This is a genomic window from Micromonospora sp. NPDC049274 (assembly GCF_040678875.1).
Classification (GTDB): domain Bacteria; phylum Actinomycetota; class Actinomycetes; order Mycobacteriales; family Micromonosporaceae; genus Micromonospora.
Window position 1 is genome coordinate 55,505 of sequence record NZ_JBFAQS010000011.1, and the last position, 112,827, is coordinate 168,331.

The following is a 112,827-nucleotide window of genomic DNA, read 5'->3' on the forward strand; positions in this document are numbered from 1 at the left end:
GTTGGTGGACGCGGTGGGCGCGAGCTGCGCGGTGCCCGGGGTGTGGCCGCCGGTGACGATCGGGGCGCGTCGTTTCGTCGACGGTGGGATGCGCTCGAGCGTGAACGCGGACCTGGCGGCGGGCGCGCGGCGTGTGCTGGTTCTCGCGCCGACGTCGGCGTCGTTCGGGCCGATGCCGCGGCTGGCGGCGCAGGTGGCCGAGCTGGAGGCGGCCGGGTCGCGGGTGGTGGTGGTGACGCCGGACGCGGCGGCGCGTGCGGCGATCGGCCGCGACGTGCTGGATCCGGCGCGGCGGGCCGGCGCGGCGCGGGCCGGTTGGGCGCAGGCGGCGACGGTGGCCGACGAGGTGCTGGCCCTCTGGGTGTGATCGCTTACGCTCACCGCGCGTTCGATCGGACAACGGAGGTGCGCGGTGGCGGGTGTGGGTGTCGGCGATGTCGTGGAGGACTTCGAGCTGCCGGATGAGACGGGGACGCCGCGGCGGCTGTCGGAGTTCCTGGCGGCGGGTCCGGTGGTGCTGTTCTTCTATCCGGCGGCGATGACCCGGGGGTGCACGGCGGAGAGCTGTCACTTCCGGGACCTGGGCGCGGAGTTCACGGCGTTGGGCGCGTCGCGGGTGGGCATCAGCCGTGATTCGGTGGCGAAGCAGGCGGAGTTCTCGACGCTGCACGGTTTCGACTATCCGTTGCTCTCGGATTCCGACGGGGCGGTGGCGCGGGCGTTCGGGGTCAAGCGGCGGGTGCCGCTGGGGCCGTTGAGCACGAAGCGGATGACGTTCGTGATCGGCGCGGACCGGCGGGTCATCGAGGTGATCCACAGTGAGGTCAGCATGAACGACCACGCGGACCGGGCGCTGCGGGCGCTGGGCGGCTAGGCCCTGACCCCCTTGCGGCGGGTGTCGCAGGCGGCTGGTATCAAGACAGCAATCAAACAGGTGTACGGAAGAGGGTTGTGATGGATGCCGGCCAGGGTTTGTCCACTGACGAGGTGCAGAGCATCCGGGAGGCGTTGGCGGCCGGTCGTAAGCCGCGGGTGGTGTTCACCGCGTCGGCGGGGCAGATCGCCGGTCAGGTCGGTCAGGTCGTCGAGCTGACCGATCCCGAGGTGTCCGACGAGTTCGTGGTGGTGCGTTTCGGCCGCGACGAGTTGCCGTTCTCCCCCGCCGATCTGGCGGTGGCGCCCAAGGGCGCGGGTCGTCGGGTGGCGGAGCCGAAAGCGGAGCCGGAGCCGCCGGCGGCGCCGGTGGTGGCCGAGCCGGAGTTCGTGTTGGACACGCCGCGGGTGCCGGCGCAGCGACAGGAGGAGCCGAAGGTGGAGCAGGCGGAGAAGGCGACGCCGGCGCGGCGGGCGGTCAAGGCCGTCAAGCCGAAGGGGCCCGCGGGCCTCACGGTGACGCTGGCGTACGCCGACGGCGAGTGGACTGTCGCCGCGCAGCAGGGCAGCAAGGCCCTGGCGAAGCCGTACGTGGTGAAGCCGGCGGAGGCGTTGAAGATGGTGGCGCTTGTCGACGTGCCGGGTGTGCAGGAGGCGGTGGAGCAGATCCTCGGCACCGAGCGGGCCGAGGCGGAGCAGCAGGCCGAGAAGCTGCGCGCGGAGTTGGCCGAGATCGAGGCGCGGCTGGCGGAGTTGCGCGAGGCCCGCTGAGCGGTGCTCAGCGTCGGGTGTGGTGGTCCAGCAGCCGGGTGAGCAGTCGGGTCAGCTCGACGCGTTCGGCGGTGGACAGGGGGGCGAGCAGGTCGTCCTGTGCGCGGGTGACGGTGTCGGTCATCCGGTGGGCCTCGTCGGCGCCGCTGTCGGTGAGGCTGATGACGTTGCGGCGGCGGTCGGCCGGGTCGGGGGCGCGGACGACGAGTCCCCGACCGGCCAGGTCGTTGACGGCGGCCACGACGTCGCTGCGGTCGATGCCGCAGCGGCGGCCGAGGTCGGCCTGGCTGGCGGGGCCGTCCTCGGCCAGCGCGGCGAGCAGCCGGTAGTGGTAGCCGCGCAGGTCGTGGGCGGCGAAGCCCTCGGCGAGTAGGCGGCCGGCGTGGCTGGCGGTCTGGTTGAGCAGCCAGCTCGGTGTGGTGCGCAGCCCGGCGGGTGACTGCGGGGCGGTGGCGTCCATGGGCGGGAGCCTAACAGGAATCGTTGGCGCGACCCACGAACCATGTTACGTTGGCTCTACCAACGTTGGTTAGGCCAATGTTTTCCAGGAGGCGTCATGTCCACTCCCACCCTCACCGGCCAGGCCATCGGCCAGGCCCACTACGCCACCCGGGCGCTGCTCGAACGGGCCGCCGCGCCCCTCGGCGTCAACTTCGGCCAGGTCCTCGCCCTCAACGTCCTCGCCGCCGGCCCCGTCGAGGCGGCTCACCTCGTGCGCCGGATCACCAGCACCCTCAAGGTCGACGAACCGGCCGTGCGCGAGATGATCGCCAGCCTCGCCGACGCCGACCTCGCGCACCTCGACGAGGCGTCCGTGCGACTCACCGACGTCGGGCGCGCCACGCAGGCCCGCATCGCCGACGCCGTCGCGGGCATCACCGCCCGGCTGTACGGGGACATCCCTGCCGACGAGGCCAGCGCCGCCGCCCGGGTGCTCACTCTGATCACCCAGCGAGCGAACGCCGAACTGGCGGCGAACCCCACCTGACCGGCGCGATCCTCATCTTGACGGCCGCCGTAGCCGCTCAGGCGAGCTGGTTCATGCTGGCCCGGACCCGCAGCCAGGACGGGTCGCCTGTGGAGTGTTCGGTGACCGTTTCCAGGTCGCCCGCCTGCCAGGTCCGTGTCCCGTCGGTGAGGTCAAGGTGGTCCATGTCCAGGTCGGCGGCCTCGGAGGTGCCGGCGAGGAACTCGGTCACCGCGGCCGTGGCCGCCTCGCTCGGGGCGGCACTGCCCACCGACAGCAGCACAAGCTCGCCGTCACGGCCCGCGACGAGGAGTGCACCGGTGGCGGTGGCCGTCAGCGCGGTGACCGCGGACCCGGGCAGCACCTGGTGCTCGGTCACCTGCTCCCCGTCGATCGTCAGCTCGACGACGACACCCTCGGGTGTCCCGATCCAGAGGACGCCGGGCACCGGCCCGAACACCACGTTGTGGCGGGACCAGGAGTTCATCTCGTCCAGCCACTCCTGCGGGTACGGGTACCCCGGGCAGGGCCGCCCGAGGGTCATGCCGAGGACGCGGCGCAGCGAGGGGAACTCGAAGACCTCGAGGGAGTTGTCGTAGGCGTTCCCCCGCACCGCGAAGTGCCGCCCGTCCGGGCTGAAGGTCGGAGCCTCGTAGCCGTCGCAGTCGAGGATCAGCGCTCGGCGCAGCGGCCGCAGTACGGGCCCGGAGTCTCGGGCGAAGAGCACCAGCGTGGCACCCTGATCGCTGTTCAGGGTGGACACGAGACCACCCCCCGGATGCCCCACGATCCCGGTGTCCCATCCTGGCCCGATGGAGGTTGCCCCGGAGGCGAGGTCGCGCGCGATGGAGCTCTCCCAGCCCTCCTCCCCGCCGGCGGGTGACAACCAGAGCGTCCGACCGTCCGGGCTGAAGGCCACTTCCCGGTACTCACTCGGCGGCAGGCCGTCGATCGCCGAGGTTGCGGTGGGTGTCCAGCAGGTCGTGCCGGTGCCAACCGCCACCACCAGCAGCGGCTCGCTCGGATGCCAGGTGGCAGACGGTGTCAGCCGGTCCCGGTCATAACCGATGGCGTCGTCGTAGACAGCCGAATCCGCGCCCACGATCCCGACCTCACGCACCTGCCCGTCGCCGTACTCCCAGATCCGGATCGTCGGACGTTCGGCGTCCCACCCGGCCACCAGCGGCAGGCGGGGGTGGCCGAGCAGCCGCTCCACAGGCGCGCCGGAACGGACCTGCGCCAGAATTTCCATCGGCACACCGTACCGGGCAGCTGTCAGCACGCCGCCGGTCAGAAGTAGTCGAGCAGCTGCGCCGGACCGCCGGCGCCCAGCAGGTCCAGGGCGTCCGGCTCGACACCGGTGGCGTGCAGCAGACCCGCCTGCGCGACCGACCGGGCGCGGGCGGCCCCGGCGTAGAGCATGGCGAAACCGCGTACGTCCAACCGCAGGTCCGGCGCGGAGTCGATCCGGGTCAGCTCGGCGGCGCCGTCGACGACCGTCAACCGCCACGTGCCGGTGTTCCACTCGGCGAGCGCGTCGGTGAGGGTGAAGTCGACGACACCCCGGGCGTGGGCGGGCCAGCCGCGCTCGGCCACCGCCCGGACGACGTCCACCGGCCGGTGCATCCACAGGTCCCGCTCGTGGTCACGTGCCGCCTCCAGCGGCAGGACGGCGCTGACGGCGTCGCCGTCGAGCGGGCACAGTCGCAGCGTCGGTGCGACGCTGGCCCAGCTGGCGAGCACTCCGACGAGTTCGCGGGCCGCTTCGGCGGTGGTGGCGAGGGCCTCGTCGACGGTGAGCACCGAGTCCGCGCCGTAGCCGCTGCCCCGCTGCCAGGTGGCGTAGCCGACCAGGTCGCTTGCGGCCTCGACGAGTGTGAGCCCGTCGCCGGGCAGACCCCGGTCGGCGGCGAAGTGGTCGAACAGCTCACCCCGGCGCGTCAGCATGCCGTTGCGGTGTCGGGTGACGCGCTCGTAGAGGGCGGCGACGGCGGGCAGGTCGGCGGGTGTGCCGGCGCGGACCGTCAGGTGCGGGGAGGGCCGGTGCCGGGGCAGCGCGGCGGTGGCCAGGTCGACGGTACGCAGCACACCGGCGGTCTCCCACCCGCAGGCCCGGTACGGGGCGGCGACGGTCGGGTACAGGGCGCTGACCGCCGCGCCGCGCTCGCGGGCGCCGCGTAGCAGGGCGGTGAGCAGGGCACGGGCCACGCCGCGACCCCGGGCCTCGGGGGCGACCGCTACTCCGGCGACATCGGCGGCCGGCACCGTCCGACCCGACCACCACTGGTCGTGGTGCAGGTCGACGGCCTTGCCGACGAGCCGACCGCTGGCGTCGAACGCGCCGTGGCGGGTCATGCCGGGCACCGCGACGGTGGTGCTGGCGGGTCGCTCCGAGGTCGAGCCGAACGCGAACCGGCCCAGCTCCCAGGCGGCGTCGAGGTCGGCGAGGTCGAGTTCACGAACGTGCACGGCGGCGGGCATCGGCACACCCTAGCGAGAACGCGGCGGTGTGATCGACGCGATATCGCCGACGTCGCGGTGTCCCCTGCGCGGGATCCCGCAACGTCGCCGATACGGTGCCCACCCGGTCAGTGCTGCGGGATGTTGGCCACGCCGATGCGCTTGCGGAACACCCAGTACGTCCAGGCCTGGTAGCCCAGCACGACCGGAGTGAAGATCACCGCCACCCAGGTCATGATCTTCAGGGTGTAGGGGGTGGACGCGGCGTTGGTGGCCGTCAGCGTGCCCGCCGCGTCCAGGGTGGACGGCAGCACGTTCGGAAACAGCGCCGCGAACAGGGTCGCCACGGCCAGGCCGATCGCCACGGCGGTGCCGGTGAACGCCCAGCCCTCCCGGCGTACCCGGGCGGCGGCCAGCGCGCCGAGCAGAGCGAGGGCCGCGCCGACGGCGAGCACGACGGCGGCCGCGCTGGAGCGGATGCTCAACGTCCACGTGAGGAACCCGACCGCGAGCACGGCGGCGCCGACACCCAGGCGCACCGCGAGGGCGCCCGCGCGCTCGCGGATGTCACCGGTGGTCTTCAGGGCCAGGAACACCGCGCCGTGGGTGGCGAACAGCGCCAGGGTCGTCGCGCCACCCAGCAGGGCGTACGGGTTGAGCAGGTCCAGCAGGCCGCCGACGTACTCGTGGTCGGCGTCCAGCGGCACACCGCGCAGGATGTTGGCGAAGGCGACGCCCCACAGGATCGCCGGCACCACCGAGCCGACCACGATCGCCGTGTCCCAGCGGCGCTTCCAGGACGCCTCGGGGCGCTTGTGCCGGTACTCGAAGGCCACGCCCCGGGCGATCAGGGCCAGCAGGATCAGCAGCAGCGGCAGGTAGAACCCGGAGAACAGGGTGGCGTACCACTCGGGGAACGCGGCGAACATGGCGCCGCCGGCGGTGATCAGCCACACCTCGTTGCCGTCCCAGACCGGGCCGATGGTGTTGATCAGGACGCGGCGCTCCCTGTCGTCGCGGCCCAGGACGGGCAGCAGCATGCCGACGCCGAAGTCGAAGCCCTCCAGGATGAAGTACCCGGTGAACAGCACGGCGACGAGGAGAAACCAGATGGTGGTCAGGTCCACGATGGGCTCCGGGATCAGTAGGCGAAGGCGAGCGGACGCTCGGCGTCGTCGTGGGTGTCGTCGATGGGGTGCTCCTCGCTGACGTCGGGCACGCCGGCCCTGGCGTAGCGCAGCAGCAGCTTGACCTCGATCACGGCGAGGGTGGCGTAGATCAGCGTGAAGGCGGTGAACGAGGTGAGCACCTCGGCCAGCGAGACGCTGCGGGACACGCCGTTGCGGGTGAGCATCTCGCCGAAGACGATCCACGGCTGGCGGCCCATCTCGGTGAAGATCCAGCCGAAGGAGTTGGCCAGCAGCGGCAGCACAGGCATGGCCAGCCCGGCACGCAGCAGCCATTTGCTGCGGGGGGTGCGGCCCTTGCGCTGGCTCCACAGCACCAGCAGTGCGATCGCACCGGCGGCCAGCCCGAAGGCGACCATGAAGCGGAAACTCCAGTAGGTGACCGGGATGATCGGGGTGTAGCTGCCCGCGCCGTACTGGGTGGCGTACTGGGCCTGCAGGTCGTTGATGCCGTGCACGGTGCCGTGCGGGTCGCCGGTGCCCAGGTACGACAGCAGGTAGGGGATCTTGAGGGCGAACACCTCGCGGCTGCCGTCGAGGCTGCCGATGGTGAGCACGGAGAACGAGGCGGGGCTCTCGGTGGTGTAGAGGCCCTCGGCGGCGGCCATCTTCATCGGCTGCACGTCCGTCATGATCTTGCCCTGGATGTCGCCTGTGAACAGCACTGCCGCGGAGGCGACCAGCACCACCCAGGAGCCGAACTTGGTGGCGAAGCGGTACGCGCCGGCGTCGGCGGAGTCGCGGTGGCGGATGACGTGATAAAGGCCGACCGCGACGATCAGGGACCCGGCGACCAGGAAGGAGCCGGCCAGGGTGTGCGGGAAGGTGATCAGGGCGACCTTGTTGGTCAGCACGGCCGGGAAGTCGGTCAGTTCGGCGCGGCCGCTGTCCGGGTTGATCCGGAAGCCGACCGGGTTCTGCATGAACGAGTTGGCCGCGAGGATGAAGTACGCGGACAGGTTGGTGCCGATCGCGGCGGCCCAGATGCTGGCCAGGTGCGCCCGCTTGGGCAGCCGGTCCCAACCGAAGATCCACAGGCCGATGAAGGTGGATTCGAGGAAGAACGCGACGAGCGCCTCGATGGCCAGGGGCGCGCCGAAGATGTCACCGACGAAGCGGGAGTAGTCGCTCCAGTTCATGCCGAACTGGAACTCCTGCACGATGCCGGTGACCACGCCCATGGCGAAGTTGATCAGGAAGAGCTTGCCGTAGAACTTGGTGAGCTTGAGGTAGCGCTCGTTGCCGGTGCGGTGCCACATCGTCTGCAGGATGGCCACCAGCACCGACAGGCCGATGGTCAGCGGCACGAAGAGAAAGTGGTAGACGGTGGTGACACCGAACTGCCAGCGGGCAACGTCCAACGCGTCCACCTGAGAACCCCCTGCCATTCGTACTACCAGACGTAGTAAATACTACTGCTCGTCGTAGACGCTTGGGTGGCCCGACACCGCCCGCAGCCATGACCCTGATCACCCCGACCCGACCTCGCGACCACCCCGCCGCGTGCGACGATGGCGCGCTGATGGACACCGCACACTCCCCCTGGCAGCCGCCGCCGATCTGGCGAGGCGCCCTCCTGCTGGCCCGCGCCCTGGTCGGCCTGCTCGCCCGCCTCGAGGTCACCGGCGACGTCCCCGCGCACCTGCGCCGCGGTCCCCTGGTACTGGCCGCCAACCACATCAGCCCGTTCGACCCGGTGGTGATGGTCGCCGCCTGCCAGACCCGCGGCATCGCCCCGCGGATCATGGCGACCGCCGGGCTGTTCCGCGTCCCGGTGCTCGGCGCCGCCATGCGGCACGCCGGGCACATCCGGGTCGACAGGGGCACCAGCGCCGTGCACCGGGCCCTCGACGACGCCGCCACCGCCGTCGCGGCCGGCTCGGTGATCCTCATCTACCCCGAGGGACGCATCGGCCTGGACCCCGGCATGTGGCCCGAACGCGGCAAGACCGGCGCCGCCCGACTCGCGCTGGCCTGCGGCGCCCCCGTCATCCCGGTCGCCCAATGGGGCGCACACGAGGTGCTGCCCTACCGGGCGCCGAAGGGCATGCTGCGCGGCGTCGCCCGCGCGCTGTGGCGCCGCCCGGTGATCCGGGTGCACTTCGGCGCGACCGTCGACCTGGGCGAGACGGCGGCCGCGAACCCCGGCGCCGCCCGCCGGGCCACCGACCGGATCGTCGACGCGCTCACCGACACCCTCGCCCCACTGCGCCCCGACGAACCCGAGCGGCCCCGCCACGTCGACCCCGGCCGCCCCGCCGACACCAGCCGGGCGCACCGCCGCCGCTCAGCCTGACGCAGACTCCGAGATCAACTCGGCTTCCTGGAAACCGGGGCCTCAACAGCCGCGGACACCGCGCTTTTCAGGAAACCGAGTCGATCACCAACCGTGCCCTTAACCTGTTGCGGCGGGGTCCAGGAGCGAATCCGCCCGCAGCCCCGCGACGAAAGGCAGACGCATGAGCGAGCAGACGGTGTTGATCACCGGAACGTCCACCGGCATCGGGCTGGAGATCGCGCTCGCCTGTGCCAGCGCCGGCTGGCGCACCGTCGCCACCATGCGCGACGTGGCCCGCGCCGACCGGCTGCGCGAGGCCGCCAGCGCCGCCGGGGTCGCCGACCTGATCGACGTACGCCCACTCGACGTCACCGACCCGGCCGCGGTCGACGGCTGCGTCGAGGACGTGATCGGCGCGTACGGCCGACTCGACGCCGTGGTCAACAACGCCGGCGCCGGGCACGTCGGCACCCTGGAACAGGACACCGTCGACGACGTCCGGGCCGTCATGGAGGTCAACTTCTTCGGCGTCCTGCACGTCAGCCGCGCCGCCCTACCCCACCTGCGGGCCAGCCGGGGCCGCCTCGTGACCGTCTCCAGCGTCGGCGGGATCGTCGGGCAGCCGTTCAACGAGGCGTACTGCGCGGCGAAGTTCGCCGTCGAGGGGTACATGGAGTCCCTCGCCCCGCTCGCCGCCACCACCGGCGTACGGGTCACACTCGTCGAGCCGGGCGCGGTGGCCAGCGAGTTCGTCACCAACATCGCCATCGACGCCGACGCCGCCATCGCCGCCGCCGGGCCGTACGGGCCGGCGCTCCGCGCATACCTGGCCCGCACCGGGCAGGCGTTCGCCGCCGCGCAGTCCCCCGCCGACGCCGCGGCGGTGGTGCTCGCCGCGCTGACCGACCCGACGCCGCCGGTGCGGGCGCAGACCTCCGACGGCGCCCGACAGTTCGTCGGAGTCAAACTCGCCGACCTCGACGGCGCCGCGGTCGCCCGGCTGACCAGCGGCTGGCTGGCCTGACGCCAAGAGGGCGACAAACGCCGGAAGCCGACGTGCACGCCACCGCCGACCACCGTCCGCCCGCGTCGGCCGGTCTGGGGGAAATCCCCCAGTGCACGACGGCTGCCAGCCGGCTTCTGCGCGGACAACCGCGCGCCTAGCGTCATCTCTCGTGCCGCCGACGGACACACGACGATCGCAGGACCCGGGCCCGCGACGTCACCCGGCGACACGAACCGATGGCCGGTGTGCGGTGCCCGTACGCCGTGGTCGCACCGGCCGTCGGCGGTTGGGACGCGTGGGCAGGAGGCCGGGCGGGCGGCGAGGAGGATGACGGGCATGGGCCTTCCGGTACGCGCGCCGAGCGCGGGCCTGCCGCCGGACGACCGCCGGCAGGGCAGGCGTTCGTGGCGGGGCGACCGCGCGGCGGCCGTGGCCCCGTTCCGAAAGCGTGCGGGCCGCGAGCTGGTGTTCTGCGTCGCCGGGCTGCCGTTCATCGTGCTCAACCCGGTGGCACTCTTCGTTGTCGCGGTGGACCTGAGCTGGTTCGTCAGCAATGGCGGGCGGGACAACCCCACCCCGACCGACCTGGCCATCGCCGTCGTCAGCGTGGGATCGCTGGCCGTGCTGCTGGTCTCGACGACGGCGGCCCGCAGGCTCGGCGCACTGCACCGCATGCTCGCGGCCCGGCTGCTCGGGGTGCGGGTCGCGGCACCGCCGCCGGTGCGCGCGAGCCCCGCCGGTCGGACCTGGCCCGGCTCCCGCGACGGGGCCGGTTGGCGGGTCGTCGGCTATCTGCTGGCCAAGCTGCCGGCCAGCCTGATCGAGCTGTACGCCCTGTTCTTCTGGATCGGCGGGCTGGTCAACCTGAGCTACCCGCTGCTGTGGGGGGCCTTCCGCAACCACCCGCCGGAGGTCCGACTGGACCCGGTGCCGGTGTTCACGCCGTTCGGGTTGTTCGGCGACGGCACGTTCCGCGTCGCGACCCTCGGCGGCACGTTCGCCGCCGCCGCGTCGGGAGCGGCGATGCTGCTGGCCGCGCCGTGGGTGACCAGAGCCGCCACGTCCGCCGATGCCTGGCTGATCCGAGGTCTGCTCGGGCCGGGGCCGCTGGCGCAACGGGTCCACGAGCTGGAGCTGAGCCGGGCATCAGCGGTGGACGACTCTGCCGCCCTGCTGCGCCGGCTCGAACGCGACCTGCACGACGGCGCGCAGATCCGGCTGGCCACGCTGGCCATGAACCTCGGCATGGCCCGCCGCAAGCTCGGCGACGGCGACGAGGTCGCGGACGCCGCCGCCGTCCGCGAGTTGGTCGACGCCGCGCTGCGCAACGCCAAGGACGCCCTCGGCGAACTGCGCGCTCTGACTCGCGGGATCCACCCGCCGGTGCTCGACTCCGGGCTGCCCGACGCCCTCGCCTCGCTGGCCGCCGACAGTGCGATCCCGGTCGAGCTGGAGATCGGCATCCCGGTCCGGCCCACCCCCGCGATCGAGAGCATCGCGTACTTCTGCGCCGCCGAACTACTGGCCAACGCCGCCAAGCACAGCTTCGCGAACACCATCGCCCTGCGGGTGACAGGCGGGCCCGGAGTGCTGCGGCTCAGCGTCGCCGACGACGGCACCGGCGGCGCCGACCCGAACCGGGGCACCGGCCTGTCCGGGCTGGCGCAACGGGTCGCCGTGGTCGACGGCACGCTGAGCATCGCGAGCCCGCCCGGTGGCCCGACGACGATCACCGTCGAGCTTCCCCTGCGCGCATGAGGGTGCGCGTGGTGATCGCCGAGGACGCCGCCCTGTTCCGGGCGGGGCTCACCCGCCTGATCGAGGACCACGGCCACCAGGTGTGCGCCGCCGTGGGCGACGGCGAGACGCTGCTGGCCGCGGTGGCCGAGCATCAACCAGACGTCGTGGTCGCCGACATCCGGATGCCGCCCACCCACACCGACGAAGGGCTGCGCGCAGCACTCGAGATCCGCCGCCAGCACCCCCGCACGGGGGTGATGGTGCTGTCGCAGTACATCGAGACCACGTACACGGCCCGGTTGCTGGAGGGCAACGCGGCGGGCGTCGGGTACCTGCTGAAGGAACGGGTGGCCGACGTCGCGGAGTTCGCCGACGCGCTACAACGGGTCGCGACGGGCGGCACGGCGCTCGACCCGGAGGTCGTCGGTCAACTGCTGCGCGTCAGCCGCCGAGCCGGCGGCGTGGCGGCGCTGACCCCACGCGAGCGCCACGTGCTCGCGTTGATGGCGGAGGGGCGCTCGAACGCCGGCGTCGCCGACGCGCTCACGGTGACCGGCGGAACCGTCGAGAAGCACGTCGCGAGCATCTTCGACAAGCTGGGGTTGCCCCCGGACGAGGCCGACAACCGCCGCGTCCTCGCGGTCCTGCGCCACCTCAGTTCGCAGGTCGGCACCGACGCGCGCTGACGCCGTGGCTGGGGGCTAACCCCCACGTCGAAGCTGGGGTTTCCCGGTTGGTGCGCACATCGAGGCTCTTCATACCGTTTGGGCACAGTGTTGTCCCGAAGGGAGCCGTGAGGTGAGCGTGGTTTTCGCAGTACGCAAGGCAGTGCGATGGCGCGGCGTCGTGGCGGCCACGACCGTCGCGGCAGTGCTGGCCACCACCGTCGGCCCGGCGGCCGGGTCGGCCGCACCGCCCACCCCGGATCACCTGTCGACGGCCACGGTGCTCCAGGAGGGCCTGGACGAATTGCACGGCCTGGGTGTGTCCGGGACGCAGGGCCTGGTCCGCGACGGGGGCCAGGTGACAGTGGCGCGCAGCGGGGTGGCCGACCTGGACACCGGCGCGCCGATGCCTGTCGACGGGTACTTTCGGATCGGCAGCACCACGAAGACGTTCGTGTCGGTAGTGGTGCTGCAACTCGTCGGCGAGGGCCGGATCCGACTGGACGACCCGATCGAACGCTGGCTGCCCGGCGTCGTCACCGGCACCGGCAACGACGGTCGGCACGTCAGCGTTCGCCAACTCCTGCAACACACCAGCGGCCTCTACGACGCCACCGGCGACCTCGCCGCCCTGCGGTCGGCCGACGAGTTCCTGACGCACCGCTTCGACCACTACACCGAGGCGCAGCAGGTGGCGACCGCGATGCGGCACGCGCCGCTGTTCGCCGCCGGTACCGGCTGGAGCTACTCGAACACCAACTACCTGCTGGCCGGGATGCTCGTCGAACGCGTCACCGGACACCGGTGGGACACCGAGGTACGCTCCCGGATCCTGCTGCCGCTGCGCCTGACCCACACGTTCTACCCGGGTGACCGGCCGACGCTTCCCCAGCCGCACGCCGACGGGTACCGGCAGTTCGCGCCCGGCGGGCCGCTGGTCGACACGACCGTGTTCAATCCGACGGTGACGGCCTCGGCGGGCGGCCTGGTCAGCACCCCCACCGACCTGTCCCGCTTCTGGCAGGCGGTCGGCCACGGTCAGCTCCTGCGGCCCGCGCAACTGGCCGAACTGCGCCGGACCGTGCTGGCCGACGGGTTCCAGGGCATCCGGCCGGGCATCCGGTACGGGCTTGGCGTCATGTGGATACCCAACCGGTGCGGCGGTTCCTGGGCGCACGTCGGCTCCATGCCCGGGATGAGCACCCTCGCCGCGGTCAGCCCGGACGGGCGCCGCTCGACTGTCCTGTACCTGGCCACCGAACTGGCCGACCCGGGCCCGGCGGTGGCGGTCATCCAGCGGCAGATGACCCTGCTGGACGACCTGATCTGCGGCTGACGCCCCGTGCGGACGCCGTGCGCGCTCAGGACGCTCAGAGGGTCTGTAGTCGCTGCGTGATGAACAGGGCGGCGCGGTCCAGGGCGTGGTCGGCTTCGTCGAGCTGGCCGATGAAGGACTGGAAGACGTGCGGAACGCCGGCGGTGATGTCGAGGATGACGTCGACCTCGGCGTCGCGGGCGCGCTTCGCCAGCCGGACGGAGTCGTCGAGCAGCAGTTCGTTCGTGCCGACCTGCAGCAGGATCGGCGGGAAGCCGGCCAGGTCGGCGAGCACGGCGGGCGCGGCGAGCTCCTGGTTCGGGTCCTGGCCGGCGAGGTAGAACCCGGCCGTGTGGGCCATGCCCTCTCGGGTGAAGAACGGGTCGATGCCCTCCTTGGTGTCCATCGACTCGCCCGTGCGGGTGTGGTCCAGGCCCGGCGAGAACGCGACGAGCGCGCCCGGCAGAGGCAGTCCGGCGTTTCGGGCGGCGAGGGTGGTGGTCACCGTGAGGCCGCCACCGGCGGAATCGCCGGCGAACGCGATCGACTCGGCGGCGACGCCGCTGTCGAGCAGGGACCGGTACGCCGCGAGGCAGTCCTCGATCGCGGCCGGGAACGGGTTCTCCGGAGCCAGCCGGTAGTCGAGGGAGAAGGCCCGCATTCCTGTGCGCGTGACCAGACTCGCGGTCAGGCCCATCGCGGTCCGCGGAGATCCGACCGCGAACGAGCCGCCGTGGAAGTACAGGATCGTGCCGGGGCGGGCTTCGCCCTCCGGTTCGACGAGCACCGCGGGACGGCCGCCCAGGGTCAGCTCCGAGGTCCGCGCCGCAGGAACCGGGAACTGCGCCATGAGCGCGGCGAAGCTCTCCCGCATCGTCTCGACCGGCTCCGGCACGAAGTCCTTGGGCCCGTCGCCCAGCATGGCGCCGATCGCCGCGCGCTGTTCCCTGCTCATGTCCGACGCCTCCCACAGGCGATAAAGTAGCTGCCGTGGAAGCTAATATATCTGCCACGGCATCTTTTTCCGGTGTCGGGCCCGCCACACTCGCTCAGGTCTTCAGTGACCTGGTCCGCTGCGAGACGCGGCTCTACAACGCGTTGAACGACACGTTGCGCCGCGAGCACGGCATCGTGGCGTCGCAGTTCGAGTTTCTGATCTACCTACGTGACCATCCTGGTTCGCGGGTCGCCGATCTCGCCGAGTTTTTCGCTATCGGGGTCGGGGCGACCAGCAAGGGCGTGGGCCGGCTCGAGGCCCGGGGCTGGGTGCGGCGCGTGCCGAACCCCGCCGACGGCCGGTCACTGCTGCTGGAGTTGACCCCGCAGGGCACGCAACTCGTCGGTGACGCCGAAGGCACCTTCCAGGAACACCTGGCCACGCACATCGGTCGGTCGATCGCCCCGGCCCAGGTCACGGAACTCGGTTCCACGCTCGCACGGCTGCGCGCCACCCTGGAGCACGGCGGTGTCGGCACCCCCGTGGGCTGACAGCCGCCAGGTCCCGCGCGAGAGGGCGACAGACGCCGGCCGGCCATCCGCAGGCCACCAACCGGGGGCATACTGCGTCGCGTGCTGACCCGATTCGGCTATCTGGACGCGCCCGCGCCACTGGCGTTCGCCCATCGCGGCGGTGCCGCCGAGGGCGACGAGAACACCACCGAGGCGTTCGCCCGGGCCATCGGGCTGGGCTACCGGTACGTGGAGACCGACGTGCACGCCACCGCCGACGGGGTGGCGGTGATCTTCCACGACCCGACGCTCGCGCGGGTCACCGGGGAGGCGGGGCGCATCGCCGACCTGCGCTGGGCCGACCTCGCCTCGGTACGCGTCGGCGGCGCCGCCGTCGTACCCCGGCTCGACGAGGTCCTGGGCGCCTGGCCGCGGGTCCGCTTCAACATCGACGTGAAGGCCGACGGCGGCGTCGCGCCGACGGTCGCGACGGTGTCCCGGGCCGGCGCCGACGACCGGGTGCTGCTCGCCTCGTTCAGCGACGCCCGGCTGACCCGGCTGCGGGCGCTCACGCAGGGACGGGTCGCCACCAGCCTCGGCATGCGCGGGGTCGCCCGGCTGCGGCTCGCCTCCCTGCACGGGCGTCCGCTGCGGCTGCCGCCGTCGGTGGTCGCCGCACAGGTGCCACCGAGCTACGGGCGGGTGCCGGTGGTGGACCGCCGGTTCCTCGACTACTGCCACCGCCTCGGACTGCAGGTGCACGTCTGGACGATCGACGAACCCGCCCAGATGCACGACTTACTGGATCGTGGCGTGGATGGCATCATGACCGATCACGTCGGCGTGCTGCGCGACGTCTACCGCAGCCGCGGCCACTGGGCCGCCTGACCATCATCGAAGGACCCCCGATGGCCGAGACCGTGACCCCCACGGTGGACGACACCCCGCCCCCGGCGAGCACCCGCCGCGAGCGCAGCGGCTGGTACATCTACGACTGGGCGAACTCCGCCTTCCAGACCACGGTGATCACCGTGTTCCTCGGCCCGTTCCTGACCACCGTCGCCGAGCTGGCCGCCGGCTGCGAACTGGGCACCGACACCTGCGACGGGTACGTGCACCCGCTGGGCATCCGTGTCGCGGCCGGCTCGTACTACCCGTACCTCATCTCGCTGTCGGTGTTCCTCACCGTGTTCGTGCTGCCGGTCATCGGGGCGATCGCCGACCGGTCGGCGCACAAGAAGCGGCTGCTCGGCGGGGCCGCGTTCACCGGCGCGGCCGCGACCATCGCGATGGCCTTCGTCACCGGCGACCGTTACCTCCTCGGCGGGGCGCTGTTCCTGGTCGCCAACATCTCCTTCGGCGCGGCGGTCGTGGTCTACAACTCGTTCCTGCCGCAGCTCGGCGGCCCCGACGAGCGCGACGGCATCTCCAGCCGCGGCTGGGCGCTGGGCTACCTCGGCGGTGGCGTGCTGCTGGCGCTGAACCTGGTCGCGGTAACCGTGCTCAGCGAGGACGACAACCCGCAACGCACCCTGGACCTGGCCCGCTGGTCGATCGTCTCCGCCGGGGTGTGGTGGGCCGCGTTCACGCTGGTGCCGCTGCGCTGGCTGCGCGAACGGCCCGCCGCGGCGGCCCTGGCGGCACGCGGCAACGTGCTCACCGACGGGTTCCGGCAGCTCGGCCACACCCTGCGCGAAGTCAAGGCGTACCCGCTGACGTTGTTCTTCCTGCTCGCGTTCCTCGTCTACAACGACGGCATCCAGACCGTCATCACCCTCGCCAGCCAGTACGGCACCGAGGAGCTGCGGCTGGAGCAGAGCACCCTGATCGTCACCATCCTGCTGGTGCAGTTCCTCGCCTTCGGAGGCGCGCTGAGCCTCGGCGCACTCGCCCGGCGCATCGGCGCGTGGAAGACGGTGCTGCTCAGCCTGGTGCTGTGGACCGGTGTGATCCTCGGCGCGTTCCGGCTGCCCGCCGAGGCGCCGGTGCCGTTCATGGTGCTCGGCGCCGCTATCGGCCTGGTCCTCGGCGGCAGCCAGGCGCTGAGCAGATCACTGTTCAGCCAGCTCATCCCCGCCGGCAAGGAGGGCGAGTACTACGGCTTCTACGAGATCAGTGACAAGGGCACCAGCTGGCTCGGCCCCCTCGCGTTCGGGCTCGTGTTCCAACTCACCGCCTCCTACCGCGTGGGCCTGGTCTCACTGCTGATCTTCTTCGTGGTCGGGTTCCTGCTGCTGGCCGCCGTGCCCATCCGCCGGGCCATCGTCGCCGCCGGCAACACCCCACCCCGGGTGCTCTGAGCACGCATCCCGCACCTGACAGATTCGGACTGGTCGATCGGCTAGGCTGCCCGACCGTGACCGACGACGCCGCTGCCGCCCCGACCTGCCTGGCCCACCCCTTCCCCGGCCAGCCGCACGCACCGGCCGGGTGCGCGGCCGCGCGCGGGCTCGACGGTCGTCCGGTACACGCCGCGGCGTTGAAGTTCTTCTGGGGTCCGATGGACTGCGGCAAGTCCACGATGGCGTTGCAGATGAACTACAACCACGCCCGGCAGGGCCGGCGTGGGCTGGTCACCACCCGCATCGACAGGTCGCTCGGCCCGCAGGTCACCACCCGCATCGGCCTGGCCCACGAGGCCATCGAGGTCACCGACGACCTGGACCTGCGGGCGCTCGTCCGCGGCCGCTGGGCCGACGGGGTCCGCGTCGACTACCTGATCTGCGACGAGGCGTGCTTCTACACCGTCGAGCACGTCGAGCAGATGGCCGAGCTGGTCGACAGCTACGACGTGGACGTGTTCGCGTTCGGCCTCGCCACCGACTTCCGGTCCTGCCTGTTCCCCGCCGCGCAACGCCTGTTCGAGTTGGCCGACGAGGTGGCCCGCATCCAGGTCGAGGTGCTCTGCTGGTGCGGCCGCGAGGGCCTGCTCAACGCGCGGGTCGTCGACGATCGGGTCGTCCGCGAGGGCGCGCAGGTCGTCATCGGCGACACCGTCGACACCGCCGAGGTGCGCTACCAGGTGCTCTGCCGCCGGCACTACCGCAGCGGTGACCTCGGCCCCCGCGACTGACCCCACCCCACCGACCGGTCGATCATGATCACGGCGACGGTCACCGCCACCGCCGCGGCGGCGCACACCGCGACGGACGCCCTCAGCGCCACAGCGGCCGGCACCAACGCCAGCAGCACCAGCACCGCCGCGATCCGGCTGGTCGGCACGGCCCGCCACAGCAGCGCCTGGTAGGCGGCGTGTCCGGCGAGGAACAGCGCCGGGCCGCCCAGAGTGAACAGCGCGGCGGCCATGGTGGCGGGGGCACCGGGCTCACGCAGGAGTTGCTCGTCGCCCGCCGAGGTCACGATGACGCCCGCGACGATCACCGGGTGCAGGTAGTTGAACCCCACCCGGCTCAACGCGCCGGTGCGTACACCGGCGCGGGCAATGACCTCCGTCGCGGCGGGAGCCGACCGGGCGAAGTACACCCACCACAGCGCCACCGACCCGGCGAACGCCAGCAGGAACGCCCCGGACGTCACCCGGTTGACGTGCGACGTGAGGGTCGTGCCGGTGACCAGGATCGACTCGCCCAACGCGATCAGCACGAACGCCGCGCACCGCTCGGCCAGGTGCCCACCCTCCACCATCCACCGCTCGGGGCGACTCCGCCCCCGCCCGGGCAGCGGGTAGCCGATCAACAGGCCCACCACGTCCAGCACGACCGCCGCCGCCCACACCGCCTCCCGGACGGCCCCACCGACGAGGCCACCGACCACCACGAGCACCGACGTCCCGGCTATCCACGGCAGCGACTTCTGGAAGCCGTCGACCAGCCACGGGGTGCCCTGCACGGCCCACAGGGCGAACACCGTGCGGCCCACCTGAACGGTCACGTAGACCACCGCGAAGAGCAGGCCGGTGCCGGCGAACGCCTGCGGGATCGCCGCCGACAGCAGCAGGCTGCCCAGCGCCACCCCGAGCAGCATCGCCCGTACCGGACCCCGGTCCGGGTGCAGCCAGTTGGTCAGCCAGGTGGTGTAGATCCAGACGAACCAGACCAGCGCCAACAGCAGAGCGGTACGTGCGGCGCCGCGCCAGTCGGGGTGCGCGATCAGGTAGTGCGACAACTGGGTGACCGTGAAGATGAACACCAGGTCGAAGAAGAGTTCGGTGGAGGTGGTCGGCTCGACCCCCTGCCGCTTCCGCAGCCACCCGGGGTGCGCTGGTTCGCCGGCCGGGTCAGAACGGGTCACCGCACACCCTCCAGTCGCCGTCCTCGCGGACCACCGGCAGACGGCGTTCCTCGCTGATGCCGCCGTCGCGGGTCACCTTCACGGTCACCGTGCCGCGTGGACGCCCACCCTTGGTGGACACCGACACGTCGGTGATCTCGTAGTCGGTCACCATCGGTGGCGTACGCACCCAGCTGGTGAAGCCGACCGGACTCCACCGGGTACGCGCGTCCGCACAGAGCCGCTCGTACGCCTGGTCGCTGTCCCCGAGTGTCACCTCGCTGAGGAAGCCGTCGGCGGTCTCCCGGATCGGGCCGGCGGCCTGCCGCACCGTCTGCAGGTTCCACGCCCCCAGCCCGGCCACCCCGACGCAGCACAGCGCCATGCCGAACCCGGCGAAGGCCAGCCCGGCGTGCATCGGGCGGCGTCGCCGGGCCGATCGGCTCCACGACTGACCGGCACCCACGACTACCGACCGTAGAGAAGGTCATCGCAGTGGGGCGTGACAAGCCGGAAACTGGGCCCCTATTCGACGCGGCCACGCATCGTCTACCGTCGGCGCACACCCCCCGCAGCGCCAGGGAGCCGATCGATGAACCGCTTCGTGCAGCCGGTACCACCACCCGCCGACCCGTACGCCGGTGACGCCCTGCTGCGGTCCTGGCTGGAACGTCACCTCGGCCCGGACGGACACGCCGCCGCGAAGGGCCGCCTCGCCGACCTGGCCGCCGACGTCACCGGGCCGCTGCGAGCGGCGCACGCCGACGCCGAGGCGCATCCGCCGACGCTGGTCCGCTACGACCCGTGGGGCGCCCGCGTCGACCGGATCGAGGTGTCCGCCGGCTGGCAGGCGCAGCGCGCCGCCGCAGCCCGCCACGCCGTGGTGGCGCTGCCCTACCTGCCCGACGCGCGCGGCACCTGGGGCGCCGCCGCACGGATCGTGCAACACGCGCTGCTGCACCTGTACGGGCCGGAGTCGGCGACCTTCTCCTGCCCGGTGGCGATGGCCGACGGTGCGGCGGCGCTGCTCAGCCTCCCCGACGTCGACGCCGGTGTCCGCGACGCGTGGCTGCCCCGGCTGATCTCCACCGACCCGACCACGGCGATCACCAGTGGGCAGTGGATGACCGAGTCGCAGGGCGGCTCCGACCTGGGCCGCTCCGCCACGATCGGCCGACCCGCCGCCGACGGGTCGTGGCGGCTGACCGGGGAGAAGTGGTTCTGCTCGGCCGCCGACGCCGCGATGGCGGTGGCGCTGGCCCGCCCCGAGGGCGCCGGCCGGGGCAGCCGGGTGCTCGCCCCGTTCCTCGTGCCCCGCTACGCGGTCGACTCGCCGCTGATCGGTGGCGGTGCACCGGACGCGCCGGCACCGGGCGTCATCGTGCACCGGCTCAAGGACAAGCTCGGCACCCGGGCGCTGCCGACCGCCGAGATCGGTCTGCGCGACGCGTACGCGGTGCCGCTGGGCGACCCGACGGTGCCCGGCCTGGTCCGGGCGATGACCCTGGTCGTGGTGACCCGGGTGCACAACGCCGCCGCCGCGGCCGGCGGGATGCGACGGGGCCTCGCCTACGCCCGCGCGTACGCCGACGCGCGGCACGTGGCGGGTGGCGCGTTGGCGTCCTCGCCGTTGCACCGGGCCACGCTGGGCACCCTCGCGGTCGACGCGGCGGGTGCGTTCGCCCTCGCGGGGCACGCGTTCGCGCTGCTCGGACGGGTCGAGGTGGGCGCCGACCCGCAGGCCGCGGCGGAACTGCGCATCGTGGCGCCGCTGGCGAAGCTGGCCACCGGGCGGCTCGCCGTCAGCTCCGCGAGCGAGTACGTGGAGAGCTTCGGCGGCGCCGGCTACGTGGAGGACACCGGCGTGCCCCGGCTGCTGCGCGACGCGCAGGTGCTGCCGATCTGGGAGGGCACCACAAACGTGCTGGCCCTGGACGTGCTGCGGGCGCTGAGCCGGGAGGACGCCGGGACGCCACTGCTGAGCCGACTGGCCGCTGCCGTCGACCTGGCCCGGCCGCTGTCGCCCGCGCTGGCCGACACCCTGGCCGCCGCCGCCGCGCAGCTGGGCGACACCATCGCGGCGGTGACTGCCGACCCGGGCACGGCCGGAGTATTCGCCGGCGCGCGGGGCCTGGCGCTGCGCCTGGCGTACGCGCTGACCGCCGCCCTGCTCGTTGAGCACGCCGCCTGGGGCGACGAGCAGGCGGAACTGGCCGCCCGGCTGTGGGCGCGACGGTGGCTGCGGCACGAGGACATCGCCGAGGACGCCCACCACCACCTGGATCTGCTCTGCTGACCGTCGCTGCGGCTCGATCGAGGAACCGCCGACGTACCTGACACAGGGTGGCAGGTACGTCGGGGCAGACTGCCCGCATGACAACAACCGCCGACCTCGCAATGGTCAATCTGGACAGCTCCGACCCGGCCGCGCACGCCGCCTTCTACCACCGAGCGCTGGGCTGGGAAATCACCCACAGCGAAGCCGAGTACGCGATGATCAGCGGCGGTGGCGCGTCCATCGGTTTCGGCCTGGTCGAGGGCTACCAGCCACCGGCCTGGCCGGACCCGGCCGGGCAGAAGCGCTACCACCTCGACCTCTACGTCGACGACCTGGCCGTGGCCGAGAAGGAGTTCGTCGCCGCCGGCGCGTCGAAGCCGGAGTTCCAACCCGGCGGCGACCGCTGGGTGGTGCTGCTGGACCCGATCGGGCAACCCTTCTGCATCTGCCCCCGCCCGCAGGCCTGAACTGCGGCGACGCTCAGCGCAGTGGGCCGCGGGCCACCGCGGCGCGCATCGCCGCCGGGTCGTCGACCGGGACGTACTCCAGCCACCAGGTGGCCCCGGCGGCGGCCAGCTCACGGCGGTAGGCCCGCTCGGCGCGCTCGTCCGGGCGGCGGCGCCGCCCGCCGATCGCCACATCGAACGGCTGGCCGTCGGCCCGGGTCGGGGGCAGCGCCGCGACCAGGTCGCGGACCTCGTCGGGGGTGAAGTCGGCCCAGCCGTCGGTGTCGGTGAGCTTGTACGGCACGATGCCGTCGGCGCGGGCCGCGCGGCGGCGCACCGCCCCGGCCTGGGTGCTGCCGCCGACCCACACCGGCACCCGAGGCGACTGCACGGGCGGTGGGCGCAGCGCCACCTGCTCGGCGCGGTAGTGGGTGCCCCGATGATCGACCCGCTCACCACCGAGCAGGCCGGTCAGCAGGTCGAGACCCTCGTCGAGCATCGCGGCGCGCACGGCCATCTCGGTCGGCTCGCCGAACGCGGCCAGGCCCCGGTCGCCGGGGTCGCCGACACCGACGGCCACGGTGGCCCGGCCCGCGCTCAGGTGGTCGAGGGTCAGCACCTCGCGGGCCAGCTTCGCCGGCCGGCGGCGGGGCAGCGCGGTGACAGTGGTGCCCAGCCGCACCCGGTCGGTGCGCCCGGCGATCGCGGTGAGCACCAGCCACGGGTCGTAGGTGGACGGGTCGTCGCCGCTGTGGTGGATCACGTAATCCTCCAGGAACACCCCGTCCCATCCGGCGCTCTCGGCCAGCTCACCGAGCTCGACCAGGGTGGACACCGCGACGTCGCCGCCGCCGCAGGGAATCTCCAGACCGTGTCTCATCCGCCGACCGTAGGCCGGGGGTCGGACAGTCAGCCGCGGCGGCGGGACCGGGCGGCCCACACCGCGTACGCCGGGTCGCGGTCGAGGTTGTGTCGGTCCCGGTCGTAGCGGCGGGTGGTGCGCGGGTCGGCGTGGCCCATGGCGTCCTGCACGTCCTCCAGGGGAACTCCCTCGGAGCGGGCGGTGGTGGCGAACGCGTGGCGCAGCGAGTGCGGGGACAGTCGCGCCCAGGCCGGGATGCCGGCGGCTCGGGCGAGTCGGCGGACCATCCGGAACACCGAGTGCCGGTCGAGCCGGGCGCCGCTGGCGGTGACCAGCAGAGGCCCGGTCAGGTGTGTCACCGGCACGCCGGTGGTGGCGGCCCGCTGGGCCAGGTACGCGTCCACGGCGTACGCGGTGCCCGGGGTGAGGGCGCGGCGACGCTGCTTGCCGCCCTTGCCGACGAAGCGCACGCTGCGGTGCCCGCGTTCGGTGCCGAGATCGGTCAGGTCCAGCGAGACCAGCTCCCCGACCCGCAGGCCCAGATCGGCCAGCAGCGCGATCGCCGCCCGGTTGCGAGCCGCCGTCGGGCCGGTCTCCGCGTCGGCGGCGGTGAGCAGCGCGTCCACCTCCTCCGGGGTGAGCCCGACGGTGGCGGAGTGGTCCCGGTCGACGCGGGGCCGGTCCGCGCCGGAGACCGGGTTGGCCGGCACGCCGCCGAGCTTGACGAGGAAGTCGTACCAACTGGACAGCGCCGACAGCCGGCGGGCCACTGTCGCCGGGGTCAACGGTCGGCCGCTACGGGCGACGAGAGTGGACTCCAGCGCGCGGGCGTACTCGTTGACGTGCAGGAAGGTGGCCCGCAGCGGATCCAGGTCGCGGCCGGCGCACCAGCCGAGCCACCCGGTGACGTCGCGCCGGTAGGCGTCGCGGGTGTGCTCGGACAACCGACGGTTACGCAGCCACGCCTCGGTGACGTCGACCGGCCCGCCCGACAGGGCCGGTCGGGCGGAGGGGCGGGAGAGCACGGGAGCGTCGGAGGACACCATGTGAAAAAGGTTCTCAGCAGCGGATGGGATTGCCACGCAGGCGCGCCGACGCCGGCGCGTGCGGCGGCGCGGACGGTGTCGGCTACGGTCGCACGGTGCGTGCCAGCCGGCTGGTCTCCCTGCTGCTGCTCCTGCAGGCCCGGGGGCGGATGACCGCCACCGAACTGGCCGACGCCCTGGAGGTGTCGGTTCGCACGGTGTACCGCGACGTGGAGTCGCTGGGAGCCGCCGGCGTACCCGTGTACGCCGAGCGTGGCCCCGCCGGTGGTTACCGCCTGCTCGACGGATACCGCACCCGGCTCACCGGCCTGACCGCAGGCGAGGCCGAGGCGTTGTTCCTGGCCGGCATGCCCGGCCCGGCCGCCGAGCTGGGCCTGGGCTCGGTGCTGGCCACGGCGGAGCTGAAGCTGCGCGCCGCGCTGCCGACCGACCTCGGCGACCGGGGCGCCCGGATCCGGCAACGGTTCCACCTGGACGCGCCGAGCTGGTTTCGCGAACCCGAGCCGACACCGCACCTGGCCGCGCTGGCGACGGCCGTGTGGGAGGACCGCCGCGTCAGCGTGCGCTACCGGCGGTGGCAGGCGCCCCGGGAGGTGACCCGGACCCTCGATCCCCTCGGCGTGGTGCTCAAGGCCGGCCGCTGGTATCTGGTCGCCGCCGCGTCCGGGCAGGTGCGCACCTACCGGGTGGGCGCGATCCTGGACCTGACGGTGCTCGACGAAGCCGCCGAGCGACCGGCCGGGTTCGACCTGGCGGGCTGCTGGCAGGAGCACGCCGCGCGCTACGAGCAGGGCGTGTATCGCGCCGAGGCCCGGGTGCGGATGACCGTCGCGGCGCTGGCACAGACGACCTACCTGTTTCCGCCCGCGATGAGCCGGGCGGCGCAGGACCGCGCCGACGCGCCGGACGCGGACGGCTGGGTCACGACGACCGTGCCGATCGAGTCGATCCGACACGGCTGCGTGGAAATGCTCAAGCTCGGCGCGCAGGCGGAGGTGCTCGCCCCGCCCGAGCTGCGGGAGCGGCTCGCCAGCACCGCCCACGCCCTCGCCGCGCTCTACCCACCGCCCGGTGTCGCGGCGCCACCGGGACAGCCGCAACCCGGCACCGCGCCGCCGTCGGGGCAGCCGCAACCCGGCGTCGTGACACCGGAAACGCCGACGGCCGGCACCTCGGTGCAGGTGCCGGCCGTCGAGGCGGTCGGGGCGATCAGGCGTTGATCTGCCGGCGCGCGTCGCCGTTGGCGGTGACGGTGACCCGGCGGGGCTTGGCCCGCTCGGCGACGGGGATGCGCAGCGTCAGCACCCCGTTCTCGTAGCCGGCCTCCAGGTTGTCGGTGTCCAGGGTGTCACCCAGGAACAGTCGCCTGGTGAACGTGCCCATCGGGCGTTCGGCGGCGACCAGTTCGACACCGTCGCCGGTGGGCCTGCGGCGCTCGGCGCGGACGGTGAGCACGTTGCGCTCGACCGTGCAGTCGATGGTGTCCGGGTCGACGCCGGGCAGGTCGAACGCCGCGTAGAAGTGGTCGCCGTCGCGGTAGGCGTCCAGGTGCATCATCGCGGGACGGGCTGCCGTACCGAAGAACTGCTCGGCGAGCCGGTCCATCTCGCGGAACGGGTCGGTACGCATCAACATCGCTGTGCCTCCTCGGTTCTCCTGGCCGAAGGTGATGAGTTGAGTCGTGGCGGCTCAACTTCCTGTTCCTTATTTACCGCGCGAGCAGGCGGCCGTCAAGCGGTCAGCTCAGCCGCTTCTCGAACCAGTGCTCGGCGTACGGGCCCTGCGAGTACGCCGGGATCTCGGCGTAGCCGTGCCGGGCGTACAGGGCGCGGGCCTCGACCAGGTCGGAGCGGGTGTCGAGGCGGATGCGGTACGCCCCGGCCGCCCGCGCCCGCTGCTCGACGGCGGCCAGCAGGGCGGCGCCCCCACCCGCGCCGCGATGCGCGGGGCGGATGAACACGCGGGTCAGCTCGGCCCAGTCGGGATGCCACCGCAGCCCGGCGCAGCCGGCCAGGACCCCGTCGCGGTGGGCGAGCAGAAGCAGACCCCCGGGGTACGCCAGGTCGTCGCTGGGCATCTCGGTCAGCGCCTCGTCGACCTCGCCCGCTCGGGCCGGGCGGCCGTGGTAGCGCACCACCATCTCCGTCATGTACTCGCGCAGCAGGTCTGTCGCGTCCGGATGGTCGGGACGGACGGTGGCGGTCACCCAGGTGGGCCGAACGGTGGCGGTCACGTGTCGATCATCAGTGCCGGGTCAACGGCTTTTCCTCCGCGACCCGTTGATAGATGCCGTGCTCGCGGCTGAGCAGCCGTTCGTCGACGAGATAGCGGCGCAGGGTGGCGTGGTCCGACCCGCCGGCGGCGCACCACGGCTTGAGCGCGTCGTCGACGGCCCGCTCGGGATAGCGCGCCCCCGGCTCGAACGAGCGTTGCGCGATGTGCGCGAGCAGCACCCGGCGCCTGCCGCGCTGCGCCGGCAGTCCCACCAGGACGCCCGCGCGCAGGAACGTGCGCAACACCGGATCGTCGGCCGGGTCGGCGTCGTCGGCCGGGCGACCGTCGCGCGCCGCCGCCCGCAGCGACGCCTCGTCGACAGTGAGCGCGCCGTCCGCGCCGGCGACGAGGCCCGCGTCGGCCAGCCGGCGCAGCCCGGTGAGCACTGCCCGCGTCGGCAGGCCGGACCGCTGGGCGACCTCGGCCGCGCTTGTCGACCCCAGCACGATCGCCGCGAAGATCCGTCGCCGTCCGTCGTCGGCCAGGGCCCCGGCCAGAGCATGGGCAATCATGCCGGTCACCCTCGCATCGGGGGTACGCGGACCGCCACGCGATTTTCCGGTGTACGCGCTACCGCAGCGGGCGGAAGAAGGTACGCAGGTCCCCCACCAGCAGGTCGGGCACCTCGAGGGCCGGGAAGTGACCGCCGCGGTCGTGTTCCATCCAGTAGCGGATGTCCGGGTAGCGCCTGGTCGCCCAGCGGCGGGAGGGTCGCGGCACCTCGGCGGGGAAGATGGACGCACCGACGGGCACGTGGATCGTGTCGGTGGACGCGCCGCTGATCCAGCCTGACACCGTGTCGATGCTCTCCCTGTAGAGCCGTGCCGAGGACGCGGCGGTGCCGGTCAGCCAGTACAGCGTGACCTGGTCGAGGATCTGGTCCCGCGACAGTGCGCCCGGTAGGTCGTTGGCCCGTCGGAGGCTGTGATCGCTCCAGGCGATCAGTTTCTCGCCCATCCAGGCGCACAGCCCGGCCGGGGAGTCCAGCAGGGCGTAGCCGACGGTCTGTGGAGCGGTGCGATGGATCTCCGAGTACGCCGACGAGGTTCGTCCGCGTTCCCGCATCCGGTCCAGCGCTTCCCGTTCGGCGTCGGTGAACTCGTCGTCCGTCTCCGAGTCCGGGCCGGCCAGGGGCGGAACGAGATGGATGCCGGCCACGTGTTCGGCGTCGAGCGCACCGAGCATGCTGGAGATGCTGGTGCCCCAGTCGCTTCCGGTCGCGCCGTAGCGGGTGTAGCCAAGGCCGGCCATCAGCTGTGCCCAGGTGGCGGCGATGCGCTGAACGTCCCAGCCACTGGTTGTCGGTTTGGTGCTGAAGCCGTACCCCGGCATGGAGGGGATCACCACGTCGAAGGCGTCGACGGCGGCACCGCCGTGGCTGACCGGGTCGGTCAATGGCGCGACGAGGTCGACCAGTTCGAGCACCGAGCCGGGCCAGCCGTGGGTAAGCACGAGCGGCAGCGCACCGGGGTGTGGGGAGCGGGCGTGCAGCACGTGCACCCGCGTCCCGTTGACGTCGACCAGGTACTGCGGGACCGCGTTGAGCCGCGCCTCGGTGGCGCGCCACTGGTAGTCCTCGATCCAGTACCGGCACAGATCCTGCACCACCTCCAGCGGCACCCCGTGTGACCAGCCGGGGGTCGGCGCTGGCTCGGGCCAGCGGGTGCGCGCCAGCCGGGTGTGCAACTCGTGCAGGTCGGATTCCGGTACCTGCACCTGGAAGGGCTGGATGTGGATGGACATCGAAACTCCCTTCGATGGCCGGTCTACGGCGCGTCGACCCCGGCGGTGATCGTCACGTAAGCCGTGGCGCTGACCGCCCTCGGCCACCTCAACCCGGTCTGGGAGACCATCGTGCAGCACCAGTTTCCCCCCGAGGTCCTGGCCCGGGTCACCTCGTACGACTGGCTGGTGTCGATGGGCGCGATGCCGCTGGGCTACGCGCTGGCGCCCCTGGCCGCCGAGGCGTTCGGCGCGCCCGTACCCCTGGCGGTCGCCGGACTGCTGGTCCTGGCCTCCTGCGCCGGCACGTCGCTGGTGCCCGGCGTACGTCGGCTCACCTGGCCGACGGCCCCGCAACCGCAACCGGCCGAACCCGCCGGCGTCCGCTGATCACGCCGGGCCGGCGTGCGGTACGCGCGATGTGGACGGTCAGCGGGCGTCGCGTGCCCTGGCGACGAAGCTTCGCCACGCCTGCGGGCTGAACGTGAGCGTCGCGCCGTCGCGATCCTTCGTGTCCCGGACGAGGACCACGCCCGGGAGGTTGTCGGCGACCTCGACGCAGTTGCCGCCGTTGCCGCCGCTCTTCGTGCTCTTGCGCCACCGCGCCCCGGTCATGTCCATGATGCCGCCGCTTCTCTGAGAAGGTGCAAGGAACGTCCCCGGGGCAGCGCTTCGCCGCGAATCCGCTCCCACCGCCGTTCCAGGCTAACAAGCTCCGATGTCTGGTCGAGGATCTGCGCCTGCGCGGCGCTGTCGACGTGCGCGACCCGCGAGCCGTCCGGCAGGTCGGCGATGGTGAACGGCCCGTCGAGCCCGGGGTAGCTGGGCGCGTCCGCCGGCACGATCTGGAGCTGCACAGTGTCCGTCTCCACGTAGTCGAGCAGGCGCGTGAGCTGCGCCGCCATCAACGCGCGGTCGTCGCCGACGCGCCGACGCAGCACCCCCTCGTCGAGCAGGGCGATGAGCAGCGGCCCGTCGGCGTCCCGGTCGAGAATCGACTGCCGGCCGATCCGCGCCGCGGTGAACTCGTCGACCGCGTCCGGTGTCAGCACCCCGCCGGCCAGGGTCGCCCGGGCGTACGCCTCGGTCTGGAGCAGCCCGGGCACCCACGCCAGCTCGAACGACCGCAGCGTCACCGCCTCGCGTTCGATGTCGACCCAGGGTCGGAACCACACCGGTTCGCGACGACGAAGGGCGTCCGGCCACAGTGCCTCGGCGTCGCGCGCCAGCAGCTCCGCGACGCTCGCACGGTGTCGACTCTGGGGCACGTGGCCCGGGTTCGCCCACCGGGCAACGGTCTTCGGGTGCACACCGATCCGGTCGGCGAGGCTCTCGGCCGTATGACCCGCCTCGGCGAGCGCTGCGACAAAGGCGTGGTTCATGCCGTTCCTCCCTGAGAGCAAAAGGGCTGCGCCAAGGAGATTACGTAACGCTGTGTGCTTGTCCAGAGACTCCCGGGAAAGTGCGGTATAGACGGCGCGGCCGGCAGGGACCCGAACCGGCGGACGCGTTCGTGGCGGGGCCGCTTCCGCGACCAGAAGCGGCCCCGCTTCCAGCTGCCGACCCAGGAGGAGAACCCGTGCCACACACCGAAGGAAAGACCAGGAAGTCGACGCACTCCCCGTTGCGCCCGTCGTGGCGCTGCCCGGTCTGCGGCATCCTCTGGCCGTGCTCGACCGCGAAGCTGCGTCTGCTCGGCGAGTATCGCGAGGATCGCCCGGGTCTGTTGACGCACCTGGCGACAGTCCAGAAGCAGGCCGAAGCCGATCTCACCGCGCTCAACACCGGTGTGGCGCTACCCGACCTGACCCCGCGTTTCGTCGGCTGGGCGCAGGCCCGCTGAGCGGATTCGGCGCCCGCACCCCTCGCGGTCGCCGGCCTGCTGGTCCTGGCCTCCTGCGTCGGCACGTCGCTGGTGCCCGGCGTACGCCGGCTCACCTGGCCGACGGCCCCGCAACCGCGACCGGCCGAACCCGCCGGCGTTCGCTGACCGGCGCCGGCGTTAATCACACGCTCCTCGACCCCGCAATGGCTATCGTCATCCGGAGGCTGGTCGGTGAACGGCGCTGTTCGTGACGCATCCGCGCCCCGCATCGGTGTGGCAACGGCAGCACGCTTCGTGCCTCTGCTCACCTCCACGAATCGGGGGACTCACGATGTCCGGCGCGGCTGCTGGCGGCGACTCGCTGCGCCCCACGCAACTGCTTCGCCGCAATCGGCCCTTTCGCGCTCTGTTCTCGGCCCGACTCGTCTCGTACGCAGGCGATTCGCTCAGCCTTGTCGCGCTCATGTTCCACGTCGCCGAGACGACGGGGAAGGCGCTGGCGGTCTCCCTCCTGCTGCTCGTCGGAGATCTCGCGCCGTCGCTGCTGGGTCCGTTCAGCGGTGCCCTCGCCGACCGGCTCAACCTCCGCCGGGTGATGGTCGCCTGCGAACTCGTCCAGGCCGCGGTCCTGCTGGTGATCGTGCTGACGCTGCCTCCGCTGCCGGTGCTGCTGGCCCTCGTCGCGATCCGCGCCACCGCCGCGCAGGTCTTCCAACCGGCGTCTCGGGCGGCGGTGCCCGCACTGTGCGCCGACCGTGACCTGGAGACCGCCAACTCCACCATCGGGTTCGGCTCCAACGCGGCGGAGGCGGCCGGCCCGCTCCTCGCCGCGGCCCTGTTCCCGCTGGTCGGAGTGCGTGGCCTGCTGCTCGTCGACGCGGTGTCGTTTCTCCTCTCGGCCGTGCTGCTGGCGACGCTCCCCTCCCTGCCGGCGGTGACCGGCAACGCGCGCCAGCCGTCCCTGCTGCGACAGGCCAGAGCGGGAATCGGCTACCTGTGGAGTGTTCCCACGGTACGGGTGATCTTCCTGGGCTTCACCGCGGTGGTCGCCTTCAACGGGGTCGACGACGTGGCGCTGCTGCTGTTGGCCCGCGACACCTTCGCGGTGGGCAATTCCGCCGTCGGACTGCTGTTGGGCGCGGTCGGCGTCGGACTTGTCGCCGGTTACGCCATCCTGTCGCGGTGGGGCACCCGGGCGTCGATGCCGCTGCTGCTGATCGTGGGCTTCGGGGTCAGCAGTGTCGGGAACCTGCTGACCGGGCTCGCCTGGGCCGTCGCCGCCGCGATCGCCGTGCAGGGGGTCCGGGGGTTCGGATTGGCGGCCATGGACGTCGCCTCCAGCACGCTGCTGCAACGCACGGTTCCCGCGGGCCTGCTCGGGCGGGTCTTCGGAAACCTGTACGGCGCGATCGGTGTCGCCGCCGCGACGTCCTACCTCGCCGGTGGTCTGCTGCTCGACGCCACGTCGGCTCCGGTGACCCTTGTGGTCGCGGGCGTCGGCGGCCTGCTGGCCACCGGCATCGTCGCGCTGCGCCTGCCCCGGGCGATGCGGCGCGACGCCGAGGACGCGGCGGCGCCGACGACATCCGCGCCGACCACCGAGCAGATCGGGTGATCAGATCGGGCCGTCGGTGCGCAGCCGCGCGTGCAGGTGCATGTCGTGCCAGCCGTCGGCGTGCCGCACCGAACCCCGCACCACACCGTCGGCGGTGAAGCCCGAGCGCGTAGCCACCCGGCACGACGCCGCGTTGGCGGTCGAGTGCTCCAGACCCAGCCGGTGCAATCCCGCCGCGAAGCTCCACCGGGTCAGCGCCCGCAGCGCCGCGGCGGCGATCCCTGCGCCGCGCGCGGCGGGCAGCACCCAGTACGACACGTCCGCCGACGCCTCCACCAGCGACACCTGCCGCAATCCCACCTGGCCGACCGGCCGGTCGTCGACGTCGACGATGGCCCAACTGGCGGCCGTCTCGGCACGCCAACGGCCGACCCACTGCGCCGTCCACGCCCGGGCCTCGGCCTCGTCGTCCAACCGGAGCACATGCCACCGCTGGATCGCCGGACAGTCGAACGCCGCCCGCACGACCGGAGCGTCTCCGTCGTGCCACGGCCGCAGCGCCACCCCGGGGCGTACCGCAAGGCGGGGTTGCTCTCTGCTGGCGAGACTTCCGGCGGGCAGGGCGGGCATGACGAGCAGCGGCATCGGTCCATTCTCCTTCGCCGACCGGCCCGGCAATGCCCGCCGGAGGGCTCACTTGCCGGTCGGGCCGCCGGCGAGTTCGGCGACCACGTCGAGGTGGCCGAGGTGGCGGGCGTACTCCTGGACGAGGTGGAACAGCACCCGCTCCAGCGAGGCCGGGTCGGCGCCGTTCCAGCGCGGGCCCGGCGCGCCGATCTCCGCCAGGTCGTGCGCCGACACCACGGCGGTGGTGTGCGCGCCCTGCGCCCGCAGCGCCGCCACCAGGTCGGAGCGGGTCTCGTCGGGGGCGACGTACCAGCGGTCGTCGCGGCGGTCACCCCACGGCTCGGCGACCGCCCGGCCCTGGAAACCCCATTCGATCCAGCGCAGCTCGACGTGACGCAGGTGCGTGAGCAGCTCCAACGGGGTCCACCCGGACGGCAGACGGCTCTGCCGCAGCTCCGGCTCCGCCAGCGAATACACCTTGGCCACCACGGACTCGCGGAAGTAGTCGAGGTAGCGCAGGAACACCTCGGAGCGGCTGCCGGCCGGGCTGGTGGGCTCGGGGAAGGGAGGAATCATGACCCGGTCGGCAGGTCGCGGCCACGCTGGCGCATGCCGGCGCCGCCGTACGGGTAGTCGCCGACCAGCGGAGCGCTCGCCTCGTCCAGCAACCGCATCTGCTCGGCGTCGAGAACCAGCTCGGCGGCGGTCAGGTTGTCGTCGAGCTGCTCGGTGGTCCGCGCGCCCAGGATCACCGAGGTGACCGCCGGTCGGGCCGCCAGCCAGGCCAGCGACACCGCCGACATGGACACGCCACGGTCCCGGGCGATCTGGCCGACAGTGTCGAGCACCCGCCAGGTGCGCTCCTCGGCGTTGCGACCCGCGTACGCCTCCACGCCGCGCTCGGGGTTCTCGCCGAGTCGAGTGGCGCCGGTGGGCGTGCTGTCGCGCTGGTACTTGCCGGTCAGCCAGCCGCCGCCCAGCGGCGACCACGGCAGGATGCCGATGCCCTCGTTCTCGCAGACCGGCACCAGCTCGAACTCGATCTCCCGGGCCAGCAGGTTGTACTGCGGCTGGAGGGTCACGATCGGGGTGAGGTTGAGATGCTGGGTGAGCAGGGCGGCCTTCTGCAACTGCCAACCGGTGAAGTTGCTGACCCCCGCGTAGCGGATCTTGCCGGCGCGCACGGCGTCGTCGAAGAAGCGCAGGGTCTCCGGCAGCGGGGTCAGCGGATCCCACGCGTGCGCCTGGTACAGGTCGACGGCCTCGACGCCGAGCCGCCGGAGGCTGGCGTCCAGGGCGCGCGTGAGGTGCACCCGGGACAGGCCGGCGTCGTTCGCGCCCGGGCCCATCGGGAAGCGGCCCTTGGTGGCGATGACGAGGCGGTCCCGCAGGTCCGGGCGTGCCCGCAGCCAGCGGCCGACGATCTCCTCGGAGACGCCCGTGGAGTAGACGTCGGCGGTGTCGAGGAACGTGCCGCCGGCCTCGACGAACCGGTCCAGCTGCGCGAAGCTGCCCGCCTCGTCGGTCTCCTTGCCGAAGGTCATCGTGCCCAGACACAGGGTCGACACCACCGTGCCGGTGGCGCCCAGAGTGCGGTATCGCATGTCGTCCTCTCGGTCCGAGTTACCAAACTGATCTTCGCACCTGCTCAGGGCACCCGCACCCGCAGGCTTTCGGGCACCCACGCGCCGGCCGCAGCGGCGATGATGGGGCGGTGAGCGAGCCCGCCATCGACACCGATCGACCGCACCGGCCGGGGCCGTCGTGCGAGCCGGGGCGCCTGCCGCAGCCCGGTCCACGTGCGCGGGGGCCGTGGCTGGTGGCCGCGGCGACAAGCGTGACGCTGCTGTTGCTCGCCGGCCGCTACGGCTATCACCGCGACGAGCTCTACTTCCTGCTCTGCGGCCGGCACCTGGCCTGGGGCTACGTCGACCAGGGCCCGCTCGTTCCGGCGCTGGCCCGGCTGCTCGACACGATCGCGCCGGGCAACCTGGTGGTGCTGCGTACGCCGTCGGCGCTGCTGGCCGGCGTGGCGGTCGTGCTGGTCGCCGCCATCGCCCGCGAGCTGGGCGGTGGTCGGGGCGGGCAGAGCTTCGCGGCGGTGCTGGCCGCGCTGTCCGGCATCGTGCTCGCCAGCGGGCACCTGCTCAGCACCACGACCGTCGACCTGCTGGTCTGGCTCGCGGTGGCGTGGTGTGCGGTGCGGTTGCTGCGCACCGGGGACAACCGGTGGGCGCTCGCGCTCGGGCTGGTGCTCGGGGTGGGCATGCTCAACAAGCTGCTGCCCGCGCTGCTGGCCGTGGGTCTGCTGGCCGGGGTGCTGATCGCCGGGCCGCGTCGGCTGCTGCGCGAGAAGTGGGTTCTCGCCGCCGCCGGGATCGCCGTGCTGCTGGCCGCGCCGAATTTGATCTGGCAGGCCGCGCACGGCTTCCCGCAGCTCGGTGTGGCCGCCTCCATCGCCGACGGCGACAGCTCGTACAGCGGTCGCCTCGACGCGTTCATCCTGCAGTTCCTCATCATCAGCCCGTACGCCGTGCCGATCTGGATCGCCGGTCTCGTCGCACTGCTGCGCCGGCCGACGTGGCGGGCGTACCGCGCGGTGGGTTGGGCCTGGGTGGTCGTCGTCGGCGTCGTCCTGGTCGCCGGCGGCAAGGGTTACTACGACGCGCCTCTGCTGCTCGTGCTCGCCGCCGCCGGCGCGGTGGTGACCGCCGCCTGGGCGTCGCGCGGGTCGGCGTGGCTGCGGCGGGGTGTGCTCGCGGCGGGCGCCGTGCTGTTCCTCCTGCCCAACGTCGTGTTGCTGCTGCCGGTGCTGCCGGCCGAGCGGCTGCCCGCTTTCGTGGTCGACGTCAACTACGACGCCGGCGAGACCATCGGCTGGCCGGCGTTCGCCGACTCGGTCGCCGCTGTCCATCGTGACCTGCCACCGCAGGAGCGCGCGCGGGCGGTCATCCTGACCGGCAACTACGGGGAGGCCGGGGCGATCGCCCGCTACGGCCCGGCCCGTGGGCTTCCCCGGGCGTACTCCGGGCACAACAGCATGGTCGACTTCGGCCGTCCGCCCGCCGACGCGGACGTGGTCATCGTCGTCGGCTGGGAGCGCCCCGACGCGCTGAACGCCTGGTTCCAGCAGTGCGCGCCCGCCGGGCGGGTGGATCAGCGGGTCGAGGTGGACAACGACGAGAACGGCGGCCCGATCCTGGTTTGCCGGGGGCTGCGGCGTCCATGGGCGCAGATCTGGGACACCGAGGTACGCCACACCGGCTGAGCGCGGTCAGCCGGCGCTGTCGCCGGTGAGCCACGCGCTGACGCCGGGCAGCGCCTCGGGGCCGGAGTCGGCGGCCACGTCGCGGGCGAGATCGGCGATCGTGACAGCGGCCAGGGCGGCGCGCCACGCCTTCTCGGCACTCGACATGGCGCGGGCGATCGGGCACGCGCGGGTGCAGGCCTCGGGTGGGCTGGCCAGCGGGCCGCGCTGGCGGATCTCGGTGCAGACGAAGGCGGGACCCGGCCCGTCGACGGCGTGGACCACGTCGAGCAGGCTGATGCTCTCCGGAGCGCGGGTCAGCGCGTATCCGCCCGACTTGCCCTGCACGGAGTGGATGAGCCCGGCGCGGGCAAGCGCCTGGAGCTGTTTGGCGAGGTAGCTGCCGGAGACGTCGTGCAGCTCCGCGAGCCGGGCTGCGGGGACGGGCCTGCTGCTGGCCGTGAGCACGACGCAGCAGTGCAGCGCCCACTCGACCCCGCCGGACATCTTCATCGCCTCACCCTAGCCACCCCGATACTCGGATTCATCATGTCCGAGTATAGTTCTCGGACATAGGAAGTCCGAGTTAAGTGTCGTAGGGACACGACGGACAAACAGGCAGGGAAGGTGGAACGGATATGAAGATCGCCGTACTGGGCGGGACCGGACTGATCGGGTCCCAGGTCGTCACGATCCTGCGAGCGGGCGGGCACGAGGCGGTCCCGCACTCGCAGTCGACGGGTGTCGACCTCCTCACCGGGCAGGGCCTGCCCGAGGCGCTCACGAGCGCCGACGTCGTCGTCAACCTGACCAACTCGCCGACCTTCGACGACGCCTCCCCCGCCTTCTTCCAGACGACCATGGACAACCTCGTGACAGCCGCCGAGCGGGCCGGTGTCGGTCACGCGGTGATCCTGTCCATCCTCGGCGTCGACCAGGTGCCCGACCTGGCCTACTACCGCGCCAAGGTGCTCCAGGAGGACATCCTCAAGGCCAGCGCGGTGCCGTACTCGATCGTCCGCGCCACGCAGTTCTTCGAGTTCATCGACGCGGTCATCTCCTGGACCGCCGACGAGAGCGGCGTACGCCTGCCCCGCACCCCCGTGCAGCCGATGGCCGCGGCCGACGTGGCCCAGGCCGTCGCCGACGTCACCGTGGGCGCTCCCCTGCTGGGCGTCCGCAACGTCGCCGGCCCCGACGTGTTCGCGCTCGACGAGCTGGGCCGGATCACCCTCGCCGCGCACGACGACCCGCGCACCGTCACCGCCGACGACAGTGCCGGCATGTTCGCGGCCGTTCCCGGCGACGTGCTGATCGCCAAGGAGGGCGCCGTGCTCGCGCCGACGTCCTACCGGCAGTGGCTGGCACGCTGACCCTGCGCCCGCGGTGTTCCGGCGTACGCCTGCGCGCCGGAACACCGCACGCACCTCGGTGCCGCAGGCGTTGCGCGATCACGTCGACTCCTCGCCGGTCGGTCGACGGCCAGGGCGCCGCGTGCCTCGTTCACCGCTTCGGGCGGACCGGCCCGGGGTGCGGGACGCTCAGGTGCGAGCGGGGCGACCGGCGTGCGCCGGGCCGACGCCGCGACAGGGAACGGATCAGACCCGCGTGCACCCGCTGCTCGTCGCGCTTGGTGAGGCCGAGCTGATTGTGCAGCAGGTGGACCAGGTCGAACGTCATCGCGCCCTCGTAGCCGGGTGCGCGGCGGAACGCCTCCAGCAGGTGTGACCAGCAGGTCAGCGGGTGGCGTTCGGTCTGCAGCGCGGTGGCGATCCGCTGCCAGCGGCCGCTCGGCAGCGCCGCCACCGCCTCGGTCGCAGCGAGGTCGCTGTCGCCGCGCAGGGCGGGGCAACTGCGTATGGCCGCCACCATCGCCACGTCCACGGCGGCGCCGAGGCGGGCCTGCCGCCCCGGGGTCATCCCGATCAGGTCGACCGCCACGTCGACAAGCCGGGGATCGCGCGCCGGCGGAGCGGCGAGGTGCGGCAGGTGCACGGGCCCCTGGGCCCCGACCGCCAGGCAGAGCCCCGCCAGTCGGGCCGCCAGCAGTCGTGGCGCACTGCCGAGCAGGTGCAGACTCACCACCCGTGGCGACTGTCGGGTGAATGACCAGGCGGACAGTTCGCCGGTGGCTTGAAGGCCGTGCAGCAGCGGGCTGATGCCCCGGGTGAGGAACGCGTCGGCAACCGCCGCACGTGGCGGTAAAAGGCACTGAAATGCGTGCCATCGTTCCGACTCGTTGAGCATCACCTCGGCATCTGACGAATTGTCCAGATAGGATCGGTACGGAACGGTCATCCGAAGTCCCCCCAGAAGGCGTCGCACCGCCGGGGTCGACATTAAGCGACGGGGAACGATGCGACAGTAGGGGAAACCCCACATTGTCGTGAACTCAACGCAACTGGCGGCGTGCGCTGTGTCAAGACTCAAGTCCGCTATTTCGGTTTTTGGGCATCAACATTTGCTCTCTTCGGCAATAGGAGCAACCGGTCCCGCGATCGCAGTTCTTGGCACGCGGACCTAGAGTTGCACCTGCCGCTCGCCCGAGCGCCGGCAATTGGCACCGCCGGTATCGGGCACGCCGAGAGGCCCGAACGGGACAGATCCTGGGGGTGGCAGTTGATGCTGAGCCAACGCGCACCGCGTCCGACCCGATGGCGTACGCCGACGGGCCGCACGGTGCGGGTGTCCGTCGTGGAGCGCCGATGAACATCAGCGAGGAGGAGTTCGCCCCGCCACCGGCGGGCGACCCTCTCGACCCCCTGGTCGGGCGCAACTGTGCGCTCGACCTGTTCGACCGCGCCCTGGCCGGGGTCCACGACGGCCAACCCGCCATGATCGAGTTCGTGGGTGACCCCGGCACCGGTAAGACCCGGCTGCTGCGCGAGGTCGCCGCACGAGCCCGACGAGCCGGGGTGCCGGTGCTCGCCGCGACCGGCCACGACGGCCACCAGATCGGGCAGGTCCTCGCCGCGCTGCCGGAGGAGCCCTCCACTGCGCTCCGCGCCGGCGGTCCACTGCTGCTGCTCCTGGACGACCTGCACGGCGCGTCACCCGCGACGGCCACGCTGCTGAGTCGACTCGCGCAGGCGCCGCCCGCGGGTCTGCTGTGGGTCACCGCGTACCGGCCGCGGCAGATGCCGACCCGGGTGACCACCGCGCTCGCCGCCGGCATCCACCTGAGCCGCCGGGCGGTCACCCTGACACCGTTGGATCCCGCCAGCGTCGCCGCGCTGCTCGGGCTGGCGGAGGGACGCGCCGCCCAGCGGGTCCACGTGCTCTCCGGCGGCGTGCCCCGCTACGTCCTCGCCTACCGCCCGGGCGCACTGGACGGCCCGGTCGCCGCCCTGCGCGGCCTGCCCGCCGAGCTGCCCGTCGATGTCACAGGCGCGGTCCAGCTCGACCTCGACGCGCTCACCGACGAGCAGCGGCGGATGCTGGAGGCCGTCGCGGTGTGCCCGGACGGGTTCGAGCCTGCGCTGGCCGCGGCCCTCGCCGATCGCGGCCCGGAGGTCACCAGCGACCTGCTCGACGCGCTGGTGGCCGTCGACCTGCTGCGGACCGACCCCACGGAGGCGTCGACCCTGCGGTTCCGTCACGAGGTGGACCGCACCGTGGTGTACCGCTCGCTGTCTCCCGGCCGGCGACGACGCCTGCACGCGACGGCGGCCCGCGTCCTGCGCGAGCTCGGGCATCCGGTCACCCGGTACGCCGAACACCTGTCGGCAAGCGGCCAGTGCGCCGAACCGGCGACCGCCGACGCGCTGATCGAGGCGGCGGAGAGCGGTCTCGTGCCCCGGCTCGACGCGATCCGGTGGTTGACGAACGTCCAGCGGCTGCTGCCCGCCGCCGAGGTCACCGAACCACGCCGTACGCGACTGGAGTTCGCGATGGCGGACGCGCTTGTCGGTGCGGGTCAACTGCGCCAGGCCCGCACCCTGCTACAGGAACTCACCCGCCGTCCTCTCCCCGACTGCGACAAGCGACTGCGGGCGGTGGCCGCACGGGCGCGGGTGGAACGCCTGCTGGGCCGGCCGTTCGACGCGTACGCGCTGTTGCTGCCGTACCGGGATGGGCAGGTGGAGCCGCACACTCACTTCCTGCTGACGGTCGAGGCCGCGATCGCCGGCGCCCTCTGCGCGGCGCCCGACGCGGCGGAGCACGCCCGGAGTCTGGGCCCGCTGGCCGAACGCACCGGCTCGGCGGTCTGCGCGACCACGGCGGCGGTGGTGCAGTCGTTCGTGGCCGCGTACGCCGACTGCGGGATCCGGGTGCCCGAGACGCTGGATCGGGCGTCGTCCGAGGTGGACGCGTTCGCCGACACCGACCTCGCCCGGCACCCGGACCTGCTGGCCCTGCTGGGCTGGGCCGAGTACTTCCACGAGCGGGAACGCTCCGCCCTGCACCACTTCGACCGTGCGCTGGACATCTGCTGCCGCGGGGGTCTCGTGGCGCTGACCCCCTGGCTGCTGGTGGGCCGTTGCGCGGTGACCGCCCGACTGGGCAGCCTGGACCGGGCCCGGGTCGAGGGTGAGGACGCCGAGGAGGTGGCCGTCGCCATGGGCATCGACCCGATGGTGGCGCTGGCGCGCGCGTACCGGGCCATCGCGGTGGCGTGGCGCAGCGGCCCGGCGGCGGCGCGCCACCTGGCCGACACCGCCGTGCTGGACGCCAGCACCCGCCGCGAGAACTGGTACGACGGGGCTAGTCAGCGCGTGTCGGTGCGTCTGCGCTTCCTCGCCGGCGACCGGGCCGGCTCGACGTCGACGTTGCTGCGCGCCTGCGGCGGTGATGGTCTCGGCCAGGTCGAGGTGACCAACCGGGCCTGCTGGGCCTCGGCCCTGGCCGAGACGGCCCACAAGGCCGGTCGGTGCGACGAGGCCGCGCGCTGGTTGGCCGTGGCGGAGGGGTACGCCGAGCGGCTGGGGCTGCGCGGGCAGAGCGCGTTGACCCGGACCGCCCGGGCGCGGCTGACGCTGGAGGCGGATCCGCGCTGCGCCGCGGAGCTGGCCGCCGCGGCGGCCGACACCTTCGCGAGTCTGGGATGGAGGCTGGAGGAGGCGTCGGCGCGCTTGGTGCGCGCGCGGGCCCTGTGCGACGCCCGGGAGTGGTCGGCGGCGGAGGTCGAACTCGCCGAGACCCGCCGTATCGCGGAGCTTGTCGACTCCCCGCCGCTGCGCCGCTCGGTGGCCGCCGAGCAGAGCCGCGCGGCCGGAGCCGCGGGTCGCCTGCCGGCCGCGGCCGCCGGCGGGGAGCTGACGCTGACCCGGCGGGAGTGGGACATCGCCCGGCTCGTGGCCGCCGGTGCGAGCAACGCCGAGGCGGCGGACCAGGTGTACGTGACGGTCAAGACGGTGGAGGCCCACCTGACCCGGATCTTCCGCAAGACGGGGGTGTCGTCGCGGGCCGGGCTGGCCGCGTTGCTGGTGTCCCGGGCTGTCGATCCGCGAGCGAGGACCGAGGATCGAGGGTCTGTGACCCGGAGAGCCCGGTTTGAGCGTTGATGCCCACAATAAAACGGAGATGAAGGATAGGCGTCCCGTGGCGAGTGTCGGATATCTCGCCTTCTGCCTGCGGGAATCTGATATCTTGTCTCCCACCACAGGTCAAACCCGACAGGGTTGACCGGGGGGCCGGAAGCCGCACTGGCTCGCCCGGAGATGCGCAGGAAAGGCATCGTCGTGAGTCAATACATCATCACCATCGTGCCCGTTGAGGACGACGGTGAGGAGATCACCGGCCCGGTGGCCCAGACCGTCGTGCGTCTGGAGACCGGCAACGGGCACCCGGTCGTACGGGAGCTCACCGTCCGCGCGCCGCAGAGCGCCGGTCTGACCGGCGAGCTGCCCTACGTCGACTTCGATGCCCTGCTGCGCGCCTTCATCCCCCCGCAGGACCGGGACAGGAGCCGCGCCGAAGCCGCGCCCCGTCCGGCCGTGACGGTCGGACCGGTCCCCGCGACCACCGCCACCGAGACCGCACCGCGACCGCTGCCGCCCCGGCCCGCACGCCGGGCCGGCGAACCGGACCGGCTCAGCCGACTCAAGGCCGGTCGCGCGTACCGCCGGGCGCCCGACCCGGCGGACCTGGAGGCGGTCTACGAGCAGGTCGGCACGATCAGCGCCGTCGCCGAGCACTTCGACGTTCCCGTGCACACGGCACAGGGCTGGATCAGCCGGATGCGCCGCAAGCACGACACCGAGGTCAACGCCGGCTGACTCCGGGCTCGGCCGGCACGCCGGGCACCCCGGCGAGCGCGTCGACCACCGCCGGCGTCGCCCGGTCCAGCCAGCGCTCGATGCCGACCTCCGCCGTGTCCAACTCTCGCTCCAGCACACACAGGCCGGCCACGGGCACGTACGCGCCCACCTCGGCCAGCAGCGCGCCCAGGTAGGTGTCGACGACATGCCGGTGACCGGACCGGGCGGCCGTCATCAACGGCACCGCCACCACCCCGGTCAGCGCGCCCCGGGGCAGCACGTCGACGAAGAGCTTCAGCAGGCCGCTGTACGCCGCCTTGAACGTGGGGCTGGCCACCAGCAGCAGCCCCGGCCGGCGTACCGCCTCCAGCACCTCGTCGAGAATCTCCGGCCGGCTGCCCTGACCGACCAGTTCGGCAGTCAGCTCGGCCAGGTCGATCACCGTCGGCGCTCCGACCGGGTTCGGGCAGTGGGCCAGTCGGGAGTGCAGGGCGGCCGCGGTGGCCAGCGCGACGGTCCGCGTACGGGAATGGGGTTTGGGGTTGCCGATCAGCGCGGTCATCGGCAGCTCCGCGACGGGCCGGCTCATCGGCCCACCGCCAGCTCCGGGGTCCGCCGGGGCCCGGCGTCCGCATCGGTCGCGGCGTGCGCGTCGGTCGCGGGGTCGAGGAGACCGTCGTGGCGCAGCAGCGGCAACACTCCCTCGCCGAACCAGTACGCCTCCTCCAGGTGCGGCTGCCCGGACAGGATCAGATGGTCCACCCCTGCGGCGTGGTACTCGGCGATCCGCTCGGCGACCTCCTCGTGGCTGCCCACCAGCGCCGCACCGGCACCGGGGCGGATCAGGGAGTAGCCCGCCCAGACGTTCGGGTACACCTCCATCCGGGCGTTGCCGTCCGCGTGCAACGCCGCGGCCCGCCGCTGGCCCTCCGAGTCGGTGCGGGCGAAGCGCTGCCGAGCGGCGGCGATCCGCGCCTGGTCGACGCCGGCGAGCAGCCGGTCCGCCTCCGCCCACGCCTCCCGCGCGGTGTCCCTGGTGATCACGTGCAGCCGACTCCCGGTGCGCAGTGTGCGGCCGACCTCCGCCGCCTGCTCGCGTGCCCGACCCAACAGCTCGCCGAGCTGGGCCGGCGTCTCACCCCAGGCCAGATACACGTCCGCGTGCCGGGCGGCCGCCCGCTGCGCCGCCGGCGAGGACCCGCCCAGGAACACGGCCGGAGCGGTGGCCGGCGGCCGGGCCAGCAGAGCGGCCTTCACCCGGTAGTGCTCACCGTCGTGGTCGACCGGCTGGCCGCCCCACAGTCCACCCAGCACGGTGAGGAACTCCTCGGCGCGGGCGTAGCGGGCGTCGTGGTCCAGCCAGTCGCCGTAGCGACGCTGCTCGTCCGGATCGCTGCCAGCGACGATGTTGAGCAGCACCCGACCCGCCGAGACCCGTTGCAGGGACGCGGCCATCTGCGCGACAAGCGTGGGCGAGGCGAGGCCCGGTCGTAACGCGATCATGAACTTCAGTCGCTCGGTCTGCGCGGCCAGCGCGGACGCCACCACCCACGGGTCCTCGCAGAACAACCCGGCGGGCGTGAGCACACTGGCGAAACCCAACCGGTCGGCGGCGCGCGCCACCTGCGCCAGGTAGCCGATGTCCGGCGGACGGCGGGTGATCCGGGACGGCCGGGCGCCGCGACCACGGGCGGGCTCGGCCAGGTCGCGGCCGTCGCCGTGCGTCGGCAGGAACCAGTGCAGGTCCAGTGGCATGGGGTCACTCCCCTTCCGGCGCGACGTCGAAGCGCGCGGGCATCGCGGTGACGGCGTTCATGAAGTTGGTCCGCATCCGGCGTACCGGCCCGGTCAGTCGGAGCCGGCCCAGATGCGGACGGATCGCGGTGAGGAAGGCCGCCATCTCCAGCCGGGCCAGGTGCGCGCCCAGGCAGAAGTGCGGGCCGATACCGAACGCCAGGTGCGGGTTCGGGTCGCGGGCGAGGTCCAGCCGGTCGGGGTCGAGGAACGCGGCAGGGTCCCGGTTGGCCGAGGCGTAGTAGATGACGACCTTGTCCCCGGCCGCGATGCGGGTGCCGTCGAGGACCGTGTCGCGGGTGGCGGTGCGCCGGAACTGCATGATCGGTGTGACCCAGCGCAGCAGCTCCTCGACCGCGCTCGCGGTCAGGGCGGGCTCGGCGATCAGCCGATCGCGCTGCTCGGGGTGCTCCAGCAACGCCTGCACCCCGTTGGAGATCAGATGCCGGGTGGTCTCGTTGCCGGCGATGACCAGCAGCAGCCACAACTGGCACAGCTGCGCGTCGGTCAGGCCCCGGCCGTCGGCCTCGGCGTGCACGAGGAGACTGAGCAGGTCGTCGGTGGGCGCGGCCCGTCGCTGCGCCGCCAACTCGCGGACGTAGGAGAAGGCCGCCGCGAAGGTGTCCCGGTAGCGCTGCACGCTGCCGCCGCCGTAGCGTGGATCGTCGAACCCGACCAGGTTGTTGCTCCAGTCGAACAGCAACCGGCGGTCCTCCCGTGGCACGCCGAGCAGGTCGGTGAGGACGAGCAGCGGCAGCTCGGCCGCGAGGTCCGCCACCACGTCGATGTCGCGCGCGGCCACCGCCCGCGAGACCACCTCCTCGGCGTGCCGCGTCACCAGCTCACCCAGTCGGCCCACCGCGCGGGGCGTGAAAGCCCCCGCCACCAGCCGCCGCACCCACGCGTGCTCCGGGGCGTCCATATTGATCAGAAGCTGCCGGTTGCGGTGCAGATCCTCAGGTGTCCGGGGATCGGCGAGGAACGCCCCGCCGGCCGCCGACGAGAACGTCGCCGGATCACGGGACACCTCGGACACCGCGGCGTGCCGGGTGACGGCCCAGAAACCCCGGCCCCGGGACCGTACCGACCGGTCCTGGTCGGTACGGGTCAGCTCGACCTCCTCGACCCAGGCCACCGGCGCGTCCCGTCGGCGGCGGGCGAACTCGTCGTGCGGTACGCCGGTCAGGTAGCTCGCCGGATCCGCGAGCAGACCCGGTGACACCGTGGCCGGTCGGTAGCGGTCCCGCAACGCCCGACGGGGCAGCTTGCCGGTGGGCTCGCGGGGAATCCGGTCGACCACCTCGTACGAGCGCGGCACCTTGAAACCGGCCAGGCTGGTCCGGCAGTGCGCGTCGAGGACCTGCTCGACACCCTCGGCCGGCCACGCCGGGTCGAGCTGCACCACCGCCCGGACCTGCTCGCCGAACTCCTCGTCCGGCACACCGATGACCACACTGTCCTGCACGGCGGGGTGCGTGGACAGCACCGCCTCCACCTCGGCGGGATAGACGTTCACGCCGCCGGTGACGATCAGCTCCGCCGAGCGGCCGGTGAGGAACAGATAGCCGTCGGCGTCCAGGCGGCCCAGGTCGCCGACGGTGAACGTGTCCGGGGCGACGTACGCCTGCTCGGTCTGCTCCGGGGCGTTGTGGTAGTGGAAACCCCGGCCCGGGGGCCGGCGCACAGCCACCTGGCCCTCCTGCCCGGCGGGCACCGGCCGGCCCTCGTCGTCGACCACCACCACCTCGGTCGGCGGCGCCGGCCGGCCCACCGTGCCGGGTCGGGCCAGCCAGGTGTGCGAGTCGGCGAGGGTGACGATGCCGGCCTCGGTCGCGGCGTAGTACTCCACGAACACCGGCCCCCACCAGTCGATCATCGCCTGCTTGGTCTCCGGCGGACAGGGGCCTCCGCCGTGCCAGATCCGGGCGAGGCTCGCGCCGGAGAACGCCGCCCGGGTCGCCGCCTCGACCCGGAGCAGGCGGATGAACTGGGTCGGCACCAGATGACTGATCGTGATCTTCTCCTCGTCGATCACCCGCAGCACCTCGACCGGGTCGAACCCGCGTCGCAGCACCAGCCCACAACCACGCAGCAGCGGAAACTGGGCGAAGAACAACTGGGCCGAGTGGTACCAGGGACCGACCAGCAGTGCCTGCCCCTGCGTCGGGATGCCCAACCCGCCGCCGAGCGACTCGGTGGTGGCGGCGACCCGGTCGATCGGGGCGCCGACCTTGAGCAACGGGTTGACCACGCCCTTGGGGCGTCCGCTGGTGCCCGAGGTGTAGAGCAGCACGCCACCGGAGAGCGCCGCGACGGGTGGGCCCACCGGCAGGTCGTCCACCGCCGTGCACCCGTCCCCACCGTCGACAGTCACCAGCAGGTCGGGGCCGTCCGGCGTACGCGCCACCGCGTCGCGCACCCTCGGCGCGTACGCCGCCTCGGTGAGCACCGCCCGGGCGCCACAGTCGGCCAGGATGTGGGCGATCTCCGGCGCGGTGAGGTGCCAGTTGACGGGCACCGCCACCAGTCCCGCGTGCACGCAGGCGAGCAGCGCCTCGAAGGTCTCGTGCCGGTTGCCGAGCACGAACGCCACCCGGTCACCGACGTCCAGGCCGGCCCCGCGCAGCACACCGATCCACCGGTCCACCGACAGGTCCACCTCGGCCCACGTCCGGGTGGTCCGCTCGTCGGTCAGCGCGACGTCGCCGGCCCGGTCCCGGACCATTGTCTTCAGCAGCTCGGCCACTCGTCACTCCTGTCTGGGCGTGGTGCCGTGCGTGAGGTCGGGGCTGACAGCCAGGACGTGCTCCGCGACCGGCCGGAAGTTCAGCCGGGCGATCTGCGCGGTGCCGATGTCCGCCCGCGCCGCCCGGGCCGCGTCGGCGGGGATCACCACCAGGTCACCCGCAGCCTGGGCGAGTAGCTGCACCTGGCAGCAGCGGTCCATCGCGAGGAACCACCACGCCGCCTCGGCCACCGAGCCGCCGACCGTGAGCAGCCCGTGGTTGCGCAGGACGACGGCCTTGCCGGTGCCCAGCGTCGCCGCGATGCGGTCGCCCTCCGCGCCGTCGAGGACGACACCGCCGTACTCGTCGTGGACCTCGTGGTCCTCGAAGAAGGCGCACGCGTCCTGGGTGATCGGCGCGAGCGGCCGGCCGAGGGCCGAGAACGCCCGACCGTTGATCGAGTGGGTGTGCGCGGCGGCCACCACGTCCGGTCGTGCCTTGTGGATGGCCGAGTGGATGGCGTACCCGGCGGGGTTGATCCGGCCCGAGCCGTCGACCACGTCGCCGGTGTGGTCGACGCGCAGCAGGTCGTCGTCGCGCACGTGGGCGAAGTGCCGCCCGAACGGGTTGATCCAGAAGGTGTCCGGGTCGATCGGATCCCGTGCGGTGACGTGCCCACCCGCGCCCTCGTCGAACCCCGCCAGGGCGAACGCGCGCAGCGTGAGCACCAACTGCCGGCGGCGGTGGGCACGCTCCTGCTCCGGGTTCCGTCGCTCAGCCACAGCCGCCTCCGGTGTCGGTGTCGTACCCGCCCACGCCCGCCGGCACCGCCGGGGGCGCGACAGGCGTCCCGGTCCGCTCGGCGTACGCGGCGAGGAAGTCGTCGACCCGGTCCACGCCCCAGAACCGGTGCGGGCCCAGCCGCAGGTAGGGGATGCCGAAGATGTCCTCCTCGTACGCCCGCAGCAGGCAGTGCGCCCCGGCCGCACGGACGGCCTCGTCGTCCACCGCGCCGAGCACCACCGCCGGGTCCACGCCAGCCCGCTCGGCCACCTCGGAGATCACCTCCGGGGTGCACACGTCCTCGCCGCGTTGCCATCGGGCGGCGATCACCTCCCGGTAGAACGCCTCCCCCGCGCCCTGTTCCCGGGCGGCCAACCAGCCCAGGTGCGGGATCTCCCACCACGGGTCGATGTCGATCGGCCAGCGCATCGACAGTCCCAGCCGTTGGGCCTGCCGCTTGGCGTCCTGGAGCAGGTACAGGTGCTTCGGCTTGCTCATCTGCACGTAGTGGAAAGTGCCGCCGCGGGCGGTCAACGCCGCCTCGGTCCGCGCGTCCGGGTCCCAGTAGGGGATGAACTCCAGCGCCTCCTGCGGCCGGCTCAGCGCCCGGGTCAGCCGCTCCACGGCCAGCCAGCTGTACGGGCTGCGGAAGGAGAAGTACAGGCGGGGCTGCTTGGCGGCCATCACCGCCGCCCGCCGGTCAGTGCCGCCACGGTGTCCTCGTCGAGGGTGGCGAGCCGGCCCGCCTCGGGGCCGCGGCTCACGGCGTACCCGTGCAGGATGCCGGCAGTGGCCACCCGGACCAGGCGACCGTCGCGGACGACGTGGCAGTCCATCCGGGCGTCGTACGTGACGTCCTTGAGCACGTCGGTGACCGTGAAGCTGACCCACATCTGCTCGTCGAGGTGGGCGTCGCCGAGCACCTCGATCCGGGCGCGGGAGACCACCGGGATCCAGCCCCGCTCGCGCAGCATCCGGCCCACCGAGACGCCCCGGTCGGCGAGGTAGCGGTCCACCACCTCCTCCAGCAGCCGGACGTACCCGGAGTGCTGCATCCGCTGCGAGTACTGGCAGTAGAAGTAGGGCACCCGCCACGGCCACACGAAGCCCGCGCCTGCGGCGCGCAACGTGTCGCCAGGGTCGCCGCCGGCGGGGGCGCCCGGTTCGCCGACGGCCGGCTCCTCCACGAGGCCGGCCAGCTCCGCCGGCAGCGGCGCGGCCTGCGGTACGTCCGCCTCCCGCACCAGGGCCACCCGCACCCGGGCCCGGCACACGGTGACGTCGGCGTCGCGGCGCACACCCATCCGCACCGCGAACCGACCGTTGGCGGCGGGGGTCGTCACCACAGTCGCGGTGTCGTCGACGTCGAGGACGGCGGGCAGCAGCAGCGAACAGTCTCGGACGGACAGCCCCACCCCGTGCTCGTGGTAGAGCAGCCCGGGGCCGTGGCCGCGCTCCCGGAACCACTGCAGCACGCCCTGCTCCACCAGGTACGCGAAGTGTTTGAACCCGATCCAGGTGCGGATGTTCGCGCCCTCGAACCCGGGTCGGGCGGACAGCGTCACGGATGCGTTCTCAACCGCCGTGGTCACGGCGTACCTCCTCGGATCGCGGGGTCGGGGCAGACCTTCTCGACGAAGCCCGCGACGTGTCGGGCCACCTCGGCCGCCCGGTCGAGATGACAGAAGTGGTGGAAGTCCGGCTCCACGACGACGTGCGCGTCGGGCAGTTCGGCCCGCAGCGCGCCGACGCGCGGACCGTCGAGGCCGGGGTCGCGGCCACCGGTGAGCACCATGGTCGGCACGGTCACCGCGTGCAGTGGCAGGCCGGCGGTCGCGGTGAAGTGGTCGAACAACGTGGTGAAGCCCACCGGGCCGATCCGGTCCACCATGATGTCGCGCATCGCGGCCAGGGTCTCCGGGTCCAGGTCGGCCAGGCGGTGGCCGAGACGATGGCGCAGCCCCTCGTCGATGATCTGCACGAAGTTGGCCTGCGCCCGCTCGTGCACGGCCCAGGTGATCGACAGGTCGGGCGGGCAGTAGAACGGCGCGATGAGCATCGCCCCGCGCGGCGCGACGTCCGGTTCGGTGGCGAGCATCTCCAGCACCGCGTTCGCGCCGAGCGAGTGGCCGACCACGACGTCCGGCGGCGTGGCCAGGGCACGGACGGCAGCGGCGAGCCAGGCCCCCGGGGTGCCCCGACGACGCCAGCGGTGGTCGGTGCCGGCCTTCCACGGCAGCTCGGCCGCGAGCAGCCGCCAGCCGGTGGGCAGCCGCTGCGCCAGGGGCCGCCAACTGCGCCAGGTGTCGGACATGCCGTGCGCCAGCAGCACTGTCGGCGTCCCGGTGTCCGGGCCGGCGAGCCGGTGCACGGCGACCGGGGGTGGCGTGCCGCTCATCGCCGCGCCGCCCGGACGTCGAGTTCTCGGATGCCGTCGACGGGGTCGCCGCAGCGGACCGTGACCGTCGGTTCGGCCCCGACCAGGCGTACGGCCAGCGCGGTGTGCACGACCCCCGCGGCGCCGTAGTGGTCACCCGCCACGGCGGCCGCGTCGACCAGGAGGCCGGGTGGCGTGCCGTCGACGGGTACGCCCGCCCGGACCGGCCCCAGCAGGGCCAACGGGTGCGGCGCGGCGTCGGCGTGGCCGAGCAGCAGGCAGGCCGCCCCGGCGCGCAGCGGCGCACCGGCGGTGGCGCCGTCGCGGGCCGCGTGCAGGGCCTGGGCCTGCGGGTCGTCCGGTTCGGTGCCGACCACTACCACCCGGTCGGCACGGCCGGTGCGCAGCAGCAGGCAGGCCAGCCAGATCGCGTCCAGGCCGGCGGTGGCCCCGGAGCAGACGGTGAGGTTGGGGCCTCCGAAGCGGAACCAGATCGCGATCGCGCCGGCGATGACGTTGCTGGACGCGTTCGGCGCCTCCAGTGGGCCGACCTCGCGCGGGCCGCCCTCGCGCAGCCGGCGGGCGATGTCGCCGACGGTCGCGACGTTGCCCAGGTTGGAGCTGACCACCACCGCGGTACGCGGATCCGCCGGTCCGCTCGGGCGGGGCGCCTTCGGGGCGAGGCCCAGCGCGCGGTGCACGGCGCAGAGGGCGAGCCGGGTGGCCGGCTCCTTGGCCAGCAGACCCTTGCGGCCGAGCAGGTCGGCGGCCCGCTCGGGCGGGCAGGCGGGTTCCTCGTCGGCGGCCCACACCCCGGCGACACCGGCCGGCATGTCGACTCCCGGCAGGTGCAGTGCCGCCGCGAGTACGGCGGCCACCTGCCGATCCGGGTCGGCCCCCACGGTACGGCCCGGTTCGGTCCCGGCCTGGGTGTCCGCCGTGGACCGACCCGGGCGGGTCACCTGACCCGGACGGCGGGACGCGGCCGGCGGCACCGTGCGATCCGGGGTCGGCGCGAGGTGCCCGGCCTGGACGTGGCCGGTCATCGCAGCGCCTCCAGGAGGGTGACGGCGTTGAGACCGCCGAAGCCGAACGCGTCCACCTGCGCCACCCGCACGTCGGCCCGCACGGCCGCGTCGCGGACCAGCCGCAGCCCGGCCGCCTCGGGGGCCGGCCGGGTCAGCCCGACCACCGGCGGCACCCGCCCGGTACGCAGGACCTCCACGGCGACGGCGACGCTGAGCAGCGCCGACCCTCCGGACGTGTGGCCGACGGCGCCCTTCAGGGCGGTGACCAGGGGGCCGGGCTCACAATCGGCGAACACCTGCGCGATGACACGCGCCTCGGTCTCGTCGTTGAGCGTCGTGCCGGTGCCGTGCGCCAGCACCAGGTCGACCTGGTCGGGCCGGCGGTCGGCGCGGCGGTGGGCGTCGTGGACCGCCCGCAGGATGCCCGCCGGGTCGGGCGCCGTCTCGTGCCCGGCGTCGCAGGACAGCCCGGTGGCCAGCAGCCGGGCCAGGCCGCCGTCGGGTCGTTCCGGCTCGATGACCAGGACCGCCGCGCCGTCGCCGAGCAGGACGCCGGTCCGGTCGGCGTCGAAGGGCCGCACCCGGCTGGTCGGGTGGCCGGCCACCCGACCGATCATCGCCAGCATGGAGGCGCTGCTGCCGTCGGTGCCGCCGACCAGCACGGCGTCCGCCTCGCCGGTCTCCACCAGGTCCTGTGCCAGGGCGAGGGCGGAACCGCCGGCGCTGCACGCGTTGGCCAGGGTGACCACCCGCTGCACGCCGGGCGCCGCGCCGGCGACGGCGTCGGCGAAGTGCAGTCGCTCGGCGGGAAAGTCGACCGAGCCGGCGAGTGCCGCCCGTTCCACCTCGGCCGTCTCGCGCAGCCCGGTGCCGACGAGACTGACCACCCGCTGTCGACGGGCGTCGAGGCCGGCGGCGGCGAGGGCCTCGGCCACGCAGTCGGTCAGCCAGCGGCTCGGGCCGAACGGCAGGTCGTCGTCGATCGGGTAGCCATGGTCGACGCCCACCCGGGCCGGGTCCGACCGCCGTAGCCCGGCGGCGCCGCACGCGCCCCGCAGCAGCGCGGCGACGGTGGCCGGGCCGTCGCCGAAGCAGGTACGCAGGGCGGTGGCGGTGATGGTCGCGGACATGTCCTACCCCCGCACCACTGCCGCGGCGACCGCGCCGTCGCGCGAGCGCCCGACGATGAGCGCGGGCCGGCCGCGCGCGGCCGGATCCTCGGCGTAGTGACCGAGCAGCACGCCCAGCGCCAGCGCGCCGGTGGCGGACTGGCAGTCGCCGAGCGCCGGACGCACCGACATTCGCTGCGCGGCCGCCGGCACCACCTCGGAGAGGCTGTCGGTGTCGAGTTCACCGCTCGCGATGGCCCACACGTCGGCCGGACGGACCTTCGCCGTGGCCAGCGCCCGACGGACGCAGCCGGCGAGCCCGTCGGCGCTCGGCTCGGGCTGGAAACCGGTGGCAACCGCGAGTACCTGGGCGCGCGGCGTCCCGGTCAGCCCGGGTGCCGGGCGACGCAGCAGGTAGACCGCCGCTGCCTCACCGGCCGGGCCGGCGCCGGTCAGCTCCGCCGCCCACGCCGTGTTCGGCGTGTACTCCTCCACCCCGCCGACCAGCAGGGCGTCGACATATCCCCGGCGCAACGCGTTGAGCGCGTAGCGCAGCGCGTACAGGAAGGCGAGCGGGCCGCCGGCCACCGTGGCGTTGACGCCCCGCAGCCCGTAGCGGATCGCGGCCTGGCCGCTGGCGCAGTTCATCACCGTGTTCGGAAACAACACCGGATTGACCAGGTACGGCTTGTCCTGCACAAGCGTCTCCCGGGAGAAGTCCATCGTGGACTTCAGGCTGCCGGTGGTGGTGCCCAGCACCACACCGACGCGGTGTCGGTTGTCGTCGTCCGGGGTGAGCCCACCGTCGGCCAACGCCCGCCCACAGGCCACCATAGCCAGGGCTGTCGCCCGGTCCAGGAAGCTGGTGCCCTTGCGACCCAGCAGCCGGCGTACGTCGAAGTCGGCGATCGCCGGGGCCTGCGCCGTGGGCAGCGGCTCGTCGAAGCGGTCGCGGACGTCCACGCCGACGACGGCGCCGACGCGTACGGCTGCCAGCAACTCGGTGACCGAGTCCCCGGCCGCGCTGAGCACCCCCCAGCCGGTCACCAGGCCGGTCACCGGATCGCCCCGAAGATCGTGATGGCGTTGTTGCCGCCGAAGGCGAAGCCGTTGTTCTGCGCGACCCGTACCGTGGCCGGCCGGGCCGTGTTCGGCACGGGATCGATCCAGGACAACTCCGGGTCGGGGTTGGCCCAGTTGATTGTCGGCGGCAGGAACCCGTGCCGGATGCCCAGCGTGGTGGCGATCGCGCCGAACCCGCTCGCCGCCCCCATCGTGTGCCCGAGCATCGACTTGATCGAGCTGACCGGCGGCACCCGGTCACCGAACACCGCCCGGATGGCCCGCGCCTCACACAGGTCGTTGGCGGGCGTGCCGGTGCCGTGCGTGCTGATGTAGTCGATGTCCTCCGGCTTCACCCCGGCGTTCTCCTGGGCCAGCCGCATGCACGCCGCGACGCTGTCCTCGTTGGGCGCGACCATGTGGTGGGCGTCGCAGTTGACGCCGTACCCGAGCACCTCGGCGTAGATCCGGGCGCCCCGTTCCTGCGCGTGCTCCAGGGTCTCCAGCACCAGGGCCGCGCCGCCCTCACCGGTGAGGATGCCGGAGCGGTCCCGGTCGAACGGCCGGCAGGCCCGCTCGGTCAGCGCGCCGAGCCGGTAGAAGCCGGCGTGCGCCCACCGGCACACCGAGTCGGCGCCGCCGGCCACCATCACGTCCGCCTCCCCCCAGCACAACAGGTCGTACGCGTACCCGATGGCGTAGTTGCTGGCCGAGCAGGCGGTGGTGAGGGTGACCGACTCCCCGGCCAGCCCAAGCTCCGCGCTCACCGCGTAGGACAGCCGCTCGGCAGGCGCCTGCCGCAGCGCCTCGGCCGACATGGCCGGGTAGCCGCCGGCCACCAGCTCCGCGGTGAGCTGCTCCACCACAGTGGACTCGCCACTTGTGGTGCCGATGACCGCGCCGACGCGCCCCGGGTCGGTGGTCGGCAGCGACAGACCCGCGTCCAGCGCGGCCAGCCGGGCGGCGGCCGCCGCGAACAGCGCCGAGCGGCCCCAGTCGGCGACCCGCAGCCGCCGCAGCAGCGCCTCCGGCCGGAAGGCGGGCACCTCACCGGCCCAGTGGTGCGGGAACCCGCTCGCGTCGAAGCTCGTGATGGGCGCGGCGGCCGACCGGCCGGAGCGCAGACCGTCGGTGAACTCGTGCACGCCGATACCGATGCCGGACACCGGGCCGAGCCCGGTGACGACCACGCGGTGCACGGTCAGTCCTGCCAGCCGGCGTGTCGCGCCACCACCTCGTGGACGGCCTTGAGGCTGCGCATCTCGTTCAACTCGGCCTGCGGGATCTCCACCCGGTACTTCTTCTCGATCCGGGCCAGGATCTCGATCGCCCGCAACGAGTCCGCCTCGTACTCCTCGACGAAGTCGGCGGTGTCGGCGACCTCCTCGGGTTCCAACTCGAGCACCTCCGCCACGATCTCCCGCAGCTCCGCCATGTGCTGGTCGCGCTCACTCATTCCGAGTCCCTCTTCCTCTCATCGTTTCCGCTCCGCGATGGCGTCGGCCGGTCGGACGACCGCCATCATCGAGCCGAACTCCGCCACCTGGTCGGTCCCCACCCAGCTGGATCCGGCGGCGAACGCGGCACCGTGCACGACCTGTTCCAGTCGAACCCGGTGCCGGATCACGTCGCCCGGGTACACCGGGCGCAGCAGCACGCAGTCACGGGCTGCGGTGAACATCGGCAGCCCCGTCGTGCCCGGCCCCCGCGACAGCAGCCACAGCACCGCCGCGCCCTGACCGAACGACTCGATCAGCAGCGACGCCGGATACGCGTACCGGTCGGGGGCCTGTCCCTCGCCGATCCCCCGGTAGCAGGGTTCGCAGCCGGTGACCGCCTTGACCGCCTCCAGGCTCACGCCCGGCTCGACGCTGTCGACCCGGTCGAGCAGCAGCATCGGGTAGCGGTGCGGCAGCAGGGACCGCAGCTCACCGTGGTCGAGTCTCATCGGGCGTTCCCGCCGTCCGCACTCGGCCAGCGGTAGACGGCACGCACCGTCGCCGCGTGGACGCCGTCGTCGCGTACGCACCTGGCGGTCACGTCGAAGGACTGGTCCTCGCCTACCGGGCCGACCGACGCCTCGACGGTGAGCGTGTCGCCGGCCAGCAGCGGGGCGAGGAACCGAGCCGAGCGCAACAGGTGCAGCTGGGGCAGCCGGCCGGCGCAGTAGCCGACGGCCGCCGTCACGGCCTGCCCGATCGTCTCCAGGGTGAACACGCCCGGATAGACGGTCAGCTCGGGGAAGTGTCCGGCCAGGTAGACGTCGGTGGCGTCGACGGTGACGCCGGCGCGCAGGCCGATACCGCCGCGCGGCCCGGCGGACACCTCGACCCAGTCGATCGCCGGCAGGGGCGCCGCCGCGGCCTCGTACGTGTCGACGGGGCGGGTCGCGGCGCTGAACGCGGGTGCGGCGGTCACAGCACGATCCCCCCGTCCACGCGGATCACCTGGCCGGTGACGTAGCCGGCGCGTTCGGAGAGCAGGAACTCGACAAGCTCGGCGACGTCGGCGGGCGCGCCGAAGCGGCCCAGGGGGATCTGCCCCAGCGCCTGTTCGCGCAGCTTCGCCGGCAGCGCGGCGGTCATGTCGGTCTCGATGAAGCCGGGCGCGACCACGTTGACCCGTACGCCGTACCCGGCGACCTCCTTGGCCAGCGACAGGCTGAGCCCGATGATGCCGGCCTTGCTCGCGGCGTAGTTGGTCTGCCCGGTGTTGCCGGTGACCCCGGCCACCGAGGAGAGGTTGACGATGGCGCCGCGGCGTCGCTTGAGGAAGCGGAACGCGACCGTCCGGCAGGTGTTCCAGGTGCCTGTGAGGTTGGTGCCGATCACGTCGTGCCACTCGTCCGGGGCCATCAGCACCAGCGGTCGGTCCCGGGTGATGCCGGCGTTGTTGACGAGCGCGGTGAGCGGTCCGAGGTGCCGCTCGGCGGCGCTGACGAACGCGTCGACGGCGCTCGGGTCGGTCACGTCGCACGGCCCGAACCACGACCCGACCCCGTACGCCTCGACCTCCGCCCGGGTCTTCTCGGCGGCCTCGCTGGGCGCGCTGAAGCAGCCCGCCACCGCGTACCCCTCGGATGCGAGCCGGAGCGCGACGGCCCGGCCGATTCCCCGGGACACCCCGGTCACCAGCGCGCAGCGTGGCGCGTCGCCTGCCGTTGTCATGTCACCCCCCTGCTCATCCGATGGCCCGTTGCGCGCGCAGCCGTTTCCGCGTTTCCGCGTCGACGCCCACCTCGTCGAGGATCCGGTCGGTGTCCGCGCCGGGCTCGGGTGCGCCGGAGCGGACGGCTGTCGGTGTCCGGGAGAACTTGACCGCCGGCCCGGTCAGCGGCGCGGTGCTGCCGTTGGACAGCACCGTCTCCTGCACCATCGCCCGGGCGTGGACCTGCGGGTCGGTCGCGGCCTCGGCGAAGGTCCGCACCCGCTCGGCGGTGATCCCGGACGCGTCGAGGGTGGCGACCACCTCGGCGCAGGTCCGCCCGGCGAACCAGTCGGCGACTACCGCGTTGACTGTGGCGCGGTTGGCGCGGCGTTCCTCGTTCGTCGCGTACCCGGGTGCGCGGGCCAGTTCGGGGTGGCCGACGACCTCGGCCAGTCGACGCCAGGAGCGGTCCAGGGCGACGGCCACGTAGACGTGGCCGTCGGCGCACCGGAAGCAGCCGGCCGGCACGACGAAGTCGGCCTGGTCGCCCCAGCGGCGCAGCGGCACCCCTGTCGCGCCCAGGGTGAGGTAGCCGTTGCTGGAGAACAGCAGCGAGTCGAGCATGCTCACGTCGACGTGCTGTCCCTCGCCGGTGCGGTCGCGGTGGCGCAGCGCGGCGAGCGCACCGATCACGGCGTGCAGCCCGGCGAGGTCGTCGGCGAGGAAGGTGGGCGCCTTCAGCGGCGTGCCGTCCGGGTCGCCGTTGAGCGCCATCCAGCCCGCGGCGGCCTGGGTGGTGGGGTCGTACCCGGGTCGTTGCGCGTCGGGGCCGTACTGCCCGTAGCCGGAGACGGAGACCAGCACCACGTCCGGCCGGACCGCCCGGCACTGCGCGTAGCCGACGCCCCAGGCGTCAAGCGTTCCGGGTTTGTAGTTCTCCACCACCACGTCGGCCGTGGCCACGAGCCGCAGGAACACCTCGGCCGCGCCGGGGCGGCGCAGGTCGAGCCCGATGCTGCGCTTGTTGCGGTGCACGCTCTGCCGGAACCAGGACAGGCCGGTGCCGGGGATGTCCGGCGGCATCAACCCCTCCCGGTTGCCGGGCATCTCGACCCGCAGGACGTCCGCGCCGAGGTCGGCCAGGACGCAACTGGCGATCGGGCCGGACCAGACCTTCGTGACGTCCAGGACCCGTACGCCGTGCAGCGGCCCGGTCAGGTCGTGCCGGGCGTCGGCGTAGAAGTCCGCGGCGTCGCGGGTGGGCGCGGTACGCGTCTCGGTGTCCATGCCGCCTACTCCCGCACCAGCAGCGACGCCGTGCCGAGCGAGCCGCCGCAGCACATGGTGACCAGTGCCGCCTCACCGTCGGCGCGTTCCAGCTCGTGCAGGGCTGTCACCAGCAGCCGGGTGCCGCTGCTGCCCAGCGGATGCCCGAGCGAGATGGCGCCGCCGTTGACGTTCACCCGGTCCAGGTCGGCGTCGTGGTGCGCCGCCCAGGACAGCACGACGGCGGCGAACGCCTCGTTGACCTCGACGACGTCGATGTCGGCGAGGGTCATCCCGGCGCGCTTGAGCAGCTTGCGGGTGGCCACGGTGGGGCCGTCGAGCAGGTAGTAGGGGTCGGCGCCGGTGACGACCTGCTGCGCCAGCCGAGCCCGGGGTCGTAGGCCGTGCGCAGTGGCCCGCTCCCGCGACATCCACAGGATTGCCGCCGCTCCGTCGGAGATCTGCGAGGTGGTGCCGGCGGTGTGGATGCCGTCCGGGAGCACCGGGCGCAGGGCCGCCAGCCCTTCCTCGGTGGTCTCGCGGATGCCCTGGTCGGCGTCGACGCGCGTGCCGTCGGGCAGCGGCACCGGTGTGATCTCCCGGTCGAAGCGGCCCTCGTCGCGGGCCCGCGCGGCGCGCTGCTGCGAGCGCAGCCCGTAGGCGTCGGCGTCCGCGCGGGTCAGCCCCTGCCGGGCCGCGATCCGCTCCGCGCCGCCGAACTGCGCCTTCGGCGGATCGTCGTACGGGTAGTCGGGTGTCTTGTAGTGCCCCGGCCCCTGGTAGAGGTTGGTGCCGACGGGCACCCGGCTCATCGACTCCACCCCGCAGGCGATGCCCACGTCGATGGCGCCGGCGGTGATGAGCGCCGCGATCAGGTGGTTGGCCTGCTGCGCGGAGCCACACGAGGCGTCGACGGTGCTCGCCCCGACCTCGTAGTCGAGCCCACTGTCGAGCCAGGCGTTGCGGGTGACGTTGAGGCTCTGCTCGCCGACCTGCGTGACGCAACCACCGATGATCTGCTCCACCTCGCCGGGTTCGACGCCGGCCCGGCGGAGCACCTCGACCTGGACGTGGCGCAGCAACTGCACGGCCTTGAGGCCGGACAGCACACCGTCGCGCCTACCGATCGGCGTCCGCACCGCCTCGACGATCACCGCCTCCGGCATGGACTCCCCCTCCTGGTCGGCGCCTTGGTGGTTCGCGGGTGCTCAGGCCGGGACGAGCCGGACGCGCAGCTCCTCCAGGCCCCGGAACGTGCTGCTGTGCCGCCACTCGAGGTCGATCTCGTCGGCGTCCGGGTCGGCCAGCTCGATCACCGCGAACCGGTCGACGAGGCGGCGGAAGGCGATCTGCCCCTCGGCGCGGGCGAGTTGCGCGCCGAGGCAGTGGTGCGGGCCCCAGGCGAACGACAGCGGCGTCTCCGGCGGTTCCGCGCCGGCGAAACGGGCGATGTCGAGCCGGTCCGGGTCGGCGTAGCGGGCCGGGTCACGGTTGGCCGCGCCGATCAGGGTGATCACGTGTTCGCCGCTGCTGAGCGGTGTGCCGTCGACGAAGGTGGTGTCCTCGAAAGCGGCACGTCCCAGCACGTGCACCGGGGAGTCGAAGCGCAGCAGCTCCTCGACCGCGGAGCGGGTCAGCTCCGGTTCGGCGCGCAGCCGCTGCAACTGGTCCGGGTTGCGGCACAGCGCGTGCGTGCCGAGGCCGATCAGGTCGGTCATGGTCTGGAAGCCCGCGCCGAACAGCAGCACGATCACCTGGATCAGCTCGTCGACCGACAGCCGGTCGCCGTCGATCTCGACCTGGCCGAGCGCGGACGCGAGGTCGTCGCGGGGGTCCTCGCGACGCTTGCGGACCAGGTCGGCGAAGTACTCCTCCATCTCGCCGAGCGCCTGGTCGGAGGCCTTGAGCACCTCCTCCGGGGCGAAGATCTCCAGCCCGCCGGACGCGGCGCGGGTGAGCCGGCGCAGCAGCGGCCAGTCCTCCGGCGGTACGCCGACCAGCTCACCGATCACCATGACCGGCAGCGGGAAGCCGAACGAGCCGACGATGTCGACCTCGCCGCCACCGGGGCCGACGCGGGCGGTGATGTCGTCGAGCAGGCCGTCGACGAAGGCGGTCAGTCGGGGACGCAGGGTCTCGGTGCGCCGCGGGGTGAACACCCGGCTGACCAGTCCGCGCAGGCGGGTGTGCTCCGGCCCGTCGAGGAACAGCAGGGTGCGGGCGCCCTCACGGCCGCGGGAGTCGCCCATCCGGGGGCGTTGCGCCGACTTGTCCAGCGAGGGGTTGCGCAGCGCGGCCCGGCAGTCGTCGTACGCGGTGAGCACCCAACCCACACCCTGACCGGGTTGTTCCATCCGGTACTTCGGCGCTGCGGTGCGCAGCGCGTGGTAGTGCGGGTAGGGGCTGCTGACGGTGGCCGGAGCCTTCATCAGCAACTCCATCGCGATGATCCGGGGGTCAGCGCTCACCACGGTCTCGGTCATGGCTCGGAAGCCTAATAGTGTTTCGCGTATCTCGGAAGTACTTGTTTCTCGTATCTTTGGTTGAGCATACTGGCGGGCATGACCTCGGCCCGTACCGGCATGCCGCCGAGATTCGACGCCCGTGACCCCGCCGTGGCAGCCGACCCCTACCCCACCTACGCGGCGCTGCGCGCGGCAGGCCCGCTGTGCCGGATGGGCCCGGGCAGCTGGGGTGTCACCCGCTACGCCGACGTGGCCCGGCTGGTCCGCGACCCGCGCCTGGGCAGCGAGTTCCCCGCCGCCTACCACCGGATGTCGGCAGGCGACGGAGCGGCCGGCGACTTCTTCGGCAGCATCATCCTCTACCGCGACCCGCCCGAGCACGGCCGGCTGCGCCGGCTGATGGCCAAGGCGTTCAGCCCCGCCCTGGTCCGCCGGCTGCGGCCCCGGATCGAGCAGATGGTCACCGAGCTGCTGGTCCCGGCGACCCGCACCGGAGGCTTCGACGCGGTCTCGGATCTCGCTTTTCCCCTGCCGGTGATGGTGGTCTGCGCCCTGATGGGCATCCCGCCGGCCGATCACGAACGCATCCGCCCGTACGCGCTGGACCTGAGCAAGGCATTCGCCGCGATCGTGCCCGACGACGACCGCCCCGCCGCCGACCGGGCTGTCGAGTGGCTGCGCGGCTACCTCGGCGACATCCTCGACAGGCGTCGCGCCGAACCCGGCGAGGACCTGCTGTCCCGGATGCTCGCCGCGACCGACGACGACGGCGCCGTGCTCGACCACGACGAGATCGTGGACAACGCGGTATTCGCCTTCTTCGCCGGCTTCGAGACCACCACCAACCTGATCGCCACCGGGGTGGCCGCCCTGCTCGACCACCCCGACCAGCTCGCCCTGCTGCGCGCGGACCCGACCCTGACCCCCCGGGCGGTGGAGGAGTTCCTGCGCTACGACGCCCCGATCCAGGGCGTCGCCCGCCTCGCCCGGGAGGACCTGGACGTCGGCGGCCGCACCATCCGCGCCGGGCGGGTGCTGATCCTGCTGCTCGGCAGCGCCAACCGCGACCCCGACCAGTTCTCCGCGCCGGACCGCCTGGACATCACCCGCGCGGAGAACCCGCACCTGGCCTTCGGCGGCGGCATCCACCACTGCCTCGGCGGCTACCTGGCCCGGGTGGAGGCGCAGGTCGCGTTCGAGACCCTGCTGCGCACGTTCGGCACACTGACCCCGGCCGGCCCGGCCCACCGGCAGACCGACGGGACGTTGCGCTCGTACGCCAGTGTGCCCGTGGCGGTGCGGCCGTGAGCCCCGCCGGCCGCGTCCTGCCGGCGCGGATGGACCCGCTCGCGCCCGAGGTCGTCGCCGACCCCTACCCGACGTACGCGCGGATGCGCGCTTCCGGCCCGCTGTGTCGCTTCGGGCCGGCGAGTTGGGGCGTGACCCGGCACCGGGACGTGGCCGCGCTGCTGCGCGACCGCCGGCTGAGCAACACCTTCCCGGAGGACGATCCGCAGTTCCGGATGGCACAGGATCTCTCCCGCGAGGTGTTCCGCCGCATCATCCCCACCCGCGACCCGGACGACCACAGCCGCCTGCACCAGCAGATCGTGCGCGCGTTCAGCCCCGGCGTGGCCCGACGCACCGCGAGCCGCGTCGGCGACCTCGTCGACGAGCTGCTCGCCCCGGCGCTGGACACCGGGCGAATGGACGCCGTGGCCGACCTGGCGTTCCCGGTCGCCGCGACGGTCGTGTGCGAACTCATCGGCCTGCCGGCGGCGCGGACCCGGGCCGAGGTCTGGCCCCGCTCGGGGGCGCTGGGCCGGGCCTTCACACCGTTCCTGCCCGAGGCCGACCGCGCGGCGGCCGACGAGGCGCTGGCCTGGCTGCGCGGGTACGTCCGCGACCTGCTCGCCGACCGGCGTGCCGACCTCGGCGGCGACCTGCTCGACCGGATGCTCGCCGTGGCCGACCCCGCCGAGGGGGTCGAGGAGGTCGTCGACAACATCGTCTTCCTCTGCTTCACCGGCTACGAGACGACGATGAACATGGTCTGCACCGGCAGCATCGCCCTGGCCGACCGGCCCGACGAGTGGCGTCGGCTGCGCGCCGACCCGTCGCTGTCCGCCACCGCGGCCGAAGAGTTCGTCCGGTTCGACGCCCCGATCCAGTACACGGCGCGGCTGGCGCTGGAGCCGATCCCCCTCGGCGACCGGGTGATCCGTCCCGGCCGGTCGGTCTTCCTCCTGCTCGGCTGCGCCAACCACGACGAGGACGTGTTCGCAGACCCGGGTCGCGTCGACATCGGCCGCCACCCCAACCCGCACGTCGGCTTCGGCGGCGGGGTGCGCGGCTGCCTCGGCGCCGCGCTGGCCCGCATCGAGGGAGCTGTCGTCTTCGAGCGGCTCGCGCGTCGGCTCGCCGGCATCGAGCTGGCCGCCGACCCGGTCCGCGAGCCCAGCGCCCTCTTCCGGTCGTACGCGTCGATCCCGCTCGCCGTCAGCCCGGCCTGACCCGGCGGAACCTGGAGTCGCAGATGTCTTTGATCGGCCGACCGGTCCGGCGCACCGAGGACCGCGCCCTGCTCACCACCGGCGGCACGTACGTCGACGACGTACGGGTGCCCGGCTCGCTGGAGCTGGTCGTCGTCCGCTCGACAGTGGCCCACGGGCGTCTGCGGGGCGTGGACACCGACGCCGCCCGGCGGGCGCCCGGCGTGGTCGCGGTGTTCACAGCGGCGGACGTGGACCTGCCGCCGCTGCCGCCCGAGGCGGGGGTGCTCAACCAGAAGATGACCACCCCGGTGCTCGCCGACGGCGTGGTGCGCTTCGTCGGCGAACCCGTCGCCGCGGTGCTGGCGACCAGCCGCGCCGAGGCTGTCGACGCCGCCGCCCTCGTCGCGGCCGACATCGAGGCACTGCCGGCCCTGGTCGACGTCGAGGAGGCGCTCGCCGACGAGCGGGTGCTGCACCCCGAGGCCGGCACGAACATGGTGCTGAAGCTGGGCTTCCGGCGGCCGGCCGGGCGTGCCGAGCTGCACGAGGGCGCCGAGGTGGTCGTCCGGCAGCGGATGCGCAACCCCCGGGTCGCGCCGTGCCCCCTGGAAGCCCGCGCCGGGCAGGCCGAGTGGGGGCCGGACGGGTTGCGCTACCGCGCCGGCAGCCAGGCCGTGCACCTGTGGCGCAACCAGCTCGCGGCGGCACTCGGCGAGCCGGAGGACCGGGTCCAGGTGGTCAACGGCGACGTCGGCGGGGCGTTCGGCTCCAAGGCGTTCGCCAGCCGCGAGGACGTCCTCGTCGCCTGGGCCAGCCGTCGACTCGGTCGGCCGGTGCGCTGGGCGGAGACCCGCAGCGAGAGCATGACCGCCGCCGGGCACGGCCGCGCCCAGCACCAGAGCGCCGAGCTGGGCGGCACCCGCGACGGGCGGATCGTGTCGTACGCCCTCGATGTCGTCCAGGACGCCGGGGCGTACCCGCGCATCGGCGCGATCCTGCCGTTCTGGACCCGCACGATGCTCACCGGCCCGTACGCGATCAGTCGGGCGAAGTTCAGCTCGTCAAGCGTCACCACCACGACCACGCCAGTGGTGTCGTACCGGGGCGCCGGGCAGCCGGAGGCCGTCGCCGCGCTGGAACGGATGGTCGACCTGTACGCGGCGGAGATCGGCCTGGACCCGGCCGAGGTACGCCGGCGCAACCTGCTGCCGCCGGAGAGCTTCCCCGTCACCACGATCACGCGCGCCCGCTACGACACCGGCGACTACCCGGCGGCCCTCGAACGGGTGCTCGCCGAGGCCGACTACCAGACGTTACGCGCCGAGCAGGCGGCCCGCCGCGAGCGCGGCGACGTCGAGCAGCTCGGCATCGGCCTGTCCACCTTCGTGGAGATCACCGGCGCGGACACCCGCAGCGAGTACGCCTCGATCCGCGTCGACGACACCGGCCGGTTCACCGTCCACTCCGGTACCTGCCCGCACGGGCAGGGCCACGTCACCGCGTGGGCGATGCTCGCCGCCGACGTGCTCGCCGTGGCGCTGGACCGCGTCGACGTACGCCACTCCGACACCGCGACGGTCGCCGCCGGCGGCGGCACCGGCGGGTCCCGGTCGTTGCAGACCGGCGGCATGGCGGTACGCGAGGCGGCCCTGGCCCTGGTGGAGCGGGGGCGGGACGCGGCGGCCGTACACCTGGGTGTGCCCCGCGACGACGTGGAGTACACGGCGGGACGGTTCCGCTCGACCGCCGGGCACGTCGTCTACTGGACCGAACTGGCCGCCGCCGACGACGCCCTGTCCGCGGAGGCTAACTTCCAGCCGACGGCGGCTACCTGCCCGTTCGGCGCGCACCTGGCGGTGGTGCTTGTCGACACCGAGACCGGCCAGGTGACCCTGCGGCAGGTGGTGGCCGTGGACGACGCGGGAGTGCTGCTCAATCCGCTGCTGGCCGAGGGGCAGGTGCACGGCGGCCTCGCACAGGGCGCCGGCCAGGCGCTCGTGGAGGAGGTCCGCTTCGCCGTCGACGGCACGCCCCTGCACGGTGACCTGCACCGGTACGCCGTGATCGGCGCGGCCGAGCTGCCCTCCTTCGCGACGGTGGCGACGCAGACCCCGACTCCGGTGAACGCGCTGGGCGCCAAGGGCCTGGGCGAGTCGGGGGCGGTCGGGTTCCCGCCGGCGGTGCAGAACGCCGTTGTCGACGCCGTCCGCCACCTGGGCGTGCGACACATCGACATGCCGGTGACCGCAGAACGGGTCTGGACAGCCATCCAGGAGGCGGCGCACCGACCCAGCTCACCACCGACTTGATCAAGTGATGGAAAGTAGTTGCCAGGAGCGCTCCTGACCTACTTCTCATCACTTGATCACTGCGCGGCCCTGCACCGGTTCGCGGCCGGTGCCGGCGCGACCGCTCACCTCGGCCGTTCGGGACAGGACCGAACGACGCCCGCGAGCAGCCCGGACAGGGGCGTGCTGTCCGGGACGCACCGGAACGCTGGTGGCCAGCCGAAACGTGCCCCTAGCCTCGGCGCAGATCCCGTGCCTTTTCTCGTGTCGGGCGGGATCGCGGCACGTGGTCCGCCCCGGCTGGGCGGGCCGTCACCTCTCCCGGAAGGAAACCCGTGCGGCATCCGAGACTGCTCAGAATCCTCGTCGGCGTCCTCACGTTGGCCACGGTGACGCTCGTCGCCCCGACCCCGGCGCAGGCCGCGAACCGGTGCAGCACCGGCAGCGCGACCGTGTACAGCCCCACCGGAGGCGTCGGCGCCACCGCCAGCGCGCGGGTCTGCATCAACAACTACCGTCCCACGCTGGACACCAGCAGGTACAACTACGTCAAGGACCAGAAGGCCGACGGGTACGCGGCCCGCGCCTGGTTCCGCTACTACGACACCTGGTACGGCTACTGGGCGACCATCGGGCCGTTCGTCGCGGACGACACCTCCACCTCGACCGGCGCGGAGATCCCGAACCAGGGGTGGCCCGTCGAGGACGTGGACCAGGCGGAGGTCTGGGTGTGCCTCGGTAATGCACGTCCGGGCTACGGCTCCGAGGACCGGTGTTCGATCATCACCTACGTCGAGTACTACGAGTAGCAGGCCACCCGCTCCCCGTTCGACGGGGAGCGGGTGCCTCCTCAGTCGTCCACGACGGACAGCGCCTGCTTCGGGCAGCGGCGTGCGGCCTCGCGTACCCGGTTGGCAAGCGAGCCTTCCAGCGGCTGTTCGGTGATGTGCAGCCGGTCGTCGTCGCCGACGTCGAACACCTCCGGCGCCTGCCCCACACAGACCGCGTTGCTCTCACAGCGGGAGAAGTCCACGACCAGTCGCATCGCTCACACCTCCTTCGCGACGATCTCGAGGATGGGGAACATCATGGTGGGCACGCTGCGGCCCAGCCGCAGGTCGGCGGCGTCGAGCAGCCGTTCGATGTGCTCGCGGGAGCGGGCACCACCGCCGACCATGGCCAGCAGGAGCAGGTCGTAGAGGCGGCCCACGTCGAAGCGGTCGCCGGCCTCGACCACCGGCTCCAGCACCAGCAGCCGGCTGTCCGGCCGCATCGCCGCGCGCACGGCCGTCAGCAGCCGGACGGCGTTGTCGTCGTCCCAGCCGTAGAGGATCCGCTTGAGCAGGTACGCGTCCGCGCCGGCCGGGATGGTCTCGAAGAAGCTGCCGCCGGTCACCGTGCACCGCTGGGCCACGCCGAGCTTCTGCAGCACCGGCTCGGCCTCGGCGACCACGTGTGGCAGGTCGAACAGGGTGCCCTGCAACTGCGGGAAGCGGGCCATGATGCCGCCGAGGAAGGCGCCGTTGCCGCCGCCGACGTCGACCACCGTGGTGAGCTCCCCCCAGGGGTACGCGGGGAGTGCGGCCCGCAGCTCCAGCCGGGTGGCCGCCTGTTGGGAGGCGTCGAAGCGGGCGCTGTCGTGCGGGTGGGCGGCCATGTACGGCCAGTAGCCCTCGGGGTGCACCTGGTCGAACGACGCCTCGCCGGTGCGGATGCTGTGGTCGAAGTGGGCCCACGCCTCGATGTCCGGCTCCAGCAGCGGGTACGCGTCGCGCAGCGACAGCGGGTGGTCGGTGCGCAGCGGCTCGGCGAGTTTCGTCAGGCCGAACACCTCGGGTTCGACCTCGGTGAAGATGCCCTTGCCGGCGAGCGCGCGCAGGGCGCGCAGCAGCGACGGGGCGTGCGCGCCGGTGGCCTCGGCCAGCTCGGTCACCGGCCGTGGCCCGTCGACGAGTTGGTCGGCGACGCCCAGCTCGGCGACCGCGCGCACGGTGAACGGCACGATGTAGTCGGCCAGCTCGGTCAGTCGGAACACCGACTCGATGTCGATCCGGGGTCGGCTCGGGGCCATCGATTCCTCCTAGGGGGATGTCAGCTGCGGCCCGGCGGGACCGGCGGCGATCACGGTGAGGGTGGGCGTGGCGACGATTCGGTCCAGCCGCAGGCCGGCGTGGGCCAGCAGGTCGACGAGGTCGTCGCGGGTGCGGTGCCGACCGCCGGTGAGCACCAGGGTGTGCAGGTCGACGAGCTTGGCGACGTCGAAGACGTCGCCGGTGGGGATGATCGCTTCCAGCAGCAGCAGCCGGCTCTGCGGGGCCATGGCCGCGGCGATCCGGCGCAGGATGGCCGTGGCGTCGACGTCGTCCCAGCCGGGCAGGATCGTCTTGAGCACGTAGAGGTCGGCGCCGGCCGGCAGCGGGTCGAAGAAGCTGCCCGCCACGATCCGGCACCTGTCGGCCACCCCGGCCTCGGCGAGCAGCGCCGGCGCGGCGGCCACCACGTGGGGCAGGTCGAGCAGGGTGCCGTGCAGGTGCGGGTAGCGACGCAGCAGGCCGGCCAGGAACGCGCCGTCGCCGCCGCCCACGTCGACGAGCTGCCGGGCCTGCGCCCACGGCCAGGCCGGCAGGACGGTGCGCAGGTGCAGTCGGGTCAGGCTGGACATCCAGCGGTCGACGGCGAGGCTGTCGGCGGGATGAGCGGCCAGGTAGGACCAGTAGTCGGCGCCGTGGACCCGGGGAAAGGCGGCCTCGCCGGTGCGCAGGCACCGGGCGAGCCCGGCCCAGGCGCGCACGTCCGCGGCCATCAGGGGGTACGCGTCGCGCAGCGACAGCGGGTGGTCGGTGCGCAGCGGCTCGGCGAGTTTCGTCAGGCCGAACACCTCGGGTTCGACCTCGGTGAAGATGCCCTTGCCGGCGAGCGCGCGCAGGGCGCGCAGCAGCGACGGGGCGTGCGCGCCGGTGGCCTCGGCCAGCTCGGTCACCGGCCGTGGCCCGTCGACGAGCTGGTCGGCCACGCCGAGCTGGGCGATCACCCGGATGGTCAACGGCACGATGTAGTCGGCGAGTTCGGTGAGCCGGGTCAGCGCACCGAGATCGGTACGGGGCCGCGCCGCCAGCATCAACCGCCTCCACTATCGCGTGTCTTGTATCTCGTGTATCTGCACACTAGCTTGTGAGCGGGTCGCTGTCACCGTCGTCACGGGAGGCACGGGATGCTGGACGGATGTGTGGGCTGGCCGCGGGAGCTGGCCGAGCGCTACCGCGCGCAGGGCTACTGGCGTGGCGAATCCCTCGCCGACCTGGGCCGGGAGTGGGCGCGCACCGACCCGGAGCGCGTCGCGCTTGTCACCGGCGACCAACGGGTGTCCTACGGCGACCTCGACCGTCGGGCCGACCGGATGGCCGCCGGGCTGCGCGCCCACGGCATCGGCCGGTGCGACCGGGTGGTGGTGCAACTGCCCAACAGCGTGGAGTTCGTGGTGCTGTGCCTGGCGCTGTTCCGGCTGGGCGCGCTGCCCGTGCTGGCCCTGCCGGCGCACCGGCGCGCCGAGATCGGCCACCTGTGCGCGCACACCGCGGCGGTCGCGTACGTGACGGTCGACCAGGTCCAGGGGTACGACCTCCGTAAGCTCGCCGCCGACGTCCGCGCCGAGACGCCGTCGCTGCGGGAGGTGTTCGTCGTCGGCGACCCCGGCGAGTTCACCGCCCTGTCCGACGTGGACGCCGAACCGGTGCCGCTGCCCGCCCCGGACCCGTCGGACGTCGCGTTCTTCCTGCTCTCCGGCGGCTCGACAGGCCTGCCGAAGCTGATCCCCCGCACCCACGACGACTACGCGTACCAACTGCGGGCGACGGCGGCGGCGATGGGTTTCGGGCCGGACGGGGTCTATCTCGCCGCGCTGCCGGTCGCCCACAACGCGGCGCTCGGCTGCCCCGGCGTGCTCGGCGCGCTGCGGGTGGGGGCCACGGCCGTGCTGGCCGGCAGCCCCAGCCCCGACGAGGCGTTCCGGCTGATCGCCCGCGAGCGGGTCACCCTGACCACGCTGATGCCGCCCTTCCTGCCGCTGTGGGCCGACCTCGCGCCGATGCTCGGCGCCGACCTGAGCGGCCTGGTGGTCGAGGTCGGTGGCGCCAACCTCAGTCCCGCCGTGGCCGAGCGGGTGACCCGGGAGCTGGGGATCCGCCTGGCGCACTTCTTCGGCATGGCCGAGGGCCCGATCTGCTGCACCCGCCCGGACGACCCGCCGGAGCTGGCCGCGCACACCCAGGGTCGTCCCCTGTCGGCCGACGACGAGTTCCGGGTCGTCGACGAGGACGGCCGGCAGGTCGTGGCCGGCGAGGTGGGTGAGCTGATCGTGCGCGGGCCGACCACCCTGCGCGGCTACTACCGGGTGCCGGAGTACAACGCGCACACCTTCACCCCGGACGGCTTCCTGCGCACCGGGGACCTGGTCCGGTGGACGTCGACGGGTGAGCTGGTAGTGGTGGGCCGGATCAAGGAGGTCGTCAATCGGGGCGGCGAGAAGGTCCCGGCCGGCGAGGTCGAGGAGCACCTGCTCGCCCACCCGGCGGTCCGCGAGGTCGCCGTGCTCGCCGTCGGAGACCGGGTCCTGGGCGAGAAGACCTGCGCGGTAGTGGTGCCCCGCGCCGACGCCCCCACCCTGGGGCAGCTGCGCGACTTCCTCACCGACCGGGGGCTGGCCGCGTACAAGCTGCCCGACCGGTTGGAGCTGCGCACGGCGCTGCCGCACACGGCGGTGGGCAAGGTGGACAAGCGGGCGCTCGGCGCCGAGCTGGCGGGTTGAGCCGGCGCGGGGGAAGGCGTCGCCGCCCTCCCCCGCCCCTCTGTCAGCCGGTCAGGTGGTACAGCCTGTGGAACCGGTCGTCCACGGGCACGATCTGCACGTCGGCGAAGCCGGCCTCGGTGGCGAACAGACGGACCTGCGCGGGCCGCAGGACCGTGCCGCTGGCCGTCGAGTCGGGAGCGGCCAGACCGGCCGGCAGGCAGTGCAGCACGCTCGTGGCGTACTGGAAACGCTCGATCTCGTCGCCGGGCGCGACGAACCGGTGCGCCACCTTGGCGTCGAGCACCAGCACCGCTCCGCCGTCGGCGCGCAGCCGCCGGCAGGCCGCCAGCACCGACACCGGATGGCTCATCTCGTGCAACGCGTCGAAGACGCAGACCAGGTCGTACCGGCCGGCCAGCTCCGGATCCGCGGCGTCGCGCCTGTGGAACCGCACGCGGTCGGCGACGCCTGCGGACGCGGCGTTCGCCTGCGCCGCGGCCACCGTCGGCGCGTCCAGGTCGTAGCCGTCGACCTCGGCGAGGGGGTACGCCCGGGCCAGCGCGATCGCCGCCCAGCCCGCGCCGCAGCCGATGTCGGCGATCCGGCTCGGCGCGGCGGCGAGCCGCTGGTGGAGCTGCGGCAGCGCCGAGGCGAGCCACCCGGGCAGGGAGTACGTGAACAGCGCCCGGTTGGCGCCCGAGTGCCCGTGCCGCCAGTCGTCGCCGTACACGTCGTCGGGCACCCCGGCGCCGGTGCGGTACGCCTCCAGCAGCGCCGGCAGCGCGCCGGCCACCCCGCCCAGCGGCAGCATGGTCAGCGACACCAGCGACAGCGGGCTGTCCGAGGCGAGCAGCACCTCGGCGTGCCCCGGCGGCAGCCGGTAGACCCGCCGCTCGGGCGCGGCCGTCACGTCGTCCACGTCGACGAACCCGGCGACCGACTGCTGTTCCAGCCACTCGCGCGCGTACCGGCTGTCGATCCCGGTACGCGCGCACAGCTCGGCCACGTCGGCCGGGCCACGGTCCAGCGCCTCGTACAGCCCCAGCCGGGCGCCCAGGTAACCGGCCAGCAGCTCCTGGGTGTGCAGCATGGCCAGGAACAGCCGTAGCGACAACGCCCGGGCCCGCTGGTCCGGCTCGCCGCTGGCCGGTGGGCGCAGTGTCGCCGTGCCCGGCTCGTTCCCCGGGCGGCCGGTCAACTGGCCAGCTCGCCGCGCGAGCGCAGGATGTCCTTCACGTGCTCCACCACCGCGTCGATCGTGACGATCTTGCGGGCCGTCGTCTCGTCGATCGGCGGCAGCTCGAACTCGTCCTCGAGTGTGAAGGCCAACTCCAGCAGCGCGAGGGAGTGGAAGCCGAGGTCCTCGACCAGCCGCGAGTCACCCGCCCCCTCGGTCTGCTCCGGGTTGGGCGCCAGTTCGGTGACGATCGCCGTCACCGAGTCACGCACCTCCGCCTCGGTCCGCACCTCGGCTGTCGTCGACCTGGTCGCGTCGGTCATTCCCGCCTCCTGTCCGAACGTCCCTCAGGACGCCGTCGTCGTCTGCTCGGTCTGGTCTCGCTGACCGACCGGTCCCGTGGTGACCACGGTTCCGGGCAGCCGGTCATCGACGAACGCCTGCCACAGCTGGCGTCGTTTGGGTTTGCCGCTGGAGGTGCGGGCGATGGTGCCGCGTGGCGCGTCCACGATGACCACCTGCGCCCCCTCCGCCCGGCGGCGCAGCTCGCGCTCCGCCTGCGCCAGCCACTCCGGCTGGGCCTGTTCGAAGACGGCCACCACCGTCGCGGTGCCGCCGCGGTGGCCCAGCAGCGCGGCCATCCGCTGCGCCGGCACCCCGGGGCGGCAGATGGCCCACTCGAGATCCTCGGCGAAGACCGCCCGGCCGCGCACCTTCATGCTGTCGCCGAGGCGGCCCAGCACGTGCAACTGCCCGTCGTGCAGGAACCCGGCGTCTGCGGTGCGCAGCACCCCACCGCCCAGCGCGGTCTGCGACGCCGAGTCGGCCGCGTTGACGTACCCCCGGGCGACGGACGGGCCGTGCACCTCGATCTCGCCGACCACCCCGTCCGGCAGCGGCGCGCCGGCCTCGTCCACGATCCGCACCCGCACCCCGGTCAACGGCCGTCCGCAACCCACCACCGGGTACGCCTCGACGCCGCCGTCGACCGGCTCGCCCGGGTCCGCAACGGCCCGTGCGCCCAGCCGCAGTCGGTCCGGGCGCAGCTCGACGGCGTGGTACAGCTCGTCGAGCGGCAGCCCGGTGACGGCCAGGGTCGCCTCGGCCAGCCCGTACGCGGGCAGCAGCGCGCGTGGGTCGAAGCCGTGCGGGCCGAGCAGGGCGCAGAAGCGGCGCAGCGCCTCGGCGTCGACGCGTTCGGCGCCGACGATGACCGCGCGCCAGGCGGAGAAGTCCAGCCCGGTCAGCGCCTCGGGACGGACGCGGCGGGCGATGTACTCCAGCCCGAAGTTCGGCATCGAGGTCAGGCGCGCGCCGTGCGCCCCGAAGCAGCGCAGGTAGCGCCCGGGGTTGCGGACGAACTCCTCCGGCGGCATCAGCCACAGGTCGCTGGTGTTGACCACCGGGGTGACCAGGCAACCGATGAGACCCATGTCGTGGTGCACCGGCAGCCAGGACGCGGTCGGGTCGTCGGGGGTCATCGCGAGCCACCGCCGGATCGCCGCGACGTTGGCGGCCAGCGCCGCGTGCGGCACCTGCACGCCCCGGGCGCGGCCGCTGGAGCCGGACGTGAACTGCAGCAGGGCCAGCGGGCCGGGATCCGCCACCGCCCCCCGGGACCCGCCTGCGGCGTCGGCCAGCTCGTCGGCGCTCAGCACGCGCGGCACCCCTGCGGTGTCGGCGAGCGGCGCGATGGCGGCGGTGAGGGTGGCCGCGCAGACCACCACCCGCGGCGCGGCGGCGCGCAGGAGACCCAGCACGTGCTCCCCGTAGACCGCGCGGTCCTGGAAGTTCAGCGGTGGGGCGATCGGCGAGGGCGCCGCCCCGGCGGCCATCGCGGCGAACAGCGTGGCGACGAAGTCGGGGCCGGCGGGCTCGACGATGGACACCACGTCGCCCGGCGTCACCCCGACCGCCCGCAGGCCGGCCAGGATCACCCGGGTCCGGTCGGCCAGCTCGGCGTACGACAGGAAGCTCCAGTCGTCGCCGCCGGCGGCGAAGTGCACACCCCGGTCCTGCCGGGGACGCTCCAGCCAGCTCAGCAGCGGCGACTCCGCCACGGCGCGTGCGGTCATCGGCCCGTCACCTCCTCCCCGATACGTCTATCCGAGATTGATAGCAGATACAAGGCTAAACAAGATACGAGGAAGGCGATAGAGTCCAACCGTGACCAGTACGCTTCCCCGCGTCGACGGACTGCTCCCCGCGCTCGCCGAGCGGGCGGCGGAGATTGACCGGGCGGGCCGGGTCCCCGAGGACGTTCTCGCCGAACTGAGTGCGGCGGGCTGCCTGCGGATGCTGGTGCCGGCCGCGTACGGTGGCGCCGACCTGCCGCTGCGCGACGCGCTGCGCGTCATCGAGCAGCTCTCCACCGTGGACGCCTCCACCGGCTGGCTGATCGGCCAGGTCGGCCTGGCGCACCTGCTGTTCGCCTGCTTTCCCGACGCCGCCCGCGACGAGATCTACGCGCACGGTCCGGACGTGCTGGGCGCGGGCGCGGTCGCGCCGAAGGGTCGGGCGGCCCCGGACGGGGCGGGCGGCTGGCGGGTCAGCGGCCAGTGGCCGTTCGTGACCGGCAGCCCGCAGGCGAGCTGGATCTACCTGAACTGCATCGTGCTCGACGGGCGGACCCCCCGGACCCTGCCCAACGGGGCCCCGCTGACCCGGATGGTGCTCTTCCCCGCCGGCGAGCTGGAGCCCGTCGACACCTGGCAGGTGCTGGGCCTGCGCGGCACGGCCAGCCAGGACGTGCGGGCGGCCGGCCGCACCTGCCCCGAGCACCGCGGCTTCAGCCTCGTCGGCGACGGCGACGACGTACGCCGCACCGTCTTCCGGATCGCCCAGGCCGGGCTGCTCATCGCGGCCGTCGACCTCGGCATCGCGCAGGGGGCCGTGCACGACGCGGCGGCGCACGCCGCCGCCGGCCGTCGGCGGACGTTCAGCACCCGGTCGCTCGCCGACTCGCCGGTGTTCCACGACCGGCTCGGCGAGGCCCACGTGGCCCTGCGCGCGGCCCGGGCGCTGCTGCACCGCGAGGCGGCCGGAGCCTGGGAGACCGCGCGGCGCGGCGAGGTGCTCAGCGCGCTGGACCGTGCCTGCCTGCGGGCCACCGCCACGCAGGTCACGGCCACCGCGCTACAGGCCGTGCAGACGGCGTACGCGCTGGCCGGCGCGTCGACAGTGTTCGACTCCTCGCCGCTGCAACGTCGGCTGCGCGACATCAACACCGCGACACAGCACTTCGTCAACAGCCGCGACAGCTACGCCACTGTCGGCGCCCTGCTCTCCGACGCCGACGTCGACACCACGATGTTCTGAGCGTGATCGTCAGGACTGATCTGGCCTGAGCGCCACACCTGCACCGACGACACGATGATCTAGATCTCCAGCTTCTACTCGATCGAGCGACGAGCAGCCGAGGGGGCGCCTGAGCGTCCGATGCCGACGGTGGCCAGCGGGCCGACGAGCGGTAGCGGTGCGTGGCGCGGGAGCGTAGCGGCTATCCCGCCCGGTACCGGGCAATCGCGGCGGCGGCGGCCTCGTCGTCCTCGTAGTAGCGCATGAACCGCTCGACGGAGCCGCCGGCCTCCAGCATGTTCAGCGCGATGGCCCGGACCTCCCGTGCCATGTCGGGGTCGCCCGATCCGCCTGCGTCGTCCGGGATGTCGAGGATGGCTGCCATCACCGGTGTGACCACTGGACCGTGGCGGCCGGAGACTGCCCGCACCAGTTGGGCGCGTTGCGGCCAGGTGTCCAGCGAGGGGTACGCGTCGACCAGAGCCTTGAGCAGGTCTTCTCCGAACGGTTGGCGTAGCTTCTCGGTCGCGTCGCGGTCGCCGGCCCGAATCGCCGTCAACAGGGCGCGCAGCAGGCTGGCGTCACTGATGTCGTACTGCCGGGCACGGACGTCCTCCACCCGGTGCTCCCCGTTCACCATGGTCACCACGGCGGCAAGTTCGAAATACCACAGGCGGTCGGCGTACATCTCCTGTTCGATCGCCCCGGCGAGGTCGTTCCGCCCATGCTCACGGAGCCGGTCGACGGCGTAGCGGAGATAGTCGCGGGTGCCACCGACCACCGTCGTCCCGTACGGGAGACGCCGTCGCGGCAGCTCGTACTCGCCGGCCAGCGCGGTGACCGCGAGCAGCCGCTCGCCGTGGTCTCCCGGCATCCGCCACACCGCGTCGAGCTCGTCGGGTTCGGTCGGATCGCCGTCCGTGCCCCAGAGGCGGACCGCTTCGGGAAACACCTGTTGTACATAGCTCGTAGCGCATAGCCGGGCGATCGTCCGGTCCGCCTCCCAGACTGCGCGGCTCGTCGTTTCGTGAACCATCCGGCCTCCAACCTTCGCCGCCAACCCGGCGTCAGCCCGACAGGTTACCGCCGAGAAGTGACCGACGCGTCGGCGATACATGGGACAGGTTCTCGTGCACATCGACGCCGCGACGGCGTTCGCACCTTGCCGCAAGCAGGTCGGCTACGAAACGCGTGCCGCCAACTCTGCAACCTCTCGGAGATGGTTCGCCTCACCCAGAGTGACCAGCAATTCGCCCTCCTTTGTGCGGACCTCGAGGTAGGCGAAGGTCTGGGGGCTCTGCCCCTGCCCGACAAGATGGGTCTTCGACCCCTTCCGCACATCCACCTCGTTCCACGCATACGGCCGCAGCTGTCCGTTCCCGCCAAGAATGAAGCCGGCTTCGAAGCAGTACAACCTGGGTGCTCGCGCCCAGGTCCGGCCGTACGCCCGCCAGAAGAGGAAGGCGACCACGGGTGCAAGAACAATCAGAGCGATGCCCACCACGGTCGTCACCGGGCCACCGCCGGCGACGAGCAGCCCGGTGCCGACGAGTACCAGGACGAAGGGCGCGATGACGCTCAGGCACCCGGAGCCGATGTCGGCCAGCACCGCCGTCACGACATGCGAACCGTAGCCGCGCTGTTCGGCCAACTCCGCCACTGCCCTGGTTGGTCGTTCCATATTCTCACTGTTCTCGCTAGTCCTGCATCGCACACTAGCGAGGTACGGGCCGGTCGTACCAGGTGTGACGACGACGTCTGCCGTGACGATCCGCGCGACATAGGCTCCCGAACCACTTCCTGACGGCGGGCTGTCCTGGCCGCGGCGGCGTGTTGAGCCCGGCACCGTTCTGAGTGCGGCATTATTCAGGTCGCAGCGCCGTTCCGACTGTGGCGTCGTTTTGACCGCGCAATGTTCAGGCCACGGCGCACCCGAGCGGCGCGCGGCCGAAGCGGCATGTCAGCCCCGCGCGGCGGCGGGTTCGGCAGGCGCGTGCGTGTCCCGTGCCGGCACCCGGGCGGGCACGGGCGCGCCGGCGCCGAAGTAGCGCTCCCGCAGGGTCCGCTCGGCCGGGTCGTACGCGGTGCGGAACAGGCCACGCCGCTGCAACTCCGGCACCAGCAGGTCGCAGATGTCGTCGATGCCCTGGGTCGTCGGGCAGGGAATGAGGTTGAAACCGTCCACGTCGGCCACCGCGCGCCACTCCTCCATCCGGTCGGCGACCTGTTCGACAGTGCCGAAGAGGGTCACCGGCGCGCCGGTGCGGGGTCGGCGGGCCGTCGCCACCAGGTAGCGCACGTCGCCCACCGTCCAGGTGCGTTCGGGCCCGAGTCGGCGCAGGAAGCCCACGAAGCTCTGGCTGCCCTGCCCGGCGATCTCCGCCACCGGCGTCTCGTCCGGGTACGCCGCGAGGTCCACGTCCATCCAGCCGCACCACTTGGCGAGCTGGCCCTCGCCACTCCACAGCGCCACGTACTCCTCGGCCCGCCGTCGTGCCTCCGCCTTGGTCGGGGCGACCATCACCATGCTGCCCTGCAACGCCTTGACCGCGCGCGGGTCGCGCCCGTGGGCGGCCACCTCGGCGCGCAGCCTCGCCACCTGCGACGCGCCGCTGGCCGGGTCCGCCATGGTCAGGAAGACGACCTCGGCGTGCCGGGCCGCGAACGTCATTCCCCGCCCGGACGCGCCGGCCTGGTAGAGCACAGGTGTGCGCTGCGGCGACGGCTCGCACTGGTGCGGGCCCCGCACCGAGAACCAGCGGCCGTCGTGGCCGATCTCGCGCACACGGTCGGGGTCGGTGAAGACGTTGGCGGCGACGTCGCGCCGGACCGCGTCGTCGTCCCAGCTCTCCTCCCAGAGCCGGCGGGCCACCTCGACGTACTCGTCGGCCCGGTCGTAGCGCTCGTCGTGATCCAGGTACGAGCCGAGCCCGTTCGCCGACGCGGACCGCAGATACGAGGTGACGATGTTCCAGGCGACCCGTCCGCCGGTGAGGTGGTCCAGCGAGCTGAACACCCGGGCGCACTCGTACGGGGAGTGGTACGTCGTGGAGTAGGTGACGGCGAGGCCCAGCCGCGAGGTGGTGGCCGCGATCGCCGGCAGCACGAGCAGCGGGTCGATCGACGGGATCTGCACGGCGTGCCGCACTGCCGCCCGCCAGGAGCCCTGGTAGACGTCGTACGTGCCGTGCACGTCGGCGAAGAAGAGCGCGTCCAGGCAGGCGGCCTCCAGCCGGCGACCCAGCTCGACCCAGTAGCCGAGGTCGCGGTAGCCGGTGGCGGTGCGGTCGGCGGGGTGCCGCCAGAACCCCTTGAACTGCGGCGACGGCGAGCACTGGGTGAACAGGTTCAGATGCACGTATCAAGTGTCTCGTATGCTATCTGGTATCGCAACGCTCGACCGGATACCGTACGGACATGCCCGTGACGCCTCGCATCGACCTCGCGTCGGTCACCCGCCTCACCGAACTGGCCGACTACATCGTTCCGTTCACCATCCGGGTCATGTGTGACCTCGCGGTCGCCGACCAGCTCATCGAGGGTCCGTTGCCGGTGGACGTGCTGGCCCGCCGCGTCGGCGCCGACCCCGCCGCGTTGACGCGTGGCCTGCGCGCGCTGGCCGGTCGGGGCATCTTCACCGAGGTCACGCCCGAGGTGTTCGGGCTCACCCCGCTGGCCGAGCCCCTGCGCAGCGACCACCCGTTCTCGGTACGCGAGTGCTTCCCCCTCATGCCACCGGACATCTACTCGTGGGCCCGCCTGACGCACAGTCTGCGCACCGGTGAGACCGCGTTCGGGCACGTGCACGGCGGCACGCGCTACTACGACCACTTCGCCGACCACCCGTACGAGTGCGTCCGGTTCGAGCGGTCGGCCGAGAGTGTCAACCCGTTCGTGCTGCGCACCGTGGCGCCGGCGCTGGACCTGGGCGCGGCCCGGACGCTTGTGGACGTGGGCAGCGGACACGGCACGTTCGTCGCCGGCCTGCTCGGCCGCCACCGCGAGCTGCGCGCGATCCTGCTCGACCTGCCGCACGTGGTCGCCGAGGCGCCGGACGTGCTGGCCCGCGCGGGTGTCGCCGAGAGGTGCGAGGTCCGCGGCGGCAGCTTCTTCGACCCGCTGCCCGAGGGCGCCGACGTGTACCTGCTCAAGACGATCATCCACGACTGGCCGGACGAGCAGGCCGCCGCGATCCTGCGCAACGTCCGCGCGGCAGCCCGGCCCGACAGCCGAGTGGTCATCGTCGAGTCGGTGAGCCGCTACGGCAACCACGACGACACCGGCAAGGTGATGGACGTCAAGGCGCTCGCCCTCTTCGGCGGGCGGACCCGCACCGAGCCGGAGTTCCGCGCGCTGCTCGACGACGCCGGGTTCCGGCTGGAGCGGATCACGCCGACCTCGTCGATGTCGGTCCTGGAGGCCGTGCCGGCGGTACCCGCGGCCGACGGCGACCGGGCCGACGGCAGACCGGCCGTCGCGGCGGCCGGCCGGACCGCCTGAGGAGGCCGGCGATGCCACGCCTGGACGGCCGTAACCACATCAACCTCACTGTCGTCGACCTGGAGCGCAGCACCGCGTTCTACTGCTCGGTGTTCGAGATGGTGGTGGTCAACGACGTCACCCCACCCGAGTCCGGCTTCCGCTTCCGCACCCTGCTGCACAGGGCGTCGTTCGCCTCGGTGGTGCTGGGCTGCGTCGAGGACCCGCCCGAGACCCGCGTCGACGGCGACCGCCCCACCGGCGGCGACCGCTTCGACGAGCGGCGACCGGGGCTGCACCACCTGGCCTACCACGTGCCCGAGCGCGGCGACCTGGACGAGTGGGTGGCCCACCTGGACGCCGTCGGCGTCACGCACTCCGGCATCACCACCTCCAAGCACGAGGCGGGGTCGCAGATCTGGCTGCGCGACCCGGACAACATCTGGCTGGAGTTCTACTGGGTGAACCGGGACTTCTTCGTCGGCCGGCTCCGCCAGGTGTGGCGCCGCGACCGCCAGTCAACCCGCGCCTGAGCCCGCTCGACACGTTGGGGCCGCCCGATACCGGGCGGCCCCAACGCACGTCAGGCCGGCAGGTCGGCCTCGCTGCGGGCCACCACCGCGTCGCCGAGCACCAACAGGTCGATCTCCTTGGCACGTACGAACGTGTCGACCGCGTCGGCGGCCGAGTTCACGATCGGGTCACCGGCCAGGTTGAACGACGTGTTGACCACCGCCGGCACGCCCGTGAGCTGCCGGAACTGCTCGATGAGCGCCCAGTAGCCGGGGTTGGTGTCGCGGTGCACGGTCTGCGGGCGGGCCGAGCCGTCCACGTGGGTCACCGCCGGAACCCGCAGCCGGGCGTCCGGACGCAGCGACGCGGCGGCCAGCATGAACCGCGACGGTTCGCCGACCGGCCCCTCGATCAGGTCCGACACGTGTTCGGCGAGGATGCTCGGCGCGACCGGCCGCCACATCTCCCGGCCCTTGAGTACGTTCAGGCGTTCCAGGTTGCGCCGGGACCGCGGATCGGCCAGCAGACTGCGCGCGCCGAGCGCCCGTTGCCCGATCTCCGCCCGGCCGCGCGCCCAGCCCACGATCCGACCCCTGGCGAGTTCACCGGCCACGGATCGGGCCAACTCGTCGTCGCCGAGGCGGCGGTGCACCATGCCGGCGCGCGCGGCGGCCGCCTCGCCGGCCTCCGTGGTGATCGGCTGACCCCAGTACGCGTGGTCGATGCGGGTGGGCGTGAACTCCCCGCACTCCCGCGCCGCGACAAGCGCCGCCCCGAGGGACACCCCCGCGTCGGTGGGCACCGGCGGGACGTAGACCCGGTCGAAGAGTCCACTGCGGACCAGCACACCGATCATGGTGCAGTTCATCGCGACCCCGCCGGCGAGCGCCAGCACCGGGGTGTCGACCCGCCGACGCAGGTCGGCCGCCAGGGACAGCACCGTCTCCTCCAGCCCCTGCTGGATCGTCGCGGCGAAGTCCGCGTACGCGATGGGTTCCTCGCCGGTGCGCGGCGCGTACGGGAACAGCTTGCCGAACTCGGGTTTGAGCGACTCGGCGACGGCCGGGTAGTACGCCATCAGCGGGCCGAGCGTCGCGGCCCGTCGACTCGGGACCTCGGCGGTGGGCGTGCCGCGGACCAGCTCGTACCCGCCCGCGACGGGTCGCACCGGCGCGCCCGGACCGGGTCTGCCGTAGGCGGCCAGCCCCATCAGCTTGCCGGTGCCCCAGTAGCCCAGTCCGGCCCACTCGGCTGCGGCGTTGTAGTAGAAGCCCAGCGACTGCTCCACGGGCCACTCCCGCAGGATCTCGATCTCGCCGTCGGCGTACCTGCCGAACGAGGTCGACTGCGTCTCGCCGGCGCCGTCGAGGACCAGGACGGCGGCCTCCTCGCAGTCGCAGCTGTACGCGGCGCTGGCCGCGTGCGCGACGTGGTGCGGCACCCAGCGGACCGCAGGCATGGGCAGGTCCTCGTCGTCGGGGAAGAGCATCGCCCGTAGCCCCTCGGTGGTGAACCGTCGGTTGCGGCCCAGCGGGATGTCCCGGAAGTCCCAGCCGATGGCGACGGTGTCCACCTCCCGTGCGCCGATGCCCGCCATCGCCAGGCACGCGGCGATCGCCTCGGCGGGCGGCTGGCCCACCGCGTGCTTGCGGCGGCTGACCCGCTCCTGCTCGACCAGGGCGCAGAGCGCGCCGTCGCGGACCAGCGCGGCGCTGGAGTCGTGGAAGCCGATGTTCACCCCGAGTACGTAACGCGCCGACATGGTCGGCCTCCCTTCCGGTCTCTGGCGGTCATCCGGCCCGTCGGGCCCCGTCGAGGGCGAGCACGGCACGGACGATGTTGTGGTAGCCGGTGCAGCGGCACAGGTTGCCCTTGAGGGCGTGCCGCACGTCGTGCTCGGTGAGCGGCCCCGGGTTCTCCTGAAGGAGGCTCACCACCGCGAGGACCATCCCCGGGGTGCAGAAGCCGCACTGCAGGGCGTGGTGCTCGGCGAACGCCTCCTGCACCGGGTGCAGCCGGTCGCCGTCGGCGAGCCCCTCGGCGGTGCGAATGTCCGCGCCGTCGGCCTGCGCGGCCAGCAGGGTGCACGACTTGACCGACCGACCGTCGAGCAGCACGGTGCAGGCGCCGCAGGAGGTGGTGTCGCAGCCCACCGTCGCGGCCGTCAGCCCCAACTCGTCACGCAGCAGGTGCACCAGCAGGGTGCGCGAGGGCACCCGACGGCTCTCCGGGCGGCCGTTGACGGTGGCGGTGACGGCGACTGTCGTCGTACCGGGCCGGGCGTCGATGCTCATCGTGGCTCCTCCGCGGTGCTGCCGGAATCGGTCAGGGCGCGGGCCACCAGCACCCGGCTGAGGTGCCGCCGGTACGCGGCCGAGGCCCGTACGTCGTCGGGCGGGTCGCACCCCTCGTCGGCGCGTGCCGCCGCGACCGTCACACCGGCGCCCTCGGCGAGGGCCGCCTCGACCCCGTACGCCCGCCGGATGGTCGGACCCATCCCGGCCAGCGCCACCCGGGAGTCGGCGACGGCGACGGCGACCACCGACCACTCCAACGCCGGGCGGGCGAACGTCAGGTAGCGCCAGCGGGCCGGGCCGGGCAGCGGCACCCGGATCTCGGTGACGAGCTCGTCGGGCCGGCACACCGTCACGCCCGGCGCGACGGCCAGCTCGGCGGCGGGCACGGTTCGCGCCCCGGTGGCGCTGCGCAGCACCACCACGGCGTCCAGCGCGACCAGGGCCAGGGGCAGGTCGGCGGCCGGATCGGCCTGGGCCAGCGCCCCGCCGACGGTGCCGAGGTGCCGCACCTGCGGGTCACCGACAGCCGCGGCCGCGACCGCCAGCAGCGGGGCGTACCTGTCGACGAGCGGGTCGCCGAGGAGCCGGTGGTAGCGGGTCAGCGCGCCGACGGCCAGGTGGTTGTCGCGGTGCGCCACGTACGACAGTTCGGTGACCCGGCCGAGGTCCAGCAGCGTGTCGACCCGGTCCCGGCGCAGCTTGAGCGCCGGCAGGAGTGACTGCCCGCCGGCCAGTGGCCGCAACTGGTCCCCGTACGCCCGGCGCAGCTCCAGCGCCTCGGTGAGATCCCGGGCCCGGTGGTAGTGCAGGCTCGCCGGGATCACGGGCCGGCCGCCGACCAGGTGGGCACCGGGCTGCGGTGCGTGGCCCGCAGGATGGTGTCGATGAGCTGGTTGCGCCGCGCCAGCAGGTAGAAGTGCCCGCCGGGGAAGGTGTGCACTGTGAATTCGCCGCGGGTGCGCAGCGCCCAGTCGCCGGCCTCGTCGGCGGTGACCTCCGGGTCGTCCGCGCCGACGCAGGCCAGCACCGGCGCGCGCAGCGGCACGGGTGGCTCCGGGCGGTACGTCTCGGCGATCCGGTAGTCGGCGCGCAGCACCGGCAGGGCGATGGCGCGTACCCCTTCGTGGTCGAGGGTCTCGCGGCCGGTGCCGCCGAGGCGTCCGGTCTCCGCCCACAGCGTGTCGTCGTCGGCCAGGTGCACGCTCGTGGCCCGCAGCCGACCCGGACCGGGGCGACCGGAGACGACAAGCGCCCGCAGCACGCTGCCGGGGCCGTCCAACAGGCGTGCCGTCTCGTACGCCACCGACGCGCCGAGGCTGTGCCCGAACAGGACGACAGGCGCGTCGGCCGGCAGTGCCCGCACCGCCTGCGCGACGCCCTCGGCCAGGCTCGGCAGGTCGGCCGCGAACGGCTCCGTCGACCGGTCCATCCGGCCCGGATACTGCACGCCGTGCACCTCTACGTCGTCGGGCACCTGCGCCGACCACGCCCGGTAGAACGCGGCGTTGCCGCCGGCGTGCGGGAAGCAGACGAGACGCAGCGCGGGCCAGCGCAGCGGCCGGAAGCACCGCAGCCACGTCCGCGCGACGGGGGTCACGGGCGCGCTCCGACCGGCTGTTCGCCGGCCCACGACACGTCGGCCGGGGACGGGTCGACCGCCCTCGCCGCCGCGTCGGCCAAATCCGCCACGTCGGACGCCCCGAACATCCGCGGCGGTACGGAGTGCACCAGCTCGGGTGGCCCGAGCCGGGCGGTGACGTCCTGCCACAGTTGGCACAGGCTCAGGTGGTACTGGCCGTGGCGGGCCAGCTTCTGTCCACCCAGCGCCGCGGCGTGCAGGTTGCCCAGCGCGTACCCGACGCCGGCCGGCCACACCTCGTCGAACACCCTGCGGTAGCTGGGCGCGACGGTGTCGGCCAGCGGCTGCGCGCTCGGCACGTCCAGGTGGTCCGGTTCATCGCTCTCGCCGTCGGCGAAGTGCGGCCGTCCCACGCCCCGGTCCTGCACCTGCTGCGGGAAGTCCGGCCGAGGGCTCCACACGGTGGGCCCGTGCGTGCTGACCAGGGTCAGGTTGCCGGCCTCGGTGCCGATCGTCACCCGGTGCAGCAGGTGCGCGTAGTTGTCCGGGTCCGCCGGGTCCATCTGGTTCTGCACCCGCAGCGTCAACGGCACACCGGCGAGCACCCCGTCGAGGCTGCGGAACGGCACGTCCACCCGGGACAGCCGGCGTACCTGCTCGGGCAGCTCGACCGACGGGGCCAGGCCCCACGGTCGGACGCCGCCGAGGGCCTGACCGAGGATGTCCAGCAGCGCGTACGCGACCTGGAACCCGCAGGCCGCGTCGACGTAGCGGGCCGGCTGCCGGGCCAGCAGCGCCCGGGCGGCAGCGAGGAACCGGCGTACCGGGGCGGTGTGCACGTAGAACGAGTTCAGGTGGTAGACGACACCGGCCCGTCCGGCGGTGCGCAGGCACTCGACCAGCTCGTCGTGGTGCAGCGGATGCTCCTGCAACACATGCAGGCCGCGCTGCATCAGCGCCCGGGCCACCTCGCCGCCCGGCCCGCCCAGCAGGCCACCACGGATGACCACGCAGGCAAGCGTCACGTCCTCGGGCACCTGGGCGACATCGGTCCACAGCGGTACCCCGTAGTGCCGGGCACAGGCCACCGACCGGGCGCTGCCCCCGGCGAGGATCCCGGCCAGCTCGAACGGGAAGTTCGGCTGCCGGAACGCCTGCAGGTACACCTGGCCGAACTTGGTGCCGGCGACAAGCACTCTCGGTTTCACGCCACCCCCTCCTCGATCAGGTCGTACGACCCCAACGGGCCGTCCTCGACGCGCAGTGACGTGACCGCCGGGCTGGTGCGCAGCAGGTCCACCGCCCATCCGGGATCCACCGCCTCGGCCAGGTGGTGCACGCCCGGTGGCACGTCGCCGGCGGCGACCGCGAGGGCACCGAGGGCGACAGCCGCGCCGGTGAGCGCGTTCGCGCCGGTCCCCCGGCAGACCAGCACGCGGGCGTCCGCCGGGCCGGTCAGCTCGACCACCAGCAGCTGGTAGCGGGGTCGCCCGAAGGTGTCCAGCTCGGCCGCCCGGCACAGCTGCGCGGCGGCGTCGGCGAGCTGCGCCGCCGTCGCGCCGTCGCGCGCTCGGCGGGCGCTCGCGGCGAGCGCCGCCGGCAACCGGCTGCCGGCGAACGCCGACCACCAGTCGACGTCGGTCAGGCCCAGCCGGCGGGCGAGCCGCTCGGTCTCGGTGCTGAGGTACGGCTGCAGCAGCACCGGCTCGTCGAAGAACGGCACCGGCGCCTCCGCCCGCGCGGTGAGGGCGTGGCTGCGTCGCGCGCCGTCACGCCACGCGGCCGACGGCTCGCCGTACTCGGCGTCTCCGGCGGCGAGGAAGTCCAGGGCGGCGCCGGGTGTGAACCCGTCGCGACCGCCGACGTACCCGGTCATCCGCCGCGCCCCCGGCACCTGGGCCGCGAGGTGGGCGGGGAGCAGCCCGGACAGGCCGGGCATCAGACCGGCGGAGAGCACCGCGACCCGGTCGGCGGCCCCGGGCAGGGCGGACACCGCCGCGTGCAGCGGGTCGTCGCCGGCCGCGTCGACGTAGCCGGCGCCGCAGCGGGCCGCCGCGCGGGCCACCGTGTCGCCGATCGAGGCCGCCGGCCCGGCGCAGTTGACGACTGTGTGGCAGCCGGCGCAGAACGCGTCCAGGCTCGCCGGGTCGGTGACGTCCACCGCCCGCGCCTGCACCCGGGGATCGTCCACGCCCAGCCGGGCGGGATCGCGGGTGCCGGCGCGGACGTCGTCCACGCTCCAGGCCAGCAGGTGCGCCAGGGCGTGCCGGCCCACCCCACCGGTGGCGCCCAGCAGGGCGACAGTCGCGGCCATGTCAGCCCTCCTCGGCGATCGGGCCGGCCCACTCGCCCGGATCGTCGGGCACCCGTCGCACGGTCAGCTCGCCCAGGCACACGTCGCGCCACCAGTCGACGCTCGTCGGGTCCGGCTCGTCCGCGCACAGGAGCGTGACGTCGCCCGCGTACGGGGAACTGCCGTAGCCGTCGCCGTCGACCGGGTCGGCGACCACCAGGGTCGCCACGTCCACTCCGGACTCGGTGAGCTGCCGGGCCAGCTCCAACGCCAGCACGCCGGCCGCGCCCCGACCCACCAGCACCAGCTCCCCGGCCGACACGTGCGCGGCCAGCGCGCTCGTGTAGTCGGCGGCGAGGCGTTGCACAAGCGGCGCCGGGTCGAGACCCGCGTAGCGGTGCAGCCCGCCGTCCACGATCCCGCACACGGCACCGCTGCCGGCCAGCCGCTCGGCCAGCCCGGCGTACCCGTCGAGGCTGCCGCTGCCGTCGTGCACCAGCACGTAGCGGGGCGGACCCTCACCGGCCAGGGCCACCACCTCGCCGGTGTCGCTGCCGGCCGGCTCCTCGTCGGGTCGGACGCTGCCCACGGCGGCCAGGTGATCGGCCAGGTCCGCGACGGTCGGGTGCTCCAGGATCCGGCGCAGCAGCTCGTCGAAGAAGACGTCGGCGGCGGCCGGCACCCGCTCGGCGAGCTGACCGGCGAGTTTCGCGGCGAGCAGCGAGTCACCGCCGAGGGCGAAGAAGTCCGCGTCCCGTCCGACCCGCTCCACCCGCAGCACGTCGGCCCAGACGGCCGCGATCTGCTCCTCCAGCTCGGTGAGCGGGGCCGTGGCGGTCGCCTCGGGACCGGCAGTCGTGGCCGCCACCAGCCGGCGTACGGCCGCCCGGTCCAGTTTGCCGTTGGCCGTGCGGGGCAGGTCGTCGACGACCTGCAGCACGCCCGGGATCATGTAGTCGGGCAGCCGGTCGGCCAGGTGCGCCCGCAGCTCGTCGGGCACCACCCGCCGCCGGTCGGCCTTCACCCGCGCGGCGATGATCCGCATGCCGAGCCCGGCCATCGGGTCGGCGGCCGACGGCAGGTCGAGCACGGGCGACGCCCCGGCGGCGGCGAGCAGGCCGCGCCACTCGTCGCCGGTGAGGAACGTGCGGTCGGTGCCCCGGCGCAGGTCGACGAAGTCACCGAGGTCGTCGTCGAGCCGCACCAGCAGCTCCAGTGACGTCATGATCTGGTAGTGCTCCCGGGTCATCTCCAGCAGCACCAGGTGCCCGCCGGGGGCGAGCAGGCCGCGCAGCCGGGCCAGCGTGGCCGGCACGTCGCGGGTGGCGTGCAGGACGTCGCCGGCGATCACGATGTCGGCGCTGTTCGGGGCCATGCCCTGCCCGGCCAGGTCGGCGTCGAGGTCGAGCTGCGCGAACCGCAGCCCCGGCCGGTCGGCGAAGCGTTGCCGGCCGGCGCCGAGGAAGAACGCGGACAGGTCGGTGTAGAGGTAGTCGACGTCGAGGCCGTCCAGCGCGTCGAGCACCGCAGCTGTCGTACCGCCGGACCCGGCGCCGACCTCGACGACGCGCACCGGCCCGTCCAGCCGCTCGGCCAGCGACCGGACGGTCGCCGCCGCGACCGCGTTGGCCCACCTGTTGAACAGGGCGTCGGCGTAGAGGTTGTCCGACACGGCCAGCTCACCGCCGGGAAAGAGCAGCGCGAGGGGGTCCTCGTCGCCGCGCAGCAGCGCCGGCAGCGCGGTGGCGCTGGCCTGGAAGTAGCGGACCAGCTCGGGGGACTCCCCGACCGCCGCCGCGCGCTCGGCCACCGCGTCCCAGGCCCGCGCGGCAGGTGGTGGCGCGCCGGCCAGCCGATAGCCGTCGTCGTCGTGGCGCAGCACCCCGCTGTCGGTGAGCGCCCGCAGCCAGCGGCGCAGCAGCCGGCGGTGCCGGGGCGCGACGCGGGTGGCGGCGTACACCTCGTCGAGGCGGTGCGGGCGGTCGTCGAGCGCGAGGCCGGCGGCGCGCAGGGTGTCCAGCATCGCGGTGAGGCCGAGAGAGTCCAGCTCGTGCAGGTACGCCTCGTAGGCCCCCAGGTCGGTGCCGGCCACCAGCGCGGACCCGGCCGCGGTGGGTCCGGCCGGGTCGACCGGCTGCCCACTGCCGGGCTCGACCGCGGCGGGCTGGACGACGGCGGCCAGTCGCCTCTCCAAGGGACGGTCACCGTCGACCACCGCGATCGCCCCGCCCACCCCCGGGTGCGCGAGCAACGCCGACTCGACCTCGGCCAACTCGATCCGATGGCCGCGGATCTTGACCTGGAAGTCCTCCCGGCCGAGGAACTCGATGGTGCCGTCGGGTCGGTAGCGGCCCAGGTCGCCGGTGCGATACAAGCGCTCGCCTGTAAACGGGTCGGTGACGAACCGCTCGGCGGTGCGGGCCTCGTCGCCGAGGTAGCCCAGCGCCAGCCCGGCGCCGCCGATGTACAGCTCCCCGGCGACCCAGTCCGGGCGGGGCCGCAGCGCGGCGTCCCGGACGTGCCAGCTCTGGTTGGTCAGCGGCACCCCGTACGGGATGCTGCGCCAGGACGTGTCGACCCGCCCGATCGGGTGGATGATCGACCAGATGGCGGCCTCGGTCGCGCCGCCGAGGCTGACCACTGCCAGACCGGGGACGAGATCGCGGATCTGGTCCGGCAGGGTGACCGGGATCCAGTCGCCGCTGAGCAGGGCCAGCCGCAGCGAGGGGATCCGAACCATCGGCGCGGCCGCGAGGTAGTCGGCGAGCATCTGCAACTGCGCCGGCACCGAGTTCCAGAGGGTCACCTCGTTCTCGGCGACCAGCTCCGCCCAGTGGGTGGGGTCGCCGCGCCGCTGCGGCGCGGGCAGCACCAGCGCCGCGCCTACCGCCGGCGGGCCGAACAGGTCGTAGACGGACAGGTCGAAGCCCAGACTGGCCAGGCCGAGGACACGGTCGTCAGGCGTCACGTCGAACCGGGCGTTGATGTCCGCCACGGTGTTCAGGGCCGCCCGGTGGGTGATCACCACGCCCTTCGGGGTGCCCGTCGACCCGGAGGTGTGGATGACGTACGCGCGGTCGTCCGGGCCGACCGTGCGGGCCGGCAGGGCCGTCGGCGCCGGCCCGTCGCAGTCGTCCACAGCGATCGGCGTCACACCCTCCGGCCAGTCGCCGGCCACCCGGTCGGCCTCGGTGAGGACGTGCCGGATCCCCGCGCCGTCGAGGATCAGGTCGCGGCGCACGGGCGGCTGATTGGTGTCGACAGGCACGTACGCCCCACCGGCCAGCAGGACGCCGAACACCGCCACCACCTGCCGCCAGCCCTTCTCGGCGACCACCGCGACCAGGTCCCCGGGCCGGCAGCCGGCCTCGGCGAGCCGCGCGGCCACCGCCGTGGCACGGCCGGTGAGCTGCCGGTACGTGAGGGTGCCGTCGGCGGCCACCACGGCCACCCGGTCCGGGGTCCGCAGCGCCTGGGCGAGCACCCCCTCGTGCAGCAGCCCGTCGGGCAGCGGTGCGGCGGTGTCGTTGACCTCGGCGCGGCGGCGGGCGCTCGCCTCGGGCAGCGCCACCGGGGCCAGCTCCTCCCACGCCTCGTCGGTGCCCGCCAGCCGGCGCAGCAGCGCGGCGTACGCGGCGAACATCTCGTCGACGACACCGTCGGGGAAGACCCCCTCGCGGACGTCCCAGTTGGTGGCCAGCCCACCGGAACGCTCGATGTTCTGGCAGTCGATCCACACCTGCGGGGTCTGGCTGATGCCGTACCCCAGTTCACCGAAGCCCTCCACGCCGGTGTCGCCGCCCAGCCCGATGGCGCTGGTGAAGACGATGGGCATCAGCGCGGCGTCGGCGCCCCGGCGACGGGCCAGCTCGCGGACCACGTCGACGCCGGAGAACCGGCGGTGGTCCAGGTCGGACCAGAGCTGCGCCTGGATGCGCTTGGCCCGTTCCTGCACCGGCGCGTCCGGGCTCTGCTCCACGGCGAGCAGGCTGACCGAGGTGAAGTCGCCGACGATCCGGTCCACCTGCGGGTGCGTGGGCGTCCGGTTGAGCAGGGTGACGTCGACGGTGAAGCGCGGGTGCACGCTCCACGCGGCGATCACCTCGACGTACGCGGCGAGCACCGCGCCCGACGGGCTGATGCCGTGCTGCCCGGCGCGTTGGCGCAACCCGGCCCACTCGGTCGGGTCGAGCCGCAGGTCGAGGCGGCGGAACCGGGGCGGCGCGGCCGTGGCGCCGCCGCGCAGGGGCAGCTCCGGCGCCGGGGGCAGGTCGTCGAGCCGGGCCAGCCACCAGTCCCGGTCGGCGTCGTGGCGGGGGCCGCCGCGCAGCGGCTCGGTGGCCAGCAGGTGGTCACGGAACGTCAGTGTCAGCTCATCGGTGGGCGGGTCGCCCGCGTAGCGGCGGCCCAGCTCGTCGAGCAGGATGTTGATGCTGACGAAGTCGCAGACCAGGAAGTCGATCGAGAAGTGCAGGACGCACCGCTGCGGGCCGCGGGTGAGCCGCAGCGCGAACAGCGGCCACTGCTGCGGGTCGTAGCGGCGGTGGTCCAGCTCCGCCCGGGTGGCGGCCACCGCGTCGGCGAAGCCGGCCGCGTCGGTGTCGCGCACCTCGATCCGGTACGCCGGCACGTCGGGTCGTACCTGCTGGGAGCCGTCGCGGTTGACGACTGCCCGCAGCATGTCGTGCCGGGCGACGACCTCGTGCCAGGCGCGTTCCAGCCGGTCCACGTCCAGCTCGGCAAAGGTCAGCTCGCCGTAGCCGTGGCAGCCGACTCCGCCGTAGGCGAAGCTGTCGCCCCGCCCGAGCAGGTAGGCGCTCTGCACGTCGGTGAGCGGGAACGGCTCGTACCGCTGCTCGGGGTGCGGCACGGCGGTGGGTGCGGCGGCGTCGCGCAGCACGGCCAGCACCTGCTCCTTGTGCTGGCGGAGCGCGGCGCGGCGCTGGTCGGTGAGAACGCCTGTCGGTGCCCGGAAGCGGAGCTGGCCGTCCTCCTCCCAGAGGTGGACGCCGACCTGCGCCAGCTCGGCGATGAGGTCCTGCCCGTTCATACAGTGCCTTCCTCGTACGTGCCGGCGGCGTGCTGCACGGCGGTGGCCAGGTCCGCGATGGTCGGTCGGTCGAGCAGGCCCCGCATCGGCAGGTCGACGCCGTAGCGTTCCCGCAGCACGGCCAGCAGCCGGGTGGCGAGCAGGCTGTCCCCGCCGAGGCTGAAGAAGTTGCGGGTGCGGCCGGGAACGGGGCCGTTCAGCAGGTCGGACCAGAGCGCGCCGAGGTCGCTCTCCAGGCCGGGGTGGGGTGGCTCGTCGGCCGGTGCGCTGTCTCCGCTGGCGAGCAGGGTGGCCACCGCACCTCGGTCGATCTTGCCGTTGCCGCTCAGGGGCAGCGCGTCGAGCACGGCGACGTGCTCGGGCACCATGTACGCGGGCAGCCGGTCGACGACGAACGCGCCTGTGGCGTCCGGGTCGAGGGTGACGCCCGCCTCCGGTACGACGGCGGCGGCGAGCCGGCGAGTGCTGGTACCCACGGCGACCACCACTGCCTCGCGTACGCCGGGGCAGTCGGTCAGGGCGGACTCGACCTCGCCCAACTCGATGCGGTGCCCGCGGATCTTGACCTGGAAGTCCGCCCGCCCCAGGAACTCAAGCGTGCCGTCCGGCCAGTACCGGCCCAGGTCACCGGTGCGGTACCAGCGCATCCCGTCGTGCGTCACGAACCGCTGGGCGGTGCGCTCCGGGTCCCCCCGGTAGCCGGCCGCCACCCCCGCTCCACCGATCCACAGTTCACCGACCACCCAGTCGGGGCAGTCCCGTCCCCGCCCGTCCACCACGCGGTAACGCTGGTTGGGCAGCGGGAAGCCGTACGGGATGGACCGCCAGTGCGCCGGCACCTCGCCCACCTCGAACGCGTTGGACCAGATGCCCGCCTCGGTGGCACCGCCGAGGGCGGTGAGCCGGGCCTCGGGCCGGCGGGCGACCAGCCGGTCGCGCAGGTCCAGGCCGACCCAGTCGCCGGAGACCAGGGCGTGCCGCAACGCGCCGAGCGGCTCGTCGCCGGCCGCGGTGAGCAGCATGTCGAGCAGGGCGGGCACGGTGTTCCAGATGGTGACGTCGTGCTCGTTGACGAGCCGTAGCCAGGTGCGGGCGTCGCGTCGCTGTCCCTCCTCGACGAGCACCACCGCGCCGCCGACGCCGAGCAGGGCGAAGGTGTCGTACACCGACAGGTCGAAGTCCAGCGCCGACACGGCGAGGACCCGGTCGTCCGGGCCGAGGCGCAGCCGGTCGTTGACCGCCGCGATGGTGTTCGTGGCCGCCGCGTGGGACACCTCGACGCCCTTGGGCTCGCCGGTGGAGCCGGAGGTGAAGATGACGTACGCCAGCGACGCCGGGTCCACCGGGACGCAGCCGTCCAGGGCCGGGCCGCCGTCGCCGGCCGGGTCGAGCCCGCCCGCGCCGATGACAGTCTTCACGTCGGCGCGGGTGAGGATCCGCTCCCGGCGGACCACCGGCTGGTCCACGCCGACAGGCACGTACACGCCACCGGCGGCGAGCACACTCAGCACCGCGACGACCTGGTCGACGCCCTTGGGCAGGCACACCCCCACCGCGTCCCCCGGAGCGACCCCGGCTCGCGTCAACGCCCCGGCCAGGGTCGACGCCCGAGCGGCCAGGTCCCCGTAGGACACCGACACCCCGTCGCCGAGCAGCGCCGCCCGATCAGGCTCCCGCGCCGCCCATGCGAAGAACCCGTCGTGCAGCAGGCCGGGCGGTATCGGCGCGGCTGTCGCGTTGACCAGCTCGCGCACGGCCCGCTGCCCGGCGGGGAGCCCGACCGGCACCTGCCGTGCCCAGTTCCCGGCCGCGAGGGTGGTCAGCAGCTTGACGTACGCGGCGAACATCGTCTCCACCACGTCGGGCGGGAACAGCTCCGCCACCACGTCCCAGTTGATGCTCAGGCCACCGTCGCGTTCCATGACCTGGTTGTCCAGCCACACCTGCGGGGTCTGCGAGGCGCCCCAGATCTGCTCGCCGAACGGCAGCGACATGCTCACCAGTTCGTCGCTGATGCCCAGCGCGCTGGTGAAGACCACGGGCATCGCGGCGGCAGGGGCGCCGGTGCGCCGGGCGATCTCCCGCAGCACCCAGATCGCCGAGACGGCGTTGTGCTCGATGCCGTCCCACATGCGCTCCTGCAATCGGCGTACCAGGGTCAGGAAGTCGTCGGCCGCGCCGGGGCGGTGCCCGACGAGCAGCAGCGAGGTGAAGTCACCGAGCACGTGGTCGATGTCGGGGTGCACCTCGCGGCGGTCGAAGAGGGTCAGGTTGAGGGTGAGGTCCGGGCGCGCGCTGAAGGCCGAGAGCACCTCGGCGTACGCGGTGGCGAGCACGGCCGCCGGGCTCACCCCGTGGGCGCGGGCGGCGTCGACCAGGGCGGTCCACTCGGCGGGGTCGAGCCGCGCCGCGTGACGGACGAAGCGGGGCGCGCGCACCCGATCGGGGTCGACGGCGAGCGGCAGTTGCGGCGCGGGGGGCATTTCCGCGGCCTGTGCCGACCAGTAGCGCTTGTCGGCCTCGACCGTCGTCTCGTCCGGCCGGGCGGTGAGCACGTAGTCGCGAAACGACACGCCGATCGGGCGCAGCGGCGCGTCGAGGTCGACGTATAGGGCGGACAGTTCGGCGAAGACTGTCACGATGCTGAGCGCGTCGAGCACGATGTAGTCGAAGCTGAACGCCAGCCGGACGCGACGGTCCCCGTACCGGACGGCCTCGATGGCCACCAGCGGCCAGCGGGTCGGGTCGGCGATGCGGTGCGACAGCCTGTCGCGCAGGTCGGCGAGCGCGGCCTCACCCTCGCCGATCGGAATCGTCACCTCGGGCACTTCGGGTTGGACGCGTTGGCGTCCGTCGGCGTCGAAGACGGCCCGCAGCATCTCGTGCCGGCGGACCAGTCGGTTCCAGGCCGTGGTGAGCCGGTCGAGGTCCACGTCCTCGCCGTCGAATTCCCAGTACCAGTGGGAGCCGATCTCACCGAGGGCGAAGTCGCCGTTGCGGCCCATCCAGTACGCCCGCTGCACGTCGGTCGCGGGGAACGGCTCGTGGCGGTTCGCCGGGTCGGCGACGAAGGTCCCGCTCAGCGCGGCGCCGGTGTCGAGGCGTACGCCGGCGGCGAAGCCGGCGAGGGTCGGCTCGGCGAAGAGGCGGCGCAGTTGCCCGCCGGCCAGCCCGGCCGAGCGCATCCGCCCGAGCAGGCGGGTGGCGAGCAGGCTGTCCCCGCCGAGGGTGAAGAAGCTGTCGGCGCGGCCGACTGTCGGCACGCCGAGCAGGTCGGCCCAGAGGGTGGCCAGTGCCGTCTCGACCGGCCCGGCGGGTGGCTCGACCTTCGTGGAGCGGCCGGCGCCCTCGGCGAGCCGTCGTGCCAGCGCCGGCCGGTCGATCTTGCCGTTGCCGCTCAGGGGCAGCGCGTCGAGCACGGCGACGTGCTCGGGCACCATGTACGCGGGCAGCCGGTCGACCACGAACTCCCGTACTGTCTCCGGGTCCACCTCGGACGCCGACGGCACGACGGCGGCGGCGAGCCGGCGGGTGCTGGTACCCACGGCCACCACCACGGCCTCGCGTACCCCGGGGCAGTCGGCCAGGGCGGCCTCGACCTCACCCAACTCGATGCGATGCCCACGGATCTTGACCTGGAAGTCCGCCCGCCCGAGGAACTCAAGCGTCCCGTCCGGCCAGTACCGGCCCAGGTCACCGGTGCGGTACCAGCGCATCCCGTCGTGCGTCACGAACCGCTGGGCGGTGCGCTCCGGATCCCCCCGGTAGCCGGCCGCCACCCCCGCCCCACCGATCCACAACTCACCGACCACCCAGTCCGGGCAGTCCCGCCCCCGCCCGTCCACCACGCGACAGCGCTGGTTCGGCAGCGGAACCCCGTACGGGATGGACCGCCAGTGCGCCGGCACGTCGCCCACCTCGAAGACCGTCGAGTGGATGGCGGTCTCGGTAGTGCCGCCCAGGGCGACGAGCCGGGCGTCGGGGCGCAGCGCCACCAGGCGGTCGCGCAGGTCCATGCCGACCCAGTCGCCGCCGAGCAGCGCCAGCCGCAGGTGGTCCAGCCCACCCTCGGCCTCGGCGGCGGTCAGCAGCATGTCCAGCAGCGCGGGGACCGACTGCCAGACGGTGACCCGGTTGGTGTCGACGAGCCGCCGCCAGGCGCTCGCGTCGCGGCGCTGCTGCTCGCCGATCAGCACCACCGCCCCGCCGACGCCGAGCAGGGCGAAGATGTCGAACACCGACAGGTCGAAGTCCAGCGCCGACACGGCGAGGACCCGGTCGTCCGCGCCGATGTCGAACCGGCGGCGGATGGCCTCGATGGTGGTGCCGGCGGCCGAGTGCGGCACCTCGACGCCCTTGGGTTCGCCCGTGGAGCCGGAGGTGAAGATGACGTACGCGACCGACGCCGGGTCACCGGGCACGCAGCCGTCCAGGGCCGGGCCGCCGTCACCGGCCGGGTCGAGCCCGCCCGCGCCGATGACCGTCTCCACGCCGGCCCGCTGCCAGATCCGGTCCCGCCGGGCGGTCGGCTGGTCCACGCCGACAGGCACGTACACACCACCGGCGGCCAGCACACCCAGCACCGCGACGACCTGGTCGACGCCCTTGGGCAGACACACACCCACCGCGTCCCCCGACGCGACCCCGGCCCGCGCCAGCGTCCCGGCCAGCGTCAACGCCCGAGCGGCCAGGTCGCCATAGGACACCGACACACCATCGCCGAGCAGCGCCACCCGCGCCGGCTCGCGCGCCGCCCGGTCGAAGAACCCGTCGTGCAGCAGGCCGGGCGTGACCGGCGCGGCTGTCGCGTTCACCCGCTCGCGCACCGCCCGCTGCTTCCCCGGCAGCAGGTCGCCCGGCGGCGCGGCCCAGTCGCCCTCGACCAGCCCGGTGAGCAACCGGACGTACGCGGCGAACATCGCCTCCGACACACCGGGCGGGAACAGCTCCGCCACCACGTCCCAGTTGAGGTACAGGCCGCCCTCGCGCTCGGTGACCTGGTTGTCCAACCACACCTGTGGGGTCTGCGACGACGTCCACACCGGGTCGCCGAAGCACTCCCGCACGTCGGCGCCGAAGAGGTCGCCGAGGCTGAGCGCGCTGGTGAACACCACGGGCGCGAGCACGGCCCGGTCGGAGCGGGCGCGGGCCAGGTCGCGCAGCACGTCCACTCCGGAGTACGCGCTGTGCGCCACGTCCCGGGCGAACTGCTCGCCCAGACGGCGGGCGCGGTCGACGAACGGCACCTCGTCGGTGGCGTCGACCTCCAGCAGCAGCAGGTTGGTGAAGTCCCCACTGAGCAACGGCACATCCGGGTGGTACGGCGTCCGGTCGTACAGCGGCAGGTTGAGCAGGAAGCGTTGCCGGCTGCTCCAGGCGGCCAGGACCTCGGCGAAGGCCGTCAGGAACACCATCGACAGGGTGACGCCGTGCTCGCGGGCGCGGACGGCGAGCCGGTCCCGGTCGGCGCCGGAGAGCCAGTGGTGATGGCGGACGACCCGGTGTCCGCTGACCCGTTCCGGGGCCACGGCCACCGGCAGGTCGGGCCCGCCGGGCAGGTCGGGCACCCGCTGACGCCAGTAGTCGGCGGCGGCCTCGCGGGCGTCGGCCCGCCGTCGCTCGTGGGTGGCCAGGTAGCGGGGATAGCTGTAGTCGATGGGCGGCAGCGGCTCGTCGGGCCGGCGGTAGAGGCTTGCGAGGTCGGCGAGGAGCACCCGGAAGCTGTGCGCGTCGGCGACCAGCATCTCGATCTCCACGTGCACCCGGCTCGCCCCGTCGGGCAGTAGGCAGAGCTGGATGTCGAACACCTCGCCCCGGTCCACCCGCAGGGTGCGGTGCGACAGGGTGGCGCGCAGGTCGGCGAGCCGTCGGTCCCGCTCGTACGCGGGCAGTTCCCGCAGGTCGTGCACGGTCAGGCCGGGCCAGGCGCCGTCCGGGGTGATCCGCTGCCGACCGTCGTCGAGGAAGCGGGCCCGCAGCATGTCGTGGCGGCGCACCAGGGCTCGGATGGCCCCCTCCAGCCGGTCGGGGTCCACCTGCCTGCCGTCGAACTCGTTGTAGAAGTGCGCCCCCACGCCGCCGAGGGCCTGCTCACCGGCCCGCCCGACCCAGTACGCGTGCTGCATGGTCGCCAGGGCGAACGGCTCGTCCGGATCGACCGTGGGCTCGTCGTCGGCGGCAGCCGGCGCCGTGGCGGGCGTCGACGAAGGGTGGGCCAGCGCGTGCCACTGCCGGACGGTGCGCAGCTCGATGAGTTGGGCGAAGGTGAGACCCGCGCCGGCCCAGCGGGCGGCGAGTCGCATCAGGCCGATCGAGTCGAGGCCGCGCTCCAGCAGATCCTCGTCGGGTGACACCGGCTCGTCGAGCAGCGACGCGACGTCGTCGCACATGCCGTCGAGGGTCAGCGTGGTGAGCACTGGCATGTCTCCTCCCGACTCCTCAGGCGCGGGGAACGCGGATCGAGCGGTCGGCGAACCCGATGAGGTCCAGCCGCTCCAGGCCCTCGCGGACCCGGGGAGTCAGCAGGCCGATGTTGGACAACGCGGTGACCACGCGGGCGAAGATGGCCTGCCGATACTTGATCATCAGCTCGTTGTGCGCCGCGAAGTCGACGCCCTCGCCGCGGTCCACCTCGATGCGCTCCCAGACGTCCTCCAGCAGGAACCGGCGGCGCATCAGGCTCGCGGAGTCGAGCACCATGTCCTCGCGGTCGGCCAGCTCGGCGCTTGTCATCTCCCGGTAGATGCCCTCCAACGACAGCACCCCGAACGACACGTGCCGGGCCTCGTCGCGGGCCACGAGGCGGGTGATGTCGCAGATGAGGCGGTCGTGGAAGGTGCTGTTGGCCAGCCGGAACGCGGCCATCGCCAGGGCCTCGACCACGATCTGCATGCCCAGCGCGGTGATGTCCCAGCGGGAGTCGGAGAGCAGGTCCTCGATCAGCTCGGACAGCGCCGGGTTGATCGGGTACGGGTTCGGCACCTTCTCGCGCAGGTAGCGGGAGAACGCCTCGACGTGCCGGGCCTCGTCGGCGGCCTGACTCGCGGCGTAGTACTTGCTGTCGATGTCGGGCACGACCTCGACCAGGCGCGCGGCGACCACCAGCGCGCCCTGCTCACCGTGCAGGAACTGGCTCACCATCCACGACTGCAGCTCCCAGCGGAACGTGTCCCACATGGGGCGGCCGCGCCGCGCCAGCGGGGACGCCTCGAACGACGCCATGGCGAACGCGGAGTCGTCGGGCAACGGTTCACCGAACGGCACCTCGATCGACCAGTCGACATCGGTGCTGGCGTTCCACTGCGCGCTCTTGGCCCGTTCGTAGAGGGAGAGCACCCGGGGCATCTCGGACTCGTAGTGCCACGTCAGCTGCGCGTGCACGGGGGTGGTCACCGACAGACCAGACATGCGCCCAAGGTACCGAGAGAGAACACAAGATGCCAGACCCTTGATGACAGATACAAAGACGAGCGGTACCGTCGTGGCGTGGCCCCCCGACCCGTACCGGCCTCCGTGGGACAGCGGCTGCTCGGCATCATCGAGCACTACCGGGCGGACCACGGGGCGTTGACCTGCCCGCTGCTGTGCCGCCTCACCGGCACTGTCGACCTGGGCGCGCTGGAGCGGGCGCTCACCGCGCTGACTGCGCGGCACGAGGCGCTGCGGACCACTGTCGTGGGACGCGGACCACGGGTGTCCCAGCTCGTGCACGATCCGCGACCCGTCGAGCTGCGGGTGGTCGACCTGCGCGACGAGCCGGATCCGCGTGCCGCCGCCGACGCCGCCGTCACCACCGAGCTGGCCACCCGGGTGGACGTCACACAGTGGCCGACCCGGGCCACCGCCTGGCGGGTCGACGACCACGAGGTGATCGCGTGCTTCACGATGCACCACCTGGTCACCGACGCGTGGTCGTGCGGGCTGCTGTTCGAGGAGCTGCACGCCCTCTACGCCGACGCGTCGGCCGAGTTGCCCCCGGTGCGCTGGCAGTACCCGCAGTTCGTGGCCTGGCAGGAGGGCCGGCTGGCCGGCACGGAGCTGGACCGGCACCGCGAGTTCTGGCGCGGTCAGCTGACCGGGCTGCGGTTGCCGCGTCTGCCGTACCGCGAGCCGCCCCCGGACGCCGCCCCGGGCGTGCTGGCCCGCGACCTGGACGCCGAGGTCGCCGACGGGCTGCGCGCCCTGGCCCGGCGACACCGCACGACGCTGTTCACCGTGGCCCTGGCCGTCTACTACGCCGTCCTGCACCGCGTCACCGGGCAGGGTGACCTCGCCGTCGCCTCGCTGTTCGCCAACCGCGCGCGGCCGGAGAGTCAACGCACCGTCGGGTTCTGCGCCAACATGGTGGTGCTGCGCACCCGGCTGCCGCCGTTCGCCACCTTCGCGGCCCTGCTCCAGGCGACGCACGCGACGACAGCCGCCGCCTTCGCCAACCAGGAGCAGCCCTACCAGGCCGTTGCCACCGGCAGCGCCAACCTGGGCGGCCGGGTCGATGACGTGGTGTTCCAGATGATGGCCGAGCTGTCCCACCGCGTACGCGTCGGCGACACCGAGTTCGAGTTGCTCGTCCCCGAGGCGATCGGCAGCCGCTTCGGCACCGAGCTGGCGATCGCCCCGCGCGGCGACGGCCTGCGGGTGGTCCTGTTCCACACGCCTCGGCTGGCCCCGGCCGACGCCGTACGCCTGCTCGACGGCTATGTCGCCGTGGCACGGACGGTCGTGGGCAACCCGTCCGCGTCGCTGTCGACGCTGCTGCGCCGCTAGGACCTACGGCACCGGCCGGCAGGGCTTTGACCCAGGCGCTAGCCCGCGACCAGCTCGGCCCCGCGTTCGCCGATCATGATGCTCGTCAACGCGGCCGGCGCGCGCAGCGGCACCGGCACGATGCTGGCGTCGACGACCCGCAGGTTGGCCACCCCATGCACCCGGCACCGCCCGTCGACGACCGCGCCCGGGTCGCCGGCCGTGCCCATCCGCGCGCCGCCGACCAGGTTCAACCGGCTGTACGTGGTGGCGCGCAACAGGTGGTCGAGCTGCTCGTCGTCGCCCACGACCGCGTCGTCGACGAGCGCGAACCGGGAGACCGTCTTGGTGAACGCGGCCTGGTTGGCGATCTCCCACGCGTGCCGGTACGCGTCGCGCATCCGGGCGAGGTCACCCTCGGCCGAGTAGAACCCGAGGTCGACCACGGGTGGGCTCGCCCCGTCGGCGTCCCGCACCGAGATCCGTCCACGCGAGGCCATCGCCATGTCGCCGATCATCACGGTGTTGACCTGGTCGACGCCGATGATCCGGTCCAGACCGGCGCCGGGGCCCCGCGACGTGCTCATGCCGGTGAACAGGCTCAGGTAGAACGCCTGGTCGACCTCGTGACCCGGGATGCCGGCGAGCCGCGCGATGAGCTGCGTACGCGGCCAGTCGCCGCCGATCGTCTCCGGCTCGGGAACGACCAGGATGATCGCGCCGGGCTGGTCGATCACGTCCGCGCCCACACCGGGCAGGTCGACGAGCGACGTGACGCCGGCCGCGCGCAGCTCGTCGGCGGGGCCGATCCCCGAGCGCAGCAGCAGAGCCGGGCTGTACGGCGAGCCGGCGCAGAGGATCACCTCGCCGGCGTCGATCCGCTCCCCCGCGACCTGCACACCCACCGCCCGCCCGCCGTCGAGCAGCACGCGCTCGACCTCGGCGTCGCCGCGGACGACCAGATTGGACCGCGAACGGGCCGGGTCGAGGTGGGTGAGGGCTGTGGACATCCGCAGCCGATCGCGCCGGTTCTGCGGATACATCCCGATGCCGACGGCGTCGGGGGCGTTCATGTCCTCCTGGTAGTCGTGGCCCAGGCCGAGCGTGGCCTGCAGGAAGCCGTCCATCGCCGGCGTCAGCTCACCGCGCGGCCACCTGGTGATCGGGACGGGCCCGTCGGCGCCGTGGTGGTCACGGTCGCCGAACTGCTGGTCGGCCTCCAACCGGCGAAACGCCGGGAGCACCGCCGGCCAGTCCCACTCGGGCAGGCTGCGCGCGCCCCACGAGACGAAGTCGGCTGCCGGGGCCCGCATCGCGCCGCGGTCGTTGATCTGCGTCGAGCCGCCGACCACCCGGCCGCGCCGCAGCGGCGCCTCCCGACCGTCGACGACTGTCGCCCGCAGATCCCAGTCGAAGCCGTCCTCGGCCTCCACCGAGCCGGTCCGCAACGCCTCGGGCACCGCGGCTCCGACGAGGTCCGGGCCGGCCTCCAGCAGCAACACGGAACGGCCCGGCTCCTCGCTCAGGCGGGCCGCGAGCACCGCGCCGGCCGCGCCCGCGCCGACGACCACGAAATCGTAGCGAAGCATGGGCTCAGCGTAGCCGAATACGCGACATGCCAGGACGCATCACATGTGCTATCCGCGATTCTTCATTAGACTCTCGTGTATGAGCAGAGGCCCGGAAGTCATCCCCACCCTGCGCTACCGCGACGCGCCGGCCGCCATCGGGTGGCTTGTCGACGTCGTCGGTTTTCGCGCGGAGCTGGTCGTCCCCGGCCCGGACGACTCCATCAGTCACGCGCAGCTGACCTGGGGAAACGGCATGGTCATGCTCGCCTCCCAGACGGACGGCAGCGACGGCCGGCTCGTTCTGGACAGCGGGCCCGCCTCGACCTATGTGGTGCTCGACGACGTGGCGGCGCACTACGAACGGGTCGTCGCGGCGGGCGCCGAGGTCGTGCAGAAGCTCCGCGACGAGGACTACGGCGGCCAGGGCTACTCGGTCCGCGACGCCGAGGGCAACCTGTGGAGCTTCGGCTCCTACCGCCCCGGCTCGTCCTGACCGCCGACGGCTGAGCCGCCAGGGCGGCGGGTCAGTCGTCCAGCAACAGCCCGGCCAGCTCGGCCCGCGCGTCGGCGACCGTGCCGTCGAAGGTCGCCAGCCACCAGGCCCTGCGGTACCAGTGGTGCAGCGGCTGCTCCCAGGTGAAGCCGCTGCCCCCGTAGGTCTGGATGGCGACCTCGCAGGCGTTGAGCGCGGCCTCCCGGGCGGCCACGTTGGCCGTGAGCACCGCCCGGTCGGCGACCCGGCCCGTCTCCTCGTCGACCGTCCACGCCGCCCGGTAGGCAAGCGAGCGGGCCGTCTCGACCTGCCCGTAGCACTCGGCGAGGGGGTGCGCGACCGCCTGGTTGGCGCCGATCGGCGCGCCGAACTGGGTGCGGGTGGCGGCGTACGCGCCGGCCCAGGCGAGGGCCCTCGCCCCCACGCCGACGGCCTCGGCGGCGAGCAGCGCCAGGGCCCGCCGCCGGGTGAGCGCCAGCACGTCGGCGGCGGCGTCCGCGGCCACGAGGAGCGTCGAGGGTACGCCGGTCAGCTCCACTGTCGAGACGGCGCGGCTCGGGTCGAGCGCCTGTCCGCCGGCACCGGCCGGTGTCGCCCGCACCACGGCCGTGTCGACCAGGCGCAGCTCCACTCCGTACGCCCCGGTCACGGCCACCACCAGGTCCACCGCGTCGACCGCGTGCGGCACGCGGATCGCGCGCCCGGTCAGCGTCCCGTCGACGGCGACGGCGCAGCCGACGCCCGGGTTGTCGGTCGACGGCGTGCCTGCGTGGGCGACGTCGCCCGTCAACGAGCGAGCGGCCGCGGCGGCGCCCGGCGAGCGGGCTGCCGTCGCGGTGGGGTCGGTGCCCGTCGGTCGGCGGGCGGCGGCCACCACCTCGGCGAGGGTGCCGGGGCCGTTCTCCCACGCCCAGGCCAGGGTCGCGGGGCGGGCGACCGGCCGGCCCGCCGCCCGCAGCGCCGGGCCGGCCAGGCTCACCGTGGTCCACCAGGGTGACGGGCTGCGCGCCCAGCCGAGCTGCTCGGCGAGCAGCGCCAGCTCGACGGTGCCCAGCTCGGCGTCGAGCCACCCCAGGTCGGCGATCTCGGTCCAGGCAACCCGGCCGTCGGCGGTGGACCTGTCGTCGGCGAGGTACTTCGCCGCGGTGTCCCGCAGCGCCTCCTGCTCACCTGTCAGTGCGAAGTCCATCAGGTCTCCCCTCGTCGTGGGCGAGTCGGCGGTCAGTACGACCGGGGCAGGCCCAGTACGCGCTCGGCGACCAGGTTGCGCAGCACCTCGGAGGTGCCGCCCTCGATGGTGTTGGCCCGGCTGCGCAGCATCTGGTGTCGCCAGTAGCGGTCCCACCCGTCGGGTTCGGCGTCGCCGCCCAGCAGGTGCACGGCGAGGGTGGTGAGCCGCTGGTGCGCCTGCGACCAGCGCAGTTTGATCACCGACGTCTCCGGGCCGGGCACCCCGGTACGCGCCAACGCGGCCAGCCCCCGCCGGTTGGTCCAGCGCAGACCCTCCAACTCGACGTAGCGGGCGGCGATCTGGTCGCGTACGAGAGGGTCGGTGTCCCGGCCCCGGGCCTTCGCCGTCGCGACGAGGCGGCGGAACGCCACGTCCAGCCGGGCGGTCAGGGTGAACCCGAAGGTGCCGCGCTCGTGGGCGAGGGTGGTCATCGCGACCCGCCACCCGTCGTCGAGGGCGCCGACCACCGCGTCGAGCGGCACCCGTACCTCGTCGAACTCGATCTCGGCGAACTCGGCCTCGCCGGTCATCTGACGGATCGGTCGGACCGTGACGCCGGCGGAGCGCAGGTCCACCAGCAGGCAGGACAGCCCCCGGTGGCGGCGCTGTTCGGGGTCGGTGCGCGCCAGGAGCAGGCAGTGGTCGGCGAGGTGGGCGTACGACGACCACACCTTGCGCCCGGTCACCACCAGCTCGTCGCCGTCGCGCCGCGCGACGGTCCGCACGGCGGACAGGTCGCTGCCGGCCTCCGGCTCGGAGAAACCCTGGCAGAAGATGATCTCCCCGGTGAGGATGCGGGGCAGGTACCAGGCGCGCTGCTCGGGCGACCCGCAGGCGATGATGGTCGGCCCGACCATGCCCAGGCCGATGACTCCGATGTGCTCGGTGGCCTCGGCCCGGGCCGTCTCCTCCAGGTAGATCGCCTGGTAGGCAGGGGACAACCCGCGTCCGCCGTGCTCGGCCGGCCAGGTCAGGCCCGCGTACCCGGCGTCGTGCAGCGCGCGGGTGTACGACCGCACCGCCTCGATGTCGCCCCAGCGGTCCTGCGGCGGCGCTCCGTCCGGGCCGGTGGTCACCGGCACCGCGCCCGCCAACCAGGCACGCAGGCCCGCCCGGAACTCGGCCTCCTCGGCGCTGTCACGCAGATCCATGCGCCGCATCGTACTCGTATCTGGTTTTGATCTGCAGTATCTTGTTTTCACGCGTCCCAACGCCGGAAGGGGTCCTCGATGGCCAGTCTCGCGGACGATGCCGCGGTACGACAGACCGCGCCCGGCCAGTACCGGGCCCACCTCTGCGAGGACTGGTCGGTGTGGGGGCCCAACGGCGGTTACCTGGCCGCGATCGCGCTGCGCGCGGCGGGCGAGGAGGCCGGTGGCATGTTGCCGGTGAGCCTGAGCTGCCAGTTCCTCGCGCCGCCGCGCTACGGCGACGTCGACGTCGAGGTCGCCCGGGTGCACGGCACCCGCCGCGCCGCGGCCCTGCACGTCACCCTGCGCCAGCGCGGCCGGATCCTGCTCACCGCGCACGTCTGGACCATCGCCGCCGGCCTGCTCGGCCCCGAGCGGCGCTGGATGCCACCACCGGACCTGCCCAAGCCCGACGAGCTGCCCACCCTTGTCGAGTTGATGCGCCGCGACGGCCTGCCGGTGCTGCCGATCTGGGAACGGTGCTACGAGGTACGGCTGGCCGGCTGGCCGGCGGGCGGCTGGCAGCCGCAACGCGACGGCGTGCCGACCATCCGGGGCTGGCTGCGACTGCACGAGGAGCTGCCCGCCGACGCGGACCCGTGGCTGGCGGCCGCCCGACTGGTCTTCGCCGTCGACGTGGTGCAGTTCCCGGCGGTGGTGCAGGCGTTCGAGCGGACCACGTTCATGGCGCCGAGCATGGATCTGTACGTGGGCTTCCAGGGCGGCGACGACGGCACCGGCTGGCTGCTGGTGGAGGGCGAGGCGGCCGCCGCCACCGGTGGGGTGCTCGGCGCCCGCGCCCGCGTCTGGTCCGACAGCGGGCTGTTGCTGGCCACCGGCGGGCAGCAGATGCTGTACCGGATGGCCAGCCCGGTCTGACCGGCCCGTCAGCGGTCCGCGCGGCCCTTCAGTGATCCGCGCGGCCCCTCAGCGGTCCGCGCGGCGGCCGAACCGGCGCACCGCCACCAGCAGGCAGACCGTGCCCAATCCGAGCACCCACGCGAGGGTCTGCAGCACCGGCCACAGCACCGGCCCGCCGCTGGACAGGCCGACAAGCGCCTCGGTGGCGACCGAGAACGGGTTGGCCCGCACCACCGGCTGCACCACCGAGGGGAACGCCGACACCGGCACGAACCCCGAGGAGAAGATGAACAGCAGGGTCGCCGGGCCGGTCAGCGACGGCGGCAGCGACTCCTCGTCACCGGGACCGGAGCCCCGCCACAACGCGATCGCCGCCCACAGCAGGCCGAACAGCGCGATCACCGCGAAGAAACCGGCGACGGCGAGGGGCCCCTCCCGGAACCGGAAACCCAGCAGCATGGCCACGCCCGTGGTGAGCGCTCCGATCGCGACGATGCGCAGCACGTCACCGGCGACCCGACCCGCCAGCAGCGCCCCCGGCGCCACCGGCATGGTGCGCAGCCTGTCGACCAGCCCACCGCGCAGGTCGCGCAGGAAACCGACGGCGCTCGACGGTGACCCGAACGCGGCGGTGGACAGCACCACCAGCGGGGCCAACCGCTCCAGGTAGTGCTGGCGATCGCCGTCGCCGACGATCCGGCCGAACACCGCGTACTGGGTGAGCAGGAGCAGCACCGGGAACGCGAACGCGTAGATCAACGCGGGTGGCGCCCGGAAGAAGCGGCGAAGGTTACGCCCGGCGAACAACGAGGCCTGCGTGACGGTACTCATCGGCTCCTCCGAAACGAACGTGCCGCGGCCAACCCGAACAGCAGCCCCAGGACCACCAGCCAGACGAGGGCCGGCCACACCCTCTCGTCGGCGCCCTCCGTGGACAGCGCCCGCAACGCGTCGACCTGGGCGGAGAACGGCGACACCTCGACCACCGGTTGCAGCCAGCCCGGAAACGCGTCGACAGGCACGAAGGCGGTGGAGACCGTGGTGAGCACCAGGTACGGCAGGGTCAGCGCCGAGTACACCTGCTCGGGGTCGCGGGCGCCCAGCCCCAGAGCCGCGCAGCCCGCCGCGAGCACCACCGCGAAGCCGACCGCCAGCACGACGAAGCCCGCGGCGCCTGCCGCCCCCGCGGTGAACCGGAAACCGACGAGCACCGCGGCGATGAGGATCACCGCCACCGCGACGGCGGCGCGGGCCGCGTCCACCACGAGCCGGGCCAGCGGCACCACGACCGCGCTCATCGGCAACGTCCGGTACCGGGAGATCAGGCCGCTGCGGGCGTCGCCGGCGATCATGTAGCAGGCCGACATGGCGACCAGGGCTGTGGTCTGCACGACGATCGCGGGCGGGAGGAACTGCTCGTAGGCGATCCCGTAGTCGGACATCAGCCGCTGGAAGACCACCATGAAGCCCGCGAAGAACGTCAGCGGGAACACGACGGTCAGGCCGACCGAGCGGCCCGCGCGCGCCTGCCGGAGATTGCGGGCGGCCAGGACCGCGAACTGCCGCAGCCCGCTGGCCGCCACCGCCGTCGTGGTGCTCACCGGCCGGCCCCCGCCGCGTCCACGTCGACAGCCTTCTCGGCGTCGACGGACCCGGTCAGGGAGAGGAACACCTCGTCCAGGGTGGGCCGCCGCACGGTGACGTCGTCGGCCTCCACACCCGCCGACTCCAACCGCCGCACCACCTCGGTGAGCGTGCCGGAGCCGGCGGCCAGCCGCAGCACGTCCTCGTCCTCGGTCAACCCCTCGAACACCGCGCCGAGCTGCTCCGCCGCGACCGCCCGCGCCCGCGGGTCCTCGATGCGTACCTCGCAGACCGCGCCACCGAGCTGACGCTTGAGCTCGTCCGGGGTGCCCTCGGCGGCGACCCGTCCGTGGTCGATGAGCAGCACCCGCCCGGCCAACTGATCGGCCTCCTCCAGATACTGCGTGGTGAGCAGCACGGCCGTGCCGCCGTCGCGCAACTCCCGGACGACCTCCCACAGTGCCCGCCGGCTGCGCGGATCCAGGCCGGTGGTCGGCTCGTCGAGGATCAGCACGGGCCTGTCGACCACCAGGCTCGCGGCCAGGTCGAGGCGGCGGCGCAACCCACCGGAGTACGTGCGTACCGCCTTGCCCGCCACCTCACCCAGGTCGAAGCGGGCGATCAGCTCGTCCGCGCGGGCGGCGGCCGGCTGCCGACCCAGCCCGAGCAGCCGGCCGAACAGCACCAGGTTCTCCCGGCCGGTCAGCAACTCGTCGAGGGCCGCGAACTGCCCGGTGACCGCGATGCTGCGACGCACCTCGGCGCCCTGGGTGGCGACGTCGAAGCCGGCGACGCGGGCGGTACCGGAATCCGGCTTCAGCAGCGTGGTGAGACAGTGGATAGTGGTGGTCTTGCCCGCGCCATTGGGTCCGAGCAGGCCGACCACCTCACCGGCGGCCACCTCGAAGCTCACGCCGTCGACCGCCGCCGTCGCGCCGAACGACCGGCGCAGATCGCTGACCTGGATCAACTCTTGTGACATCGCACCACCCTCATGCCTGGAATCCCGGAACCATATCAACGCTTGTCTTGGTAAAGCCAGATACGAGAACGGATATCTCACCCTTCGACAGGGCTGCGCCGGCTCCGCACTCGCTGCCGCGACGACGCTGCGAAGGCGGCGGCGATCCGGCCGACCACACCCGATCCGACGCACTCCCCGGCGATCCGCACGCCCGCCTCGACGTCGGCCGCGGTGGCCGTACCGTGGCAGATCACGCACACCCCGCGTACCCCGAGCAGCGCTCCCCCCGGCTCGGCCGCGAGCCCGTCGCGCACCGCTCGCGTCACCCGTCGCCGCCGCTCCCGCGCCAGCGCGCCGACGGGCGAGAACTCACGCACCGCGTCCAGCGCCAGGCCGACTGTGGCGTCCAACGTCCGCTCGTACATCTTCAACGCCACGTCGCCGGTGAACCCGTCGGTCACCGCCACGTCGATCCCGCCTCCGAGCACGTCGTACGCCTCGATCTGACCGGCGTAGCCGGGCATCGTGGCCAGCAGGAGGTGCGCGTCCCGGCGTACCGGCCCGCCCTTGACCGCCTCGTGCCCGTTGGACAGCAGGCCGATCCGCGGTCGGAGCAGCCCCAGCCGCCCGCGCGCGTACTCCGCCCCCAGCACCGCGAACTCGACAAGCCACTCCGGTACGGCAGCCGCCGTCGCGCCGATGTCCAGCAGCACGGTCGGGCCGGCGCCCGGCACCGGCAGCACCGTGGCCAGGGCCGGGTTGCTCACCCCTGGCACCCGACCCAGCCGGACGGCGGCCGCGAGCACCGCCGCGCCGGTGTTGCCCGGTGTCACCATGGCATCCGCCCGGCCGGCCGCCACCTCCCCGGCAGCGACCAGGAGCGAGGAGCGCCGCTTGGCGTACGTCGCGGCGACCGGATCCTCGCCCATCCCGACCACGTCCGGGGCGTGCACCAGCCGTACGCCCGCCGGCGCGACGCCGCCGGGCAGCAGCGGTCGGACGAGTGCCTGCGGGCCGACCAGCGCGATGTCCACGGTGGCGGCGGCGGCCAGCGCACCGGCGACGACGGGTTCCGGCCCGAGGTCCGCGCCGGCGACGTCGACAGCCACCCGCAGCCGCCGGTCCGGCGACTCACCCCGACGCGTCATCACCGCGTCCCCGCGCCGAGCCGGTCCCCCGCCGCGGATGCCCGGGTGGCGTCGTCCGTGACCACACCGTCGCGGTCCAGCCCTTCACGGCCCGGCCCGTCGCGGTCTGAGCCGTCGCGGTCCGAGCTGTCGCGGCCCGGACTGTCGCTCAGTGGTGTCGTCAGCCAGTGGCGTAGTGCGGCGCGGGCCGGTGCCAGCTCACCCGCGAAGGCGGCGACCAGGTCATCGGGCCGGTCCGGCGTCGGGGCGGGCCCGCCGTCGGCCCGCAGGTCGGCGGCGAGCACCTCGACCCGGGTGGCCAGCTCGGCGCCGCGCCAGCCCAGCGCGTAGCCGAGCGCCGCCTCGTCCGCGGCGCTCGCCCGTCCCGGCAGACCTGCGACGGCACGGCAACCGGGTTCGATCAGCTCGACGGCGGCGAGCAGCGCCTCGGCCTCGGCGAGAACCGCGGCGGCAGCGAACCGCCAGGCCTGGTCGGCGGCCCACCGACCGCAGCGGCGGGCAACGGCGACCAGGTCGACGAGGCGGGTGAGGAGCGTGCCGAGCGCGGCCACCGCCGGACGGTCGCTGTGGGCGGTGAGCGTCGCGGCGCGGGCCGCCGGAGTCGGGGCGTACGGCCGCAGCCGCAGCCGGGCGATGCGCGCCAGCGGTTGTGGTGGGCGGGAGTACGCCTCGGCCAACACCGGATAGCCGTCGCCGTAGCGGTCGGTCCCTGCGGCGAAGCGTTCCAACCGCCACTGCAACTGGTCGAGCAAGATGTGTCGGGTGCCGTCGAACACGCCGTAGAGCAGCACGTCGCGGACCCGCGCGGCGTAGCCGAACTCCTCGACAAGTGCCCGGGATCCCAGCACCGCGCGGCCCTCGTTGACGGCCTGCTCGGCCAGCTCGCAGCAGGCGTACTTGGCCACCGCGGCGGCGTACGCGGCGGCCGGCCCGAGCGCGTTGATGAGGAAGGTGGCCTTCACCGCGGTCGCCGCGACCAGCACGTCGAGAGCCGCCGCCCGCGCGAGGTGTTCGGCTATCGCACCGAGATGGACGATCGGCTCGCCGTAGACGTCGCGCTCGCGGGCGTACCGCACGGCCTGGGCCAGCGCGCCGCTGGCGGCGCCGGAGGCGAGCGAGCCGATGCCACCCCGCGACAGCGCCAGGGTCAGCTGCAGGATGGTGAGCCCGTCGCCGGGCGCCCCGATCGGCTGGGCCGGCGTGCCGGCGAACCGTACGCCGGAGATGTCGGCGGCGGTGGCGGGCAGCGTCCGCCACCGGGGCAGAGCGGTCACCGTGTCGTCCCGTTCGGCGAGGAACAGGCCGAAGCGGTCGGTGTCGCCGAGTCGGGCCAGGGTGACCAGCAGGTCGTGCCGGCTGCCGCCGTTGATCAGTTGCTTCTCCCCGGTCAGCCGGTATCCGTCACCGTCGGGGTCGACGCGGGTGTCGGTGCGGGCCAGGTTGCTGCCGTGTTCCAGCTCGGTGAGCAGCATCGCGGCCGCGCCTCCGCCGCGCAGCACCGCGCCGGCCCGCTCGCGCTGTTCGGGGGTGCCGGTGATGCACAGCGGCAGCAGGGCCAGCGCGTTGACGCCGAGGGTGATGGCGAGGCTGCCACTGTGCCGTGCGGCCACCGCGTTGAGGGCGTTGACGTGCACGGCGGTGGCGCTGTCCGGGTCGTACACGGCGGCCACGCCGAGCTCGCGCAGGTCGGCCAGGACGTCGTCCGGCGGGGTGCGGTCCGCGTCGGCGGCCGCGAGCCGGCGCGCGGTGTCGGGGCGCTCCAGGTGCCGGGCGATGGCCGGCAGCGGGTCGACCTGGGCCATCGGCCGGGGGCAGAGTCGTTGCCACGCCGACGTCTCGTCCGGTGTCATCCGCACCTCACCGTGAATACGTGACAGCAGATACGAGATGCATGTTAGCGGTCGCGGCCGACCGGTTCACCCCCCGAAGCACGTCCGATCGGCGCCCGGAAGCGCCCGGACTGCGCCGAGAAGCCCGGAACCGAAAGCGAGACCGGTTACGCTCGGCCCATGGTGACGGCCGGACTGCTGCTCGCGGCCGGCGCCGGCCGCCGGCTCGGCAGGCCGAAGGCACTCCTGCCCTACCGGGGGCAACTGCTGGTGGAGCACGCGGCGGGGATCCTCACGGCTGCCGGCTGCCAGCCGGTCGTGGTGGTGCTCGGCGCCCAGGCCGACGAGGTCCGCGACCGTACGCGGTTGTCCGACGTGGTGGTCAACGACGACTGGGCGACGGGGATGGGCTCCTCCCTGCGGGCCGGCCTGGCTGCGCTGACGTCCGGCGCGGCCGTGGCCGTCGTGGTCACCCTTGTCGACATGCCCGGACTCACCCCCGCTGCGGTACGCCGGGTCGCCCGCGACGCCACCGCCGACGCCCTCGCCGTGGCCACCTACGCGGACGGTCGACGTGGACACCCGGTGCTGCTCGGCCGGGAACACTGGGCCGGCGTGCGCGAGGCGGCGGTCGGAGACCGGGGCGCACGCGACTACCTGCGGGCCCAGGGCGATGCCGTCCGGCTGGTCCCCTGCGTCGACGTCGCCGACGACACCGACGTCGACCTTCCCGAACAGGCGGCCCGCCTGCCGGGCTAGGGTGACATCGTGCTCAGCAGGGTCACCGGGCTGTCCCGACACTTCACCGAGGACAGCCTGCGCGACTATCTCCTGCGTCGTTCGGTCCGGCGGGACGACGGCTGCCTGATCATCCGCGGCTACGGCACCCGACGCGGCACCTACCAGAAGGTCGCGGGCAGGGCCTGGGCGCACATCGTGGCGTACGCCGTCTTCGTCGGGGGGTACGACCCCGACCTGGAGGTCGACCACCTCTGCCCGGCGAAGGACTGCGTGGAGCCCACCCACCTACGACAGGTCAGCCACGCCGAGAACTGCCGCTCCCGGACGCAGGGGTCGACCTGCCGCAACGGGCACGACCGCGAGATCGACGAGTCGACGGGCCGCTATCGCCGGACGTGTCGCGCCTGCAACCGGGACAGCCAGCGCCGGTGGCGCGAGCGCCAGGCCGCCGAGGTGGCGCAGGCCCGTTCGGCGTACGTCCCGGCCTGACGCCGACGCCACACGTGCACGACAGGACGTCCCCGGCCGCTCAGCAACGCGGCGGACCGGAAGCGCAGCACGCCCCACGGATCGAGGAGGTTCCGGGCTGCGGGGCGCGACGTGTAGGTGGTACGAACTTGCAGGTGACGAGGAGACCCGATCGAGTCCCCCGGACAAGCCCGGAGCCGCGGGCTGGGCTGGTACAGCGGTCAGCACCTTTCTTGCCTCCAGGCAGCGCGATCCGCCAGGCGTTCATCTACCAGACCGCGCCCCACTTCCTTTTTTTCATCGTTGTCTATATCACCGGCCTTTCGATGTTCTGGGTCAAGTACCGGTGTGTGGCGGTCACTGAGGACGCCATCTACGTGCTGGAGAGTGCCAAGCTCTCGGGTGGGGGCAAGCCGCAGCGCCTTCTGGGAACGTTGCCCCGTCACACCCAGCTCGGCCCGGTCTCGAAGCGGTGGGCACAGTTGACGATCCTCGGCGAGCGTGGTTGGGTCCACAGGCGTTTCCACGACCAGGTGGTCGCGGCGGACCAGGAAGCCGGCTTCACTCGATGAGACACAGGGCGGCTGAGTCCCGCGGGTAGGTCAAGCCCGAACAGGAAGGCCGCGGCGGGCAGGCGCAGTGGCCGGTAGCCGTCGGCGTCGAGCTGGGCCAGCTCGCCATCGATGTCGACCGAGTGTGTGCCGTTGACGTTGACGTTGGCGTGGTGGCGGGGCCGGAGGTGCGCGAGCAGGTCGTCGCCGATGAGCCGGCCGGCGCAGCGCAGCGACGGCGAGGCCGTAGTACTCGGTAGTCCAGTGACGATCGCGTTGGTGGCCACCCTGGCGGCGACGCCCTGCGGTACGACTCGTCGGCCAGATACCGGGCCGCGTACACCGTGCGGCGCAACGCCCCGTACTCCTGGATCGCACTGGTCAGCGCGTTCTGCTGCCGCTTGCACGAGCACAGTTGCCCGACCACCAGGGCGGCGGTGGCGTGCCCGTACTTCACGCTGCCGATGACGCGAGTACACCATCCTAAAGTCTTACGCACAAGAACTGTCATTATGATGTCTGTACGGTATGCCCCTTTCGTGCTAGGTATTTAACCGATTATCGTTACTGGTAATCCATTAATCCGTTCGGACGTGCTCCGGCATGGCTCGCATTCGCAGCGGGTCAGTTCTCGGAAGCCGGCGCGCTCCACCGCCGGGGTCTTGGAGCAGGTCGCCGGGCCCGAAGCACAGCCGCACGCCCCCGTTGGGCCTCGCCAGACCCTCAGGCGGCCGGCCCGGCGGTGTCCCGCTCGCCTCGGCTTGGCGCAGGGGATCTCTCGTGGTCGGCTCTCAGCACGCTGCCACCGGTGCGGGGTGGGGTGGTGGTGAAGCGACCGCGATAGGCGCTGGGGGTCAGTCCGGTGTGGCGGCGGATCTGGGTGCGCAGGTTGGCGCTGGTGCCCAGGCCGCTGGCGCGGGCGACGGTGTCCAGGCGTGGTTCACCTGCTTCGAGCAGGCGGCAGGCCAGGTTGATGCGTTCGCTGGTCAGCCAGGCCAGCGGGGTGGTGCCCAGTTCGGTGTGGAAGCGGCGATGCAGGGTGGCCGGGCTGACGGCGGCGTGGGTGGCCAGGTCCGTCACGCTCAGGGGTTGGTGCAGCCGTCCTCGGGCCCAGTCGAGCAGCGGTCCCAGAGACGTGTCGAGTACGGCCGGCAGTGGCTGGGGGATGAACTGGCGTTGCCCGCCGTCGCGGTGCGCGGCGAACACCAGCCGACGGCTGACCATGTTGGCGACCTCGGCGCCGTGGTCGCGACGGATCAGGTGGAGGCCGAGGTCGAGGGCGGCGGCGCTGCCGGCGGCGGTGAGGACGTCGCCGTCGTCGACGAACAGCACGTCGGGACGCAGCAGCACGCGGGGGTGGCGGGCGGCGAACAGTTCGCTCCAGCGCCAGTGGGTGGTGGCGGGGCGGCCGTCGAGTACGCCGGCGGCGGCGAGGGTGAACGTGCCGGTGCAGAAGCTGACCAGCCGCGCACCGCGGGCGGCAGCCCGTCGCACGACCTCGACGACGGCGGGCGCGGGCGGGATGTGCGGGTCGGGTCGGTTCGGCACGATGAGGGTGTCAGCGCCTTCGGCGGCGTGCAGGTCGGGTACTCCGGTGAGGGTGAACAGCCCGGCGTGCAACACGGTGTCCGGGGCGGCGGCGCACAGCGTGAAGTCGTACCAGCGGCGGTCGATCTCCGGGCGGCGTAGGCCGAACAGTTCGGTGGCCACGCCCAGCTCGAACGGGTTCGACCCGTCGTCGACGAGCATCACCACGCGGTGCCCGCCGCCACCGGGCTGCGAGGATTGTTGCGGCATACGCGATTTCTAGCACTCACGCTGGGCTGACGGTATCGGCCACGATGAGAGCCATGATCAGTGAACCGGTCGAGCTGTCCACGGCACTGGCCACCTTCGAGGCGTTGTGGAGCCCGCGCATCGTGACGCAGGTCAACGACTATGACGTACGCATCGCGAAGGTCGCTGGCGAGCACGTGTGGCACCGCCACGACGACACCGACGAGTTCTTCCTCGTCCTCTCCGGCCAGTTGAGCATCGCCCTGCGCCCGACGGGCGAGCAGGAACGGACAGTGGTGCTGCCGCAGGGGTCGGTGTTCGTCGTACCGCGCCGCACCGACCACAAGCCCTTCTCCACAGGCGGCGCCGCGATCCTGATGTTCGAACGCACCGGCACCCTCAGCGTCGGCGACCACCATGACCCCGTTCCCGACCACGTCGACGCCACGACAGGGCATGACCTGCGGTGATCACACCTGAGCTCGGCTGCGCCAGACACGTACCCGACAGCATTACCGGCTCGCGCGCCATGCAGGGTTGAGGGGCCCGCCGCAGCGGAGTGAATCGACGTGCGTTGTTGCGCTGCGCCCGGTCAACGGCTTCGGGCGAACCCGCGGGCGGCGTCGTCCAGGTGAGCGAGGAAC

The 112,827-nt window shown here is 73.3% G+C and carries 105 protein-coding genes and 1 pseudogene (2 of these 106 only partly in view); 38 read left to right on the forward strand and 68 right to left on the reverse strand.

The window, feature by feature from the left end:
* From AB0K10_RS21135 to AB0K10_RS21145, 3 genes are all read left to right on the forward strand, one after another.
* Positions 1-367, forward strand: the 3' end of a protein-coding gene (locus AB0K10_RS21135) for a patatin-like phospholipase family protein (protein ID WP_363685857.1). The gene continues 467 nt to the left of window position 1, outside the view; the window shows 367 of its 834 coding nt (coding positions 468-834); its start codon lies off the left edge, out of view; its stop codon occupies positions 365-367.
* A gap of 45 nt (positions 368-412) precedes the next feature.
* Positions 413-874: a peroxiredoxin gene (locus AB0K10_RS21140; protein WP_363685859.1), complete on the forward strand. Its 462-nt coding sequence runs from the start codon at positions 413-415 to the stop codon at positions 872-874.
* Between the two features lie 80 nt (positions 875-954).
* Positions 955-1,644 carry a hypothetical protein gene (locus AB0K10_RS21145; protein ID WP_363685860.1) on the forward strand — a complete coding sequence of 230 codons (690 nt, stop codon included), beginning with the start codon at positions 955-957 and terminating at the stop codon, positions 1,642-1,644.
* 7 nt (positions 1,645-1,651) lie between these two features.
* On the opposite strand, the gene AB0K10_RS21150 is transcribed toward AB0K10_RS21145, so the two are convergent.
* Positions 1,652-2,104 (reverse strand): MarR family transcriptional regulator, encoded by a 453-nt coding sequence (locus tag AB0K10_RS21150; protein ID WP_363685862.1) that lies wholly within the window; start codon positions 2,102-2,104, stop codon positions 1,652-1,654.
* Positions 2,105-2,200: 96 nt separating this feature from the next.
* Here AB0K10_RS21150 and AB0K10_RS21155 point away from each other — a divergent pair, with 96 nt between their 5' ends.
* The gene (locus AB0K10_RS21155) at positions 2,201-2,632 is read left to right on the forward strand and encodes a hypothetical protein (protein WP_363685864.1); all 432 of its coding nucleotides are present in this window, start codon (positions 2,201-2,203) and stop codon (positions 2,630-2,632) included.
* Between the two features lie 37 nt (positions 2,633-2,669).
* Here AB0K10_RS21155 and AB0K10_RS21160 read toward each other — a convergent pair whose 3' ends face one another.
* The 4 genes from AB0K10_RS21160 to AB0K10_RS21175 all read right to left on the reverse strand — a co-directional run bounded on the left by AB0K10_RS21160 (position 2,670) and on the right by AB0K10_RS21175 (position 7,628).
* A complete protein-coding gene (locus tag AB0K10_RS21160) occupies positions 2,670-3,863 on the reverse strand; it encodes a hypothetical protein (RefSeq protein ID WP_363685865.1) in 1,194 nt (397 codons plus the stop codon).
* Between the two features lie 38 nt (positions 3,864-3,901).
* Positions 3,902-5,092: a GNAT family N-acetyltransferase gene (locus AB0K10_RS21165; RefSeq protein WP_363685867.1), complete on the reverse strand. Its 1,191-nt coding sequence runs from the start codon at positions 5,090-5,092 to the stop codon at positions 3,902-3,904.
* A gap of 107 nt (positions 5,093-5,199) precedes the next feature.
* Positions 5,200-6,198: a cytochrome d ubiquinol oxidase subunit II gene (gene cydB / locus AB0K10_RS21170; RefSeq protein ID WP_363685869.1), complete on the reverse strand. Its 999-nt coding sequence runs from the start codon at positions 6,196-6,198 to the stop codon at positions 5,200-5,202.
* Between the two features lie 14 nt (positions 6,199-6,212).
* Positions 6,213-7,628 (reverse strand): cytochrome ubiquinol oxidase subunit I, encoded by a 1,416-nt coding sequence (locus tag AB0K10_RS21175; RefSeq protein WP_363685871.1) that lies wholly within the window; start codon positions 7,626-7,628, stop codon positions 6,213-6,215.
* A gap of 152 nt (positions 7,629-7,780) precedes the next feature.
* Between AB0K10_RS21175 and AB0K10_RS21180 the strand changes: the two genes are divergently transcribed.
* The 5 genes from AB0K10_RS21180 to AB0K10_RS21200 all read left to right on the forward strand — a co-directional run bounded on the left by AB0K10_RS21180 (position 7,781) and on the right by AB0K10_RS21200 (position 13,283).
* Positions 7,781-8,554 (forward strand): lysophospholipid acyltransferase family protein, encoded by a 774-nt coding sequence (locus tag AB0K10_RS21180; RefSeq protein WP_363686174.1) that lies wholly within the window; start codon positions 7,781-7,783, stop codon positions 8,552-8,554.
* 163 nt (positions 8,555-8,717) lie between these two features.
* Positions 8,718-9,560, forward strand: a complete 843-nt coding sequence (locus AB0K10_RS21185; RefSeq protein ID WP_363685873.1) for an SDR family oxidoreductase — start codon at positions 8,718-8,720, stop codon at positions 9,558-9,560.
* Between the two features lie 318 nt (positions 9,561-9,878).
* Positions 9,879-11,300, forward strand: a complete 1,422-nt coding sequence (locus AB0K10_RS21190; RefSeq protein WP_363685875.1) for a sensor domain-containing protein — start codon at positions 9,879-9,881, stop codon at positions 11,298-11,300.
* Between the two features lie 2 nt (positions 11,301-11,302).
* Positions 11,303-11,968 (forward strand): response regulator transcription factor, encoded by a 666-nt coding sequence (locus AB0K10_RS21195; protein ID WP_363686176.1) that lies wholly within the window; start codon positions 11,303-11,305, stop codon positions 11,966-11,968.
* Positions 11,969-12,080: 112 nt separating this feature from the next.
* On the forward strand, positions 12,081-13,283 hold the full coding sequence (locus AB0K10_RS21200; RefSeq protein ID WP_363685877.1) for a serine hydrolase domain-containing protein: 1,203 nt from the start codon (positions 12,081-12,083) through the stop codon (positions 13,281-13,283).
* A 34-nt stretch (positions 13,284-13,317) separates the two neighbouring features.
* On the opposite strand, the gene AB0K10_RS21205 is transcribed toward AB0K10_RS21200, so the two are convergent.
* Positions 13,318-14,217, reverse strand: a complete 900-nt coding sequence (locus tag AB0K10_RS21205; RefSeq protein ID WP_363685879.1) for an alpha/beta hydrolase — start codon at positions 14,215-14,217, stop codon at positions 13,318-13,320.
* 35 nt (positions 14,218-14,252) lie between these two features.
* On the opposite strand from AB0K10_RS21205, the gene AB0K10_RS21210 reads away from it, so the two are divergent.
* From AB0K10_RS21210 to AB0K10_RS21225, 4 genes are all read left to right on the forward strand, one after another.
* Positions 14,253-14,750 (forward strand): MarR family transcriptional regulator, encoded by a 498-nt coding sequence (locus tag AB0K10_RS21210; RefSeq protein WP_363685881.1) that lies wholly within the window; start codon positions 14,253-14,255, stop codon positions 14,748-14,750.
* A gap of 81 nt (positions 14,751-14,831) precedes the next feature.
* Positions 14,832-15,599, forward strand: a complete 768-nt coding sequence (locus AB0K10_RS21215) for a glycerophosphodiester phosphodiesterase (protein WP_363685883.1) — start codon at positions 14,832-14,834, stop codon at positions 15,597-15,599.
* 20 nt (positions 15,600-15,619) lie between these two features.
* Positions 15,620-17,011: an MFS transporter gene (locus AB0K10_RS21220; RefSeq protein ID WP_363685885.1), complete on the forward strand. Its 1,392-nt coding sequence runs from the start codon at positions 15,620-15,622 to the stop codon at positions 17,009-17,011.
* Positions 17,012-17,190: 179 nt separating this feature from the next.
* Positions 17,191-17,784 (forward strand): thymidine kinase, encoded by a 594-nt coding sequence (locus AB0K10_RS21225; protein ID WP_363686178.1) that lies wholly within the window; start codon positions 17,191-17,193, stop codon positions 17,782-17,784.
* Here the strand turns inward: AB0K10_RS21225 and AB0K10_RS21230 are convergent.
* Complete coding sequence (locus AB0K10_RS21230; RefSeq protein WP_363685887.1) at positions 17,751-18,962, reverse strand: low temperature requirement protein A; 1,212 nt, start codon at positions 18,960-18,962, stop codon at positions 17,751-17,753. The genes AB0K10_RS21225 and AB0K10_RS21230 overlap by 34 nt on opposite strands.
* Positions 18,949-19,359 (reverse strand): hypothetical protein, encoded by a 411-nt coding sequence (locus tag AB0K10_RS21235; RefSeq protein ID WP_363686180.1) that lies wholly within the window; start codon positions 19,357-19,359, stop codon positions 18,949-18,951. The genes AB0K10_RS21230 and AB0K10_RS21235 overlap by 14 nt, the downstream gene beginning before the upstream one ends.
* A 174-nt stretch (positions 19,360-19,533) precedes the next feature.
* On the opposite strand from AB0K10_RS21235, the gene AB0K10_RS21240 reads away from it, so the two are divergent.
* Together AB0K10_RS21240 and AB0K10_RS21245 are read left to right on the forward strand one after the other, a co-directional pair.
* A complete protein-coding gene (locus AB0K10_RS21240; protein ID WP_363685889.1) occupies positions 19,534-21,237 on the forward strand; it encodes an acyl-CoA dehydrogenase family protein in 1,704 nt (567 codons plus the stop codon).
* A 77-nt stretch (positions 21,238-21,314) separates the two neighbouring features.
* Positions 21,315-21,686: a VOC family protein gene (locus AB0K10_RS21245; RefSeq protein WP_363685891.1), complete on the forward strand. Its 372-nt coding sequence runs from the start codon at positions 21,315-21,317 to the stop codon at positions 21,684-21,686.
* A gap of 13 nt (positions 21,687-21,699) precedes the next feature.
* On the opposite strand, the gene AB0K10_RS21250 is transcribed toward AB0K10_RS21245, so the two are convergent.
* A complete protein-coding gene (locus tag AB0K10_RS21250; RefSeq protein WP_363685893.1) occupies positions 21,700-22,545 on the reverse strand; it encodes an LLM class flavin-dependent oxidoreductase in 846 nt (281 codons plus the stop codon).
* Positions 22,546-22,574: 29 nt separating this feature from the next.
* Positions 22,575-23,573, reverse strand: a complete 999-nt coding sequence (locus AB0K10_RS21255; RefSeq protein WP_363685895.1) for a tyrosine-type recombinase/integrase — start codon at positions 23,571-23,573, stop codon at positions 22,575-22,577.
* Positions 23,574-23,668: 95 nt separating this feature from the next.
* On the opposite strand from AB0K10_RS21255, the gene AB0K10_RS21260 reads away from it, so the two are divergent.
* Complete coding sequence (locus AB0K10_RS21260; protein WP_363685897.1) at positions 23,669-24,793, forward strand: YafY family protein; 1,125 nt, start codon at positions 23,669-23,671, stop codon at positions 24,791-24,793.
* Here the strand turns inward: AB0K10_RS21260 and AB0K10_RS21265 are convergent.
* From AB0K10_RS21265 to AB0K10_RS21280, 4 genes are all read right to left on the reverse strand, one after another.
* A complete protein-coding gene (locus AB0K10_RS21265; RefSeq protein WP_363685899.1) occupies positions 24,783-25,208 on the reverse strand; it encodes an Hsp20/alpha crystallin family protein in 426 nt (141 codons plus the stop codon). The genes AB0K10_RS21260 and AB0K10_RS21265 overlap by 11 nt on opposite strands.
* 103 nt (positions 25,209-25,311) lie before the next feature.
* The gene (locus tag AB0K10_RS21270) at positions 25,312-25,806 is read right to left on the reverse strand and encodes a GNAT family N-acetyltransferase (protein ID WP_363685901.1); all 495 of its coding nucleotides are present in this window, start codon (positions 25,804-25,806) and stop codon (positions 25,312-25,314) included.
* A 10-nt stretch (positions 25,807-25,816) separates the two neighbouring features.
* A complete protein-coding gene (locus AB0K10_RS21275; protein WP_363685903.1) occupies positions 25,817-26,359 on the reverse strand; it encodes a DUF2087 domain-containing protein in 543 nt (180 codons plus the stop codon).
* A 58-nt stretch (positions 26,360-26,417) separates the two neighbouring features.
* Positions 26,418-27,590: an epoxide hydrolase family protein gene (locus tag AB0K10_RS21280; RefSeq protein WP_363685904.1), complete on the reverse strand. Its 1,173-nt coding sequence runs from the start codon at positions 27,588-27,590 to the stop codon at positions 26,418-26,420.
* Positions 27,591-27,653: 63 nt separating this feature from the next.
* Between AB0K10_RS21280 and AB0K10_RS21285 the strand changes: the two genes are divergently transcribed.
* Positions 27,654-27,959, forward strand: coding sequence for a hypothetical protein (locus tag AB0K10_RS21285; RefSeq protein ID WP_363685905.1), 306 nt, complete (start codon positions 27,654-27,656; stop codon positions 27,957-27,959).
* Between the two features lie 39 nt (positions 27,960-27,998).
* On the opposite strand, the gene AB0K10_RS21290 is transcribed toward AB0K10_RS21285, so the two are convergent.
* A complete protein-coding gene (locus AB0K10_RS21290; RefSeq protein WP_363685906.1) occupies positions 27,999-28,190 on the reverse strand; it encodes a DUF397 domain-containing protein in 192 nt (63 codons plus the stop codon).
* Complete coding sequence (locus tag AB0K10_RS21295) at positions 28,181-28,951, reverse strand: DUF5753 domain-containing protein (protein ID WP_363685907.1); 771 nt, start codon at positions 28,949-28,951, stop codon at positions 28,181-28,183. The genes AB0K10_RS21290 and AB0K10_RS21295 overlap by 10 nt, the downstream gene beginning before the upstream one ends.
* Positions 28,952-29,148: 197 nt before the next feature.
* Between AB0K10_RS21295 and AB0K10_RS21300 the strand changes: the two genes are divergently transcribed.
* Both AB0K10_RS21300 and AB0K10_RS21305 read left to right on the forward strand, forming a co-directional pair.
* Positions 29,149-29,412, forward strand: a complete 264-nt coding sequence (locus AB0K10_RS21300; protein WP_363685909.1) for a flavin reductase — start codon at positions 29,149-29,151, stop codon at positions 29,410-29,412.
* A 313-nt stretch (positions 29,413-29,725) separates the two neighbouring features.
* Positions 29,726-31,009 (forward strand): MFS transporter, encoded by a 1,284-nt coding sequence (locus AB0K10_RS21305; RefSeq protein WP_363685911.1) that lies wholly within the window; start codon positions 29,726-29,728, stop codon positions 31,007-31,009.
* On the opposite strand, the gene AB0K10_RS21310 is transcribed toward AB0K10_RS21305, so the two are convergent.
* From AB0K10_RS21310 to AB0K10_RS21320, 3 genes are read right to left on the reverse strand one after another with little or no spacing between them, the layout of a single operon-like run.
* The gene (locus tag AB0K10_RS21310) at positions 31,010-31,594 is read right to left on the reverse strand and encodes a GNAT family N-acetyltransferase (protein WP_363685913.1); all 585 of its coding nucleotides are present in this window, start codon (positions 31,592-31,594) and stop codon (positions 31,010-31,012) included. It lies immediately after the preceding gene.
* 48 nt (positions 31,595-31,642) lie between these two features.
* Positions 31,643-32,152 (reverse strand): DinB family protein, encoded by a 510-nt coding sequence (locus AB0K10_RS21315; protein WP_363685915.1) that lies wholly within the window; start codon positions 32,150-32,152, stop codon positions 31,643-31,645.
* Positions 32,149-33,180, reverse strand: a complete 1,032-nt coding sequence (locus AB0K10_RS21320) for an aldo/keto reductase (protein ID WP_363685917.1) — start codon at positions 33,178-33,180, stop codon at positions 32,149-32,151. Before AB0K10_RS21320 ends, AB0K10_RS21315 begins: the two co-directional genes overlap by 4 nt.
* Positions 33,181-33,290: 110 nt before the next feature.
* Here AB0K10_RS21320 and AB0K10_RS21325 point away from each other — a divergent pair, with 110 nt between their 5' ends.
* Positions 33,291-34,844, forward strand: a complete 1,554-nt coding sequence (locus tag AB0K10_RS21325; RefSeq protein ID WP_363685919.1) for a glycosyltransferase family 39 protein — start codon at positions 33,291-33,293, stop codon at positions 34,842-34,844.
* A 6-nt stretch (positions 34,845-34,850) separates the two neighbouring features.
* On the opposite strand, the gene AB0K10_RS21330 is transcribed toward AB0K10_RS21325, so the two are convergent.
* On the reverse strand, positions 34,851-35,336 hold the full coding sequence (locus tag AB0K10_RS21330; protein WP_363685921.1) for an Rrf2 family transcriptional regulator: 486 nt from the start codon (positions 35,334-35,336) through the stop codon (positions 34,851-34,853).
* A 125-nt stretch (positions 35,337-35,461) separates the two neighbouring features.
* Between AB0K10_RS21330 and AB0K10_RS21335 the strand changes: the two genes are divergently transcribed.
* The gene (locus AB0K10_RS21335) at positions 35,462-36,196 is read left to right on the forward strand and encodes an NAD(P)H-binding protein (protein ID WP_363685923.1); all 735 of its coding nucleotides are present in this window, start codon (positions 35,462-35,464) and stop codon (positions 36,194-36,196) included.
* A gap of 130 nt (positions 36,197-36,326) precedes the next feature.
* On the opposite strand, the gene AB0K10_RS21340 is transcribed toward AB0K10_RS21335, so the two are convergent.
* On the reverse strand, positions 36,327-37,121 hold the full coding sequence (locus tag AB0K10_RS21340) for a hypothetical protein (protein WP_363685925.1): 795 nt from the start codon (positions 37,119-37,121) through the stop codon (positions 36,327-36,329).
* Between the two features lie 407 nt (positions 37,122-37,528).
* Between AB0K10_RS21340 and AB0K10_RS21345 the strand changes: the two genes are divergently transcribed.
* Together AB0K10_RS21345 and AB0K10_RS21350 are read left to right on the forward strand one after the other, a co-directional pair.
* A complete protein-coding gene (locus tag AB0K10_RS21345) occupies positions 37,529-40,327 on the forward strand; it encodes a LuxR C-terminal-related transcriptional regulator (protein WP_363685927.1) in 2,799 nt (932 codons plus the stop codon).
* Between the two features lie 201 nt (positions 40,328-40,528).
* A complete protein-coding gene (locus tag AB0K10_RS21350) occupies positions 40,529-41,041 on the forward strand; it encodes a hypothetical protein (protein ID WP_363685929.1) in 513 nt (170 codons plus the stop codon).
* On the opposite strand, the gene AB0K10_RS21355 is transcribed toward AB0K10_RS21350, so the two are convergent.
* From AB0K10_RS21355 to AB0K10_RS21440, 18 genes are read right to left on the reverse strand one after another with little or no spacing between them, the layout of a single operon-like run.
* Complete coding sequence (locus tag AB0K10_RS21355) at positions 41,028-41,612, reverse strand: NAD(P)H-dependent oxidoreductase (RefSeq protein ID WP_363685931.1); 585 nt, start codon at positions 41,610-41,612, stop codon at positions 41,028-41,030. The two genes, AB0K10_RS21350 and AB0K10_RS21355, sit on opposite strands and share 14 nt — an antisense overlap.
* Positions 41,609-42,778, reverse strand: a complete 1,170-nt coding sequence (locus AB0K10_RS21360; protein ID WP_363685933.1) for an LLM class flavin-dependent oxidoreductase — start codon at positions 42,776-42,778, stop codon at positions 41,609-41,611. Before AB0K10_RS21360 ends, AB0K10_RS21355 begins: the two co-directional genes overlap by 4 nt.
* Before the next feature lie 4 nt (positions 42,779-42,782).
* Positions 42,783-45,563 carry a cytochrome P450 gene (locus AB0K10_RS21365; RefSeq protein ID WP_363685935.1) on the reverse strand — a complete coding sequence of 927 codons (2,781 nt, stop codon included), beginning with the start codon at positions 45,561-45,563 and terminating at the stop codon, positions 42,783-42,785.
* Positions 45,564-45,566: 3 nt separating this feature from the next.
* The gene (locus tag AB0K10_RS21370) at positions 45,567-46,325 is read right to left on the reverse strand and encodes a class II aldolase/adducin family protein (RefSeq protein ID WP_363685937.1); all 759 of its coding nucleotides are present in this window, start codon (positions 46,323-46,325) and stop codon (positions 45,567-45,569) included.
* Positions 46,318-47,010 carry a DsbA family protein gene (locus tag AB0K10_RS21375; protein WP_363685939.1) on the reverse strand — a complete coding sequence of 231 codons (693 nt, stop codon included), beginning with the start codon at positions 47,008-47,010 and terminating at the stop codon, positions 46,318-46,320. The genes AB0K10_RS21370 and AB0K10_RS21375 overlap by 8 nt, the downstream gene beginning before the upstream one ends.
* A complete protein-coding gene (locus AB0K10_RS21380) occupies positions 47,010-47,918 on the reverse strand; it encodes a thioesterase family protein (RefSeq protein WP_363685941.1) in 909 nt (302 codons plus the stop codon). The genes AB0K10_RS21375 and AB0K10_RS21380 overlap by 1 nt, the downstream gene beginning before the upstream one ends.
* Positions 47,915-48,724, reverse strand: coding sequence for an alpha/beta hydrolase (locus AB0K10_RS21385; RefSeq protein ID WP_363685943.1), 810 nt, complete (start codon positions 48,722-48,724; stop codon positions 47,915-47,917). Before AB0K10_RS21385 ends, AB0K10_RS21380 begins: the two co-directional genes overlap by 4 nt.
* Positions 48,721-49,749 carry a beta-ketoacyl synthase N-terminal-like domain-containing protein gene (locus AB0K10_RS21390; RefSeq protein ID WP_363685945.1) on the reverse strand — a complete coding sequence of 343 codons (1,029 nt, stop codon included), beginning with the start codon at positions 49,747-49,749 and terminating at the stop codon, positions 48,721-48,723. The genes AB0K10_RS21385 and AB0K10_RS21390 overlap by 4 nt, the downstream gene beginning before the upstream one ends.
* Positions 49,746-50,861, reverse strand: coding sequence for a beta-ketoacyl synthase N-terminal-like domain-containing protein (locus AB0K10_RS21395; RefSeq protein WP_363685947.1), 1,116 nt, complete (start codon positions 50,859-50,861; stop codon positions 49,746-49,748). Before AB0K10_RS21395 ends, AB0K10_RS21390 begins: the two co-directional genes overlap by 4 nt.
* Before the next feature lie 3 nt (positions 50,862-50,864).
* Positions 50,865-51,899: a beta-ketoacyl synthase N-terminal-like domain-containing protein gene (locus AB0K10_RS21400; protein WP_363685949.1), complete on the reverse strand. Its 1,035-nt coding sequence runs from the start codon at positions 51,897-51,899 to the stop codon at positions 50,865-50,867.
* Positions 51,896-53,101, reverse strand: coding sequence for a beta-ketoacyl-[acyl-carrier-protein] synthase family protein (locus AB0K10_RS21405; protein ID WP_363685951.1), 1,206 nt, complete (start codon positions 53,099-53,101; stop codon positions 51,896-51,898). The genes AB0K10_RS21400 and AB0K10_RS21405 overlap by 4 nt, the downstream gene beginning before the upstream one ends.
* A gap of 2 nt (positions 53,102-53,103) precedes the next feature.
* Positions 53,104-53,358, reverse strand: coding sequence for an acyl carrier protein (locus AB0K10_RS21410; RefSeq protein ID WP_363685953.1), 255 nt, complete (start codon positions 53,356-53,358; stop codon positions 53,104-53,106).
* An 18-nt stretch (positions 53,359-53,376) separates the two neighbouring features.
* A complete protein-coding gene (locus tag AB0K10_RS21415) occupies positions 53,377-53,850 on the reverse strand; it encodes a beta-hydroxyacyl-ACP dehydratase (protein WP_363685955.1) in 474 nt (157 codons plus the stop codon).
* On the reverse strand, positions 53,847-54,320 hold the full coding sequence (locus tag AB0K10_RS21420) for a hypothetical protein (protein WP_363685957.1): 474 nt from the start codon (positions 54,318-54,320) through the stop codon (positions 53,847-53,849). Before AB0K10_RS21420 ends, AB0K10_RS21415 begins: the two co-directional genes overlap by 4 nt.
* Complete coding sequence (gene fabG / locus AB0K10_RS21425; RefSeq protein ID WP_363685959.1) at positions 54,317-55,069, reverse strand: 3-oxoacyl-[acyl-carrier-protein] reductase; 753 nt, start codon at positions 55,067-55,069, stop codon at positions 54,317-54,319. Before fabG ends, AB0K10_RS21420 begins: the two co-directional genes overlap by 4 nt.
* Before the next feature lie 13 nt (positions 55,070-55,082).
* Positions 55,083-56,336, reverse strand: a complete 1,254-nt coding sequence (locus AB0K10_RS21430; protein ID WP_363685961.1) for a CoA transferase — start codon at positions 56,334-56,336, stop codon at positions 55,083-55,085.
* A gap of 5 nt (positions 56,337-56,341) precedes the next feature.
* Positions 56,342-57,481, reverse strand: coding sequence for a steroid 3-ketoacyl-CoA thiolase (locus tag AB0K10_RS21435; protein ID WP_363685963.1), 1,140 nt, complete (start codon positions 57,479-57,481; stop codon positions 56,342-56,344).
* Positions 57,482-57,523: 42 nt separating this feature from the next.
* On the reverse strand, positions 57,524-58,798 hold the full coding sequence (locus AB0K10_RS21440) for a cytochrome P450 (RefSeq protein WP_363685965.1): 1,275 nt from the start codon (positions 58,796-58,798) through the stop codon (positions 57,524-57,526).
* A gap of 78 nt (positions 58,799-58,876) precedes the next feature.
* Here AB0K10_RS21440 and AB0K10_RS21445 point away from each other — a divergent pair, with 78 nt between their 5' ends.
* The 4 genes from AB0K10_RS21445 to AB0K10_RS21460 all read left to right on the forward strand — a co-directional run bounded on the left by AB0K10_RS21445 (position 58,877) and on the right by AB0K10_RS21460 (position 64,372).
* Positions 58,877-60,088 (forward strand): cytochrome P450, encoded by a 1,212-nt coding sequence (locus tag AB0K10_RS21445; protein WP_363685967.1) that lies wholly within the window; start codon positions 58,877-58,879, stop codon positions 60,086-60,088.
* Positions 60,085-61,293, forward strand: coding sequence for a cytochrome P450 (locus tag AB0K10_RS21450; RefSeq protein WP_363685969.1), 1,209 nt, complete (start codon positions 60,085-60,087; stop codon positions 61,291-61,293). The genes AB0K10_RS21445 and AB0K10_RS21450 overlap by 4 nt, the downstream gene beginning before the upstream one ends.
* Before the next feature lie 23 nt (positions 61,294-61,316).
* On the forward strand, positions 61,317-63,584 hold the full coding sequence (locus AB0K10_RS21455; protein WP_363685971.1) for a xanthine dehydrogenase family protein molybdopterin-binding subunit: 2,268 nt from the start codon (positions 61,317-61,319) through the stop codon (positions 63,582-63,584).
* A gap of 314 nt (positions 63,585-63,898) precedes the next feature.
* Positions 63,899-64,372, forward strand: coding sequence for a hypothetical protein (locus tag AB0K10_RS21460; protein WP_363685972.1), 474 nt, complete (start codon positions 63,899-63,901; stop codon positions 64,370-64,372).
* Between the two features lie 41 nt (positions 64,373-64,413).
* Here AB0K10_RS21460 and AB0K10_RS21465 read toward each other — a convergent pair whose 3' ends face one another.
* Genes AB0K10_RS21465 through AB0K10_RS21475 form a run of 3 tightly spaced genes read right to left on the reverse strand, consistent with a single transcriptional unit; the run spans position 64,414 to position 66,681 of the window.
* Positions 64,414-64,608, reverse strand: a complete 195-nt coding sequence (locus tag AB0K10_RS21465) for a ferredoxin (protein WP_007460197.1) — start codon at positions 64,606-64,608, stop codon at positions 64,414-64,416.
* Positions 64,609-64,611: 3 nt separating this feature from the next.
* Complete coding sequence (locus tag AB0K10_RS21470) at positions 64,612-65,634, reverse strand: methyltransferase (RefSeq protein WP_363685974.1); 1,023 nt, start codon at positions 65,632-65,634, stop codon at positions 64,612-64,614.
* Between the two features lie 9 nt (positions 65,635-65,643).
* Positions 65,644-66,681, reverse strand: a complete 1,038-nt coding sequence (locus AB0K10_RS21475; RefSeq protein ID WP_363685976.1) for a methyltransferase — start codon at positions 66,679-66,681, stop codon at positions 65,644-65,646.
* A 93-nt stretch (positions 66,682-66,774) separates the two neighbouring features.
* Between AB0K10_RS21475 and AB0K10_RS21480 the strand changes: the two genes are divergently transcribed.
* Positions 66,775-68,367 carry an AMP-binding protein gene (locus tag AB0K10_RS21480; RefSeq protein ID WP_363685978.1) on the forward strand — a complete coding sequence of 531 codons (1,593 nt, stop codon included), beginning with the start codon at positions 66,775-66,777 and terminating at the stop codon, positions 68,365-68,367.
* A gap of 43 nt (positions 68,368-68,410) precedes the next feature.
* Here AB0K10_RS21480 and AB0K10_RS21485 read toward each other — a convergent pair whose 3' ends face one another.
* From AB0K10_RS21485 to AB0K10_RS21495, 3 genes are read right to left on the reverse strand one after another with little or no spacing between them, the layout of a single operon-like run.
* Positions 68,411-69,547 carry a methyltransferase domain-containing protein gene (locus tag AB0K10_RS21485; protein WP_363685980.1) on the reverse strand — a complete coding sequence of 379 codons (1,137 nt, stop codon included), beginning with the start codon at positions 69,545-69,547 and terminating at the stop codon, positions 68,411-68,413.
* Positions 69,544-69,849 carry a phosphopantetheine-binding protein gene (locus AB0K10_RS21490; RefSeq protein ID WP_007460186.1) on the reverse strand — a complete coding sequence of 102 codons (306 nt, stop codon included), beginning with the start codon at positions 69,847-69,849 and terminating at the stop codon, positions 69,544-69,546. The genes AB0K10_RS21485 and AB0K10_RS21490 overlap by 4 nt, the downstream gene beginning before the upstream one ends.
* A gap of 24 nt (positions 69,850-69,873) precedes the next feature.
* The gene (locus AB0K10_RS21495) at positions 69,874-71,601 is read right to left on the reverse strand and encodes an AMP-binding protein (RefSeq protein ID WP_363685982.1); all 1,728 of its coding nucleotides are present in this window, start codon (positions 71,599-71,601) and stop codon (positions 69,874-69,876) included.
* A 91-nt stretch (positions 71,602-71,692) separates the two neighbouring features.
* On the opposite strand from AB0K10_RS21495, the gene AB0K10_RS21500 reads away from it, so the two are divergent.
* On the forward strand, positions 71,693-72,844 hold the full coding sequence (locus tag AB0K10_RS21500; RefSeq protein ID WP_363685984.1) for an acyl-CoA dehydrogenase family protein: 1,152 nt from the start codon (positions 71,693-71,695) through the stop codon (positions 72,842-72,844).
* A 181-nt stretch (positions 72,845-73,025) separates the two neighbouring features.
* Here AB0K10_RS21500 and AB0K10_RS21505 read toward each other — a convergent pair whose 3' ends face one another.
* The 3 genes from AB0K10_RS21505 to AB0K10_RS21515 all read right to left on the reverse strand — a co-directional run bounded on the left by AB0K10_RS21505 (position 73,026) and on the right by AB0K10_RS21515 (position 76,181).
* Positions 73,026-73,775, reverse strand: coding sequence for a hypothetical protein (locus tag AB0K10_RS21505; protein WP_363685986.1), 750 nt, complete (start codon positions 73,773-73,775; stop codon positions 73,026-73,028).
* A gap of 228 nt (positions 73,776-74,003) precedes the next feature.
* Positions 74,004-74,504 carry a hypothetical protein gene (locus AB0K10_RS21510; protein WP_363685988.1) on the reverse strand — a complete coding sequence of 167 codons (501 nt, stop codon included), beginning with the start codon at positions 74,502-74,504 and terminating at the stop codon, positions 74,004-74,006.
* A gap of 279 nt (positions 74,505-74,783) precedes the next feature.
* Entirely contained in the window at positions 74,784-76,181 is a 1,398-nt protein-coding gene (locus AB0K10_RS21515) for an LLM class flavin-dependent oxidoreductase (RefSeq protein WP_363685990.1), read from the reverse strand.
* A gap of 59 nt (positions 76,182-76,240) precedes the next feature.
* On the opposite strand from AB0K10_RS21515, the gene AB0K10_RS21520 reads away from it, so the two are divergent.
* A complete protein-coding gene (locus AB0K10_RS21520) occupies positions 76,241-77,323 on the forward strand; it encodes a methyltransferase (RefSeq protein WP_363685992.1) in 1,083 nt (360 codons plus the stop codon).
* Between the two features lie 11 nt (positions 77,324-77,334).
* Positions 77,335-77,835, forward strand: a complete 501-nt coding sequence (locus AB0K10_RS21525) for a VOC family protein (protein ID WP_363685994.1) — start codon at positions 77,335-77,337, stop codon at positions 77,833-77,835.
* 50 nt (positions 77,836-77,885) lie between these two features.
* Here AB0K10_RS21525 and AB0K10_RS21530 read toward each other — a convergent pair whose 3' ends face one another.
* Genes AB0K10_RS21530 through AB0K10_RS21570 form a run of 9 tightly spaced genes read right to left on the reverse strand, consistent with a single transcriptional unit; the run spans position 77,886 to position 96,441 of the window.
* Positions 77,886-79,577, reverse strand: coding sequence for a carbamoyltransferase C-terminal domain-containing protein (locus AB0K10_RS21530; protein WP_363685996.1), 1,692 nt, complete (start codon positions 79,575-79,577; stop codon positions 77,886-77,888).
* A gap of 28 nt (positions 79,578-79,605) precedes the next feature.
* Positions 79,606-80,109 (reverse strand): (2Fe-2S)-binding protein, encoded by a 504-nt coding sequence (locus AB0K10_RS21535; RefSeq protein ID WP_363685998.1) that lies wholly within the window; start codon positions 80,107-80,109, stop codon positions 79,606-79,608.
* A complete protein-coding gene (locus AB0K10_RS21540; protein WP_363686000.1) occupies positions 80,106-80,936 on the reverse strand; it encodes a xanthine dehydrogenase family protein subunit M in 831 nt (276 codons plus the stop codon). Before AB0K10_RS21540 ends, AB0K10_RS21535 begins: the two co-directional genes overlap by 4 nt.
* Positions 80,933-81,709 carry an alpha/beta fold hydrolase gene (locus tag AB0K10_RS21545; RefSeq protein WP_363686001.1) on the reverse strand — a complete coding sequence of 259 codons (777 nt, stop codon included), beginning with the start codon at positions 81,707-81,709 and terminating at the stop codon, positions 80,933-80,935. The genes AB0K10_RS21540 and AB0K10_RS21545 overlap by 4 nt, the downstream gene beginning before the upstream one ends.
* Positions 81,706-82,899: a Gfo/Idh/MocA family oxidoreductase gene (locus AB0K10_RS21550; RefSeq protein WP_363686003.1), complete on the reverse strand. Its 1,194-nt coding sequence runs from the start codon at positions 82,897-82,899 to the stop codon at positions 81,706-81,708. The genes AB0K10_RS21545 and AB0K10_RS21550 overlap by 4 nt, the downstream gene beginning before the upstream one ends.
* Complete coding sequence (locus AB0K10_RS21555) at positions 82,896-84,005, reverse strand: NAD(P)H-binding protein (protein WP_363686005.1); 1,110 nt, start codon at positions 84,003-84,005, stop codon at positions 82,896-82,898. The genes AB0K10_RS21550 and AB0K10_RS21555 overlap by 4 nt, the downstream gene beginning before the upstream one ends.
* A gap of 1 nt (position 84,006) precedes the next feature.
* On the reverse strand, positions 84,007-89,034 hold the full coding sequence (locus tag AB0K10_RS21560; protein ID WP_363686007.1) for an amino acid adenylation domain-containing protein: 5,028 nt from the start codon (positions 89,032-89,034) through the stop codon (positions 84,007-84,009).
* On the reverse strand, positions 89,031-95,456 hold the full coding sequence (locus AB0K10_RS21565) for an amino acid adenylation domain-containing protein (RefSeq protein WP_363686009.1): 6,426 nt from the start codon (positions 95,454-95,456) through the stop codon (positions 89,031-89,033). The genes AB0K10_RS21560 and AB0K10_RS21565 overlap by 4 nt, the downstream gene beginning before the upstream one ends.
* A gap of 16 nt (positions 95,457-95,472) precedes the next feature.
* Entirely contained in the window at positions 95,473-96,441 is a 969-nt protein-coding gene (locus AB0K10_RS21570; protein ID WP_363686011.1) for a ferritin-like domain-containing protein, read from the reverse strand.
* A gap of 78 nt (positions 96,442-96,519) precedes the next feature.
* Here AB0K10_RS21570 and AB0K10_RS21575 point away from each other — a divergent pair, with 78 nt between their 5' ends.
* Positions 96,520-97,797 (forward strand): condensation domain-containing protein, encoded by a 1,278-nt coding sequence (locus tag AB0K10_RS21575; protein ID WP_363686013.1) that lies wholly within the window; start codon positions 96,520-96,522, stop codon positions 97,795-97,797.
* Between the two features lie 38 nt (positions 97,798-97,835).
* Here the strand turns inward: AB0K10_RS21575 and AB0K10_RS21580 are convergent, their stop codons facing one another.
* Positions 97,836-99,365 carry a GMC family oxidoreductase N-terminal domain-containing protein gene (locus tag AB0K10_RS21580; protein ID WP_363686015.1) on the reverse strand — a complete coding sequence of 510 codons (1,530 nt, stop codon included), beginning with the start codon at positions 99,363-99,365 and terminating at the stop codon, positions 97,836-97,838.
* A 79-nt stretch (positions 99,366-99,444) separates the two neighbouring features.
* Here AB0K10_RS21580 and AB0K10_RS21585 point away from each other — a divergent pair, with 79 nt between their 5' ends.
* Positions 99,445-99,840, forward strand: coding sequence for a VOC family protein (locus tag AB0K10_RS21585; RefSeq protein ID WP_363686017.1), 396 nt, complete (start codon positions 99,445-99,447; stop codon positions 99,838-99,840).
* A 31-nt stretch (positions 99,841-99,871) separates the two neighbouring features.
* On the opposite strand, the gene AB0K10_RS21590 is transcribed toward AB0K10_RS21585, so the two are convergent.
* On the reverse strand, positions 99,872-101,029 hold the full coding sequence (locus AB0K10_RS21590; RefSeq protein ID WP_363686019.1) for an acyl-CoA dehydrogenase: 1,158 nt from the start codon (positions 101,027-101,029) through the stop codon (positions 99,872-99,874).
* Between the two features lie 32 nt (positions 101,030-101,061).
* Positions 101,062-102,222 (reverse strand): acyl-CoA dehydrogenase family protein, encoded by a 1,161-nt coding sequence (locus tag AB0K10_RS21595; RefSeq protein WP_363686021.1) that lies wholly within the window; start codon positions 102,220-102,222, stop codon positions 101,062-101,064.
* A 78-nt stretch (positions 102,223-102,300) separates the two neighbouring features.
* Here AB0K10_RS21595 and AB0K10_RS21600 point away from each other — a divergent pair, with 78 nt between their 5' ends.
* Positions 102,301-103,140, forward strand: coding sequence for a thioesterase family protein (locus tag AB0K10_RS21600; RefSeq protein ID WP_363686023.1), 840 nt, complete (start codon positions 102,301-102,303; stop codon positions 103,138-103,140).
* A gap of 48 nt (positions 103,141-103,188) precedes the next feature.
* On the opposite strand, the gene AB0K10_RS21605 is transcribed toward AB0K10_RS21600, so the two are convergent.
* The 5 genes from AB0K10_RS21605 to AB0K10_RS21625 all read right to left on the reverse strand — a co-directional run bounded on the left by AB0K10_RS21605 (position 103,189) and on the right by AB0K10_RS21625 (position 108,668).
* Positions 103,189-103,953 carry an ABC transporter permease gene (locus AB0K10_RS21605; RefSeq protein ID WP_363686025.1) on the reverse strand — a complete coding sequence of 255 codons (765 nt, stop codon included), beginning with the start codon at positions 103,951-103,953 and terminating at the stop codon, positions 103,189-103,191.
* A complete protein-coding gene (locus AB0K10_RS21610; protein WP_363686026.1) occupies positions 103,950-104,723 on the reverse strand; it encodes an ABC transporter permease in 774 nt (257 codons plus the stop codon). Before AB0K10_RS21610 ends, AB0K10_RS21605 begins: the two co-directional genes overlap by 4 nt.
* On the reverse strand, positions 104,720-105,688 hold the full coding sequence (locus tag AB0K10_RS21615; RefSeq protein ID WP_363686028.1) for an ATP-binding cassette domain-containing protein: 969 nt from the start codon (positions 105,686-105,688) through the stop codon (positions 104,720-104,722). The genes AB0K10_RS21610 and AB0K10_RS21615 overlap by 4 nt, the downstream gene beginning before the upstream one ends.
* Positions 105,689-105,765: 77 nt before the next feature.
* Complete coding sequence (locus AB0K10_RS21620; protein ID WP_363686030.1) at positions 105,766-106,818, reverse strand: phosphate acyltransferase PlsX; 1,053 nt, start codon at positions 106,816-106,818, stop codon at positions 105,766-105,768.
* Positions 106,818-108,668, reverse strand: a complete 1,851-nt coding sequence (locus AB0K10_RS21625) for an acyl-CoA dehydrogenase family protein (RefSeq protein ID WP_363686032.1) — start codon at positions 108,666-108,668, stop codon at positions 106,818-106,820. Before AB0K10_RS21625 ends, AB0K10_RS21620 begins: the two co-directional genes overlap by 1 nt.
* A gap of 159 nt (positions 108,669-108,827) precedes the next feature.
* On the opposite strand from AB0K10_RS21625, the gene AB0K10_RS21630 reads away from it, so the two are divergent.
* From AB0K10_RS21630 to AB0K10_RS21640, 3 genes are all read left to right on the forward strand, one after another.
* Positions 108,828-109,406 (forward strand): NTP transferase domain-containing protein, encoded by a 579-nt coding sequence (locus AB0K10_RS21630; protein ID WP_363686034.1) that lies wholly within the window; start codon positions 108,828-108,830, stop codon positions 109,404-109,406.
* Positions 109,407-109,415: 9 nt separating this feature from the next.
* Positions 109,416-109,877: an HNH endonuclease gene (locus AB0K10_RS21635; RefSeq protein WP_363686036.1), complete on the forward strand. Its 462-nt coding sequence runs from the start codon at positions 109,416-109,418 to the stop codon at positions 109,875-109,877.
* A 212-nt stretch (positions 109,878-110,089) separates the two neighbouring features.
* On the forward strand, positions 110,090-110,428 hold the full coding sequence (locus AB0K10_RS21640; protein ID WP_363686037.1) for a hypothetical protein: 339 nt from the start codon (positions 110,090-110,092) through the stop codon (positions 110,426-110,428).
* A gap of 280 nt (positions 110,429-110,708) precedes the next feature.
* Here the strand turns inward: AB0K10_RS21640 and AB0K10_RS21645 are convergent.
* Positions 110,709-110,867, reverse strand: a pseudogene (locus AB0K10_RS21645) (Tn3 family transposase); the annotation flags it as partial.
* A gap of 263 nt (positions 110,868-111,130) precedes the next feature.
* Positions 111,131-112,204, reverse strand: a complete 1,074-nt coding sequence (locus tag AB0K10_RS21650; protein WP_363686039.1) for a helix-turn-helix domain-containing protein — start codon at positions 112,202-112,204, stop codon at positions 111,131-111,133.
* Positions 112,205-112,257: 53 nt separating this feature from the next.
* On the opposite strand from AB0K10_RS21650, the gene AB0K10_RS21655 reads away from it, so the two are divergent.
* Complete coding sequence (locus AB0K10_RS21655; protein WP_363686041.1) at positions 112,258-112,653, forward strand: cupin domain-containing protein; 396 nt, start codon at positions 112,258-112,260, stop codon at positions 112,651-112,653.
* A 122-nt stretch (positions 112,654-112,775) separates the two neighbouring features.
* On the opposite strand, the gene AB0K10_RS21660 is transcribed toward AB0K10_RS21655, so the two are convergent.
* Positions 112,776-112,827: the final stretch of a LysR substrate-binding domain-containing protein gene (locus AB0K10_RS21660; RefSeq protein WP_363686043.1), read on the reverse strand. The gene runs 854 nt beyond the window's last position; the window shows 52 of its 906 coding nt (coding positions 855-906); the start codon falls outside the window, past its right edge — the gene reads right to left on this strand; the stop codon is at positions 112,776-112,778.

Excerpts from the sequence above, each read along its gene's own strand:
- AB0K10_RS21290 (WP_363685906.1), bottom strand. The coding sequence starts at position 28,190 with ATGGACATGACCGGGGCGCGGTGGCGCAAGAGCACGAAGAGCGGCGGC.
- AB0K10_RS21530 (WP_363685996.1), bottom strand. The coding sequence starts at position 79,577 with ATGTCGGCGCGTTACGTACTCGGGGTGAACATCGGCTTCCACGACTCC.
- AB0K10_RS21585 (WP_363686017.1), top strand. The coding sequence starts at position 99,445 with ATGAGCAGAGGCCCGGAAGTCATCCCCACCCTGCGCTACCGCGACGCG.
- AB0K10_RS21180 (WP_363686174.1), top strand. The coding sequence starts at position 7,781 with ATGGACACCGCACACTCCCCCTGGCAGCCGCCGCCGATCTGGCGAGGC.
- AB0K10_RS21455 (WP_363685971.1), top strand. The coding sequence starts at position 61,317 with ATGTCTTTGATCGGCCGACCGGTCCGGCGCACCGAGGACCGCGCCCTG.
- AB0K10_RS21430 (WP_363685961.1), bottom strand. The coding sequence starts at position 56,336 with ATGGACACCGAGACGCGTACCGCGCCCACCCGCGACGCCGCGGACTTC.
- AB0K10_RS21190 (WP_363685875.1), top strand. The coding sequence starts at position 9,879 with ATGGGCCTTCCGGTACGCGCGCCGAGCGCGGGCCTGCCGCCGGACGAC.
- AB0K10_RS21555 (WP_363686005.1), bottom strand. The coding sequence starts at position 84,005 with ATGGCCGCGACTGTCGCCCTGCTGGGCGCCACCGGTGGGGTGGGCCGG.
- AB0K10_RS21590 (WP_363686019.1), bottom strand. The coding sequence starts at position 101,029 with ATGGACTTCGCACTGACAGGTGAGCAGGAGGCGCTGCGGGACACCGCG.
- AB0K10_RS21520 (WP_363685992.1), top strand. The coding sequence starts at position 76,241 with ATGCCCGTGACGCCTCGCATCGACCTCGCGTCGGTCACCCGCCTCACC.
- AB0K10_RS21385 (WP_363685943.1), bottom strand. The coding sequence starts at position 48,724 with ATGAGCGGCACGCCACCCCCGGTCGCCGTGCACCGGCTCGCCGGCCCG.
- AB0K10_RS21600 (WP_363686023.1), top strand. The coding sequence starts at position 102,301 with ATGGCCAGTCTCGCGGACGATGCCGCGGTACGACAGACCGCGCCCGGC.
- AB0K10_RS21245 (WP_363685891.1), top strand. The coding sequence starts at position 21,315 with ATGACAACAACCGCCGACCTCGCAATGGTCAATCTGGACAGCTCCGAC.
- AB0K10_RS21655 (WP_363686041.1), top strand. The coding sequence starts at position 112,258 with ATGATCAGTGAACCGGTCGAGCTGTCCACGGCACTGGCCACCTTCGAG.
- AB0K10_RS21305 (WP_363685911.1), top strand. The coding sequence starts at position 29,726 with ATGTCCGGCGCGGCTGCTGGCGGCGACTCGCTGCGCCCCACGCAACTG.
- AB0K10_RS21275 (WP_363685903.1), bottom strand. The coding sequence starts at position 26,359 with ATGATTGCCCATGCTCTGGCCGGGGCCCTGGCCGACGACGGACGGCGA.
- AB0K10_RS21475 (WP_363685976.1), bottom strand. The coding sequence starts at position 66,681 with ATGCTGGCGGCGCGGCCCCGTACCGATCTCGGTGCGCTGACCCGGCTC.
- AB0K10_RS21605 (WP_363686025.1), bottom strand. The coding sequence starts at position 103,953 with ATGAGTACCGTCACGCAGGCCTCGTTGTTCGCCGGGCGTAACCTTCGC.
- AB0K10_RS21560 (WP_363686007.1), bottom strand. The coding sequence starts at position 89,034 with ATGAACGGGCAGGACCTCATCGCCGAGCTGGCGCAGGTCGGCGTCCAC.
- AB0K10_RS21150 (WP_363685862.1), bottom strand. The coding sequence starts at position 2,104 with ATGGACGCCACCGCCCCGCAGTCACCCGCCGGGCTGCGCACCACACCG.
- AB0K10_RS21535 (WP_363685998.1), bottom strand. The coding sequence starts at position 80,109 with ATGAGCATCGACGCCCGGCCCGGTACGACGACAGTCGCCGTCACCGCC.
- AB0K10_RS21595 (WP_363686021.1), bottom strand. The coding sequence starts at position 102,222 with ATGGATCTGCGTGACAGCGCCGAGGAGGCCGAGTTCCGGGCGGGCCTG.
- AB0K10_RS21360 (WP_363685933.1), bottom strand. The coding sequence starts at position 42,778 with ATGCCACTGGACCTGCACTGGTTCCTGCCGACGCACGGCGACGGCCGC.
- AB0K10_RS21160 (WP_363685865.1), bottom strand. The coding sequence starts at position 3,863 with ATGGAAATTCTGGCGCAGGTCCGTTCCGGCGCGCCTGTGGAGCGGCTG.
- AB0K10_RS21445 (WP_363685967.1), top strand. The coding sequence starts at position 58,877 with ATGACCTCGGCCCGTACCGGCATGCCGCCGAGATTCGACGCCCGTGAC.
- AB0K10_RS21565 (WP_363686009.1), bottom strand. The coding sequence starts at position 95,456 with ATGCCAGTGCTCACCACGCTGACCCTCGACGGCATGTGCGACGACGTC.
- AB0K10_RS21490 (WP_007460186.1), bottom strand. The coding sequence starts at position 69,849 with ATGACCGACGCGACCAGGTCGACGACAGCCGAGGTGCGGACCGAGGCG.
- AB0K10_RS21395 (WP_363685947.1), bottom strand. The coding sequence starts at position 50,861 with ATGTCCGCGACCATCACCGCCACCGCCCTGCGTACCTGCTTCGGCGAC.
- AB0K10_RS21570 (WP_363686011.1), bottom strand. The coding sequence starts at position 96,441 with ATGTCTGGTCTGTCGGTGACCACCCCCGTGCACGCGCAGCTGACGTGG.
- AB0K10_RS21335 (WP_363685923.1), top strand. The coding sequence starts at position 35,462 with ATGAAGATCGCCGTACTGGGCGGGACCGGACTGATCGGGTCCCAGGTC.
- AB0K10_RS21320 (WP_363685917.1), bottom strand. The coding sequence starts at position 33,180 with ATGCGATACCGCACTCTGGGCGCCACCGGCACGGTGGTGTCGACCCTG.
- AB0K10_RS21315 (WP_363685915.1), bottom strand. The coding sequence starts at position 32,152 with ATGATTCCTCCCTTCCCCGAGCCCACCAGCCCGGCCGGCAGCCGCTCC.
- AB0K10_RS21330 (WP_363685921.1), bottom strand. The coding sequence starts at position 35,336 with ATGAAGATGTCCGGCGGGGTCGAGTGGGCGCTGCACTGCTGCGTCGTG.
- AB0K10_RS21280 (WP_363685904.1), bottom strand. The coding sequence starts at position 27,590 with ATGTCCATCCACATCCAGCCCTTCCAGGTGCAGGTACCGGAATCCGAC.
- AB0K10_RS21295 (WP_363685907.1), bottom strand. The coding sequence starts at position 28,951 with ATGAACCACGCCTTTGTCGCAGCGCTCGCCGAGGCGGGTCATACGGCC.
- AB0K10_RS21440 (WP_363685965.1), bottom strand. The coding sequence starts at position 58,798 with ATGACCGAGACCGTGGTGAGCGCTGACCCCCGGATCATCGCGATGGAG.
- AB0K10_RS21495 (WP_363685982.1), bottom strand. The coding sequence starts at position 71,601 with ATGACCGCACGCGCCGTGGCGGAGTCGCCGCTGCTGAGCTGGCTGGAG.
- AB0K10_RS21155 (WP_363685864.1), top strand. The coding sequence starts at position 2,201 with ATGTCCACTCCCACCCTCACCGGCCAGGCCATCGGCCAGGCCCACTAC.
- AB0K10_RS21185 (WP_363685873.1), top strand. The coding sequence starts at position 8,718 with ATGAGCGAGCAGACGGTGTTGATCACCGGAACGTCCACCGGCATCGGG.
- AB0K10_RS21355 (WP_363685931.1), bottom strand. The coding sequence starts at position 41,612 with ATGAGCCGGCCCGTCGCGGAGCTGCCGATGACCGCGCTGATCGGCAAC.
- AB0K10_RS21650 (WP_363686039.1), bottom strand. The coding sequence starts at position 112,204 with ATGCCGCAACAATCCTCGCAGCCCGGTGGCGGCGGGCACCGCGTGGTG.
- AB0K10_RS21310 (WP_363685913.1), bottom strand. The coding sequence starts at position 31,594 with ATGCCGCTGCTCGTCATGCCCGCCCTGCCCGCCGGAAGTCTCGCCAGC.
- AB0K10_RS21255 (WP_363685895.1), bottom strand. The coding sequence starts at position 23,573 with ATGGTGTCCTCCGACGCTCCCGTGCTCTCCCGCCCCTCCGCCCGACCG.
- AB0K10_RS21630 (WP_363686034.1), top strand. The coding sequence starts at position 108,828 with ATGGTGACGGCCGGACTGCTGCTCGCGGCCGGCGCCGGCCGCCGGCTC.
- AB0K10_RS21390 (WP_363685945.1), bottom strand. The coding sequence starts at position 49,749 with ATGACCGGCCACGTCCAGGCCGGGCACCTCGCGCCGACCCCGGATCGC.
- AB0K10_RS21250 (WP_363685893.1), bottom strand. The coding sequence starts at position 22,545 with ATGAGACACGGTCTGGAGATTCCCTGCGGCGGCGGCGACGTCGCGGTG.
- AB0K10_RS21480 (WP_363685978.1), top strand. The coding sequence starts at position 66,775 with ATGCTGGACGGATGTGTGGGCTGGCCGCGGGAGCTGGCCGAGCGCTAC.
- AB0K10_RS21620 (WP_363686030.1), bottom strand. The coding sequence starts at position 106,818 with ATGACGCGTCGGGGTGAGTCGCCGGACCGGCGGCTGCGGGTGGCTGTC.
- AB0K10_RS21625 (WP_363686032.1), bottom strand. The coding sequence starts at position 108,668 with ATGACACCGGACGAGACGTCGGCGTGGCAACGACTCTGCCCCCGGCCG.
- AB0K10_RS21435 (WP_363685963.1), bottom strand. The coding sequence starts at position 57,481 with ATGCCGGAGGCGGTGATCGTCGAGGCGGTGCGGACGCCGATCGGTAGG.
- AB0K10_RS21340 (WP_363685925.1), bottom strand. The coding sequence starts at position 37,121 with ATGACCGTTCCGTACCGATCCTATCTGGACAATTCGTCAGATGCCGAG.
- AB0K10_RS21415 (WP_363685955.1), bottom strand. The coding sequence starts at position 53,850 with ATGAGACTCGACCACGGTGAGCTGCGGTCCCTGCTGCCGCACCGCTAC.
- AB0K10_RS21145 (WP_363685860.1), top strand. The coding sequence starts at position 955 with ATGGATGCCGGCCAGGGTTTGTCCACTGACGAGGTGCAGAGCATCCGG.
- AB0K10_RS21165 (WP_363685867.1), bottom strand. The coding sequence starts at position 5,092 with ATGCCCGCCGCCGTGCACGTTCGTGAACTCGACCTCGCCGACCTCGAC.
- AB0K10_RS21410 (WP_363685953.1), bottom strand. The coding sequence starts at position 53,358 with ATGAGTGAGCGCGACCAGCACATGGCGGAGCTGCGGGAGATCGTGGCG.
- AB0K10_RS21265 (WP_363685899.1), bottom strand. The coding sequence starts at position 25,208 with ATGTTGATGCGTACCGACCCGTTCCGCGAGATGGACCGGCTCGCCGAG.
- AB0K10_RS21375 (WP_363685939.1), bottom strand. The coding sequence starts at position 47,010 with ATGGCCGCCAAGCAGCCCCGCCTGTACTTCTCCTTCCGCAGCCCGTAC.
- fabG (WP_363685959.1), bottom strand. The coding sequence starts at position 55,069 with ATGACAACGGCAGGCGACGCGCCACGCTGCGCGCTGGTGACCGGGGTG.
- AB0K10_RS21205 (WP_363685879.1), bottom strand. The coding sequence starts at position 14,217 with ATGAGCAGGGAACAGCGCGCGGCGATCGGCGCCATGCTGGGCGACGGG.
- AB0K10_RS21580 (WP_363686015.1), bottom strand. The coding sequence starts at position 99,365 with ATGCTTCGCTACGATTTCGTGGTCGTCGGCGCGGGCGCGGCCGGCGCG.
- AB0K10_RS21240 (WP_363685889.1), top strand. The coding sequence starts at position 19,534 with ATGAACCGCTTCGTGCAGCCGGTACCACCACCCGCCGACCCGTACGCC.
- AB0K10_RS21345 (WP_363685927.1), top strand. The coding sequence starts at position 37,529 with ATGAACATCAGCGAGGAGGAGTTCGCCCCGCCACCGGCGGGCGACCCT.
- AB0K10_RS21510 (WP_363685988.1), bottom strand. The coding sequence starts at position 74,504 with ATGGAACGACCAACCAGGGCAGTGGCGGAGTTGGCCGAACAGCGCGGC.
- AB0K10_RS21235 (WP_363686180.1), bottom strand. The coding sequence starts at position 19,359 with ATGCACGCCGGGCTGGCCTTCGCCGGGTTCGGCATGGCGCTGTGCTGC.
- AB0K10_RS21470 (WP_363685974.1), bottom strand. The coding sequence starts at position 65,634 with ATGGCCCCGAGCCGACCCCGGATCGACATCGAGTCGGTGTTCCGACTG.
- AB0K10_RS21525 (WP_363685994.1), top strand. The coding sequence starts at position 77,335 with ATGCCACGCCTGGACGGCCGTAACCACATCAACCTCACTGTCGTCGAC.
- AB0K10_RS21465 (WP_007460197.1), bottom strand. The coding sequence starts at position 64,608 with ATGCGACTGGTCGTGGACTTCTCCCGCTGTGAGAGCAACGCGGTCTGT.
- AB0K10_RS21220 (WP_363685885.1), top strand. The coding sequence starts at position 15,620 with ATGGCCGAGACCGTGACCCCCACGGTGGACGACACCCCGCCCCCGGCG.
- AB0K10_RS21615 (WP_363686028.1), bottom strand. The coding sequence starts at position 105,688 with ATGTCACAAGAGTTGATCCAGGTCAGCGATCTGCGCCGGTCGTTCGGC.